The organism is Corynebacterium sp. KPL1818, from assembly GCF_000478135.1.
GTDB lineage: Bacteria > Actinomycetota > Actinomycetes > Mycobacteriales > Mycobacteriaceae > Corynebacterium > Corynebacterium accolens.
This window is the reverse complement of record NZ_KI515758.1, coordinates 622,046-735,143: the sequence shown is the minus strand read 5'-3', so window position 1 is coordinate 735,143 and position 113,098 is coordinate 622,046. Positions and strand designations below refer to the sequence as shown.

The window sequence follows — 113,098 nt, the reverse complement described above, 5'->3', positions numbered from 1 at the left end:
ACCCAGGGACTCCACCGCCATGGCCACGAGCGCATTGGAGATGCGCTCGCCCGCGGTAAGGAGCATATCCATTTCGCGCTGCGGGGGAACGGGATTGACTTGCGCTGCAAGGTCAAGAAGCTCATCGGTGGTATCCCCCATAGCGGAGCACACCACGACGACATCATTGCCCTGCTTTTTAGTGGCCACAATCCGCTCCGCTACCGCGCGGATGCGATCTGCGGATTCGAGGGAGGAGCCGCCGTATTTTTGAACGATCAGGGCCACGGTGTGGTTGCCACCTTTCGTTTTAAAAGGCACTCCTGGGCGCAGGCACGCCACAGAAATACCTGTCGGACACTAGTCAAATTCCTATGCTACCCCGCAAGGCGCTACACCTCATCATAATTCCGAAACAATACTTTTATTTTATTCACACCCACCCCCGTGCATGCGCGAGGCGGCGGGGCGGGGGCGGCATCGATAAGCAAAATGCATCTCCGTCACTTTTTTACTAGCGTTGAGCGGGTGTTAAGCAACTTCCTGGCCGTATTCTTCGCGCTCGCCTCCGCGCTTACGGTTGCTTGGGGCACGGTCGTTCGCCACCGCATCGCCCTTGAAGCAGACGATTCAGTCATGCGCTCCGCCATGACCAACCCACTGTGGTGGGTCGGCACCGGCGCGGCCATACTCGCCTACGGCCTCCAGGTCGTCGCCCTGGGCTTTGGTACCTTGCTGGTGGTCCAGCCCATTTTGGTGCTCTCGCTCATGTTTACCCTGCCGCTTTCGGCCTGGTATGCCAAGCGCCCCATGCCCGTGCACGAGACCTTCTGGTCCATCGCGCTCACGGTGGCGGTCGGCGTGATGGTGGTCTACGGCCGCCCCGTTGCCGGCAATCCCCGGCCCGAGTGGAGCCAGTGGTGGCCCGCGCTGCTATTGGGCCTGGCCACCCTGGTCGCGTTGGGCGTGGCCGGCCATAAATTCCGCGAGCAGCGCCCGCTTGCCCTGGGCACTGCCTGCGGCGTCATCTATGGCTTCGTCGCGCTGCTCTCTAAGGCCGTGGTGGACATCTTCACCCACGAGGGCTTGAGCGTCTTGGTGGGCAGCTGGCAGTTCTACGGCCTCATCGGCCTCGCCCTGACCGGCACCGTCGTGCAGCAATACTCCTTTAACGCCGGCCCGCTGGCGCAGTCGCTGCCGGCCATGACCATCTTCGAGCCCATCGTCGCCTTCGGCTTGGGCTATATGGTCTTGGGCGAGAAATTCCTCATCGATTCCACCGCCGGCTGGCTCGTCATGATGGCCGCGCTCGGCGTCATGATCGCCGCGACCATCATTTTGTCGCGCAACCCGGTCAGCCAGCGCAGCTAGATGGCCCACTCGAATACGGCCAGCATATAGGCCGAAAACCAGGCGCCGAAGAGCACCCAGGCACCCACGCTTGCCGATGCCCCCTTCTTGCCCACCCACGGCACCAAAACCACCGCTGCGGGCAGTAAGAGGCGGGGACGGGAGTGCATGATGCCATCGGAAAGCAGCACATTAGCCATCAGCACCGCGGCAAACAGCCAGGCCGGCAGCGGGAGGCGTCCCCAGGCCAACAGCAGGCAGATGGGGGCGGCGATGATTACCGCGGCGCTGAGCAGGTACCCACCATTCGTGGCATTAGACAGCGTATCCGCCACCCAGGACACCGTCGCCCGGCCGCCGTCGAAACCGGAATTCCAGTGCTTTTCCTGCAGGCCAAAGTAGCCGCCGGCGCCGGATAAATGGCGATTGGCCCACAAGATATAGCCGGCTAGGGGCAACGCCGATACCGCCACGCTCAGCCAAGCCCACCAGGTGCGCCACGCCTTAAAGAGCACCATAAGCGCGAAAACCACGATGAGATCCACCGCTGTCAGGCGGACGAAAGAGGCAAGAAAAATCAGCGCCCCGGCCGCAATCCAGCGCTGATCGTGCAGCATCACCACTGCCCAGATCGCGAGCGCGCCGAAGAGCGCCTCCGTATAAGGCATGGCAAAAACGATGCTCATGGGCGCGCTGGTAACCACCGCCGCGCCGAGCACCTGGCCGCGCGTGCCCAGCCCCATCTGCCTAGCCAGCGCCATAACGCCCGCCGCCAAGGCGATGGTGAAAAAGAGGTTGAGGACCATCGCCGTGCCCGCAATATCCGTGCCCAGCAGGTTGCTGACTGCGCGCACCACCAGCGGGAAGCCGGGAAAAAACGCAAGGGTCGTTTCATCAGCCGGGGCATAACCCGCCCCGGCATAACCCGCGCGGGCGATGTCGACGTAGTAGTGGGCGTCCCATTTATTCAACAGCCCCCACAGGGAATCGCCTTGCGCCGCGGCCATCGCCGCGAGCACGCTGAGGCGAATCGCCGTGCCTACAACCGCCACGAGCGCGGCATAAAACCAGCAGCGCAGCGTGGACATCGCTGTAGGGCGGCGGGTGTTAGGAGCGATAGGCACACCAGCATGGTACGCCACGGGCCCGCGCGTCCCGTTGAATGAAATATGTTGCCACGCAGTGAGATTCTCTGTAGTGTGACCGGTATGACATTGCGGTACGACCTACTCCTTATCTGCCGCGGCGGGATTTCGGCCTAAACCTACGGCCAGCGCCCCGTCGCGGAGTCTGGCAATCCTTAGCCCAGCTGGCCGTCGCACTTCCCGACACCAAACACATTAAGGACACCGCACCCCATGTCTCCCAACGATTCCTTCATCAGCGCACCCCGCGAAATCACCACCCCTGCAGGCCCTCCCCGCGAGGGACAGCCCGCCTGGAATAAGCAGCGCGGCTCCTCCATGCCGTTCGAGCGCTACCAACCCTTCTCCGTCGAGGTCGAGGACATCGACCTGCCGGACCGCACCTGGCCGGGCAAGAAAATCACCCACGCCCCGCAGTGGTGCGCCGTGGACCTGCGCGATGGCAACCAGGCGCTGATCGATCCCATGAGCCCCGAGCGCAAGCACCGCATGTTCGACCTGCTGGTACAGATGGGCTACAAGGAAATCGAGGTGGGCTTCCCGTCCGCCTCCCAGACGGACTTCAACTTCGTCCGCGAAATCATCGAAGGCGATAAGATTCCAGAGGACGTCACCATCCAGGTCCTCGTCCAAGCCCGCGAGCACCTGATCCGCCGCACCTTCGAGGCCTGCGCCGGCGCCAAGAACGTCATCGTGCACTTTTATAACTCCACCTCGAAGCTGCAGCGCCGCGTGGTCTTCCGCAAGGACAAGCCGGCCATCAAGAAGCTGGCTACCGATGCCGCCGAGCTCATCAAATCCATCGCCGCCGACTACCCCGATACCAACTGGCGCTGGGAGTACTCCCCTGAGTCCTTTACCGGCACCGAGCTGGATTTCGCCCGCGAGGTCTGCGATGACGTGGTCGCCATCATGGATCCGAGCCCCGAGAACCCGATGATCATCAATCTGCCGTCCACGGTGGAGATGATTTCGCCGAATGTCTACGCCGATTCCATCGAGTGGATGGACCGCAACCTGGCCCGGCGCGATTCCATCTTGATTTCGCTGCACCCCCACAATGACCGCGGCGAGGGCGTTGCCGCCGCCGAGCTGGGCTATATGGCCGGCGCCGACCGCATCGAGGGTTGCCTGTTTGGCAATGGCGAGCGCACCGGCAACGTGGACCTGGTGACCTTGGGCCTGAACATGCTCACCCAGGGCGTTGACCCCCAGATCGACTTCACCGATCTGCCCAAGATCCGCGAGACCGTGGAGTATTGCAACCAGCTGCGCGTTCCCGAGCGCCACCCCTACGGCGGTGAACTGGTCTTTACCGCGTTCTCTGGCTCGCACCAGGATGCCATCAATAAGGGCCTGGACGCGCTGGCCGCAACGGTGCGCCCGGAGGCCAATTCCACCGACGTCAGCTGGGAAGAGCTGCGCGATGCCATCTGGGAGGTTCCCTACCTGCCCATCGACCCGAAGGACGTGGGCCGCGATTACCAGGCCGTTATCCGCGTCAACTCCCAGTCCGGCAAGGGTGGCGTCGCCTACATCATGAAGACCGACCACGGCATCAATATGCCGCGCGCCATGCAGGCGGAGTTTTCCACCGTCGTGCAGGAAATCACCGATACCGAAGGCGGCGAGGTCAATTCCAAGAATATGTGGGACATCTTCGCCACCGAATTCCTGGACCGCACCACCCCGCTGCAGCTGGAATCGTTCGAAATCGACAATATTTCCGCCGAAGATACCGATGCCACCGTCACCGCCACCGTGACCTACAACGGCAAGGAATCCGAGGTCACCGGCACCGGCAACGGTCCCATCGCCGCCTACGCCAATGCGCTGGAGTCCTTGGGCATCGACTTCGATGTCATCGATTACTCCCAGCAATCGCGCTCGGCCGGCGATGATGCCGAGGCCGCCTGCTACATTGCCGCCGACGTCAACCAGAACAAGGTCTGGGGCGCGGGCATCGCCGCTTCCACGACCCGCGCCTCCATCAACGCGATTACCTCCGCAGTAAACCGCGCATTGGCCTAACGCGGGCGCGGCCGGGCATGGTAGAAGATCGACTATGCCTTCTTCTACCTACCTCATCCCCCACCGCGGCCTCGGCGCGGTGCAGGCCTTGCTCATTCACGGTGCATCGGTGAAGGGCACGGAGGAATTTACCGTCACCCTGGCTCCCGGCCAGGAGGGCGGTTTAAGCGTGGAAACCCAAGAACAGATAGGCACCATTAGCGCCGCGGACCGCGCGGAATACCCCGAGATCGACCTGCTTTTTCGCGCCGGTCTCACCCCGGCCGCCACGGCCCAGCCGCATGCCGATGGCCACGTCACCCTCCTGCTTCCCCGCCCCGGGCTCTGCCTGCCAGCGAATAATCCGCCCGGCGGGCCCTATACGATGCTGGGCTACGCCCCGCCCATCGATATCACCGATCTCCCCGCGGATCTCGATATCCCCGCCCAGGCCCGGATGCACGTGCTGGTCAACCTCGTGCCCTCCGCCAACGCCGTCGACGTCTTCTTCGGCCCTAAATTCCTCACCACTCTATCCCCGGGCCCCTCGCTGCCCCCGCTTGCCGATGCCCCCATCCTCGCCCACGCCTACCACGCCCCGCGCGGCAACGATCGTGTGCTGAGCATCTACGCCGGCGACCCGCTTCCCGCCTCCAACGAGGACTCCGTGGCAGTTGCCACCCCCACCACGCAGGCGGCGACCGAGACTTTCGAAACCAGCAGTTTCCGCGCCGTCACCGCCACCCCGGAGCCCACGCGCCACACCGGGTGGTGGGTCACGGCCATAGCCCTAGTCGCCGTCGTGGCGCTGGTGACCGTATTCATCGTCGCGGTTTAGTGTCCACTAAACCGGATTAGGCAATGAAAAGGCCCGGCGCGCCCTGTCCCGCCACAGGAATTCCGGGATACTAGACTTAGGTTGATGAATAACACACCTGGCCCCTCCCCACGGTCGCCGCAGGCTCCTTCGCCGGCGACCATGGCGTCCCAGCATGCGGCTAGGACCCACGCCCAGGCGTCCCCTCACTCCGCAGCCGACTCCACCAACCCTGCCCAGCCGGAGACCAAAGCTGCGGCACAGCAGCGCAAGCCGGGCCCCAACTCCCAAAGCGAATCCAGCACCAGCGTCCCCAACAGCACAGGTATGGCCAAACCAGGCCCGCGCCGGCCTCGGCCGCGTCGCGCCGTCCGTCCCTCCGGCGGTCCTGCAACGCCGAAAACTCCAGCCGGCCCAACCGCTTCGTCTGCCCCGACCGAATCAACCGGATCAACCTCCGCATCCAGCGCGGACAACGCCGCGCAAAAGCAGCCGGAAAAAGCCGAGACCGTCACCAAGCACCCCTACGTGGCCCTCACGCTGCAGACCACGGGCATCCACCCCTCGACCGGGCGCATAGTCACCATCGATGCGGTGGCCTTCGATAATGCCGGCGATATTGGCCAGCGCTTCCACGCCGTGCTCAAGCCGGATATCGACGCCGGCCCGCACCACCTCCACGGGCTGACCGTCGCGGATATCGAGCAGGCCCCTGCTTTTAGCAGGATCCTCAAATCGCTGGATAAGCTTATCGATGGCCGCACCCTCGTCGTCCACGATATCCCCTATACCTGGGGCTTTATCGTCGCCGAGGCCCGCCGCGCCATGATGACCGCCGCCCGCCAAAATCGCGCGCGCAACCGCGGTCGCAACAAGGGCAAGCGACGCCGCCAAAAGGTGGGCCACATGCCCGCCCCCGTGCGCATCATCGATACCTTGGCCACCTCGTATGCGCAAGGCGTGCGGTCGAATGATGTGCGGCTGAGGGGCGTCGCTAAGCAGAATGGCCTGGATGCCGATCCGAAGGCAACGGTGGAACGCGCCCGGCGCCCGGAGCAGGAAACCTCGCGGGAGGAGACGGAGCTGCTCATCCAGCTCTACCAGCACCAGCAGCGCGGCCCGGTGCGCAGCTATGCCCCGGACGATGTCCGCGCCGACCGCTTTGGCCTGCAGCGCTCGCACGTGCGCGTCGATGCCGCCGAAGCCCCCGTGCAGCACCACAACCCCGGCAAGTACGAGCCCGGCAAGGAGCTGCGCCGCGGCATGGAAATCGTCGTGGCCCCCGAAATCCTGGAGGACCCGGACACGATTATCTCCGCCCTCATGCGCGAAGAGCTGAACTATTCGGAAAAGCTCACCCGCGAGGCATCGCTTGTCGTGTGCAATGTCACCACGGATCTCGTGGGCAAAGCCATGCACGCCCAACGCAAGGGCATCCCGCTGATGTCTGATGCCGCGTTTCTCGATGCCCTCACCCGCATCGAAGAACCCACCACTGCACGGCGCCAGCCCCCGCAAAAAAGCGGTGGAAATAACCAGAGCAAGAGCCAGAAGCGGCGGCGCAGGCGCGGCGGGCGCGGCCGGGGGCGGCGAAATTCTGGCGGCTCGGCGCCCAAGAACAACGCCTAGGCCGCTTCCCCGACTACCCTAGGGGGCATGAGTTTTTCAGTCCCGGGTGCCTTGAAGAAGTTGCGCACCACCGCCGCGACATCCGCCGCGAAGCTGGCCACCACCGCTTCCCGCGCCACCGGCCGGGGCGCCGGCGGAATGATCGGCGGCCTTATCGCCAATGCCATTGACCCCTCCATCATGAGCGACTTGGGCGGCGGGCGCCCGGCCGTGCTGGTCACCGGCACCAACGGCAAGTCCACCACCACCCGCATGCTCGCCGCCGCGGTCCGCGCCGAACACCACGTCGCTACCAACGACGGCGGCGATAACATGGACGCCGGCATCATCTCCGCGCTCATGGCCGGCAAGGACGCCTCGCACCTCGTCCTCGAGGTCGACGAGCTGCACGTGCCGCACGTCGCCGATAACCTCAACCCGCAGGCGCTCGTCCTGCTCAACCTCACCCGCGATCAGCTCGACCGCGTCGGCGAGATCAACAAGATCGAGCGCGCCCTCCGCGGCGCCGTGGAGGCCCACCCGGACATGCTGGTCATCGCCAATTGCGATGACGTGCTCATGACCTCAGTGGCCTATGACGCCAAGAACGTCATTTGGGTTTCTGCCGGTGCCGGCTGGCTCGGCGATTCCGTCACCTGCCCGCGCACCGGCGGCCACGTCGTGCGCACCGAGGATGACTGGTACACAGTAAAGCCGCTTGCCGATGGCCGCGAGTTCCGCCGCCCGCAGCCGACGTGGGGCATCGATAAGCATGGCGTCATCACCCCCACCGCAAAGCGCCCGCTCAACCTGGCGCTGCCGGGCCGCGCCAATCGAGGTAACGCGGCGCAGGCCATCGCCGCGGCCGTCGAGGGCTTCGGCGTGGACTTGGACCGCGCAATTGCCGCGGCAGAAAGCATCGATGACGTCGCCGGCCGGTATTCCACCATCCACTGGAAGGGCCGCGAGATTCGCCTGCTGCTGGCCAAGAACCCCGCCGGCTGGCAAGAGGCCCTGTCCATGGTGGACCGCAGCGCCGATGGGCTGGTCATCGCCACGAACGGGCAGGTTGCCGATGGCATCGACATGTCCTGGCTCTGGGACGTAAAATTCGAGGGCTTTAACGGTCTCAGCGTCAAGGCCGCCGGCGAGCGCGGCACCGACCTTGCCGTCCGCCTCGTCTACGCGGATATCACCCACGAGCTCATCCCGGACCCCATGGATGCGCTCGCCGCCTGCCCCGAGGGCCGCATCGAGGTCCTTGCCAATTACACCGCCTTCCGCGATCTGAAAAAGGCCCTGTCCAAGGAGGCTAATAATGCTTAATATCGGCCTAGTGCTTCCCGATGTCCTCGGCACCTACGGCGATGACGGCAACGCCCTCGTGCTGCGCCAACGCGCCCGCATGCGCGGCCTCGACGCCGAGATTCACCCCATCCGGCTTGGCGAACCCGTGCCCGAGACGCTGGATATTTATACCATCGGCGGCGGCGAAGACACCGCACAGATTCTTGCCGCAGAACACCTCATTGCCGATGGCGGCCTGACCCGCGCCGCCACGTCCGGCCGCCCCATCTTGGCCATTTGCGCCGGCTTGCAGGTCCTGGGCGAGTCCTTCCGCGCCTCTGGCCGGGTTATCGATGGCGTCGGGCTTATCGATGCCACCACCGCCGGCATGCAAGACCGCGCCATCGGCGAGGTATCTTCCACCCCTACCGGCGGCGGCGTGACCGCCGATCTCACCGAGCCGCTTACCGGCTTCGAAAACCACCTAGGCGCGACCATCCTCGGCCCGTCTGCCCAACCGCTGGGAACCCTCACCCGCGGCAATGGCAACGCCGACCAAGCCGCCACCGCGGATCTCGCCGATGGTTCCACCCAACGCACCTATGAAGGCGCCGTGCAGGGCAGCGTCATCGCCACCTATATGCACGGCCCCGCCCTGGCCCGCAACCCGCAGCTCGCGGATCTGCTCCTCGCCCAAGCCATGGGCGTCTCGCTCGCGGATCTCGATCCGCTGGACATCCCCGCGGTCGATCGCCTGCGCACCGAACGCTTCAACGCCACCGAACCGCCGCGCTCCCAGCGCTAAACCTGTGGATAACTTCCCCAATTCACGGCCTTCACAACCAAAAAGAGCCAAGTTATCCACAGGCCGGGCGCGGCCGCCTTGTAGCTCCCAGTCCCCAACCCTAGGCTGCGGGGCATGACGTTATTGGAGCAGCTGGGGGACATCGCCAAGCGCGGCGTAGACCTGATTGAAGAGGCCTACGCCGCCGCTGACCTGCCCCTGCCTGCGGACCAAGCGCGCGAGCTGCGTCGCACCGCCGAGGCTTTCCTCGCGCCCACCAGCCACTCGCGCTACCAACGCCGCGCGCTGGCCGCCGCGCGCCGCAACCAGCACAGCCTGGGCACGCTCGCGCTCATCGCGCGCCGCTCCCGGCGGGTGAAGAATCCCACCGAGCGCTGGCGCTTCCGCGAAACGCTGTGCGCCACCGCCGGGACCACCGCCGAAGTGTCCCGCGCCGCCACCCGCCTGCTACGCGACATCGCCCCGCCGCCCGAGCGCGAAGACGGCGGGCGCCGCATCCTGCACGGCGAGAAAACCACGCTGAGCTTTACCGGTCCCGCCGCCGAAATGGCCGATATCTGGGCCACCGCGAAGGGCGATCCCCTCGCCTGGCTCACCGGTTCCCGCGCCGTCGCGCCGGCCAGCGTGACCACCAATGTCATCATCGAGCTGCCGGATTACTGAAGATCCTGCGCGGCGAGGGCTCCGAAGTCCGCCTCGCCATGACCAACGGCGCCACCATCACCGGCGCCGACCTTATCCGCCGCACGCTCGCCGGCGCCGGGCTTTTCACCCTCATCCAACCCGAGGAAGGCCCCGTCAATCTCTACCGCGCCCGCCACGCCTCCGCCAAGCAGCGCCGCATGCTCGAGGCCGAAGGCGCGCGCTGCGCCTGGCCTGCTTGCAGGCGCCCCGCCGCCGAATGCCAAGCCCACCACATCTTCGAATACGCCCGCGGCGGCCACACCCACCCGGCGAATATGTGCCTTTTGTGCCCGTACCACAATTCGATCAACGGCCTTCCGGGGCGCGGGCGGATGGCGCGCGTCAACGGGCGCATCGCCTGGCTGCCGCCGCATCCGCGCCACGCGGACCGCCCAGCCCACCCGCCGGGTTCCGCTGCACCGTCACATTCGGCTTCGCCGCCTGAGCCGAATGCGCCTCCCCCAGTCTTTACTGGCCGCGCCCCACGAGGGCCGACCGCCGCCGTGCCCTAAACCGCAAAACCGCTCAGCTCGAGTAAATCCCGAGCGGCACCGCGGTCGGTGCTGCGGACGCCTAGATGGTCAAGCGCCCCGAGAGCGCACGGGACAAGGTGAGCTCGTCCACGAACTCCAAATCACCTCCGAGCGGCATGCCGGAGGCCAATCTGGTGATCTTTAAATCGGGGAAGTCCCGCAATAGCCGCACCAGGTAAGCCGCGGTGGCCTCGCCCTCCGTGTTTGGATCGGTGGCGAGGATGACTTCGCGGATGGTGGGAGTGTCGTCGTAAAGCGGAGCCTCTGGCGTGGAATCCGCCAGCTCCCTATCCGGCAACACCCCGCCCAGCCGCTGGAGGAGCGTGGAAATATTCAAATCCTTCGGCCCAACATTGGCCAGCGGGTCCAGCGCACCGCCAAGCACGTGGTAGCGGCCCTCGTACTCGCCCGTGCGCTCGATGACCTGGATGTCCTTCGGCTCCTCCACGACGCAAATGGTGGAGGCGTCGCGCTGCGAATTGATGCAAATCCGGCACACATCCTCGCGCGAAATATTGCAACAAATGCGGCAGAAAGTAACGCCATCGCGCACCCCGCCTAAGGCATTTTGCAGGCGCTCGATATCCTCCGGTTCCATGTGCAACACATGAAACGCGATACGCTGCGCCGACTTCGGGCCGATGCCCGGCAGGCGCGAAAACTCATCAATGAGGTCTTGCAGAGGTCCTTCAAACACCACAACTCCCAAAATTACGTCAAGGCCGCGGCCCCGCTATCGGGGCAACGGCCTTTTAAGAATATCGCGCGGTTAGAAGCCGCCGAACATGTCATCCATCGACGGTCCACCCTGGCCGCCCATGCCCTGCGAGAGGGGGCCAATCTTTTCCTGTGCCAGCTTGCCCGCAGCGGCGTGGGCATCCTTAAACGCGCCCATCACCAGGTCCTGCAGCGTATCGATGTCCTCCGGGTCAACCACGGACTTATCAATCTGCAGGTCTACCAGCTCGGCGCCACCGGTCATGGTCACCTTAACCAGACCATTGCCCGCGCTGCCCTCAACGTTGGTGGCCAGGATTTCTTCCTGCGCCTTCTGCAGCTCGGCCTGCACCTGCGCGGCCTGCGCGATGAGGTCATTCATGTCATTAGGTTGTGGGGTGGAATCTTGTTCAGCCATAGCTTTCGTCCTTTCTCAATAGTTTTGCTACCGCCCGAGTCTACCGTGCCACAGTCCTAAACACGGCGTGCGCCTAGTTCCTTTTCCACGATCTCCATCGCCACCTCGGTGGCGCTGCGGTGGTCCATTTCGCCTGCGGACTGCGCGGCTTCGACCATGTCGCGTTCTTCGTCATCGCGGGTATAGGCCGGCGGTTCTTCCGGCGGCGGCTCGTCCGCGGGGCCCTCCGGCTCGGGCGGCAGCGGCACCCCGTTGCTAAATTGCGGCGTGCGCGCGAATTCCTCATCGCGCTGCTTCGCCACCTCGCTTGCCTTGGCGATGCGCGAGCGCCAACCAGGCTTACTCTCCGCCTCCTTATCGTCGCTGGGCTCGCGTTCGGGCGCGTTGGGGTTCCATTCAGGTTTGGTTTGCGGCGCCCGTGGCGCATCGAATCCAGCGGTCTTCGGGTCCGTGCCCACCACGCAATTGACCTCAATATCACGCTGGAATTCCTCCCGCAGCACGTCCACGATGACGGAATTATTCGCCGGCGCATTGATGCGTTCTGCCAGCGCACCGGTGGTATGCCCCAGCGTCAGCGTATTATCGCGGAATCCGAGCACGCGGGCTTCGGCAAGCATGATTTCAGCAACCTTATTCCGCTTGCCGACGCTCCCCCTCAGCTCCACCCATTTCCGCTTCACTGCCTCCACGAAGTCACCGTCATCGCCGCTTGCCGATGCCCCCTGGCCCTGCCCCTCCGACTGCACTGTCGCCTGCGCTGCCTGGGTCTGGCTCTGCCCCTCCGACTGTGCTGTCGCCGCTGGCACCGGTTTCTCCAATGGTTCCCCTTGGCCGTTGCCGCGGGCTGGGGCATTCTGCGGAACCTGGCGCTCCTGGCCCCATGGATCCGCGCCATCGTCAGTTTTTACGTCGTCGCCTGCTCCAGCAGGCGAAGCGTCCTTTTCAGGCACATCGCTAGACTGCGAATCCGTGGACTGCTGCTCAGGCCGCCCAGCCCAATCAGCCTGCGCCGATTGCGCATGCTCCGCGCTCGGTTGTTCTTGAGACAACTCAGATCGTCCCTGATTCTCAGCCCCTGTCGACTCCGTTTGCGCTGGCTGTTCATGTTGCGCCGCCGGTGCTGGCTGCGCAGACTGCTCAGCCGGGGTGGCCTGCGCCGACTGCGCAGGACCCTCATGCTCGCCACGCGATTGCTGCGCCGTTGCCTCCGGTTGAGACGATGGTGACGGTGATGTTGCTTGCCCCGACTGTGCCTCGGTGCCAGCGGCCGCTTGATTTGATTGTTGTGCAGGCACCTCTGAGCCAGTAGGGCCCGTGGCGGCCTGGTTTTGTCGTTGCTGTGGCTCCGCCGGTGCGGTGGAGCCCGGAGCAGGCTGGTTTTGCTGGGCCTGGGACTTTGCGCGGCGCCGCGCGATGATGGCGGCCGCTGCCGACTGCGGGTCTTGGGCCCCCGAAAAGGCGGGGCCGTTTCCCGCAGAGGGTGCCGCCTGGCCCGATTGTCCTGGCTGCCCTGACTGCGCTGCCTGCGCCGATTGTGCCCCTTGGCCGGCCTGGTTGGGCTGGCTTGCCTGTGCGGATTGCGGGGCGCCGCTGGGTTGGGCGGCCTGAGGCAATTGGCCTGGCTGGCTCGCGGCGCCCAGAGCTGCACCCGGCGCCGCGCCGGACGAGGTACCGATGAGCAGGTGTGCGCACATGATTTCGAGCAGCAGACGCGGCGAGGTAGCCCCGGTCAGATCGCTGATGCGGTCATTGACGGTGGAGGCAAGATAAGTCAACTGCGGGCCGGAAAAACGCTGCGCTTGGGCGGTGAGCACCTCGGCGCGGTCGGTAGGCGCGGAAACCAGGCCGGCATCGATGGCGCCCGGCACTGCCTGCAGGATCATCAGGTCGCGCAAGCGGTCGAGCAGATCCACCGCAAAGCGGCGTGGGTCGTGGCCGGCCTCGATGACGTTGTCGATCTGCGCGAAGAGGCCGGCCTTGTCGTTTTCGGCAAGGGTGGCGATGGTGTCATCGAGAAGCGTGACGTCCGTAACGCCCAGCAGCGGGCGCGCGAGGTCATAGGTCAAGCCATCGGGGCCCGCACCGGCCAAAAGCTGGTCCAGTAGCGACAAGGTATCGCGCGGGGAGCCACCGCCGGCCTCAATGACCATGGGATAGACGGCGTCTTCAACCTGCACGCCCTCAGAAGCCACGGTCTTTTGCAGCAGCCCCTTCATCGAAGGCGGGGTAAGCAGGCGGAAGGGATAGTGGTGCGTCCGGGAGCGAATGGTGCCGATGATCTTTTCCGGCTCCGTCGTCGCAAAGATGAAAATCACGTGCTCCGGCGGCTCTTCAACCACCTTGAGCAACGCATTGGCACCGGAGGGGGAAATCATGTGCGCCTCGTCGATGATGAAGATGCGATAGCGCGATTCCGCCGGCGCATAGTAGGCGCGGTCGCGCAGCTCACGCATGTCCTCCACGCCATTGTGCGAGGCGGCATCGAGCTCCGTCACGTCCAAGTTGCCCGGGCCGCCGGGCGCGAGCGACACGCACGAATCGCACTTGCCGCACGGCGTCGAGGTGGGCCCGTGCTCGCAGTTGAGCGAGCGGGCCATAATCCGCGCCGAAGACGTCTTACCGCAGCCGCGCGGGCCGGAAAAGAGGTAGGCGTGGTTGATGCGCCCCGCGTCGAGGGCGGCAGATAGCGGCGTGGTGACCTGCTCTTGCCCCACGACCTCGGCAAACGTTGCTGGACGGTATTTCCGGTATAAAGCCACGGTTAGCCAGTTTACCGGCTAACCCTCGCGCGACCAGTCCAGCAGGTCAATGCCCTGCTCGGCCACGGCTTCCTGCAGCTTGCCGACGCCCTCTTCCACCCCAAACGCATATTCCGCATCCGTCAGCATGACCAGCTGCAGCACGAGCGTCAGGCGGTCATCCTCGCGGTATTGCGGCGTCTGCCCGCCCCAGAGGTACGGGGCGATGAGCAGCCCGTGGTGCACGGACGGCTCGCCGGGGAGATCAAGAAGAGATGGTAGCAAGACGCCGGGTTGCGCGGGCAAGAGGCCGCCCGCCTTCTCCAGCTTCGCGGCGGCAGCCCCCACTGCAGCGGCGACTTCGGGCTGGCCCACGCGCGCTACAGTGACGAGTTCGCAGCGCACATCCAGGCCTTCGGCATCGCTGCGCAGGCCGGTATCGACGTCGTTGAAGGTGGTGGTGAGGGCGAGGGATTGGGCATCGGCAAGCGTGGCTAAACCCAGCCTGCGCCCGTCGACGTACCGGAACTCCAGGGGAGCCGGGATGACCTCGCTGAGCCACACGGCGGATTCGTCGGCGTTGATTTTAGCCCTCCGCCTTTTCGATGGCCGCCAGGAGCACGCAGGTGGCAACGCCGTCGATGGCTTCCTCGATTTCCTCCTGCGGCGGCAGCGACACCGCAAGGCGAATATTGCGGTCATTCTCGTCGCGGCCGTGCGGGTAGGCGGCGCCCGCCTTGGTGAGCACGATGCCGGCATCCTTGGCCAGCTCCCACACGCGGGTGGCGGTGCCGTCGACGACGTCCATGGAGATGAAGTAGCCGCCCTCCGGGTCGGTCCATTCCGCGACGCCGTACTCACCTAGGCGCTCATCCAGAATGCGGCGCGCGGCGGCAAACTTCGGCGCCAACAGCTCGGCGTGGCGGCGCATCAGCTCGCGCACGCCTTCTGCGGAGCCAAAGAACTCGGCGTGGGCGAACTGGTTAATCTTATTCGGCCCGATGCCGCGGATGCCCGCGTGCTCCAGGTACCAGTCGAGGTTGTCTGCCGAGGATCCGAAAAAGCTCACGCCGGAGCCCGCAAAGGTGACCTTGGAGCTCGAGGACATGGCCCAGAAGCGGTTGGGGTGCCCGCCCTGCTTGGCGATGTCCAGCACCGGCAAGACTTCCGGAAACTCCTCTGTCAGCGTGTGTACTGCATAGGCGTTATCCCACACGATGCGGAAATCAGGCGCCGCGGTGTCCATTTCCGCCAGGCGGCGGGTCTTGTCCTCCGAGATAAGTACGCCGGTGGGGTTGGAGAACATGGGGATGAGCCACATGCCCTTGACCTGTGGGTCCTGGGCGAGCTTAGCGATGGCCTCGACATCCGGGCCGTCGTCTTCCATCGGCACCGTCACCAGCTCGAAGCCAAAGAGCTCCGTGATGGCAAAGTGCCGGTCATAGCCGGGGATCGGGCAGATCCACTTGACGGTTTCTTCCTCGCTCCACGGGCGCGGCGAATCATTGGTGCCGAAGGTATAGGACCAAGAAATTAGGTCGAACATGATGTTGAGCGAGGAGCTATCGCCTGCCAGCAAGAGCTCTGGGTCAATATTGATTAACTCGCCCCACAGCTCACGCAGCTTCTTCACGCCCTTCAGGTTGCCGTAGTTGCGCAGGTCAGCGCCTTCAGAATCGGTATAGTTTCCCTCACCCGGCAGCGACAACAGCGCATTGGAGAGATCGAGCTGCGCCTTCGAAGGCTTGCCACGGGTCAAATCCAGCTTGAGGCCCTTTGCCTTCAGTCCCGCATATTCTTCGCGGACTTTCGCGGCAAGTTCTGCCAAGGCGGACGATTCCAGAGTGAGAAGCGACATTAGTATGTCTTACCTTCCATAGTGTGGTGCGACGTTTAGCCACCAATACTAACGCACCCTGCACAAAAAAGGGACCCCGCGCACCCGTCAGAGCCTCCTGACCCTTGCTGCATTCCTGCCCTGGGGGAGTTCAGAGGATGGACGCCACGCGGAATCCTGTCTTTACCTTAACGCCCACGGCCCGCATAAGCCAAATACACCGCCGCCCGACATCGCTTGGGGCGAGGCGGAAGGCTGTGGGGGCATCGGCAAGCGGCAGCAGTTCGGTGAGCGCCGGGTCCTGCCCTACCGAAACCCAATAATTGCCCAAAAATCGGTACTGACCAGGCGATTGGCATTCTAATTGCCACAGCTGCTAATGTTTCTTCTCGGAGGATTCGACTAGCGGCCTATGTCACACGCCTGGAACGCGTGCGGGGTTCACGCCCCTCGTGGGTTCAAATCCCACATCCTCCGCCACTGGAAATCCCGGCTCGAAAGAGTCGGGTTTTTCACATATCTACAGCCTGCTTGTTTAATCCGTGAAAACCCGTCAAAATAGAGATAGTTCCTTTCCCCATAAATTATCTCACTAGGACGCTCTCCCCATGGACTATGTCTTGGCTCTCGGCGAAAACCCCGATTTTCCTTTGTGGCTTCGCGCGACGCACCTCATCAACTTTGTACTCATCGGCATGCTCTTGCGCTCCGGGCTGGAAATGCTTTCTTCCATGCCGCGCCTGTGGTGGCGCAATGACTGCGCCCCTGGCACCGAATGGCTGCGATTTACCAAGCGCAAGCTGCCCAAGGAAGAGGGCGTATATACCTCTTTGATGGACGAGCTTTCGTGGTCACCGGTCGTGGCGCTACCGGGCCGCGAAAACATTGGCCTGGGCCGCCACTGGCACGGCCTTTCGGTCATGCTGTGGGTCCTCAATGGCCTGGTGTACGTCGTGCTGCTCTTTGCCACTGGCCTGTGGCAGCGCCTCATCCCCACGTCCTGGGACATCATCCCGGAGGCGTGGGATACCTTCAAGGTCTATATCAGCCTCAGCGCCCCCGGCATCGAGCACTTCACGCCCTACGATGCCCTCCAGCAGCTTGCCTACGCCTTCGTCATCTTCATCGTCGCGCCCTTCATGATGGTGACCGGTCTGGGCATGTCGCCGGCCATCCGCGTGCGTTTCCCGTGGTTCGTGAAGATGCTGGGCGGCCACCAGGGCGCGCGGTCGCTGCACTTTATCGGCATGGTCTTGATGTCCGCGTTCATCCTGGTCCACGTGGTGCTGGTCTTCTTCGTGCACCGCGAGCACAACATGGTCCACATCGTCTTCGGCGACGTTTCCACCGAGCGCTACATGCAGGCCTTTACCACCGTGGTCATCACCATCGTGGCGGTCATCATCTTCTGGATTGCCCTGTCCTACTGGACCTTGGCGGACCGCGCCCGGGCGCATAATTTCTTGGTCTCGTTCACCGAAATCGGCCGCAAGCTTTCGCTGAACCACTTCCACCCGCGCAAGCCCAAGGAGACCAAGGACTCGCCGATGCCCATTTCCTCCTTCCACTGGACCAACGGCCTGCCGCCGACGGAGAAGGAGTCCCCGGAGTGGACCGAGTACAAGCGCAATGGCTGGGAGAACTACGCCATTACCGTGGCCGATGATGTCAACGGCACCGAAAAGACCGTCACCCTTGAGCAGTTGCGGGAGCTGCCGCAGACGTCCTACATCGCCACGCATACCTGCATGCAGGGGTGGTCGGCGACCTCCAAGTGGGGAGGGCCCAAGCTTGCCGATGTCCTCGAGCTACTCTGCCCCCGCCCCGAAGGCGCCAACTACGTGCTCATCGAGTCCTATGGCTTGGCGCAAAAGATGTACGATAACCGCCCGCGCGAGCCTTTCTACGCGGCCTTCGATATCGAGACCGCCATGGAAGATCAGTCCATTTTGGCGATTTCGCGCAATGACCAGGACATCGATCTGCACTTGGGCGCCCCAGTGCGCGCCCGCGTGGAGTCGAACCACGGGTATAAGGCCGTGAAGTGGGTATCGCGCATTGCCTGGATTGGTGATTACGCCGACTACGGCGATGGCCGCGGCGGCACCCGCGAGGATTCCGCGCTCCAGGCCTTCAACGGCCGCATCTAGCATCGAAGGATTAGAATCTGTTTCTATGACCGATAAATCTTCTGTCACCGAAACCCGCATCGCCATCGAAGGCGTCCGCAACGACAATGACGTACGCAAGTGCCTGCAAAAGCTCTACGGCATCTTTGCCGATACGGGAATGGGCCAAGCCACCTTCGAGATGACCGGGGAGGCCACCGCGGATGTCGTCATCAAGCACTCCGAGTCCGTCACGGTGAACCCAGAAGTCATCGATGCGGCGGTGCGCAAGGCGGGGCCGTACCGCCTCGCCTAGTCGATGCGCGGCGGCTCGTAGCCGTCCTCTTTAAGCCACGCGATATGCGGTGGGGTATTCATGCCCCACTCGCTGCGCGCCCAGGCAAAGGTCTGGCGCACCTCGGCCTCGGAATAACCGCCATCGCGCAGGTACTGCCGGAAGCCATTCGGCCCGGAATCCTTGATCCAGAGCCAGACGTAGTCGTCGAGGGAGTCATCGGCAAGCAAGCTTTCTAAGCCCGCCGGAACGAACTCGCGCTCGGCGCGCACGCGGTCCGCTAAGTCCTCATCGAGGAAATCGTAGAGGTAGTCCATCGCGTCCTCGAGCTCGGCATAGTGTCGTGGGTCCATGAGCTAAATCTCCCGGTGATTGGTGCCGATGACCATGCGGTCGATCTCTTCCAGTATCTCATCCACGATGGCCGGATTGAAGGCCCGATCCTTGCGCAGGGCTAGGAGCTCGCTCTGGGCGGCGTTGAGCGCGGTGCGGCGGGCCTCCAGCGCGACACGGCGGGCCTCCTCGGCGCGCTGCTTGCGCTCGTCGTTATTCTCAGCGGGGTTTTCGCCATCGCCCAGGCGGTCCTCGAACCACTGGATGACGTTGGCGGAAATTTCCGGATCGACCGTTTCGGCCTCGCCGGTGGCATCGTCCTCGGGGCGGAATTGCGATAGCGCATCGATGCTGGCGGCGCGCGCCCGCGAAACCACCGCGGCGCGCATCTTATCGTTGGCGGCCTGCGAGGCCTCGGTGAGATCGAGCTGCCGCATCAACCACGGCAGCAGCAGGCCGGGCAGCACCATGGTGACCAGCAGGACGGTCAGGGCGATAACGGCCAGCTCGTGGTGGAAGGCGAAGACGCCGGTGGGAATGGACAAAACCAGCGCCAAGGTCACCAGGCCGCGCATGCCGGACCAGGTCATCAGCAGCACCTCCTGCATCCGCAGCGGGGCAACGTGCGGGCGCCCGCGCGAGACGTTGAGGCGGTAGTAGAAGAACATCCACACAAAACGCACCACGAAGGCCACCAGCGAAAGGATCACGCCGACCATGACGGAGTGCCACAAATCCGAGCCGACCTCCGCGATGGCGGTATTAACCGTCAGCCCGATAAGGCCAAAGGCGACACCGGTAAACAGCAGCTCCATGGTCTCCCAGAAAGACTGGCCGGAAAGCCGGTCCTCGGCCTGGATATCGGCGCGCGAGTTGAGCTCGACGGCGGCGATGACCACGGCGATAACACCAGAGGCCTCCAGCTCCTCGGCCACGAGGAAGGTGGCAAAAGGAACCACCCAGGTCAAAGCATTGCGCGCGACCACATCGTGGACGTGTGTAATAAACAGCGCCGTCAGCCGCCCGATGAGCCAGCCAATGGCAAGCGCGACGACGGACGAATAAAGGAAGCTCAGCACGCCGCTGCCAAAGGAAATATCCCCGCCCTGGGTCACGGCGGCGAGCGCAAGGTGGAAGGCGACGATGGAGGCGGCATCGTTAAACAGCCCCTCCGTTTGCAGCGTGGTGATGATGCGGCGCGGGATGCCGGCGGGCTCGGCCACCGCATCCACAGCCACGGGGTCCGGCGGGGCGATGGCCGCGCCGATGAGGATGGCGGCGGCGATGCTAATTCCTGGCAGGAATGCGTAGGCGGTCGCGCCCACGGCGAGGGTGGTGGCGACGACAAGCAGCACGGACAGGCTCAGGATGGTCACCCACTGCCCGCGAATCACGCCCCAGGACGTGCGCCGCGCCAGCGCCCACAACAGCGGCGGCAAGAAGATGGGAAGGATGAGCTCGGTGGGGATGTCGAATTGCGGCAGCCCCGGCACGAAAACGGCGCAGGCGGTAATAATCGTCAGCAGCGCGGGCCAGGGCAGCCCGACCCTATCGCCGATCGCAACGACGAAGACGGTCAGCAGCATGAGCCCGATGAGAACCAATAAAACTTCCATGGGCTCGATAATATTACGGACGCCAAATATACGGCTCGCGGCTCAATTCCTCCGGCCGGAATTGCGCGAGGAGCTCGGCGGCGGTCTCCGCCTCATAGCCCAAAGACTGCGCCAGCTGCTTGACGATGCCCCTCTGCTCCCCCATATCCCGCATCGTCACCGCGCCATCGCGCTTGGCCAGGCGCTTGCCCGCAGCATTCAGAACCAGCGGCACGTGCACGTAGGTCGGCGGTGCAATCCCCAATAGCGAGGCCAGGTAGGCCTGGCGCGGGGCGGAGGATAAGAGATCGTCGCCGCGGACCACCTGGTCGATGCCCTGGTAGGCATCATCCACAACCACTGCCAGGTTATAGGCCCAGCCGCCGTCCTGCCCGCCGCGGCGCAGGATGAAGTCATCGACGTCACCGGTGTAGTCGCCGTGCAGCGCGTCGTGGATGGTGAAGGTGGAGACATCGGCACGCAGGCGCAGCGCCGGTTGGCGATTCTCGGCGGCGAGCTGGGCGCGTTTGGTGGCACGTTGGGCATCGGAAAGCGCACGGCAGGTGCCCGGATACTGGCCGGGGATGGCATGCGGGGCGCGGGAGGCCTCGCGGATATCCTTGCGCGAGCAGTAGCACTCGTAGACCGGCAGCTTCTGGAGCGCCGCGGCGTAGGCGGCATCGCGATCCTGCTGGTAGATGACCTCGCCGTCCCACTCCAGCCCCAAGGCCGCAAGGTCCGCGAGCTGGCGCTCGGCCGCCGCGCGGGAGGAGCGCTGCTTGTCGATGTCCTCCACCCGCACCACAAACCTGCGCCCCGTCGAGCGCGCGTAGAGCCACGCCAGAAGCGCCGTGCGCAGGTTGCCAAAGTGCAGATCGCCGGAAGGGCTCGGGGCATAGCGGCCCGCCCCGGTGGTCGCGGAATTCATATTCCCAGCATACGGTTTGGCACAATAGTGGGCATGGAAAAATCCCCCTCCTCTCAAGTGCGCTTCATCCCTGTTCATTCCACTCTCTATCCCTGGCTCGTCACGATTTTCGTCGTGACGTTTTTGATTTCTAATATCAACGCCACCAAGGGCGTCCAGCTCGGCCCGCTCGTGACCGACGGCGCCTTCTTCCTCTTCCCGCTGGCCTATATCGTCGGCGATGTTTTGTCCGAGTGCTACGGCTTCAAGTCCACCCGGCGCGCCATCTACATCGGCTTTGCGATGGCCCTGCTCGCCGTGGTGTGTTTCTACATCGCCATCTGGCTGCCCGCGGCGGATTTCTATGAGGGCCAGGAGGCCTTCGCCGCCACGCTGGGCCTGGTGCCGCGCATCGTTTTGGCCTCCCTGGCCGGCTACCTGGTGGGCCAGCTGCTCAACGCGTGGACGCTGACCGCAATGAAGAAGCGCAGCGGCGAAAAGGGCCTTTTCTCCCGGCTGATCGCCTCCACCGTGGTGGGCGAGTTTGGCGATACCTTGCTGTTTTGCGCCATCGCCGCGCCCGTCATCGGCATCGACACCACCAGCGGGTTCATCAACTACGTGGTGGTGGGCTTTGTGTGGAAGACGCTGATTGAGGTCGTCCTCTTGCCCATTACCTCCACTGTTATCAAGCTGGTGAAAAAGCGCGAGGATTACCGCGCCTTCGACGCCGCGTAGTAGCGGCCCAGGAATTCATCGCGGTAGTCCTCGTAGTAGCCGCCGTTGATGGCGGCACGGATATTATCTACTAGCCGCACCATGAATTCCACGTTGTGGATGGTGCACAGCGTGCCGGCCAAAAATTCCTTCGCCTTGAGCAGGTGGTGCAAGTAGGCGCGCGAGTAGTTCTCCGTCACGTAGCCGCCGAACTCCTCGTCTACACCCTTAAAGTCCCGCTTGAACCGCGCATTGGTGAGGTTGAGGCGGCCATCGAGCGTGTAGACGCCGCCGCGGCGGGCCAAGCGAGTCGGCGCGACGCAGTCGAAGGTATCGGCGCCGGCTTCGACCGCGGTGAAGATGTCATCGGGCTCGGAGATGCCGAGAAGGTGGCGCGGTTTATCGTCCGGCAGTTCATCGCAGACCCAGCCCACGATGGTGCCGAGGTTCTGCTTTTCCAGCGCGCCGCCGATGCCGAAACCGCCGAAACCGCGCTGGCCCTTCTCCCGCGCGGCTCGGTCTAGGTCCAAGAGGCCGCGGGTGGCCTGGCGGCGCAGGTCCTCGTATTGCGCGCCCTGCACCACGCCCCACAGCGATTGCTTCGGGCGGTGGTAGCGCTCGCGGGTAAGCCGGTCGTGTTCCTCCAGGCACCGCTGCGCCCACCGGTGCGTGCGGGCGACGGATTCTTCCTGGTAAGTGCGCGAATCAATGAGCGTAGTCAGCTCGTCGAAGGCGAACATGATGTCCGCGCCCAGCCCATGCTGAATCTGCATGGACTTTTCGGGCGTAAAGCGGTGCTTGGAGCCATCGATAATCGAGCGAAAGTCCACGCCTTCCTCATCCACCTTGGCCATGCGCTCCCTTTTCGCGGCGCGAATATCCTTTTCGGTGAGATCCGCCAAGTCCATGGCGATGACCTTTTTAAAGCCCACGCCCAAAGACATCACCTGGAATCCGCCGGAATCGGTGTAGGTCGGCCCGTGCCAGTTCTCGAATTTCGCCACGCCGCCGGCCTCGTCCACGATGTCGTGGCCCGGCTGCAGGTAGAGGTGATAGGCATTGGACAAAATGGCCTGCGTTCCGGTGGCGCGAATCTGCTCCGGCGTCAACGTCTTCACCGTGGCCTTGGTTGCCACCGGGATGAACGCCGGGGTGGCGATATCGCCGTGCGGGGTGTGGATAACGCCGCTGCGGCCATGCTTGCCGGGGCCTTCGGGCAGGCGCTTATCGATGTCGAAACTTAAGTCCTTCATTCCTTTTCTTCCTCTTCTTCCCTGGCCTTCGCTTCCCATTCTTCCTCAAGCGCGGTGCCTTCGATGTCTACGGTGGGCAGAATCTTATCCAGCCACTTGGGCATCCACCACGTAGCGCGGCCCATGAGGAACATGGAGGCGGGGACGAGGGTCATGCGGACAAAGAAGGCATCGAAAAGCACGCCCGCCGCCAAGGCAAAGCCGAAGATCTGGATGAACGGCAGCGGCTGGTTGATAAAGGCCACGAAGACCGAAATCATGATGATGGCCGCGGCCGTCACCACGCGCGCGCCCTGGGTAAAGCCGGTGATGGTGGCCTCGTCGACGGCATTGTAGGGCCCCGACGTGCCCTTCGGATGCCGCGCGATGTGCTCGCGCATGCGGGTGACTAGGAAGACCTGGTAATCCATGGCCAGGCCGAAGGTCACGCCGATGAGGAAGATCGGCATGAACGATAGCAGCGGGCCAGGGCCCGGGACGAGGCCCCACAGGCCGTCTTGCCATACCAGCACCGTCAGGCCGAACGCGCCGCCAACCGAAAGCAGGAAGCCCAAGCCCGCCACCAGTGGCACCAGGAGGGAGCGGAAGACGACGAGCAGCAGCACGATCGCAAGTCCCACTACGATGCTGAGGTACGGCGCCATCGCATCGCGCAGGCGCTCGGTGATGTCCAGCTGCACGGCGGTCAGGCCCGTCAGGCCAACTTCGGTGCCGGTGGTGCCTTCGATTTGCTTCGTGGCAGAGCGCAGGGCGTGCGCGACATCGATGGTTGCTGCCTCCGTCGGCGAGGTCTCCGGGGTCACCATGATTTGTGCCGCGCGCTGGTCATCGCTGAGCGAAACGATTTGCGCGTGCTTTACCCCGCCGAGCGTCTTCAATTGATCCGCGGTGTAGAGGAAGGACGCGAGCGCCGCCTTATCTTCGGCACTCTTTGGCGCAGCGGCGTTTTCTTTGTCCTCGACATCGGCTACGGGGGCGATATCCGGCTCCGCGGGTTGTTCGCCGGGGTGGTCCGCGGGGTGCTCACCGGGCTGTTCTGCCGGTTGTTCGCCTGGCTGGTCGGGCGCTTCGTTGGGCGCGGGCTCAGGCGCTTGGTCGGCCGGGTGCTCGGCAGGGCCTTCGGCGGGCTCATCGCCGGCGCCTGCTTCGGCGTCGTCGTTTCCGCCCTGGGCCGCCACCAATGGGGCGAGCGCGGCGGAATCGGCGTTGATGGTGTGGGCATCGACAACCGCGAGGAACGGCCCGTTGATACCGGGGCCGAAGCCCTCGGCCAGCAGGTCGGCGGCCTTGCGCTGGGTGGTATCGGGATTCGAGGTGGTATCGGCAGGCAGCGCCAAATCCATGTGGAGCACGGGGGCGGTCATGGCGCCGAGGGAGAGGACGACGAGGGCCATCGCCAAGCCGGGCACCTTTTGTACCAGCCGTACCCAGCGATTGCCCATGGTCGGGCCGCGGCGCGCCTTGCCCTTGCGGGAAGAATTGCCGGCCACGCCGGGGATGCGGCCGGCAAATGCCTTGTCCCCCAAAAGTCCGAGCATCGCGGGGATGAGCGTGAGGGAGACCAGGACGGCGATGGCCACGGTGGCCGCGGCGGAAAGCCCCATGGCGGTGAGGAATTCGATGCGCGCAATGAGCAGGGCAAAAAGCGCGGTAAAGACGGTGGTGCCGGCGAAGACCACGGAAGAGCCCGCCGTTCCTGCCGCCATACCGGCGGCCTCTGGGGCGGACATGCGGGCCCGCTCGGCGCGGTAGCGGGACAGGATAAACAGCGCATAGTCGATGCCCACCGCCAAGCCAATCATGATGGCCAGCACCGGCGTCATGTTATTGAGCTCGATCCAGTGCGTGGTAATCATCATGCCGCATGCGCCCAGGCCAACCCCGATGACGGCCGAAATCAACGGCATTCCGGAGGCGACCAGGGAACCGAAGGTAAAGATGAGCACGAGGAAGGCCACGCCCAGGCCGATGACCTCGGAGGTGGAATTGACCCGAATCTCATCGCCAAACCCGGCACCGCCGGCCTCAACGGTAAGCCCCTGCTGCCTGCCAATATCCATCGCTTCCGTCACGATGTCCTTATCGGCCTGTTCCACGCTATAGGGCGATTCGGCATCGAAGTTGAAGGTGGTATAGGCAATGGTCTCGTCTTCGTTGACCATGGCGAGGTTATCGGCATCGGCACGCGCGGATGATTCCGGCAGCCCCATCTCCGTGAACTGGTGGATGACCTCGTCCTGCAGCCGCGGCGAGACCTCAAGGGGGTTGCCAAAGCGCATGGTATCGCCCATCTCCAGGTTGTCCTCGAGGTGGGAAATGACCGCGTTGATGGTCTTGTCATTGGCGGGATCCGAAAGCTTTTGGCCCTCCGGGGCCTTGAAGACCAGGTTCACCGACGGCGAGTTGGCGGGATTGCCGCCTTCCGGGAAGAGGTCCATCGTCTTGTAGGTGGCGTCGATGGACGGGGTGCCTTTGATAGCGAACTCGCTCGTCATCGGTTTCATCAACAAGGCGGTAGCGCCGCCGGCGGCAGCCAGCAGGACCACCCAGGTGACGATGACCTTCCATTTATTAAGGAATGACCAGCGCCCGAGCCGGTAGAGGAGTTTAGCCACGGGAAATGTACCTTCGCATTCGCGTAGTCGGACGGATTTAACTTCGCCCTAGTGTAGTTGCCGTGCCCCTTATTCCCTATTACTTAGCCGCCATACAGCCCGTATTCACAGACGATGCCAAGGCGGCCGCCCCAAAAAGAACCGTGGCCACCCGGTGCAGTCAAAGACTAGACTGGGCGACCACGGCGGAGCGGCTTAGACGATGCAACCGCGAGAGAGCGCTCGCTGTTTAAACGTACTTTGCCAGGTTCAAGCCGGGAAGAACGAGGTTAGAAAAGAAGGAGCCGAATTTCTTCACTCGTTCGAGAATGGCCGCAATAGCCCCATCCAGCTTGCCGAAGGAAGAGCTTCCTAGGGAAGAACCATCGGTCGCAGGTTTTTCTGCGGAGGGCTTGTTTTCTGAGGGCACCTGGCCAGACGGCTTATCGCTCGCGGAAGCCCCCTCGAAGGCCACGGTGAGATCCGTGTCGGCATCATCTACTGGCTGCCCCACCGGGTACTTGCCCAAGAAGATGTCAGAGCCAGTCTGGGTAAATGAGGTCGGGGCATCGGTTGTGGCGTAGCTCTTGCCGGTCTCTGGCACCAAAGGCTCGGAGAGCTTGAAGGTAGAGATAGCAGCATCATCCCCGGATTGGTCGACAGGCTGGTCCTTAAATGGGCCGGAAGCACCGGTAAGCTTATAGTCCGCGGTAATGGTGGCATCTTGACCTTTTACTTCCACCTTAATATCCGAAAACATCAAGTCCATACCGTAGGAACCGTTAGGCCCCAGCCCTGGATAGCCCTGAAGGTGCACAGACCCCTTGGTACCAATTGTTCCGTTGCCATCGGCGTCTAGGGTGGTCTCGGCTACATCGACGGGGAAGGTGAAATCCTTGCCCACCTTTTCTGCGCCTTCAGCCGGGGTAATGACACCTTTAGCAAACGGGGTACCCAAGTGATGAATGAAAGATTCTTTGATCGGCCAATTCAGTTGGCCGGATTCCACAGCGGCGATCTCGGTGGAACCATCAGCCGGAGCCTCAGCCGCGGTGGCCATAGGGACCGTAAAGGTGCCGAGTGCAACCGCACCGGCCGCAATAACAGATGTTGTTTTCATGAGATTCTCCTCTTGAGAGCATTGGTGAAGCCTTGCCTATAAATATTAGGCAAGGCTTACTTTAGTTAGTTGATTAGAAAAAGTAAATCAGTGACGCTCATCTAGTTCTGCGAAAACTCCCGAATTGAAAGCGAACGCGCGCTGTGCCTCAGACAACAAGACCTCTCGTTCCCCTGCAGTCAGCGAAAGGTTATCTAGACGCTGGCGATACCCCTTGCGATACGGAGGAATCTTGCCAATGGCAGTGAAGTCATAGAAGTTCAGCGCATCCGATTCAATGTCATAGAGTGCACCTAAGCGCGCAGCAATGACCTGCCCCCCGGAGACATCCCCGAGGTAACGGACATAGTGATGGGCCACGACCTCTACCGCGCTTCCGGACACCTCCTCCAAACGCGCAACATAGGCGGCAGTAGCTGGCAAGATTCGGATCATTTCACGCCAATCACCACCAACCAGAGCCGCCAAGTCCGCCTCCAGTGCGTAGCGCCGTTCGAGACGTGGATCGGCCACCGCGCTGCCGATCGGAGTGTGCGCCACGCTGCGGACGGCACGCTCCAACGACTCATAGACAAACCACAACTGGCCGGTCAGGTCGGCTGCAGCCGCCCTGCTCAACTGTCCCGACATGAGGCGCTGCATAAACGCAGAGCCTTCTGCATTTTCGTGAGCGTGCGCAGTTGCCTCGCGCAGCGCTGCAGACAATGGCTTATTGAGAGTAACAGTCACTGACTTCCTCCAAAGTAACGCTTACCTAAGTTCTAGATTCAATTTAAGGTTAGGCAACCCTTAATTACAAGACTGGGAAGAAAAATCAACCGAAAGGACTACCTCCCACCCACCGTCTGCGTCACGAGTGGCGCACTACCACAAAAAGAAGCGCGACACCGGACTTACTGCCGACGCCGCGCGCATCGCTTAGGCTTTTAGACTTTTAGCGATTGGCCGTTACTTTTATCGATGGAGAAGAGCACGGACACTATCTAGGGCTCCAGACTTTATAAAGGCCTGCCCCAAGATGGCGAACATGCTACCGATAGTCACCACACCCAAGATGTAGTTCCAAATCTTGGCGAACTTAGAGCCAAAGGCAGAATGTTCATCTGCACTCCCCTGATCTTTCCCTTTTTCGGGAGCTTCATTCGCCGGTTTATCGGATTCTGGCTTCTTAGGTTCCGGCTTCTTAGTCTCTGAAGACTCTGTATGCTTTGGAGTTTCTGGCTTCTGCGAAGGTGCTTGGCTCTGCGAGGTCGCCGGTGGCTGCGGAGCCGGCTCGTTCTGGGTCGTTTCCTCACTCTTCGATGGTGCCTCGCCCTGCGGAGCTTCTGGGGCCTCCGGGTTATGCTGATCCTCCGACTCTGGACTCTTCTTCTGACCACAATCTGGAGAAACGTTGAGGGTCAGCTGAGCTTCATCAACCTTGGGGCTATATTTAGGCCCATAAATTCCCATGAAGAGTACATCTACGCCTTCGGCCTTTTTGTCTGTCGTGCCTGGTTGCCGCTCGTAGGAAGTATCAGCGGTGGAGAGGGTGAGCGTGTTACCTTCCTTCTTCCATTGTCCCTTACCGTGAGCAAATGCTCCTTCTCCAGTACGCTTATTGGCTTCGGTTTGATCGTCCTTAGTGTACTGCGTCATATGCTTGCCTTCGACGTAATAGGCTTCGTAGCCACTACCAAGACGAACCTCATCCCCAGTTGTTTTTACAAAAGGACTCTTAACATTGGAGTACAGCGCATCATGGTGGCCGGTGAAGGTAATCGAAGAGTCCTTGGTCCTGATTTCAGAAGCGGTCACGTTGCCCTGCTCATCTACCGTGACCGTCGATTTTTCAGGATCGACATCAAATCCAAAGGTGAAGTCTTTACTGTCAGGCTCGCCGTTTTCCTGAACCGAGCCAGTAGTAGTCCAGTCACCTTGGGCAATAGGGCCTTTGATGTAGCTGCGCCACGAGTGTTTGATGCCCCAATTTAAGGAGCCGGAGTCGATGGTGCAGGTTTCTTCCGCAGAAGCATGCGGCACGGTCAGCGCTGTCGCCGCAAGGGCGGTGACCAAGATTCTTTTAAACATGGAAGTCCTCCAAATGATGTGAGAAGAGTGGGTTGATTGCGGGCGTGGCACGTTGTGGATGTACCCGCAGCCCGTCGACGGAAATAGGCCAGTCATATACCTGAGACAAAGTGCGACCGGTAAATACCTCGTCTACGCGCCCTTGGGCTGCTAGTCCCCCGCACGACAGGCACACGACATGATCGCAATATGCAGCTGCAGCGTTGAGGTCATGGAGCACCACGAGAACGGCAACACCGGCCTCGCGGGCAAGGGCTTTCACTGAGCCCAGCAGTTGTTCTTGATGCCGGATATCCAGCGCGGCCGTTGGCTCATCGAGCAAGATAACCGGGGTATTTTGGGCAAGCACCCGTGCGAAGGCAGCACGGGCGCGCTCACCGCCGGACAGAGTGCTGATGTCTCGGCCCGCGAGGTGTGCGACGCCGGCGGTATCGAGGGCGGCGTTAATAAAAGCATCGTCAAGGTCCGCGTAGGCAGTTCCCTCCCAAGGGCGACGCCCCATCGCAACGACATCGCGGACGAGGAATTCGAAGGACACCGAGACGTCCTGGAGCATTACCGCACGCGTGCGCGCGAGCTCCCGTGGTGGTGCCTTGGGGGATAGTCCACCCACGGTGATCTCGCCGGAATAATCGATGTCTCCGGCTACGGCGGCAAGTACCGTGGATTTACCGGCACCGTTCGGACCGATAAGTCCGGTTACTTCGCCCGCCTGGGCAGTAAAGGACACCTGATCCACGAGGATGTGCTCCCCCACGCGAACGGTTAAGTCTTTGACGTTTATCATCAGCGCACTCCTTTGCGCATCATGCGGCGCAGCAAGATGAAGAACGTTGGGCCGCCCACCAGGGCAGTGAAAATACCGATGGGAAGATCCGCAAAGGGAATCATCGTGCGCGCTGCCACGTCGGCGAAACCAATGAGGACGGCACCGCCCAGGGCGGAGGCGGGCAGTAGGATGCGGTTTTCTGGCCCGACGATGCTGCGCAACAGGTGGGGAACGATAAGCCCCACAAAGCCGATGAGGCCGGCAAAGGAAACAGCCGCGGCGGTCAGCACTGCCGATGCCACGATTGCCACGATGCGCAGCCGCGGCACGTTTACGCCGGTGTGCGCGGCGGCGCGCTCGCCGAGCGCGAGGACGTCCAGCTGCTTGCCCAGGCGCAGGGCCACCGCGAGGCCTACCACCACGATGGGAAGTACCGCCCAGACGTGTTTCCACTGCGAACCGTTGAGGGAACCCATCTGCCAGAAGATGATTGCTTCGCGGTTTGCGGTCGGTGCCAGGTACACCATGAAAGAGATGATCGCGTTGCATACCGCATTGATGGCGATGCCGGTGAGAATCAGGTGTACCACGGCCACGCGTCCGTTGTAGCGCGCCAGCTGATAGATAATGAAGGTAACCAGCAGCGCGGTCAGGAAGGCCGCGGCGGGAACGGTGAAGGTACCGAAGTACTCGATATTAAAGACGATGACTACGGCAGCACCGACGCCCGCACCGGAGGTAACGCCGATAATGGAAGGTTCTGCCAGGGGATTGGCGAATACCGCTTGCATCAGCGTGCCGGCAACGCCCAAGGCTGCGCCAACCACGAGCCCTAAGACCAAGCGCGGCAGGCGGATGTCCCACACCACGCTTGCGGTCAAGGAATCCTGCGCGTGCCCGGCTGCCAGAATGGGAAAGAGATCAGACAGCGGTACATAGTATTGCCCCAGCACGACGGAGATGAGTCCCGCGAGAACGGTGAGGATCCCCAGCAGTAGGAATACCCAGGTGCGCTGAGTCCGCCGGCGGGCGAAGGTATCCGTCTCCTTACTCATTGTCTGGGTCATACACAGCCTTTGCTAGCTTCACCAGGGTCTGCCCGGTCATGGGACCGAATGCCAGCGATTGACCGTCCGGAATGGTCACGATGCGCTTCTTCTGGCCTGCGGTGGTCTGAGCAACGCCGGGTCGATCCAGCAAGCCATCAATTCCGCCGGTGGATTCCAAGCCATTGGTCATCATGATGATCACCTCTGGATTGATGCGGGCCAGTGCCTCCGCGTTAGCGGGTTCTGCATAAGAAAGATTATTTTCCGCAGCCAGATCCACGCCGCCAATGCCTTCAATCAGGTCCTTAGCACCAGTGCCTTCACCCATGATGAAGAAGACGCCGCCGTTTCCGCGTGCGTACAGGAACGCCATGCGCATCGGATCATCGGGAACCAATTCCTTGATGGCTTCCCTTGCTTCTTCGATTTCCTTGTTGGATCGATCGGCTAGTTCGCGTGCGTCGTCGGGCAAGCCAAGGGCATCGCCAAGCGTGGTGATGTCTTCGCCCACGGAGTCAATGGTGCGCTCGGGTTCCATGACCACGGTGGTGACACCCGCCGCTCGAATCTGGTCGATAGCATCGCGCGGGCCAATGGAATGATCCACGATAAGAAGGGTGGGATTCAGCTCCAGCACCGCTTCCACGTTGATATTGTGACCGCCTTCGGTCACCACTGGGAGGTCTGCCAAGTTGGGCTCGGTGGAAGACACCGTGCGGCCGACAATATTATCTGCAAGCCCCAAGCCGCTGAGCGTCTTGGTATAGGTGCCATAGATATCCAACGCGAGGATGCGGGAGGCATCGGTGACGGTGACGTCGTAACCATCGGCATCAGTAAGCTCCACCGGAAGCGCCGGCTCCGCCTTATCAGTAACCGGCTCGATATCATCAAAGTCCTTGACGTCGCTGACGCCCTCAAAGGACCTGGGGTCCGAGAGATCGGCGGGATCCGGCAGCTGATCCGTGTAGCTACCCTGCACACCGCAGGCGGTAAGGCTGAAGATGCACAAGAGCGGTACGAGGAAACGAAGAACGAGTTTCACGGCAATCCTTCTAAGAGTTGTTCATGACAAGGCGGCTGGTGGAGCCACCGGCAATGATCAATCCGACGATGAACAGCAGTAGATAGGTGGTCGGGTTATCCATGTTTCCGCTGGGAGACGTGGCGGACTTGATCTTGAACTTGTTCGATCCGTCCTCGTATCCCTGCGAGGAATCACCAGCATGCGCTGCGTCCCCGGCTGCGGCATGAGCGCCACCCTTGGAAGCAGAGCCGCCCTTTCCGTTTCCGCCCGCGCCGGCACCACCGGACCCAGAACCGGAGCTAGCACCGCCGCCACCAGATACGGCGCCGCAATCAGCGCTTCCGCCCAAGGTGGCGTGGAAGCTCAGCGGATCCAACTGAAGACCCGGCTCATAGAAGTCGGCGAAGGCGTGAGAACCGGTTTCAGAAAGCGATACTGAAGCTTCACCAGATACGGCATCGGAGCCAACGTCCAGGGAGCTAAAGTTCAAGCTGCCAATGACGGTGCGTCCGAAGTCCTTCTTCTCGCCTTCCATATTGGAAGAATGCACGTCACCAATGAGTTCACCAGAGTTGCCGTTGAAGGTGATCTCCAAGTTGGCAATGTTCAGATCCAGCTTGCCGTGGTGGCCAGAGAACTGGATGCTTCCGCCATATTGCACGGAGCCCGCATTATCTTTTACAGCGCCGGAGTTACCCGTGAATTGGAAACGACCATTTTCATATCCCACGCCAGATAGATCCCATCGGCCTTGCGCAATAGAGCCGGTGATATAGGACTGGAAGGACTTCTTTACGCCCCACTGTGCTGTAGCTTGGGTGACACCAGTAGCTTCACAGACGGCACCGTCGCCGCCGGATGCACCCGCGCCCGAATTACCTGAGCCCGAGGCGCCGGAGTTAGCGGATCCAGATTGCGCAGGACCCGATCCCGCTGCTTTCCCAGTTCCTGAAGCATCGCCGCCTCCGCCCGAACCGGAGTTACTCGGTGACGATTTTCCCGATGCAGAGTTAGTAGAAGCCGAGTTTCCGCCAGTGGAGGTCGACGTACCCGAAGTAGAGCCACCCGAATTCGAGTTCGATCCGCCCCTGCTGTTGAAAGACTCCAACTCATCCAGGAATGCCTGGGTATTGCCCATGAACGTAGTAATCCCGTTCATCGTGTCATTGGTTTCAGACAGGATGTCCATGGCTTCCTTATTAAAGCCCGTGAAGGAACCCGTGATAGAGGTCAATGGGCGCTTCGAACCGCCACCGGAACCAGAGCCGCCAGAGCAAGAACCATCTAGCGCAATGGTCCCGGAGGACGGATCGAGGACTTCACCCTCTTTGTAGAATCCAGTGAAAAGTTTTACGCCACCAGAGGTCAGGGATGTTGAGCCGGCCAAATCTACCTTTTCAGCTCCGTCTTTTACCGGATTATCCAGATTGATGGTGGCGATCACTTCGTCATCGCCTTTGATTTGTTTACCGCGGCTATAGTCTTGCCGGTTCAATTCGTAGGAAACATAGTCCACGGAGATCTTCGCCTGGTTACCAGACGCCTTGACCTTGAAGTCCGACATCGTCATGTCCAATACTCCTTCATGGCCGTTAAAGCTCAGCGTGCCATTGAATGGAATCGTGACGTTTCCACCAGAGACATCAGGCTTTCCCGCGGTAAAGACAAACGCACCATCGCCCGTTTCGTCCCCCTTAAAACCAATGCCATTGGCACCCCAACCACCGCGGGCAATATTTCCCTTGATGTAGCTGCGGAATGACTCCTTGAGGCCCCAATTCCATGTGCAGGCCTCGTCTGCGTGGGCAACCGGAGTAGAAGATAGAAGCGGCGCGAATCCCGCCATGAGGAACGCCGCGACAATGACGCCGAAGGCCGACCTCCACAGTTTACGAATCATGTTAAGAACCTTGTTTCTCGCTAAAAGAATGTATAGGCTACGCTTACTTAGGTAAGCATATCCTGACCAATTTTCTTTCAGCTGTCAATAACTACCCCCAATAAGAAAACAATGCAGAACTACCCCCACCGAGACATCTTCACCAGCATCTACCCAGATGTCGATCCCACCCAGAGTTTCCCACTCACGATCGGTGAACGCTTATCCTTAGCGCTTTCCGTCGGCGTATTCATGTTTGGCGGCGTAAGCGGAAGCCTGCTCATCGCTGGCATCGGCCTGGCCTTTGTGGTCGCCTGCTCCCTAGCCCTGTCCCAAAAAGCCCCGCGCCGCATCCGCGCGGAGGCGCGCAGTCGATTCCCCCGGGAACCGTGGGCCGAACAACCCAGCCTGCTTGTTCCCGCCGTATGGGTCGTCATCGCAGTAATCGCGGCCCTGGCGTGGTGGTTCACCCCCGTGAAGTACCTCATGTGGAGCGCGGGTACCATGGCCGTCATCGCGGCTATCGCGACGTGGTTCCTCCCCACCGTGCAGCGCCGCCGCTCGCGGGCTGCACACGCAAAGCAGGATGCTTAAGCCACCCAAAGTCCCAAGTTCCCCCGCCGCGAAAAACTAAAATAGGCCCCGACCTGCATTAACAGGTCGGGGCCTTGCGCGGTGGCGGCGGGATTTGAACCCGCGGTTGGGGGTTACCCAACAATCGCTTTCGAGGCGATCACCTTCGGCCGCTCGGACACGCCACCGCGTTCCAGATTACGGGAGGACCCCCGATGCAACAAAATCGCCGCGCCAGCACTAAGCCAGCGCAGCGATTTCGCTATGAAGGGACTATAAAATTAGTCCTTCTTCAGGCCACCGATGATGTCGTTGGCCTTGTCCTTGATGCTGTCAGCAGCATCGGACAGCTTGTCCTTAGCCTCGGAAGCGACCTGGTCGGCCTTGCCCTCGTTGGCTACGTCTTCGTTACCGGTTGCCTCGCCGAAAGCTTCCTTTGCCTTGCCTGCGAGGTCGTCCTTCTTGTTTTCCAAATCGCCCATTTTCTCTCTCCTTAAATGAGTCGCTTACAGTGTGACAGCCACTATACTCACTTTTCGCGGAGTGTGGTGAAGAAATTTTCTAGCAACGCCACGCAGTCCTCTTCAAGCACGCCGCCGCGGACCTGTGGACTAAAGGGTGCGGTGGGGGCACGCAGGACATCGATAAGCGAGCCGCACGCACCCGTCTTCGGCTCAAAAGCGCCAAATACCAGCGAATTTACCCGGGCGGATTGCAGCGCGCCGGCGCACATGGCGCAGGGCTCCAAGGTGACCACGAGTTCGCAGCCGGTCAGGCGCCAACCATCGCCGTGGATGCGCACCGCCTGGCGGATGGCCTCGACCTCGGCGTGGGCGGTGGGATCGCGCAATTGCTCGCGGCGGTTGACGCCGGTGGCGAGCTCGCGGCCGGTGGCATCGTAGAGCACAGCCCCAACCGGCACATCCCCGGCGGGGGTCTGGCGCGCCACCGCGAGGGCGCGCTGCATGCGTTCCTGCGCGCGCTGCAGGGGCTTAGGCGTTATCAATGACGTCTTCTAGCTCATCCCCAAAGCCCAAGTCGCCGGCGATGCGCAGGAGCATATCGGAGGGCCAATCGTCCTCATCATCGATGATGTAGCCCACCTGATCCTCGGATAAGCCCAGGTCAGCGAAGATATCGAAGTCGCCCTCACCGTAGGGCTCGGCCTCTTCCGGGTCCACGTCTGGAATCTCGTAGTCATTGAGTTCCATGAAGTCCGCGGCAAAGTCATCGTCAACGCCGTAGGTGGCGTCCGAAATCAGCATTTTCACCCCACCGGGCACGGGCCGCACGGCAATAAAGTAGGCGTCCTCGACGCAGAGAAGGGCGAAAGCTGCGCCTTCGGAGCGCAGGGCGCGCACCGCGGTGATGGAGGTTTGCGGGTCCTCAAAGTCATCATCGAAGCTGCGCACGACCCATTGTCCCTCGTTGCGGGCGACGGTAACCGCGAAAGAGTAATTTTCGTTGCTCATACCTCGTGAGATTAGTCGTGTTGTGCCACAATTGTCACCGTGAGTTCTCAAGATGTTCAACGCCCCATCTGCATTATCGGCCTCGGCCTCATCGGTGGTTCCTTGCTGCGCGATCTCGCGGGCTATAACCACGACGTATTTGGATACAACCACTCGACGTCCGCCGCCCGCACCGCAGTCAAGCAGGGGTTTGACGTCAATGATGACTTGCCGGCGGTGCTTAATCGCGCCGAGGTTGAAGAGGCGCTCATTGTGATCGCCGTTCCCATGACCGCGGTGGGCAGCGTCTTGGATGCTATTCAGGAACACGCCCCTAGCTGCGGCATTACGGACGTGGTCTCCGTGAAAACCCCTGTGCGCCAGCAGGTCTGTGACCGCGGCATGGAGGATCGTTACGTGGGCGGGCACCCCATGGCGGGTACCTCGAAATCGGGCTGGGATCACTCCCAGACGGGGCTTTTCCGCCGCGCCGCGTGGGGCATTACCTACGATTACGCCGCCGATTATGAGGCGCGCGGGGAAAAGATTCCCAAGAAATGGATTGAGACTTTTACGGACGTCGTGCGCATGACCCAGATGGTGCATGCAGAGGCCGTGCCCATCCGCGTGGCCAACCACGATGCGGCGGTCGCCCGCATTTCCCACCTACCGCATATCTTTGCCGAGACCCTCGCCACGGTGGGCGATAATGGCGGCATTTTGGCGCAGTCCCTGGCCGCCGGTTCCTTCAAGGATGCGACCCGGGTGGCAAGCACCCGCCCGGATCTCGTGCGGCAGATGTGCGAGACCAATGCCCCGGCCTTGGTGGAGGCCTTGGATGAGGCGCTGGAGTTGCTTCACGATGCCCGGGAGAAGCTCGCCGCCCCCGAGCCTTCCATCGCTGAGCTTGCCGATGCCGGCTACCGCGCCCGCACCCGCATCGAGGCCAGGTCGGGCGCGCGCAAGGAATCGGTCTCCCCGGTCAAGATTTCCTCCCGCCCGGTGCTGCGCCTGCACCCCGGCGGCCCAAAGTGGGTGGCGCAGCTGCGCCAGACCGAATCCTTGGGCGGGCGCATCGAGATTTTTTAGCGGCGCGACTTGCGGGCGGCACCGTTGCCAGCACCGGTAGCGAAGGTGCGCGCGGCCGCCGCGGCACCGATAAGGCCAATGGCCGCTACCGTGAAGTAGATCCACGGGCGGTCGCCGCTGGTCTGCGGCGTTGCCTGCGGAGTAGGCGTGGTCTCCGCGGTCAAGACGGCGTCCTTATCCTTGCCGCTAATTACGCCATCTACCCAGTCCTTGGTGCCGGCGAGCGTGGTGATAGCCGCGCTTGGGGAAGGCAGATCCGGGTCCGCATTGGAGGTCCCCGCGGTAGCGAGGCCCGCAAGCTTTCCGTTAACAAAGAACGGTCCGCCGGAATCGCCACCCTGCATGCCGGCATTACCGGTGGAGTGGACATCGAGGATCGGGCTGCTGATCATCGGGGCCATGCCGCCTTGGCCAGGCTGCATTACTTCCCCACCGTTGCCGTCAGGCTTGACAATCTGCGGCTGCTCGGCGCCCGGCTTGGTGGCACCCGGCGAGACCACCTTGGGCTTATCCGATCCCGAACCAGATCCCGGCATCTTGAGGCCGGGCATGGCCTCTTCGGCCGGCACGGATTCGTAACCTTCAGGGACCTTCATGTCGGCATCCGGCTTGGAGCCGCCCGGCATCTTGAGGCCGGGCATGGCTTCCTCGGCGGGCACGGACTCGTAGCCTTCCGGGGCTTCCTTGTCGGCGCCCGGCTTCTGTGCGGCGTCATCGCTTGGCCCGCCGCCCAGGATTTCGGAGACCTTCATCTCTGCCATCGGCAGCTGGCCCTTGCGCGCCATGGAGGAGCTGCTGCTCCAGCCATACAGGGTGCCAAGGTCGCCGGTCTCTGGAATATCGGTGGAGATCTTGGCCGGCTTGATATCGGTGACGGGCTCGGTGAGGTGGAGCAATCCGGCATCGGAAAGCGGGGACAGCGCCCACGAATCCGCGTCGTAGACCTTGCCTCCCAGGCGGGCCTGGGTGCCTTCGTTATTGACGGACTGCAGGCAGTGGCGGGCGGTAAGCACCCACTGCTTATCCACCAGCGTGCCGGTGCAGTCGCCGAAGTTGCCTATCCGGCCCATCTTGAGCGCGGCGACGGTCTGGGACTCGGCGTTATCGGGGGCTGGTTCGCCGTGCTCAAGGGCGCTGGCGGGGGCCGCCAATAACCCGATGATGCCAGCGGTGGTCAAAGCGGTAGCAATTTTACGCGACATGTTAGTCCTTCTTTCCAGCAGGAACGGCGAGTTTAACGGCGGTGGAGACGGCCTTTTCAAGCGGGCCTTGGCCCAGGAATTTCCGCCAGATGGTGGCGAGTACGAGGAATAGGCCAATAAATGCCCACGCCCACGCGGTGTTGTGCAGTGAGATGTGGCTTTGCCAGTAATAGGCGGAGAGCACGTGCAAGACATACACGGTCAGAGACATCGTGCCCATTGCGGCGAGGGGGTAGACGAGCTTGGGTACCGCGCTGCCAATGAGCAGGCACAGGTGCAGCACTACGGCAGCCACTGCAACGGAGAGCAGGATTTCACCCGCGACACCGGTGTGGCCGGTAAAGCGCAGCCAGCTGGGAATATCCGGCTCGAAGCGGAAGTAGGTGCCAACCGCGGCAATCACCGCGCTGACCGCGGTAACAATCCACTGCAGCGCCGTGCGGAAGCTACCTGGGCGGATGTAGACCTCAAAGAGCAGCATGCCGGCGATGAAATACGCGATCCATGCCAGCAGCGGATAGACCTGCGGCAGGGTAAACGGCGCGTAGTGCACGGTTGAGGCGATGGCGGCGACGAAAAAGAGGGCCAGCTTCCACCACACGTTCAGCGGTGGTACCCAGGAGACCACCATCATGGTGATACCCATGGCAACGAGCACGACCTGAATCTGCCCGCCAACCGGGAGCAGTGCCAGTCCGATAAGCGTAATGATGGCGCCACGGGCAATCAGGCGCAGCAGCGTCTGTACGGAATAGTTCTTGCCGATGAGCATCATCGTCACGCCGGCGACAATGGCAAATAGCGCGGCCGGAAGGCCCGACAAAATGACCTTGGTACTCCATACCAACGAGGCCATGTGCAAAATAATCATGCCAATAATGGCAAGTGAACGAGCCAAATCCAGCCCGACGATGCGCGATGATGTACTCACCTAGCACTCTCCTTCACGATGTGATGGGACGCAGCGGTCTCCACCACGGCCCATGTTTTTAACGACTCTCTTTTTCTACAACGCGAGTCTGGGAGGTTGCTGTATCAACACTTTACATGTCCTGTACCTTATAAATGCCGTTTTTGGCCTGTTCAACCCCACGACTCCGCTTTCCCGCCAACCGCACACGATTGCACCCAATTTCCCGGCCTCAACACGCTCCGGAGGAGCCCGCCGTAGCGCACATCACCGCCAACTGCGCACATTTCATCCACCGTATAAACCCGCATCTACCTGCTATTTTGCTATAGCTAATCGATTGCCCCCTCCATACCTTTATTCTGATAGTTTCTTTTCTGTCAGGATGCTTCCTGGCACCTATAAAAAGCGCTCAAACTGCCTGGCAAATGGTCACTAAGTTGGGTCCCTCTTCATTCCCCCTCCTAAATCGACCGAAAGAGGACACGTGCTCAAAACCCGCGCTAGAAACTTAGTGTTTGCCGTGGTCGCTTCTGCGCTTGGCGATGGCCTCATCCCCACCGCTTTTGCCATCCAATCATTCAAGTTGGACTCCAGTGGCAGGCCGCTCACCTTTGCCCTCATCGCATTGTGGTCCGCCAAACTAATTTTATCGCTGACCCTCGACAAAATACCGACCTCAGCTTTTCCAGCCAGGATCATGGTTCTATCAGACTTTGGCAGGGGCCTGGCACAGGCCGGGCTCCTTGTCTACCTGACCCTTTTCCCAAACTATTGGGGCCCAGCCCTTATCGTTTCGCCCTTCCTCTATGGCTTTTTCGCCCCGTGGTTTGGCCCCAATAGGTTCTCCCTGCTCGCCGCTATCCTCACCGGCGAAGAGCGCCGCAAGATAAACTCCCTGCTTTCTACCATTGGCGATGCCCTCTTCCTCGCCGGCCCACTCCTCGGATCCGCCTTGACCTTGGGCCTGGGTTTCAAGGCAGTTCTGGCGGTAGATACCTTGACCTTCGCCATATCCATGGCATTTATCGCGTCATATTGGAGTGTTCGCAGCAAATCTGGGAACCAAGAAGAACCCGAGGAGCAAACCGAGTCCTCACCAGAAAAGGCCGCTGCCTCTGATATCAGGCTTCCCAGGTGGTCCGTTCACGGCCTGGTTACCTGGCTCATCGTAGCCACAACGATTGGCTTTATTGGTTCCGCAGCCCCGACCTCCGTTATGGACCGGTTCTCCGAATCTACCTGGGGATGGATCGCATCCGTCGGTGCGGCAGGCTCCCTCGTGGGCTCTGTACTATCGTCTTTTCCGGTGTGGAAAAAGGTGCACTGGAACCTCCTCCAGATAGCCCTATGCGCCGCTTATGCTGTACACCTCTTAGCACTATTTTTGGCGGACAGCATTTACGTTATTGCCATTGCCACCGCGCTAAGCGGCGCCTTGACCGCAGTCTCAGGAATTACCTGGGATGTTCTGGGGCAGGAACTACCTTCAGATGACTTGGTAAACCGCTTTGCCGTGCGCGACCAAATCGTAAACACCGTCGGCGTCCCCGCCGGCATGCTGCTATTCGCCTTCCTCGCAAACGCTAACGGTATTTCGCTATCCATTCTTTTTGTACTCTTGTCCTTCGCCGCGCTGGTATGCCTTGCCGCCAGATCTGTGCCACAGCAAAGCAATGCCTAATTCATGCGGTCCACCAACTCATACCGGCTTCAAGGCGAGCCGGTACTTGGCCCCTGTTTGGTGGGGACCTGATATCCAGCTCAGTAGGGTTGACAAGATTGGCGATCTACTGCCGAAGCTAATCCTAAATATGCACCACACAAGCCTGGCTACACGGTCATCATTCAGAGTGTTCAGGACTTCGGTATGCAGCGTGACAACACTATTTTTGCTGGTTCCAAAATTAGATCCCTGACATCTATTCAGAGGAGCCCCACCTAACCATACGGACGTTCGCACCGCCAGCACCGGATGGAATCAAATTTAGAAACCGGAATTACAGGCAAAACTATTGACAGCAGGCATAGCCGCCCCCTATTGTGTGAGATACGTCGCAGAAAGTGACACACGTCATGTTCCACAGCTTTCGAAAAGAGCTACCTGCCTGCCGTTATGGACATTAAATTTATTGAACGCATGAAGGAGAACATGTCACTCGTTTCCCAGTTCTACGACGACCCAGCCACCACACTAGGAGAAGCCGGTGGCTCTGGGGAAGTTTATCGGCACTGATTCAAGATTAATGGCATAGTACCTGGAGCACATCATGTTCACCTTACTGCATCAATAAATCTCATTTGACACACCGCAAGTTGCGGCGGGTCAAGAAGTTGACCCGTGAGAATTACCCACTTCGGAAATCCGACGCTGGGTTCATGCTGCGCGCATGAGCTTTCAGTCGCGGTTGTCAAACATTGAGAGACACGATGCAGGATTATACTGATCAAAAATTTTGGACCATCGTACGCAAGAACCATCCTGACTATCTACGGTGGTTCTTCGCTGATACAGCAAGCGCCTTAGGGGCATCCCTCGTAGCTATCCCTATTTCACTTGCGAGCTACTACCTCACTGGAAGCCTAAGTCAAGCGGGAGTGATTGGAGCCGCAAGCTCGGCAGGCTCGATGATCATGACGATCCCAGCCGGGATGATCATCGATCGTTTTAACAAGAAGAAGTTACTTCTCTTCTACGGGCTGAGCCAAATTGGTATCTGGTCAACCTTCTCGCTACTGCTTTACTTGGGCAAATTCAATTTCCCACTTTTGTTCTTCTTTAGCCTGTTTGCAGGAATGATTACAGGCACGTTCGGAGGCCTGACCAACGCCATTTTGAGATTCATCATTCCTGAGAATTTGCTTGTTCAAGCGCAAGGCCGTAACCAAACTCGAGACAACATTATCTGGATGCTCGGACTACCTTTAGGAGGCTTTTTCTACGGCCTAGCCCCGGTTATTCCCTTCATTGCACAAACGTTGTGTGGGTTGGGTCCGCTTTATGCTTCAAGAACCATCAGTACGGACCTGGGGAAGAAAAACAGTGAGCAAAAGTATTCGTTTAGACAGTTCTGGTCCGATAGCAAATATTCTTTGGCTTGGATTTGGAAATATCCGATGCTTCGGACAATCTTCAGCATCGATATCTTCTCCAACTTCGCCAACTTTTTCCTCATCGCGTCCATTGACCTATGGCTGGCATACCTCAAAGTTGATGGTTGGATAATCGGCTTCACCTCAGCCATGTTCGCCCTTGGAATGATTGTTGGAGGGCTTCTTCAAGACCGCCTCATCAAGCATTTGCCAGGAAGAAACATCATCCGAGCAACTATGCTTTGGGAACTACTGTGGTACCTGTTACTTCTTGTATTTTCTCAGTATTGGCCACTTATCGCAGTTGCAGCATTTTTCATCGTAGTTCCATCCATTGCGTGCAACTCATACTCCGGAGGACTGCTTGCGTTATCAGCACCTCCCGAAAAAATAGGAAAATGCTCGGCAGGAGCGCGTCTGATGATGGGATTGCTACCAATCATCGCTTCCGCCAGCGCGGGTGCATTCCTCGCTGCAATTGGTTTTCAGGCAAGCATGGCACTATGCGCTCTGTGCTCGGTTATCTCCTGTTTGATAGCGGCAAGTTCAGTCCTGCGCACACTACCTAAAGCATCCGAGTTCAATTTACTCCCCGTATGCGAGTAGGTCCCAAGGTCATCGACTGAAGTGTCCCAAGTTTTGTTCCGCTTGAGTAGATGAGGAAATTTGGAAGGGCCCGACCCCGGAAAGCGGACACGTCGGGGGTTAGGCCCGTTTCCCACAACTAAACCCCCTAACTGTTTGTGCAGATAGGGGGCTTTTTGTTTGTGCGCCCGGAGGGATTCGAACCCCCAACCTTCTGATCCGTAGTCAGATGCTCTATCCGTTGAGCTACGGGCGCAGTCCGTTGTGAAGCAGTGCGTACGCTCTGCTGTGCAACGAGAATTTACTATACCCACGGACCTGAAAACTAACAAATCGCCTGTACAGAGCCGTTTTCGGCGGGATAGCCAGAGGCGTATTGTTCACCCGCCGTTCACGCTTTAGCTCAGTGTGGAAGCGGGGAAGGCTATACGAGGGCGGAGGCTTCAGCATCGGAAAGCAGGGCGCCCTGGAAAGCCTGCAGGGTGGATTCGTGGTCGAAATCGATACCAATGAGCACGAGTTCCGTGCCAGGAGTTACGCCGTTGGCGGCCCACAGTGACGCTGGCATGATTTGCAGGTTTGGCCCGGCCTGCTGCCACGCGTGGGCCACGCGCAGATCGGTATCGATCCAGCAATACCCCTTGGACCGCACGAGGCCCGTGCTTGCCCGGAGGGCGGCGATGAGGCGCTCGCGATTAAAGGGGCGATCGGCACGAAAGACGACTGAGGAGATGCCGTATTCCTCGGTTTCTGGAGTGTGTGGATTCGCAAGCTCTTCGGCATAGCCATGATAGGTGGCAGCGGTGGCGGTATTAAATAAATGCGCATCGAGAACTAGCCCCGGTTCGATTACCCCGTGGGTCACCGGCACCACGCGAGCCCGCGGATTCATGGCGCGCACAGCGGCAATGACGCGCTCGGTTTGGGCGGCATCGACAAGATCGGTCTTGGTAATGAGGATAAGGTCGGCGAACTCGACTTGATCCACTAAGAGATCGGAAATAGTGCGGTCATCTTGGGGCGTAGCCTCGATGCTTTCGGAGACGAGGCTGCGGCCGCGGCGCAATTGGTTTAAGACGGTAGAGGCATCGACGAGGGAGACCATGGTGTCGATGGGGGCGGCATCGGCAAGCGTGGTGCCATCGGCAAATTCCCACTCAAAGGTGGCGGCCACGGGCATGGGCTCGGAAATGCCGGTGGATTCGATGACAATCTGATCAAAGCGGCCGGAGCGCGCTAGCTTGCCCACGGACTCGATAAGGTCTTCACGCAGGGTGCAGCAGATGCAGCCATTCGACAGCTCCACGAAGCGATCCTCGCCGCGCTCGAGATGGCCTTCGCCGGCAACGAGGACGGCATCGATATTGACCTCAGAAAAATCGTTGACGATGACCGCCAGCTTGCGCCCCTCCCGGTTCGCGAGCAGGTGGTTAAGTAGCGTGGTCTTTCCGCTGCCTAAAAATCCGGACAGCACGGTAACAGGTGTAGCCATCCTTTAATGGTAACGTTTTTCATTAAAGGATGGCTATTGGGGCTTAGTTCCTAGACCGTCAGCCCGAAGATCGGTACCGCCAGCAGGAAGACGGTAAGGGTAATGAGGAAGATACCGATGACGTTGAGGCCAACGCCGCCCTTGATCATCTCGCCAATCTTGACGTAGCCGGAACCATAAGCAATGGCGTTCGGCGGGGTTGCCACCGGCAGCATGAAGGCACAGGTTGCAGCCAAGGCGACCGGGATGGTGAGCAGCAGGACGTTGATATCGCCTTCGGTGGTCAGGCCCACGCCCACAGCGACGCCGCCCATGATGGGGATGAAGGTGGCCGCGGTGGCGGTATTGGAGGTGATCTCCGTTAGGAAGAGGACCAGAGCAGCCACGGCTGCGACGATGAGCACGATGGGCAGGGAGCTGAGTCCCTTGGCCATCTCACCAATCCACAGGGACAAACCGGAGGAGTTGAAGGCCGAGGACAAGGAGAGACCACCGCCAAAGAGGAGGAGGACGTCCCATGGCATTTCATTGGCCGTCTTCCAGTCCAGCAGGCGGATGCGGCGCTCCGAATCGGCCGGCAGGATGAACAAGAGGATACCTGCGGCAATACCGACGATGGCATCATCGTAGTTATCAAAATCGCCAAGGACGATGGGCAGGGATACCCAGGCCAGGGCGGCCAGGATGAAGATGATGCCGGTCATAATCTGCGGGCGGGTCCATGGGCCCAGGGCCTTGATTTCGTCGTTGATGAGCTCGCGGCCGCCGGGGATTTCGGTCATTTCCGGCTTGAAGATGGTAATCAACAGCACCCATGCGATGAGCAGGAAGGTTAGCGCCAGCGGCACACCGACGGCCATCCAGCGGCCAAAGCCGAGGGTAACGTCCCAGGTATCGGCCATGTACGCGTTCAAAAACGCATTCGGCGGGGTACCAATCAGGGTACCCAGCGAACCGATGGAAGCGGAGTACGCGATGCCCAGCATGAGGGCGGTGGCAAATTTCTTCTGCTTATCCCAACCGCCAACGGTCTCTGCGGTAAGCGCCAGCACGGACGTACCAATCGGCAGCATGACGACGGCCGTTGCGGTATTCGATACCCACATGGACAAAAAGCCGGTGGCCAGCATGAAGCCCAAAATGAGGCGGCGCGGCGAGGTACCGATGAGTTTTACTACATAAAGCGCAAGGCGGCGGTGCAGGTTCCAGCGCTGCAGCGAGAGCGCGATTAGGAAGCCACCCATGAACAAGAAAATGGTGGCAGAGGCATACGGTGCGCCGACTTCCTTAATGGTTCCCACGCTAGCGAGCGGGAAGATGACCAGCGGAATCAGCGCGGTGGCAGCCAGCGGGATGGCCTCAGTCATCCACCACACACCCATGAGGATGGTCACCGCCGCAACGGTGCGGATGGCGCTTAGCGTGTAATCGGCTTCCTCATCCACGCCGGTGGACTGCTGGACAGTATCGATGGCATTCGAGGGGAAGATGAAAAATACGAGGATGGCCAGGGCGAGGCCAATGAAAAGGCCAATGAATTGGCGGCGCCATTCATTGCGTGGGGCACCGGGATCCTCAGCGCCCTCTGATTGGGCGGTAGATTCGTGAGTATGCGGGGTGGTCATGCCGCGAACTCCTTCACTAGAGAGACTTTTAGCAGGGCGGGGTGTGATAGCTCTGTCAATTACCAGCAATCGAGCCAGATCCTTGGTGCATCCCGAACATCATTCAGTCCGTGCAGAGCATGCTAAGACCCTACAAAACATTTGCACCAGAAACCACAAACTTTACGGAATTCACCCCCACTGCTTTTAAAATTCACACACCGCAGCTACTCATAATGTGAAATCTCCCCCACCGGTTGGCTACCCCCGCCCGGCGCGCCAGGCCCCGTATGCCAGGGGCCTTTATAGCCCGAGCACCGACTTGGCGATGAGGAAATAAATGATCAGACCCGTGGCATCGCAGAACGTGGAGATAAACGGATTGGAAAATACGGCGGGGTCCGCGCCAATGGTCTTTGCAACGATGGGCATCAGCCCGCCCACCGTGGCGGATATGGAACAGATTAAAAACAACGTCGAGCCAATGACTAAGCCAATATCCACGCCGTAGACCACCGTTGCCAGGCCGAGTCCCGCCAAGCCCAATACGGCACCAAGCAGCATGCCCACGCGGAGCTCGCGCCAGAGGACGGCGAGGAGGTCGCGCCCGCGGACATCGCCAAGCGCCAGCGCACGGGTCACCGTCGTTGCTGCCTGGTTTCCCGTATTGCCGCCGGTACCGGTCAGCAGCGGGATAAACAGCGATAGCACCACGGCCTGCGCCAAGGTGTCCTCGAAGGCGTCTAGGACCCGCACGGTCAACAGCGCAGATACCGCAAGAACCAGCAGCCACACGATGCGGGACTTCACCAATTTCAATAGCGGCGTGGACAGGTACGGCTGCTGCAGGGCCTCGGTACCACCGGCGCGCGCGGAGTCCTCGCTATCCTCTGCCTCGACGATGTCAATGGCATCATCCCAGGTCAAAAGCCCTACCAAGCGGTCCGAATCATCCACGATGGGCAATGCCAAAATATCGAGCGGCAGGAACCACCTGGCGGTTTCTTCCGCATCATCATTGGCATTGGCGTAGATGGGGCTTTGCATGATGTCCCCAATCGTGGTGCCCTCCTCCGCGGTAAAAATCTCCCGCAGCGTCACCACGCCCACTAGGCGGCGATCCGCGCGGGTAATGGGCACCGCATAAATGGTTTCTAGCTCATCGGCCTTCGCGCGCAGGGTCCGCAGCGCTTCCTCCACGCTCATTTCCGGATGGATTCCGGGGACTTCGGGCGACATGCGGCGGCCCACCGAGCCCTTGGTGTAGCCCAAGACAACCCCGGTGACATCCCGCTTCGATTTGGTAAGCGAGCGCAGCAGCCGATCCGCAATCTCCGCCGGCAGCTCATCCAACAGGGCCACGCGGTCTTCCGGCTCGAGTTCATCGAAGAACTCATAGACATCAGCATTGCCCAGCTCATCGATGATATCGGCCTGGTGCTTGGCGTCCAAGGCATCAAATACCACGATGGATTTACGCCGCGGCAACAAACGCAGGGCCAGCGCGGCGCGGATGGCATTTTGCCGCTCGACGATGGCGATGAGCTCCTGCAGCGGAACCTCATCAAGCAGCGCCTGCAAGCGGGGTGCCTTTTGCGGGTCAATGGCAGAATCCTGCTTCAACCATGCCTCGACCGTATCGCTGGCCTGCTCAGTAGTATCCGCCATCGCCGTCACCTTGCCCTTCTCGCCCCTCATACCGCGGCGCCGGTGGCCACAGTAATTGATATAGCCTCACATAGATTACGCGTATCCCCCATCAGCACACAGCACTGCGGCGGAAAACTTTGCCTTTAGGCAAAAACACCCCACAGGGCAAAGGCCGCGAGCAGGGAGACCAGCCCCGCGCTACTGGCCAAGACGGCGGCGCCGGGGAGGTGGCGGTGGGTTCGCAGGGAGGCATCGACAAGCGATGCCCGCTTCCGCACCGCCACTATCAGCACCAGCACACCAGCCGCGAGCGCCAGCAACGGGAGAAACACGCTGACGCTGACCACCCGCATGACCCCTAGGAGTATCACCGCCAGTGCGAGGATAGTGCGCTGCCACGATAGGCGGGTGCGCTCGGGCTGCAAGCCGGGGTCAAAGAGCTCCCCATGCGGCTGCGGGCTAGGCAAGTAACTCGCCTACCAGCAGCACGGCCGCGATAACGACGATGGTGCCCACAAGCACCGGGATGGCGATGCTAAAGGGCAACGGGCGCTGTTGCCGCAAGGCGCGCTCAGCCCGCTTCCATTGCACCCACGCGACTACCGGCAGCACAATCGCCACCACCAGCATGAATGTGGAGACCACCGCGCGCAGCGTCGCCGGCAGCGGCACATCGAAAGCCTCTAAGGCCACTCCCCCGGCAATCAGCGCGAGCGAGGTGCGGATCCATGCGAGGAAGGTGCGCTCATTCGCCAGCGTAAAACGCGGATCAGGGTCGCTTCCTACCCCAAATACCGAGCGGGGAAACCTCGAATCGCTCATGCCTTCCTACCTTATATTCAATGTCCACCCTTGGCGCGATAAGGCTGCGAGCCTACCCGCCGGCCACCTCGTTATGATCGGGGCCATGATTGAAGTCGCAGCAATCGTTTTCCGCAATTCCTTTGGCCACGTGCTTGGCGTACGCAAGGCCTCATCCACGAAGTTCCAGCTGCCGGGCGGCAAGCTAGAAGAAGGCGAAAGCCCTGTCCAGGCCGCTGCGCGCGAGGCAGAAGAAGAAATCGGCGTCCGGGTTCGCCTACCTGAACTTACTGAGCTCGGCACCTTCACTGCCCCCGCTGCCAATGAACCGGGCCAGACCGTCCGCGGGTATATCTTTACCTACCCGCGCCCCGTCATCGCCCACGCCGCAGCCGAAATCGCCGAAACCGCCTGGATCGATCCCGCCGACCCGCAGTGCGAGCTTGCTGATCTCCTGCGCAGCGAGGTTTTTCCGGCGCTGTAAAGTGGTCAAGCCCGCGCATCAACAGAGAGCCACGCCTACACCCCGTCACCTGCGCCAGGGCAGAATCATGAGCCAGCGAGTCACCCTGGGATCAACGGGGTGCGGTGTACTACTTATTTCGACTGACGCCCTGCATTCTCCGCCCACACGCGCACTCCCACAGAAGCAGCAGTCAGAACAACAATGAAGATGGTCACTAAGCCGATGCCTATTACATCGGTCAGCCACAAAACAATTAACACCAAAGAGGCAACTGCTAAAGCGAGCAAAATTCCGTTCTTTATCTTCTGCGCTTTATCCATAGCGCCATTATTCACGATAAAAATTCACCACGTGACGAGTTCATCCTTTTGAAAAATCTCCTTGCGCTCCAAAAGCGCCCTCGGAGAACTGCATTTCCACTTCATGCCCGTAGCGAGGGAATAGTCGTGTCCCTGCTTGCAGAATAGGGGCCTGGCTCCTGCTTGGTGGCCACCATTCTTTGTCGTTTACCCCGTTTAACCCGCCGTTTAGGACTGCCGTTTAAGCTGGCAAAATGACGAAATCCCGAGCGCAATTGCCCGGGATTTGTGTGGCGGAGATGAGAGGATTCGAACCTCCGGACCCCAGAAGGGTCAACTCCTTAGCAGGGAGCCCCATTCGGCCGCTCTGGCACATCTCCAAGTTCAGAAAGAACCGTAAAAGACAATACCTGCCGCATGCGCCACGGCCAAACTAACCCCCTGGTTTTGTCCCCGGTTTTCTTCCACGCGCGCAGGAGGGACGACCTAGAGTGGTAGCCATGATTCGCTCCGACTTACGCGCCATCCCTGGCTACGTGCCCGGCGCGCGCCACGATGATGCCCTCAAGCTCTCTTCTAATGAAGCCACGCAGCCACCGCTGCCTGAGGCCGCGGAGGCTATGGCCCGCGCCGCTGCCGAGGCCAATCGCTATCCGGATATCGCGGCCACCGAGTTGCGTGAGGATCTGGCCGAGCACTTAGGCGTGAATTTTGACCAGGTTGCGGTGGGCACGGGTTCTTCCGCGCTGTGCCAGCAATTGGTACAAATCACCACCACGCCCGGTGAGGAAGTGATTTTCCCGTGGCGTTCCTTTGAGGCTTATCCCATCTTTGCCCAGGTGGTGGGTGCGCACCCCATCCCGGTTCCGCTCGATGCGGACCAGCGCGTGGATTTGCCCGCAATGGCGGAGAAAATTACCTCAGATACGCGCCTGATTTTCGTCTGCAATCCGAATAATCCTTCCGGCACTACCGTGACTAAGGCGGAGTTTTCCGAATTTATGGACGCGGTGCCAAGCGATGTCCTCGTGGCCCTCGATGAGGCCTATATCGAATATAATCGGAATGCCGATACCCCGCTGGGCACCGAGCTTTTTGGCACCTATCCCAATGTGGTTTTCCTGCGGACCTTCTCCAAGGCCTATGGTTTGGCTGGGGTGCGCGTGGGCTATGCCTATGGCCCAGAAGACGTCATCGCGGCGCTGAATAAGGTAGCGATTCCGTTTTCCATCAATGCCGTGGCCCAGGCCGGTGCCCGTGCCGCGCTAGCAGCGCAGGATTCGCTGCGCGAGCGCACCGAAGAGACCTGTGGGCAGCGCCAGCGCGTAGAAAAGGAACTGGCAGAGTGGGGTGTTCCCCACTCGGAGGCCAACCACGTATGGCTGCCGGCGGCGAATATTGAAAAGCTAGGAACGCCGCAGGAATTAGCCGCACGCCTAGCCACACGCGGCGTGCTCGTTCGCGCCTTTAGCGAAGGCATACGCATTACCATTACAACTAAGGAAGAAACTAACGCCCTGCTCCGGGCGTGGAACGATACCGTAGGAGGCTAAATGCGTTCGTTAACCAATTTTGCCCTCAACGTAGTCGCCATCGCGATTGCGCTCTGGGTCGTAGTGGGCATTATTCCCGGGATTTATATCACCCCGGATAAGCTGGGCAATTTCATTGCCGTGGCCATCGTTTTCATCATCATTAACGCGGTGGTCATGCCCGTCCTGCGTTTTATCGGCGCCCCGCTGACCTGCCTTACCCTGGGTCTATTCGCGCTCGTCATCAATGGCGCCGCCCTGCTGATCGTGGAGTGGACGCTTAATACCTTTGACTTAGGAATTGGCCACCTCGTGGTCAATTCCTGGGGCTCTGCAATCTTCGGCGCCATCATCTTGTCCCTGGTCAGCAGCCTGGTCAATTTCTTTACCAGCCCACTGCGCAAGCCGGTTTAAAGGAACGGGTTATCCCCCGGCGAAGGGTGGCAGCACGTCAACGCGGGAAACGCCCATGAGCGGTGAATCCGCTTGGGTGTTCCCGGCGCCATCGATAAGAAAATTACAGCGCCCCAGCACCTCTTTCATGCTCATACCGGCCTCTGTGGTGCCGGTGTGGTCCTTGCCCAGCTGCTCTATGAGCTGGCCTAAGGTGGTGGGCGCTTTTACCTGCTCCGAAGCAACGCCGGCCGCGGCACGAGCGGCGGCGAAATAGTGAACGGTCAACATGCTTTCTACTATGCCCGCAGGCTTCGAACGTGTCGAACTCGCGGGTAAACTTGGCTCTATGCGCACTCCCGAAACCCACGCACACGAGGTCGCGGCAGCCCTCGGCCCGCGCCAAGTCATCTCCCGGCCCTTAAGGCAGGCACAGGAGATGGTCCTTGCCGCCGATGTCTATGCCGCCTTCCCCTCGCCGCGCTTTAGCAATTCCCAGATGGATGGCTACGCGCTGCCCGCCACCGCAGCCGGATCGTACGAGGTCGGCCCCACCATCGCCGCCGGCGCGAATCCCACCGAGCTGCTGGATGGTCCCTTGCACACCGCCTGCCCCATCATGACCGGAGCCAAGGTTCCAGAGGGCACGGCATCCATCGTGCCGATTGAAAAATGCCAGCCGCAGGAATTCCTCCAGCCGGGCGAGACCATTACGGTTCCGGCCACTGAGGAGGGCCAATTCATCCGCGGGATAGGCACGGACCTCGAGCAGGGCGTTCTCCTGGCCGCCAAGGGCCAAAAGCTCACCCCGGTGCGCCTGGCCGCGCTGGCCTCCCAGGGCATCGAGGAGGTCAGCGTTTATCGCCCAGCCCGCATCCTTGTGTGCACCGGCGGCGCGGAAATTGGTACGGGTGTTACTGCTATTCCCGATGCCAATGCGCCGCTCATCTCCGCTATGGCCCACCGCGCCGGCATCGAGGTCGCCGGATACGTCACCACCGATGATGATCCAGAGGTGCTCACCCGCGCGCTGGAGGAGGCCACGCAGGACTACCTCCCCGATGCTATCGTCACCTCCGGCGGGATTTCCGCAGGTAAATACGAGGTCATCCGGCAGGTGCTCACCGGCTGGTTTGGCCACGTGGATCAGCAGCCCGGCGGGCCGCAGGGCATCGCCAGTTTCCATGGCACCCCGGTCATCTGCTTGCCCGGCAATCCGATTTCCACCATGGTGAGCTTCCGCCTCTTTGTGGCCCCCACCCTGGGCTGGGCGCCCGCAGCATATCGCGTACCAATCGCGCACGCCATCGAGGGCCTACCCCACAAGGATCAATTCCGCCGCGGGTACGCCGAGGCGCAAGCCCGGGTTACCGGCGGCGCTAGCTCCCACCTGCTGGCCCAAGCCGTCGATGCCACCCACCTCATCCGCATTCCTGCTGGTAAGAGCCTCAGCGCAGGAGAAGAAGTAAAGGTCTATCCCCTATGAGTTCTGCTCGCACCGCCATTGTTTTGGTCGCCTCCACCCGCGCCGCCGCCGGGGTCTACGAAGATCGCTCGGGCCCCATCGCGGTAGATTTCTTGCGCCGCAAGGGCTTCGACTGCCCCGCTGCCCGCGTGGTGCCCGATGCCGATATCGCCGCAGCGGTGGACCAGGCCTTCGCCGAAAAGCCCGCGGTCATCCTCACCTCCGGCGGAACCGGCCTGACCCCGGACGATCTCACCGTCGATGCCGTCCAACCCCACCTCACGCGCGAGCTTCCCGGCATCGCCATGGCCTTTTGGAATAAGGGCCTAGAGACTATCCCCACTGCGGTGGCCTCGCGCACGGTCGCAGGTGTCAATGACACCACCTTTGCCATGACCCTGCCCGGTTCTACCGGCGGGGTCAAAGATGGGTGCGCCGTGCTAGATGAATTAATCGTCCACATCGTCGATATGTTAGAAGGAAAACATGAGCACTGATCCCTCTTATGTCGCCGCGCAGACCGGGCTCACTGTCGGCACGATGCTGACCGAGCAGCCCCTCGAGCCCCTCCTTGCCGCGGTCAAAGCTGAGGTCATCACCCCAGCCATGGGCGCGGTGGTCACGTTCGAGGGCATCGTGCGCGACCACGATGGCGGCCGGCCCGATGTCACCCAGCTAACCTATACCGCACACCCCAGCGCCCCGGAAAAGTTGCGCGAGATTGTCGATGAAGTAGCAGGCCAGCACCCCGTGCGCTTGTGGTCGGCCCACCGCACCGGCGATCTACAGGTGGGCGATCTGGCCTTTACCGTCGTCGCCGCCTCTGCCCACCGCGGCGATGCCTTCCGCGCCGCGGAGGCCTGCGCCGATCGCGTCAAGGCCGAGGTTCCCATCTGGAAGGAACAAAGCCACGGCGATGGCTCCGTCAACTGGGTGGGCCTCGAATGAGCATCCGCTATGCCCGCCAGGAAGCCCTGTGGGGTGATAAGGGCCAACAGAAATTGGCCGACTCCCACGTCGCGGTCATCGGCGCGGGCGGGCTTGGCTCACCAGCGCTGCTCTACCTAGCAGGGGCCGGGGTGGGCCGCATCTCGCTTTTCGATGACGACCTCGTCTCCCCCTCCAACCTCCACCGGCAGGTCATTCACACCACCGCCTCCATTGGCACCGCAAAGACCGAATCGGCCGCGGCGGCGGTGCGCGCCCTCAACCCTGAGGTGGAGCTCATCTGCCACGGCCGCCTAGAATCCGCCACCGCCCTCGAGCAGCTGCGCGGCTGCGACGTGATCCTCGATGGGACGGATAATTTCGACGCCCGCTACCTGTGCTCGTGGGCCGCCCACAGCCTGGGCATTCCGCATATTTGGGCCTCTATCCTGGGCTTTGATGCGCAGATGAGCGTCTTTTGGTCCGGCAAGGGCCCTGTGTACGAGGATGTCTTCCCCACCGCCCCGGCTCCGGGCGAGGTTCCGTCGTGCTCCCAAGCCGGCGTCTTGGGCCCCATCGTCGGCACGGTGGGATCCGCGATGGCCTTGGAGGCTTTGAAGATCATTACCGGCGTCGGCACCCCACTTATTGGCACGCTCGGTTACTTTGAGGCGCTATCTGGGACCTGGGAGTATATCCCCATCCGCCCCACCGGCGCGCAGCCTACCCAGCCAGCCGATGCCCCCGAGGTCCGCGAGATCCCCGCGCACGCCCCGCTTATCGATGTCCGCACCGACGCCGAGCGCGCCCGCGCCGCCATTCCTCATTCAACGCATCTGTCCCTCGACCGCATCCTCGCTGGCGAAGACCCAGACATCGGCCAGAGCGATGCCGCCGTTATCTACTGCGCCAGCGGCATCCGCTCCGCGCAAGCCGTCCACGCTTTGCGCGAGCGCGGATACTCACAGGTGGTTTCCCTGCGTGGCGGCATCAACGCGTGGTTGGAACAGCACGGCATGTCCTAGCCCAGCCGGGCGATGGCCCTTCTAGCGCCTTTGTTTGTCTTCCCTGCCGCGAACAAAGAGGAACCAGATAAGCGGCCCCAAGAAGGGAAGGGCAAAGGTAGCGGCGATAAAGAGCACCTTGGCCGCAATCGTGTACCCAGAAGCGATAATAGAAATGACCGCCGCAATCCAGAACGCGACGAGCAAAAGGATGGGCAGGAACCCGAGGAACCACCACGTGTCATTAGGGTTAGTGGATTCCGCTGCTGCTACATAAAGTTCCGAGGCACTCATGATGTCCTTTCGTCGAGTAATGTTTATCTCTAGGACAAAGCCAGCAAACAACCACACCTGACTTGCCCTGTACATTTCCAAGATTAAGTCTGCGCCGGACTAGGCGCGTCATCCCCCGGTATGAAATGCCGCAGCAGAATCCCACCGATCTAAGAGGTCTTCCGGTGCCCCGTCATCTCTAGGTTCGCTTTATCACCATCTAAGGTGAGGTTTCCCGTAAGTTCATGCGTGGCCACAGCACCCGATTCGCCTTCCCCATGGGCACGCCACGTTACGGTCACAGTATCGTCAGTCCACTCCAGCTGATTAATATGCCTGCGTGCTGGCTCCATTCCATTACGGGTCCAGTCTTCTACCTGGGTAATGTAATTCAGGTCATTGTCATAAATGAGCAAATTATCCGGCCAGGCCACGCCGCCTTGATCGCAGACATAGGTAATGACAGCTTCATCTTTGCCATCGCCGTTGATGTCGGCGTAAGCACCCTTAGGGGTTCCATCCTTGTTGAGCTTTAGCCCGGCGGCAGCATTGGGGTATCCAGTCTTTAAATGCTCGGGCAAAGTCCCATCCACCAACGTGCCGGAGCCATGATCACACAACGCTGGTACCCACAGCGAATACAGATCCTCGACCGGGATGATCTTATTCTCCCCAGAACCTGCTTTTCCCTCGGCCTTTTCCGTCACGGTTTCCGTGGCTGGTTCTTCCTTAGAGCCCTCGCCATCAGCATCGGCGCCATCAGCCCCGGATGCGATGGCCTCCTCATTGGCAGCCGAGTTCACGCTGGAACCGGTGAAATTCGGCTTATCGTCAGCATTATTAGCTTCATCGGAATTTGAACAGCCGGTAACAAAAGCGACAGCGGCTACCGCGAGGATCGCGCAAGAAGAAGAGAGAATTTTAGGCATAAATGCAGCATACCGCGTCGCGGTGACGAAAACGTAGACCTCCGGATCAAAAGCTACTGGAACATAGGCTGTCTCTCCTACCCATCTTCACACTCCTTCCACCTGAAGTGTTTGAAGTGGAAATATTCAATTATGGTAGCCTTACCTAAACTAGGTATAATCCTCATGCTTTGAAGGGAGTCTCTGCCGCTGCAAATATCGGCCCTAGGCGGGATTCGGTCTCAACCAACGGTGGTACCGCTGGGGCATCGGCCAGCACCAGCTGAATCCGCAGGGGCGAACCACTAATTTCCATGGTGCAGACGGCAGCGTCCGATTGCACCTTTGGTGCAGATGTATCGCAGCGCCATTCGCTTCAACGGCCTGGAGGCCGCAAATGAATCGGATGTGCTGCGTATCTCCGGCTAGAAACCGCAGCGTCTTGGAGATCAGCCGCCAAAATGGGCGAGGTTTAGAAGATGAGAAGCGAGGGCCGAGACGAATGTTAGTCCGAAGGTGAAGGTGGCTGCGAGGTTGAAATCCATCCGGAAATATCGCGAAGTTCTGGGAATTTCTCTTCCCATCGCTGGAGTGCAACTTGCCGGAGTTGCATTGACCACCACGGACGTATTGATGCTGCAATCCGTGGGCGTACTGGCAATAGCCGGCGGCGGCCTAGCGATGCAGCTGTACAACCAGATCCGCACGATGTGCGTGGGCATGGTGACGGCCGGCTCAAATCTTGTGGCTGAAGCAGCAGCAAAAATGGAAAAAGAGAAAACCTCTTGTCAAAATTGCGAGACGGGAGCAGAGCAGATCCGGCGGGCTGTGCGCTCCTCCTTCGCGGTGGCCACAGGCACTGCAATTCTCGGCGCGTTACTGGTCATCGCCCTAGGCGGATTGGTCCTTGTTCTGCCCATCGACAAGCACGTGGCCCAACTCACCTTCGCCATGACCCTAGCGCTCGCGCCCGGTCTAGTCCCGATGATGTGGCTCAATGTCCTGCGTCAATACGCCGTGGGCATGCGAAAACCCGGATCCCTGCTAACCATCACGCTGATATCGATATTTATAAATATCGCATTGAACTGGTTATTTATGACATGGGCAGCATCGGACTACTGGAAGGTAGCGGGCATCGGGCTTTCTACAACTGTCATCCAACTGCTTACCTTCCTGGCCTTCCGGATTGTGATACTGCGCATTCCCGAGCTACAGCCCTACTTCCACATCCTTCCGCGTAAAGGAGATGGGGAGACTATCTGCCGCCTCGTCCGCCTCGGGATACCAGTCAGTCTGACCTATGGCTCGGAGGCTGCAATAACAACCATCGCCGGTTTAGTGATGGGGACGTTCAGCCCACAGATGCTAGCGGCGCACAATATTGTGAACCAACTGGCGTACATCGTTTACCAAGTGTGCATCGGCTTTTCTCACGGCGGCTCGGTGCTGATCACAAGGGCTCGGGCCGAGAGTGCCGACTCAGTACGCGAGATTACCCGGCGCATATTGTTCGTCGTGTTCACGTATCTGGGAATAATGGGCGCGCTGTGGCTTCTGCTGGGCAGGTGGGTACTGCATCCTTTCTTAAAAGAGGCAGATCCCACCACCTTTCACATTGCCGTCTTGCTCCTATGTCTCGCGGTACTGCAACAGTTCGCCAAAGGAATCCAAAACGTGGCAGTGGGCCTACTGAGAGGCCTGAAAGACACCACCTCAGGGCTACGCTGCACCCTCATCGGGTACTGGCTGGTTGGCGTCCCCGGAATTCTGACATTTGGAAAGCTCCTCGGATGGGAAGGATATGGCGTCTGGTTAGGACTCATCATGGGTTTCGCAACCACGGCAGTACTGCTACTACGCACATATTCCTGCCGCCTGAATAAACTGACTTAACGGGAATGTTGCGGGGGCAAAAGCTTCATCACCCATTGAAAAAAACAAAGGTATGGCTAACCTAATAGATCCACTTGGAAGAAAGGATTGCCTTGTCCCTCACGACAACTAGGGCTCGCGGTTTTAAAACCCCACGCGCCCCTCACCACCGAATGGCCCGCGTAGTCGCCTCAGCCGTCACCGCCACTGCCCTCCTTATGACCGCTGCTTGCAGCACTAACGATGAACAACAAACCGCAGATAACGGAGAAAAGCAACAGATCACCGACATTCTCGGGCGCGAAGTCGAGGTCCCGAAGAACATCGATCGGGTCCTCATGGGCGGACAACGGATGCTTTACACGACATCCATCCTCAACAAAGAAAACCCACTTCAGGGCATCGTTGCCTGGCCAGATGACCTGGAGCAGAACGACCCTGGCACGTACAAGAAGTACGAACAGAAATTCTCAGAGATCGAAGATATTGAGCAAACTGGCGAAGTTTACGACGGCTCGATGTCCGTTGAGCAAGCTTTGAATTCCCGTCCAGATGTCTTCATTGTCTCCGCAAGCAGCTTCGAAGCTGCTCAGGATGCTGGCATCGTAGACGGTCTAGAAAAGGCCGGAATCCCCACCGTTACCGTCGACTACTTCACCGACCCGGTGAAGAACACCGCACCGAGCGTGCGCTTGCTCGGCAAGGTACTCGGCCACGAGAAGGAAGCGGAAGAGTATGCCGAGTTCTATGAGTCCAAGGTGAACATGGTTCAGGAGCGCCTAGAAAAAGCCAAGGCCACCCCCACACCGACCTTCCTCTGGCGAGCTCCCGGCTACTTCGACTGCTGCTCTACCTTCGCTAAGTCCAACCTAGCCCAAATTGTTAACGCAGCGGGTGGCGAAAACGTGGGCGACGATATGATCGACGCCAAGCAGGGGCAAGTCTCTCCCGAGGCGCTAGCTGAAAAAGACCCTGACGTCATCATCGCCACCGGCGCAGACTGGACCGGTGCCAAGCAGCAGCCAAAGAAGAATGGCTTTGTTCCGCTAGGTTACGATGAATCGACCGAACAGGCAGCCCAAGACTTCCAGCGCGTCGTTGACGGGCAACCTGTCCTCAAGGAAATGCGGGCTGTCAAGGACAAGCGGGCCTACGCTGCGTGGCATCACTTCTACGACTCCCCGTACAACTACCTAGCCATCGAGTGGTTTGCCAAAGCCATGCACCCCGATCTGTTTTCCGATGTCGACCCGCAGGCCGATTTGGAAGAACTACATGAAAAACTCCTCCCCGTGGAAGCTAGCGGTACCTTCTGGACTGGTCTGCCATGAGCAGCGGAGCACGAGCGCAATCAATTACCACTGGAAGCGAGGTGGACGACCAAAACTCTACCCCGCAACGGCAACGCCCCCGGTCAAACTGGTACCGAACAGCTAGCAGGCGAAAGGTAGCGATCATCGCAGGGCTTACGGCCCTGCTATGCGTCACCATTGCCATAGATTTCCTCATCGGCAGCAGTTTGAACGCAAATGAGGCGCTCTACGTGCTCTTTCATCCCAGCGATTCCCGCCCAATTGACCGGCAGATCATCTTTGATATACGTCTGCCTATGACCGTCACAGCGGTGCTCATCGGTGGCACCCTCGCTGCTGCCGGCGCAGAGATGCAAACCATCTTGGATAACCCCTTGGCAGAGCCCTATACGCTGGGCATTTCCGCCGCTGCGAGCTTTGGCGCAGCCTTTGCCACCGTCTCAGGATTCACCGCGGCGGGAATCGGGGCAGCGCTGGGAATGGCGGGCAGTGCTTGGGTCTTCGCCCTCGCGGCTTGTGCGGTGATCGTCCTATTCTCTCGGTCAAAGAGCTCTGGTACCGAGGGAATGATTCTGCTGGGCATAGCCATCGTATTCCTCTTTGATGCTCTGCTAGCGCTAATGCAGTACCTCGCCTCGCAGACTCAATTAGAGCAGGTGGTTTTCTGGACCTTGGGCAGCCTTACGCGCGCTACGTGGCCTCAGATCGGCCTTCTCGTGGTCATCTCATTAATCGGAATTGCCTACTTCTACCGCAATGCCTGGACACTGACCGCGTTTCGAATGGGCGACGACCGCGCTAGGTCCATGGGTATCAACATTCCAAAGCTGCGCACGTACACACTGGTGGGAGTCTCCCTCATGGCGGCAACTGCCGTTTCGATGGCCGGAACAATCGGTTTCATCGGACTCGTCGGCCCACATATCGCCAGGATGCTCGTTGGTGAGGACCAACGCTTCTTCCTTACCACGTCCATCATCTCAGGTGCACTTTTGCTGACCTCAGCCTCAGTAGTATCCAAGCTGATCCAGCCTGGGGCGATTCTGCCTGTCGGCATCATCACCGCGATTGTGGGCGTTCCCGTGTTCGTCGTCCTCATTGTTTTGCGACGCCGCCCCCGGACCGTCTCCCCCACCTAATGATCGCCTCTTCCAGTACTTCCTGCCCCAGAAAGGACCCCCTCGTGGAACAACTGCCCACGGTTCCGCCAGAACCCACACTTCGGGTAGATAACCTGTGCTTTTCCCATGGAGACGCACCGATACTGAATGACGTATGTCTCCCAAAGATCGAAGCTGGAACCGTCACCGCCCTCGTCGGCCCTAATGGCGCTGGTAAGTCGACTTTGCTGCGCTGCATGGCTAACCTATGCCGATTCAGCGGCGACGTCACTGGGCCCGAGGCAGTATATTTGCCACAGGATCCCCCGCCGGAAAGCACCCTTACTGTATTCGAATCGGTGCTTCTGGCACTCCAGCATTCCCGGACGGGATTCAGCGGACTACGGGTAGCCACATCCACACAGGACCGAGTCAGCTCGGTCCTCACGCGGCTGGGGTTAGAGGACCTAGAATCCCGAACAATGTCCCAGCTCTCCGGCGGCCAGCGTCAATTAGTAAGCTTCGCCCAGGCCATCGTATGCCGGCCGCAGGCATTACTACTGGACGAGCCAACCAGCGCTCTCGATCTAAGAAATCAGCTCATCCTCATGGAGCATATTCGCGCCTATGCAGCTGAAGCACCCGCGGCGGTCGTGGTTTCAATGCACGATCTTTCACAAGCAGCGCGCTTCGCTCACCGCATTGCGGTACTCCACGCGGGCACTGTATACGCACACGGAGCAGCTGAGGATGTGTTAACCGCGAAAATGTTGCGTGAAGTCTACCGCGTAGAAGGAAAAGTCACCCTTACTGACGACGGCTCTGCAGCAATCACCACATCCAGAGCCATATAAGGGGTTGCTCGAGTTTATCTAGCCGCATCCGGTCAGATTCTAGGGCCTGACCCCGGAAAGTGGACACGTCGGGGGTCAGGACCCTTCAGTGCTTTTAGGTGTGGACTATGTTGACAAGCTGATGCGGCGTCAGCGCCGGATGGTGGGTAAGAAACCCAATCTCTGGTAGAGCTACGTCGGCGGGGTGGTTATCGGGACTGCTCTAGTGCTTTGTCTACAACATCTTGGTTGAGATAGAAGCCGTCGCCTTTTTGCACCAAAGCTCCTTCATCCACGCGTGTGTTCCACCAGATTTCGTAGGGTGCGATACTGCAGAGGAAGCCTGACTTTCTTTCCTCGATAAGGAATGAGTGGGTCAGCAGTTCGTCTAGAGAATCTGGCTTATTGCCGGTTACGTCTTCAATTCCTTGGAATGGGGCATCGTGTTGAAGAGCCCAGTACACCAAATCGAGGAAAGCGAACAGTTCTGGAGAAATCTTTGTAACGTTCAACGTCGTCTTTTCAGCAGCCCTGCGAATATGACTCTCCAGACCAGGTGTTGGCGTTAGCTGGATTGCTCGTTGTAGTTTGTCGACAAGTGGTCCCTGAGTGCTTCTTTTGTGGACATAGTTTTTATCTTCCTGCGTTTCGTCTTCGTCGTCATCCACATAGTCAGGATGAGGGCCAAGAAGGTTGAGAAAATCAGCAAAGGAATCAGCGATTTTAACTATTCCTTCAGGGCCGTCAGCTTCATCATCGCAGTACAGAACACTCAAATGAGGGTATTCTTCAAGCCCGTAGTTGATTGCGAGGTATTCGTGCATTCCAGATTCGGAAATCCCAAACAGCAAAACCTCATTTGGAATTTCATACTCATCGGCTAGAAAGTGGCCATAGTCAACGAGATCATTCGGATCTCCCTCACGGGTTTGCCCATTGCCTAGGATCTGCTCGACAGATAGCTCATAGGAATCGTCACCGTCGTATGGGAATGTTAAAAAGGAGTTTTTGAGGGAAAGAATTCCTGCTCCTGACTTTTTAATTAGTTCTCGGTATTCTTCTGGGAGCTTTTTGCCTAAGGCTTTTTCCAAAGAGCGAATACGCAGTGATGTGCAGTTTTTGCCTGGAAATTCGAAGTCAATCGGGTTACTCGTCATTTTGGTCTCCTATGCGTTGATGTTCTTTCCCCACTTGGCGTATCCACCGGAATGGCGGACTGCGTTATGGAGATCTCTTGGGATTAGTTGCATTCTTCCCGTATCTTGATGGTGATGCCAGACTAATTGATTTTCTCTACGGTATTTGGCATCGATACCCAAAGCTTTATCAGCGGCTCGAATATCTTTGTACCGACGGCCAGTGGGAGTAATAATGAGATCCGGTTTTACCCCTTGTTTCATTACACCAGCATCGTATCGTTGAACATGATTCGTGAAGTCAGGGAACCCTTCCTTTGTGAATGGAATATCCCCGTATGGCCAATTTTCAGGCATGAGCGACCGGTCGCCGTTTCTCCACACGCCTCCAGCGTATCGCCCGTTAATAGGATATCGACCGTTAGGCAACGGCTTAACAGTTGAGGGATATTTGCACTTGGAAGCAATGGTTGCGTAAGAGTGTGCTCCTGGCGCTGGAGTGTGGTACACACCTGAGCGAATGGTCAAATGCTGGGTTCGATAAGTAGCAACTCCCAGCCCAGCACAAGCGGCTGGTATTAGTGCGTCGTCGAGTGCAGCTTTGACCGGAGAATATTGAATAGCGCGTTTAATGGCGCCAGTTTTTCCAATCAGCTTACGGATTGCAGGTATAGCCTTGATGAGCTTTCCTGCTTTTCCTATAGGAAGTAGGCCAACTGCTGTCCATAAACATCCCGACACGTCACCGTGAAAGCATTTTAAGACATCGGTAACGCCAATAAGATCAAGGATGAGGTCTAGGCTTTCTTTTCCAATAGCGTCTTTAATTTTCTGTAAAACGCTTTTTGGTTCCGTTTTTATAAGACCTTCGGCTTGTGCTGAGCGCGCTTGCTCTAGTTCTGCCATTTCTTTTTCCCAGGCGGCAAAATAAGCGTCATTAGCAGCCTGGGATGCCAAAGAAGCATCTTGCCCTGCAGCGTTTGCTGATTGACGTGCAGAAGCTGCGGACGTAGCCGCGGCCTGTGCCGCTGATTGTGCAGTCGCTGCGTAGGATGCAGCTTGATCTGCATTGGATTCAGCCTGATTTGCATCTGCCTCTGCTGAATTTGCTGCCTGATGAGCTCGCTGCTGCTGTTGGAGAGCGAAAGAAAGTGCTTTACCGGCAGACGCAACATGATTTTGAGCCTGTTGCGCTGACTGCTGTGCGCTTCCTGCCCAACGTTGAGCTTGACGTGCATATTCTGCAGCGCGCTGCGCGTCACCAGTTGCCTGTTTGTGCGCCTGCTGAGCATTAGCTGCTTGTTGTGACGCTATTTCTGCGGCATACTGTCCAGTACTGAGTAAAGCGTCTATTTCTGCATTATGAGCATTGCGTTGCTCGTCCAGCATCGCACGGCGGTACTGCTCAACTGAGATGAATTCATTGAGCTGTTGGCGATCTCCAGTAACTGCCGCCTCGGGCCTGACCCCCGGAAAGTGGACACGTCGGGGGTTAGCTATGCTGCTCTAGTCAGTGTAGCTGAATTCTCGGCTTCAAAGACGTCAGGAGCTGAAAGATTGCACCAGGAGTGCCGTCGGCGTGTGTTGTAGCGCATGCACCACCGGAAGACTTCTTGGCGGCAGGAGATCGGATTGTCAAAGACTTTCCTGTCACGCAAGATTTCCCGCTTGAGCGTGGCGTTAAACGATTCTGCTAGGGCGTTATCAGCACTCGTTCCTACCGCTCCCATAGACTGGCGCACACCCAACGACGAGCAATAGTTCCTAAAGGCTTGTGAGGTGTACACGCTGCCGTGATCAGAATGGAAAATTGCCCCTTTAAGGCTTCCGCGGACTTTCCTGGCATGGGACAAAGCTTCGATAACCAGTGATACCCGCATGTGATCGGCGAGTGCATGTCCGACAAGTTTGCGCGAGTAGACGTCGATGACCGTGGCCAGGTACATGTTCTTGCCGCCCTTACACGGCAGGTACGTAATGTCGCCTACATAGACGTGGTTTGGCCTGTCAGCTGTGAATCTGCGGCCTACTAGATCTGGCATGACGCGGTGACCAGGCTTACGCCTGGTAGTGACGCATCGGCGGCGTTTGGTAAAGCCTTTAAGTCCCATGGATTTCATGATTCGTGCGACTTTCTTGTGATTTATCGGGCCAAAGCTCGTATCGGCTTTAAGGCTTGCAGCGATGCGTTTAGCACCATAAAGCCCGTATTCATCATCGAAGATGGTCTTGATTCTTGCACCAATAAGAGCATCCGAACACGTCTTTAACCTGCGTTCTTCGCGGGTTTGCACCCATTTGTAGAACGAGGAGCGATTGAGCTTTAACACCTGGCACATCCGCTTAACCGAGAATTCGGTTCGGTGGTCATAGACAAACTGGAAGCGGATCACCAGTGAGTCTCTTCGGCAAAATATTTCGCGGCCTTGCGCAGGATGTCACGTTCTTCGCGCAGCTTTGCGTTCTCTTTTTCTAACTGGCGGATCCGTTCGGAATCATTCGCTGCTTGGACCTTGTCGCGCATGCTTTTTGTGCGGGCACGTTTGCCGGTGCCGTACTTCTTGATCCAAGAATGCAGCGAGGCACGGTTGATACCGAGCTCTGCTGATGCTGAGTTCAGTGAGAGGTCCTCATTGTTTTCGTAGAGGGCCACGGCATCGCGTTTGAACTGTTCGGAGTACCTGGACATGGTGGTAGATTACCTTTCTTCCAGCCCGACTGGGCTGGATATCAGGTGTCCACCAAACAGGGGTCAGGTCCCTCAGCTGCAATCTTTACTTCATCACCGCCAGTATCAGTTAATGCATAAGCCTGCTGAAGTTGATCTAAGTAGCGGGCTTTTTCGTAGCCTCCCTTGTTGATGAATCCGTCCAACGCGGTAAACGTTCCCTCTTTGAGGGCCGCGTCAGCTGCAGTTTGAACCTGCGGTCCTGCTTCATCTCTTAAAGCCCAGGCTTGTTCAATAAGCCCAGGAATACGCATTTCTGGAACTGTCACGTTGACGAACTCATCGATAGTTACGTCATCTTCATAGCCGGCTTCATCAGCAGCATTACGTATTTCTTCGTTGGGATCGTTCAGTGCCCAATGGCTGACTAGATTTAGGTTGTCTTCATATACCGCATCTGGGTATGCATTAAAAGCATATTCAATAAGGTCTTCTTCATTGTTTCCCGAAAGTGCCACTTTGGCTGCCCCTGCTACAGACGGGGTACCAACCTGCGCCGCACTTAGCGCAAGTTGGCGAAGATCAGATATTGCGTTTTCGGAAGGAGTAAATTCGCTTTCGTCGGCTGGAAGAGAAGAACGTATCTCTTCCATTTTCTGAGTTAGATCGTTCCTGCGTTGTTCTTCTTGATTCCTATTTGCGTCTGTGGTGTCTTGAACTTCGCGTGCAAGTCGAGCTTGGTCTTTAAGGAAATCCCGTTCTGTACGAAGTCGTTCTTCGGCAACGGTTAATGCTTGCTCGTGGATAGATTTAGCAAGCTGGATGTTGTTTCGTGCTCGTTCTGCAGATTCACTAGAAAGCTGAGCGTGTTGCCCTGCAAATTGTGCTGCATAGTGAGCATTTCCTGCTTCACGAGCAGCATCATCTGCTGCTTGTGCTGATTTTTCGGCATGCTCTGCAGCTTCTCTAGCGGCTTTGCGGGTTTGCTCTACCAGGCTACGGATAGTCGCCACTATCCGGTCAACTTCGTTAGCTGCTGCCCTGGCACGTCCTGCTGCTGCTCTAGCGCGTGCGGCGCCTGCGCGAGCTTCATTCGCCGCCTGCTGGCTAACGCCTGCTGCATTAGCTGCATCTGAGGCTGCAGCTGCGGCTGCGTCCGCGTTACGGGCAGCTGATCCTGCTGCCTGACCTGCAGATTGAGCATGTCCTGCGGCCCCCTCCGCGTAGCGATAGGCTTGTTGAGATTGTCGTGCAGCCTGGGCTGCATTGCGGGCATTCTCGGCAGCTACCCGCGCCCCTCGTGCTGCAGCAGCATCGTAAGCCGCAGCATTTGCGGCAGAAGCCGCTTGTGCTGCAGCGGACTGAGCGCGAGCAGAAGCTGCCGCAGCTCTTGATAAAGCAGCAGCAGTCTCTTGAAGAGCAGCTCGCGCCTCATGAGATGCAGCTACAGCTTGATCAGCCATATTGGCTGATTGAGTAGCTAATTTTCCAGCTGCTGTTGCAGCATTACCTGCTCTTTGTTGCGCAGAATCTGCTGCTAAAGCTTCATCGCGTGAACGTTCTGTCGCAACTCGTGCAGCTTCCGCGGCTCGCGCTGCACGATCCGCTTGCATCCATGCTTTGTTATTTTCCTCTGTAGCTGTCTTAGATTCTTTAATCGTAAGATCTACCAGCTGGGACACCGTCATATGCTCAGCATCTTGATCAGCAGCCACATACTGCCCATAACGAAGAAATTCGTCAATTGCTGTATCTGTGCCAATTCGGAGTGCTTCAGATGCGTTAGCGGAAACAGTTGGCAATTCTGAATCTACGAGCTCGTAGACTTCCCTGCGCTTATCATTTGCCCGAGCCTCATCCTCACCCTGGGCAGCAAATTCACTGAGCGCTTCTACTGTGTCCTCGCGCAGAGCTTTATCAGCAGCGGATTTTAGACTTGTTCCTTCTTCAGCTTGAGCCGCCTGCCACGCTTGAGCTCTATCGTCTTTACGTTGAGCTTCTTGCCATCCAGTATCAATAAAATTACTTATCTCATCAGTCGAACCCGATTGAAGAAGACGATTTGCTTGCTCTTGTAACTGCTGTCCACCAACTGTTGACAAGGTAGTAAGTATTTGGCGCAGATCTTGTAGCTGTGCTTCTTCGCGACCGCCATTAACATACGCAGACCACTCGTGTTCCGATCCGCTTAGTGCAGCAATTGCTGCTTGACGCGAAGACTCGAAAGAAGTATCGAGCATGCTCACCGCGAAGTCACGTGCGTCTTGCTCTTGTAGAGCTTGCTCGGAAACTCTCAAACTGTCAGTTTGAGCTATAGCATTTGCTGAAGAAAACGTTGTGCCCAAAATAGCCGCAAGTAAGACACAAACAATGCGAACCATTTCTAATTGCAGAGAGATTGTTTTGCGCGGCATGCTCTTAACCTCTTACTTTCCTGGAAGCGCTAACGCTTGGTCAACAAACCACACAGATTCAGCACTCTTGAATGAAGTTGTCGTTACGCCCTGGGAACCTCGTGTTGTCAGAACGCGAGACTGATTTAGAGCCGAAGACAATCGCGTTCCCGTAGGAGTTTCACTGACTGTGGAAGGACACCACGTAGCTCCTTGGGGAGAAGGGGAAGACAATGCTGATACCGTTCCGTTTGTTCGCATCGTCAGATACACGCCAGGATATGCAGCGGCCTCAAGCGATATGCATTGGGAGCCGTCTAAAGCTGGGACTACTTTAAAAGAACCATCAAGTCGATCGTTAAACTGTGAGTTTCTATCAAGCGTGGATAGCTCAACCCCAGACCAAGAAAGACGAAGAATTCTTCCTGCTGCATTGCGCCCTGCAGAACGCAAGCTAACGACATTCGGGGACTCAGCGTCGATATCTAGATTGCCGGTTGCGGCTCCGGTAGAAGTCGCAACCGGCGTAACTTGAATTTCCACAACGGTAGAACCACGGCGATCAACATCGATGTTTTGTACGCCTCCGGGTTTAACGACACGCTGCCAGTAGACATCACCGCCAGGGAGTTTAAAAGCAACAGCTACCGGGACTTTAAGCTCATTAACGATTCCGTAGGAACCGGTAATGCTAAGCGCAACCCAACCAGTCGGCTTTGTTAAGAAAAAACAAGCTCGAGAGCCAGATAGGGAAGCCGAATCGACACGAATGTATTCAGAAGACGTACCACATTCCTTTTGGATGATCCCGCCATCGCCGGCAGTGATCTCCACATCGTCTGCACCCAATGCAGGAGATACGCCTAGATTCATAAACGCTAAACCAGAAAGTACACCTACAAAAAGACGTTTAAAAGAAAAGTTCATTATTTTTCCTTAAATTTAAGTAGTCCCTGCCTACTTAGACAGGGGGATATAGGTGGTTTTCGAAGTGTCAATGGTCGATCGCAAAGTTCCGGCGAACGTTCCCCAGATCTGCGAACCAATATGATCGGAGCTGAAAGGGCCCTGAACTTTAGAGGTTTGAGTTGGACCAAAAGATTCAATAATGAGCCGTACCCACGTTTTATCCGAGTCGGTATAGGACGCCTTTGTCTCCTCATTGTCAAAAATGAGATCGCCTTCATCCACAGGAGGCTCCGTAACCTCGTCGAAGCGAACATTAAGAACTCGGCCATCGCCTTCTGGATGATCATCGGTAGTGACCAAGGAGAAACCGTCATCAGAAATCCGATCCACGGTTACTTTGTTTTTAACTCCGCCCATACCTGTAAAAGTGCATACGGAGCCCTCGGTAATTTCGTCAGGACACCCCGAGAGAGGAAAGTACTTATCCATGTTTTGGATAACCTCTCGATAGACACCCGTTGCATGCCACCGATTAAGTTCCGACTTGGAAAAGAGAGGGTAAACCTGACGGTAGCTAGAGATTTTCTTTTTATCGAAGGAAGCCAAAGCCTTGCCAGTAGGTTCAAAATACTGAATAGATCCGCCCTGGAAATCCTGCTTTATGCCTCCGCCCGCAGCATATTTTTCCGATGTGGGAAACTTCAAAGAGCTACGCTCCCATCCCTGACTTCCCCAAAAATCCCGAATGGGCCCAGAAATACTGTGACCTCCGCTAGCTGGTGACCAGTAGATAGATCCGCCCTGAAAATGGTTGTAGCGCCCAGTCTTTTCCGGGGTGAGCAACTCATCGGTGGTTGGGTACCCTAGCTCACCGGTCTCCCATCCTTGCTGAGCCCATTTATCACGAATTCCTCCCCACACTTGATGAGCATCAGTCTCTGGCGACCAGTAGATAGACCCGCCCTGAAAATGGTTAAACCGCCCCTTACCATCAGGGGTCTTCAACTCATCAGTAATGGGATACCCCAAGGCCGCGCCTTCCCAGCCAAGATCTCCCCACTTGTTGCGAATACGCCCACCTACCTGGTGAGCAATTCCATTATCTACACCAGCATGCCAATAAATGGAGGCATCCTTAGCGAACACTTGGAACCGACCATTATTTTTAGCTACACGCTCATCAGTTGTAGCGTCACCAAAAGTCTGCCACCCACCAAGCCGGTGATACGCCTCTTCAATACGACCCCCAATCCAATGGCCGTGAAAACCTTCGCACTTGAAATACCAGCACCAGCAAAAGTAACACTTGCGCATACCGCAATAGTTGCAGTCAACTTCTTGGCGAATTTCATCCGTAGCCCTTTCATTCCACCACACTTACAACAGCTAAACTCCAGATAATTGGCAGCTAAGGTTAGGGTAGCCTTACGTATACGGGTAGTCCATAGTTAAATATTTAGGGACTTTCTTAAAGCCTAAATAATTCACCAAAACGCCAGGTAGCACATGTACATTCTCGATTTTCGCACCCTCGAACGACACTCGAACCAACCTATATGGGGGTATACTAAACCCTGATCTAAACATTCATCCTGCACATACAGCCTGGACAGTGTAAGAAACTGAGAGCTTCCGCCCCATTTGGGCAAGGTGGGGTCCCGGTGTTATGCCTTGTAGTTGTCTCTGTAATCTGGTAATAAGCAGCGGAGGTCATGTATGGGGGTATTAATTTCGTGGGGTGGGCCTAGGCAAAAGCCAGCCTCAACAATCCCACACAAGAATGGCGCACTAGAAGAGACATCGTCTGGGACAACTGAGGTTACCCTCGTTTAGTGGACACCCGATTAGTGCGGATCTTGTGTCCGTAGGAGAGGATGTTCATTGTGAGTTCGTCAAGGAAGAAGTACACCCCGGAGTACCGGCAGGAGGCCGCCAGACTGGTCATTGAGTCTGGGCGCCCAATCGCTCATGTGGCTAAGGAAATTAGCGTATCAGCCACAATTTTAGGCAGGTGGGTCAAACTTGAGCGGGAACGCCAAGGCTCGGTAGATGGCCGCAGTGATGCCGATATACGAGCCGAAAACGCTCGCCTGCGTCGTGAGTTAGCTGAGGCCAAGATGGATAATGAGTTCTTGTCAAAAGCCACCGCCTTCTTCGCTGCGAAGCAACGCGATCGGAAAAATTTGAGCTAATGCAGCCAGAGCAAGGCGAACTACAGCATCAAACGAATGAGCAGGTTATTAGAGGTTTCTCGTTCTGGCTACTATAAATGGCAAAAGGCTCAAGCAGTACGGCTTCGCGGTGAAAATCAGCGTCAGAGATTCCTCGACCAGTTAGACAGAAAAATTCATGACATCTGGCAAGATTCTGACGAAGTCTACGGTGCCCCACGGATTACTGCAGAACTCGCCGAGGATGGGGTCTATGTCAATCGCAAAACCGTGGCCAAACGCATGCGGATGATGGGTATTGAAGGCATCTCACCCAGGGCGTTTGTTCCCGTAACGACGATTCAATCCAAGCGGAAGTCCACGCTTCCAGACCTAGTGAAACGCCTATTTGATCAAGGGCAGCTTAATCGAGTGTGGATGTCGGATATTACCTATCTACGCACGAATGAGGGCTGGCTGTACCTATGCGTTATCCGCGATGGACACTCCCGCCGAGTCCTCGGCTGGTCCATGGATAGTGTGCAGGATTCTTACCTAGTTGAACGTGCACTGCGCATGGCTTACACCCTGCGTGGTGAAGTACCCGACGGCGTGGTCTTCCACGCCGATCGTGGTACCCAGTTCACCAGCGAACAGCTGTGGCAGGTCTGTCAAGAACTAGGGATTGCACAATCGGTCGGCCGTACTGGTGTCTGCTTTGACAATGCGATGGCCGAGTCGTTCTGGTCGACATTGAAGACCGAATTTTACGATCGGAAGAAATGGCGAACCCGCAACGAAGCCCGGAAGGCGGTGGCTCGCTGGATTGAGATTGTCTACAACCGGCGCCGTCGCCACTCGTCCATCGGGATGGTAAGCCCCGTCGATTTCGAAGCCCAGCTCGCTGATCAAAATGGTAATAAGAAGGCCGCTGCTTAACCCCTAAGCAGCTTAACTACGTGTCCACGATTTGCGGGCAACCCCACAACGGCAAAGTCACCGTCCGCTACGCCGGCAAACTCTTCCACCTAGGCATCGGTCGCGCATTCAAGAAACAAAAAATCCTCATGGTCATCGCCGACAACCACATCACTAGCTGCGACCGAAGAAATCATCACCGAGCACTACATCGACACAGCCCGCGACTACCAAAAGCCGGGCCTGACCCCCGGAAAGTGGACACGTCGGGGGTTAGCTATGCTGCTTTGGTCAGTGTAGCTGAAGTCTCGGCTTCAAAGACATCCGGCGCTACAAGATTGCACCACGAGTGCCGCCGGCGCGTGTTGTAGCGCATGCACCACCGGAAGACTTCCCGGCGGCAGGAGATCGGACTGTCAAAAACTTTCCTATCGCGCAAGACTTCCCGCTTGAGCGTGGCGTTAAACGATTCTGCTAGGGCTTCTATCAGCACTCGTTCCTACCACTCCCATAGACTGGCGCACACCCAACAACGAGCAATAGCTCCTAAAGGCCTGTGAGGTGTACACACTGCCGTGATCGGAATGGAATATAGCCCCATAAAGACCAAGCTCATCATCAAAGATGGTTGTGATTCTCGCACCGATAACGGCATCAGAATACATCTTTAACCTGCGCTTTTTACGGGTTTGGACCCATTTATAAAACGAGGAACGATTCAGCTTTAACACATGGCACATCCGCATAAGCCGAGTATTCGGTTCGGTGGTCATAGACAAACTGGAAGCAGAACTCCAGTGAGTTGCTTTAAGCAAAATATTTAGCGGCCTTGCGCAGGATGTCACGTTCTTCGCGTAGCTTAGAGACCTCTTTTTCGAGCTGGCGGATCCGTCTCACGATTCATTCGCCGTTTGGGCTTTATCCTGCATGGCTTTTATGCGGGCACGTTTGCCGGTGCCGTACTTGGTGACCCAAGCATGCAGCGAGGCACGGTTGATACCGAGCTGGGCTGATGCTGCGTTCAGCGAGAGGTCCTCATTGTTCTCATAGAGGGCCACGGCATCGCGCTTGAACTGTTCTCAGTACCTGGACATGGTGGTAGATTACCTTTCTCCCCAACCCGACTGGGCTGGATATCAGGTGTCCACCAAAAGGGGGTCAGGTCCGCCCTACTGGAAAAAAGGAGACCCACCCCTGGACCCAAAACAGGAAAAACCGGCACCCCAGAACAAAAACAACTGAGATGACGGTTTGTCAACGATGTCGCGACTGACCTGTCAAGCATGTCGCGACTCATGACACCTGCGGAGACGGCGGGATTTGAACCCGCGGAGGAATAAACCTCGCCGGTTTTCAAGACCGGTGCATTCGGCCGCTCTGCCACGTCTCCATCGTGCCGAAAAGGCAACTTGGTTAGCTTACTAAACCGGTCCGCGCGAATCACATTGCCCCACGAGGAAATGGACGTGGCGCACACCACACCTTCTCCATTAGATTGGCGGTATGAGTGCTACACAGATGAAGGCAATCGTCCAGACCGATCCTGATACCCCACGGTCGCTAGAGCTGCAGGACGTAGACGTTCCCGAGCTGCGTTCCGGCGAGGTACTGGTGAAGGTGAAGGCCGCGGGCGTCAACCGCGGCGATATTCTGCAGACGATGGGCGCGTACCCGCCGCCGCCAGGGGCATCGGACATCATCGGCTTGGAGGCCGCCGGCGTGATTGAGGATGCCGGCGATACGGACTGGAAAGCCGGCACCGAGGTGGGCTGCTTGCTTGCAGGCGGCGGCTATGCCGAATACGTCGCGGTACCGCAGGGCCAGCTACTTCCGCTGCCCAAGGGATTTAGCCTGGAAGAAACCGCGGCCGTGGTTGAGGTCGGCTGCACCGTGTGGTCCAACCTGGGCATCGAGGCGGGCCTGCACGAGGGCCAGCGCGTGCTCATCCACGGCGGTGGCGGTGGCATCGGCACCTTTGCCATCCAGGTAGCAAAGGCGCTGGGCGCTGAGGTGGCTGTTACCGCCGGATCGCAGGAAAAGCTGGAGCGCTGCCGAGAGCTTGGCGCGGATATTCTCATCAACTACAAGGAACAGGATTTCGTCGACGAGCTCAAGGGCAGCTGCGATGTCATCCTGGATATCATCGGCGCAAAGTACCTGGAAAAGAACATGAAGTGCCTGGCCAAGGACGGCAAGCTCATCATCATTGGGATGCAGGGCGGCACCAAGGCGGATATCAACTTGGCCCCCATGCTGCCGAAGCGTCTGACCATTCAGGGCACGACGCTGCGCGCGCGTGACTTGGATGATAAGGCGGAGATCGTCGCCGGCACCATCGAAAACGTCTGGCCTATGCTGGAAGATGGCCGCGTCAAGCACGCGCTGCATGGCACGTACCCGCTTGCCGATGCCGCCCAAGCCCACACCGCCCTCGACAGCGGCGAGGTCACCGGCACGCTGGTGCTTACGGTGTAGCTTCCCGGCACGCCTTACTCAAGCGAACCTAGGCGAGCGAGGCAACGACGCGAACGAGATGCTCGATATCGTAGTGGGTATTAAACGGGCCTAATGCCACGGTGACGGCACCGCCGATCTCTTCCACGCCCATTTCCGTAAGCAGCGGCGTTTGCGGGGCCAGGGTGGTGACGAGCCCATTATCAAAGAGGCGCTTGTACACCGTCTCCGCGGGCACGCCCTGGACCGCAAAGGTAAGGCGCGGCAAGCGATTATCGGACGCACCCGCCGCCGCCTCGCCGGTAATACCCAGGATGTGCACGGCGGGAAGCGTGCTCAAAAATGAGTACAGATCCGCGCGCAAGTCCTCGAGGTAGGCGCTCAGGGCGGTCATGGACTTATTAAGCCGCACCCGGCGCGATCCCTTATCCCCGCCGGCCAGGGCCGCGAGGTGGTCCACCAGCGGCCCCACGCCGCCGGCCAAGCCGGAGGAGACGGGAGTTTCTAGCTTGCGGCCGTCTTCCTTGGAATAGATGGGATTTAGGGCATCCAGGCGGCGGAGCATGCGCGTATCGCGGAAGACTAAGGCGGCCATTTGGGGCCCGCCAAGCAGGCCGATGTCGATGCCCACGATATCCGCGCCCAGCTCATCGAAGCGGATGGGGCGGTAGGGCGCGATTGCGGAGACATCGAGAAGCGTCCAGGCACGCGAGCGCCCCCGCACCGTGTCAATGATCTCCTCGGCCGGGGATACCGTGCCCAGAAGCTCATGCGCGGCGGAAAAGGAGACGAGCCTGGTGGAGCCATCGACAAGCTCCGCGAACTGGAACCCCGGCAATTCGCCGGTGCCCAGATCCGGCTGCGCCCAGCGGATATCGGCGCGCACCTCAGAAAAAGCCGAATACAGCGTGGGCGGATCCAGCTTGGACAGCACCACCGAGGAATTGCTGCCCAATAGCGGGCGTGCCGCGCGCGCTAAGGATTGATACAGCACGGGCAAGGATGGGCCAAGGACTACGCGGTCCGCCTTGGAACCGGTGAGATCCGCAATGGCCATGCGCGCTGCCGCGTAGTTGCCATCGCCTGCCAACCGACCCGGCTCTGGCGCGGCCGAGTGGGCGCCGCCTGGGCCCTCTTGCGTCGCTACCGCCGTCGCCATCCGGAAGGACCGGGCAACACCGGAGGTCACGCGCTCCGAAATTTGGGGCACCGCGTGCGCGTTGAGGTACGTCCAGCCATCAGATAGCCCGGTGTACAAACCTCGCGCACTAAAGACGTCATAGTGTGCCGAAGCTGCTGGCATTAGGTCCCCTTCTTCATCGCACTGAACAACTGCCACCACGTGGCGGTCGATTCCCTACTGTATACGCATTTGGCTTCAGTTTCCCAAATCTGAATTTTCCCTGGGCATCGCTGTTTTCGCAGGCTAGCGGCGTGTAGTTCCCCGTTTGCCCAGCACGCGCGCTAGGGTGTTGGGCGTGCAAGATAACAATCAACTGCGCGCTGATATCGCCCGCATGACCTCCCAGCCAGAAGGCGAGGCCGTTCCAGCGTCCCAGTCCATGACCCTCAAGGCTGCTTTCGCGGACCTTACGCGGGGTGCACAGCAGCGTGAGCTGTGGTTCAAGCTGGGCCTGCAAGATATCAAGCAGCGCTACCGCCGCTCTGTCCTTGGCCCGTTCTGGATCACCATCGCCACCGGTGTGATGGCGCTTGCCTTGGGCCTGCTGTATTCCATGCTTTTCCAGATTCCCGTCGCGGAATTCCTGCCCCACGTCACCGTGGGCCTTATTATGTGGACCTTTATCTCGGGCTGCATCAAGGAAGGCGCCACAGTCTTTATTGAAAATGAGGGATTGATTAAGCAGCTTCCCGCCCCGCTTTCGGTGCACGTGTACCGCCTGGTATGGCGCCAAACCCTGTTTTTGGGCCATAACCTCATCATCTGGCTCTTGCTTATTATGATCTTCCCGCGCAACCTGGGCTGGGAATTCTTCCTCTTTATCCCCGGGCTGCTGCTCCTGCTCATTAACGGCGTGTGGGTCACCATGTTTTTCGGCATCATCGCCACGCGCTTCCGCGACGTTGCCCCGCTGCTAGAGGCCCTGACGCAGCTATTGTTCTACGTCACCCCGATTGTCTGGATGACCAATACGCTCAAGGACCAAGGCGGTGCGGTGGCAGACCGCGCCCGCATCGCGGAAATCAACCCGCTGTATCACTACCTGGAAATCGTGCGCGCCCCAATGATTGGGGAACCCGTTGCTGCCTACCACTGGTGGATCGTCATCGGCTGCACAGCCATCGGCCTGTTCATCGCCGGGCTAGTCATGCGCAAGTGGCGCTTCCGCGTGAGCTACTGGGTATAGCCTCCCTTCCTTTACTCCCATCCCCACCATGAGGCTCGTTGAAAGGATAAAAACTAATGGTCTCAATCGATACGTATAACGCGTGCGTGGACTTTCCCATCTTTGATGCCAAGTCCCGCTCCCTAAAAAAGGCCATGCTTTCTACCGCGGGCGGTGCCATTGGGAAAAATGCCCACAACACCGTGGTGGTTGAGGCGCTGCGGGATATTAACCTGCACCTGCGCGAAGGCGATCGCGTCGGGCTCGTTGGCCACAATGGCGCCGGCAAGTCCACGCTGCTGCGCCTGCTCTCCGGCATCTACGAGCCCACGCGCGGTACTGCCGATGTCCGCGGGCGCGTCGCCCCCGTCTTTGACTTGGGCGTGGGCATGGACCCAGAGGTATCCGGCTACGACAACATCATCATCCGCGGGCTGTTTTTGGGCCAGTCCATCAAGCAGATGAAGAAAAAGATGGATGAGATCGCGGAGTTCTCCGAGCTGGGCGATTACTTGTCGATGCCCCTGCGCACCTACTCCACCGGTATGCGCGTGCGCCTGGCACTTGGCGTGGTGACCTCCATCGAGCCGGAAATCCTGCTGCTGGATGAGGGCATCGGTGCCGTCGACGCCGCCTTTATGGCCAAGGCCCGCGTGCGCCTGCAAGAGCTGGTTAAGCGCTCCGGCATCTTGGTCTTTGCCTCTCACTCCAATGACTTTTTGGCGCAGCTGTGCAATACCGCGCTGTGGATCGATCACGGCGAAATCCGCTCCGTGGGCGAGGTATCTGAAGTTGTGGGCCAGTACGAGGGCCCAGAAGTAGGCGAATATGTCCGCGATCTGCGCCAGCGCTTTGAGGGCGAAGAGGCAGCCGGGTAGAAGCTAGCGCAGCATCCCTAGCAGCTGCTGGCTCAGCCCGGAGACCTCCACGTGCAGGTCATCCGGGCGTTTATAATTGGGGGCCGCCACGCGCGCCGTCACGTGCCGCTGCGAACTATTCTGCGGCCCCGCCTTCTCTTCTCCTTCAGAAACCACCTGGTAGCCCAGCTTCTGGCTCACCCGCGCCGAGGCCTCATTGTGCGCCACCCAGCTCGTGCTCATCGCCTGCGCGCCTAGGTAATCAAGGCCAAAGGCCACCACCGCGTGCCGGGTGAGCGTGCCCACGCCTTGGCCTTGGAACCGGTGAAAGACCCAGGAACCGGTCGCGATTTCTCGCGTCGTAGCGAAGTCCTCCGCCCGCGCATCGATGGTGCCCCGGATTTCTCCTGAGTGCGCATCACGCACGATGAAGTCCAAGGACCATTTCTCTGGGCGCAGCTGCGCCCGATTGGTCCACCGGAACTGGGCCGCCGCTGCAGGGGCATTCATCCCGGGATTAAAGAGCCACGGAAAGGCGTAATTCGGAATGTTTGCGCCGTAGATATCCTCTGCCGCCACACCGGCAATTGCCGCAATATCCTCATCGCGCATCACGCGCAGTTCCACGCCAGGGTGGGTTGTATCGCCCGCGCGAATCGTCAGCCCGAACGGTGGCCACATGCTTTCCATAGAAAGTCAGCTTAGCCCACGCGGAGTGTTTATCCGCGGCAGATCCATTCCCCGGTGGCAAGATGGAACGCATGACTGCCACCCTTGATTCCACCGGTACCACCGCTGCCGTCATTGTCACTCACCAGCGCGCGGACTTGCTGCGCGCCTCGCTCGAAAAGGTAGTCAACCAAACCCACCCCGTCGAGTGGGTCATCGTGGTGGATAATGGCGCCGAAGATGCGGTCCGTGACGCGGTGGAATCCCTGGCAGGTGATCGAGCGGTCTATGTGCCGTCCAAGACCAACCTGGGCGGTGCGGGCGGTTTCGCCCTCGGTTTTCTTACCGCGCTATCGCTCGGTGCCGACGCCGTGTGGTGCGCCGATGATGATGGCCGCCCCGCCGATTACGGCGTATTAGAAGAGCTCTACCGCGTGGCAGGAAATAATAACCTGCACGAAGTCTCACCTGCCGTGTGCAATATCGACGATCCCGGCCGCCTGGCCTTCCCGTTGCGCCAAGGGTTGGTGTGGCGCCGCCGCATGGAGGAACTCGAGGGAGACTTCCTGCCCGGCATCGCCTCTCTGTTTAACGGCGCCCTGATTTCCGCCGCGGCGATGCAAACCATCGGCGTGCCGGATTATCGCCTCTTCATCCGCGGCGATGAGGTGGAATACCACCGCCGCTTGGTCAACTCCGGGCTGTCCTTCGGCACCGCCTTGACCACCAGCTACCTGCACCCAGATGGCTCGGATGAATTCAAGCCCATCCTGGGCGGCAAGATGCATACCCAGTACCCAGAAGGCGAGTTAAAGCGCTATTTCACCTACCGCAACCGCGGCTACCTGCTGTGGCAGCGCGGCATGCGCAAGCTTTTGCCTCAGGAATTTGCCCGCTTTGGATGGTTCTTCTTGGTCCAACGCCACGATCCGGCAGGCTTCCTGGAGTGGCTTAAGCTGCACAACCGCGGGCGCCGCGAGGATTTCCGCCGCCCCCGGTAACCGCTCCTAAGGCGCGCCGCGGGCCTATTTTTCCTTAAAGATAAAGACCCGCTGGATGGCAAAGTTGGTCACCGTCGCCACGCCCTGGGCAATGACAAAGGCTATGGTGTCTTTCACCGCGCCCTCAAAGCCTAAGGAAATCAGCGGCTCATTGAGCACCCAGTACAAGAAGTTCTGCACGGCAAAGGTGGATACGTATAACACGCCCACCGTCGCGGCCGTGCGGCCGGACACCTTCGTTCCAAAGGTCCAGCGCGCATTGGCCAGGTAGGCAGCGATGGTGCCAAAGACCCAACCAATCGCCTTCGCCCCAGAGCGGTGCAGACCTAGATGGGTCAATAACAGCGTCAACCCATAGTCAATGACGGCGGCAAAGACGCCTACCGCAATAAATCGCACCAGCTGCTGCTTCAAAGAGCTGGAGGGGCGCTTTACTTCTGCAGCATCTTCAAGTGGATTAGTCACAGGCAGTTAGCTTACCCGCGCAGCAGCGCGCGGTACATGTCTAGGCGGTACACCGGCGCTGCGGCGTCCTTGCCGTAGGCACCAATCTGGGATAGCTGGTGCAAGGAGGCATCGCACAGCGCGCGAATCTCCGCGCCCTTTAAAGTGTTGCCATCATCGTTGACCCAGCCCAAGGCATCCATGGTGGTTTCCACCACGGAATCGGTGAGCTCATCACCGCCCATGCAGGATAGCGCCAAGGCCATGGACCAAAAGGCATCCTTTCCCTCGTTGGTAACCTCGCGCGGCAGGCTAGCCAGTGCCTCAGCAGTGGCCGCGGGCAGGTCGCTTCCGCGGTTTAAGTCCATGGCCTGTAAGAGCGGAACAAAGTCATAAAGCTTGGTGCGCTCGATGAGCGCCCTTACCTGGGGTTTAACCTGTGCCAGGACTTCATCGGTTACCTTTTCACCGGTTAATTCCCGGTTCACCGCGGTAAGTTCAAAGGGCGCGAAGAGGCTGCCCGAGCCGCCCACGCACAGCGCGCTGGGGGTGCCGTTATCACGGGGATAGATTTCCGCGACCACCAGCTCAAAGTCCCAGAGCCCCCACACAAAATCGATCTGGTCTCCCTCACGCCAGAGGAATTCGGAAGCTTGACGCTCTGGATCAAGGCGCGGACCGCGGGCATCGGTGTGTTCATAAAAATGCCACGGGGACTTTTCATCCGGCAGCCCAAAGCAGATATGCAGTACTTTCTGCAGCTCGTGCAGGGTAAGTGCATCGCTAAAGCCGATTTGGCGGTGCACCTCCTCATCCGCGCGGATATTGGAGGCTTGGCAAATAACGGTGAGCGGTTCCCGCTTTAATGACAGCAGCGGGTCAGCACGGCGAGCCCGTGCCTGTCCAATATCGGTGACCCCTGCATTCATGGGCCCCACCATACGCAAATTTTAAGAAGCCAGTTTTTCTATATCGCGCGCTTCTAGCTCGCTGATAATAAACGTCGCGGCCGCTCCGATTGCTCCCAACAGCGTCCACGGGCGCTTAACGCCGCGCTTGCGCAGGAAAGACACCACCTTGCGGGACACGGCTACATCGGCCCACAAAGCAAGGCCCACCAAGATGAGCACCGCGGCCAAAATGGCCCAGAGCTTTAGGCCCTTATCCGCAAATTCCTGCGGGGAGCGCGGTTCATCGCCGTCCTCTTCGGCCTGGGCGTTGGTATAGGCCACCAATGCGCCAAAACCAATCGTGGACAAAACGTAAGCGGTGATAAGGCCTTTTTTGGATTTGATCCAATCTGGGTAGGAGGTGACGATGCCCTGTGCGGCCGCTTGGGTGATTCGGCCTGCCAAGGTGTCATCGAGGGCATAATTATCGCGGGATTTTTCTGCTACTTCGTGGTTGTTTGTCATAGCGACCACTCTAAGCGGCGGTAAGCTATTGCGCATGTACTCGGAAAAGACAGAGCATATGACGCCGGCCCAGCAAGCCGCTCAAGATGAGCGTGCCGAGGACGATAAGCGCAACGGGCATTTTGAAGCAACAGAGCACACCAATCTGCCGCTTAGCCCCTTTATGACGCGCCTGATGGCAGAGGAAATGCCGATTTTGGATTCCACTTCGCGGCGCCGCGTGTACGAGATTTTGGGCGCCTACGAAGGGCCCACCATTGAGTCCCAAGCAGGCCTGCCGGAAGAAATCCGCGAGATCATGGATCTCTGAAACACACCATTCGGGGCCGCCTGTGTGCCCCACGATGTTTTAAATATCACGAACGTCACTCCAGCCACCGCACTATGAGCTAGGTAGGCTGGTACATCGATACAATCCGTCGAGCAAAGAGTAAGAGATGGAACTACATACCACCGAAAAGTCCCTGCACGGCTGGGGCCGCACCGCCCCCACGACCGCCCATGTGCTGTCCACGGAAGACGTGGACGTCATCAAGAACGCAGTGGCACAGGTTGCGGAAGATAACTCGGACAAGCCCGCCCACCTGCGCCGCGGCGTCATCGCCCGCGGCATGGGACGCTCCTATGGTGACCCCGCCCAAAATGGCGGCGGCCTGGTCATCGACATGCAAAAGCTGAACAAGATCCACTCCATTGACCCGGAGACCGCGCTTGTCGATGTCGATGGTGGCGTCACCCTCGACCAGCTCATGAAGGCCGCGCTGCCCTATGGCCTGTGGGTTCCGGTCCTGCCGGGCACCCGCCAGGTCACCATCGGCGGCGCCATCGGCCCCGATATCCACGGCAAGAACCACCACTCCGCCGGTTCCTTTGGCAACCACGTAGTTTCCATCGAGCTGCTGGTTGCTGATGGCCGCGTACTCCACCTCACCCCAGAGGGCAGCGACGATGACCCCAGCGGTGAGCTCTTCTGGGCCACCATCGGCGGCATGGGCCTTACCGGCATCATCCTGCGCGCTACCATCCGCATGACCAAGACGGAGACCGCCTACTTCATCGCGGATACGGATCGCACCGATAACCTGGAAGAAACCATTGCCTTCCACTCGGATGGTTCGGAGCACAACTACACCTATTCCTCCGCCTGGTTCGATGTCATCTCCCCAGAGCCGAAGCTAGGCCGCTCCACCATTTCCCGCGGCTCGCTGGCCACCTTGGCGCAGCTCGAGGAATTGGCCCCCAAGCTGGCGAAGGATCCGCTGAAGTTCAACGCGCCGCAGCTGATGACCGTGCCGGATATCTTCCCGTCTTGGACGCTGAATAAGCTCAGCCTGTCCGCTGTGGGCTTGGCCTACTACACCATGGGCGCGCCGGCGAAGAACCAGGTCAAGAACTTGACGCAGTTCTACCAGCCGCTCGATCTCATTGGTGAGTGGAACCGCGGCTACGGTTCCAAGGGCTTTTTGCAGTACCAGTTCGTCGTTCCCACGGAGGCCGTGGAGCCGTTCAAGGAGATCATCCGCGATATCCAGCGCTCCGGCCACTACTCCGCGCTGAACGTATTCAAGCTCTTCGGCGAAGGAAACCGCGCGCCGCTGTCGTACCCGATGCCGGGCTGGAACGTCTGCGTGGACTTCCCCATCCGCCCGGGCTTGGGCGAGCTTCTCGATGACCTGGATCGCCGCGTCATGGAATTTGGCGGCCGCCTGTACTTGGCAAAGGAATCGCGCACCTCCGCCGAGAACTTCCACCAGATGTACCCGGGCCTAGAAGGCTGGCTCAAGACCCGCAATGACATTGACCCCACCGGGGTCTTTGCCTCCGATATGTCCCGCCGCCTCGAGCTGCACTAATCACTGGACTCATCACCACCCCTCATGAAGGAGATTTTTTAAACCATGCTTAATGCAGTAGGCCAAGCCCAGCACATCCTGCTTTTGGGCGGTACCTCTGAAATCGGCCTCGGCGTCGTTGCCGAATTCCTTGAGCGCGGCCCCGCCAAGGTCACCCTGGCTGCCCGCGCCCAGTCCCCGCGCATCGAAAAGGCGCAGGCTGACCTGGAGGCCCGCGGCGCGGATGTAGAGATCGTAGACTTTGATGCCACCGACTTTGAATCGCACCCGGCGGTCATCGATAAGGCCTGGGAGCGCGGCGATGTCGATATCGCCATCGTGGCCTTTGGCACCCTGGGGGATCAGGAAGAGCTGTGGCAAAACCACGACAAGGCCGTAGCTTCCGCCCAGACCAACTACACCGCGCCCGTCTCCGTCGGCGTGCTGTTGGCCGAAAAGTTCAAGCACCAGGGCCACGGCACCATCGTGGCGATGTCCTCGGTGGCCGGCATGCGCGTGCGCCGCTCCAACTTTGTCTACGGTGCCTCCAAGGCCGGCGTGGATGGCTTCTACATCAACTTGGATGAAGCGCTGCGCGGTACCGGCGCCAACGTGCTCGTCGTCCGCCCGGGTCAGGTTCGCACCAAGATGTCGGCCGAGGCCGGCGATGCCCCGCTGACCGTCAACGTCTCTGACGTGGCCAAGGCCACCGTGCAGGCAGTACTGGATGGCAAGCAATCCATCTACGTCCACCCGCTGTTCAAGTACGTCTCGTTGGCATTCAAGTTCATCCCGCAGCCTATCTTCCGCAAGCTGCCGTTCTAACCGCGGTTCCGGCGTGCCTCGCAGCGCGCAGGGTACGCAGGGCCCCTAAAAGGCCCGCGGCCCTGCGCACTTTGCTAGTTAATAAGCCAGCTCACACCGCGCCTTATCCCAGAAGTGGGATTAAGGTATGCGAAACTAAAGGGCATGACAAGCCCAGCTACGCCTTCCCAAAAAGCTCCAGCGAGCGAGAAGAATCGCACCACCGCGTATCACGCAGATGCACTCCCCCACCGCTCTACCCTGCTGGGTATCCTTTTCGCCGCCCTCGGTGGCGGCATCGTCACCCTCCTTGGTTGGTATGCCTTCAAGGCGGTATCCCTGCCGTCCTTTAATACCTCCATGGTCACCCGCGCGCTATCTACCGTCGGCGTCGTCATCACCTTGGTTCTAGCCGGTGGATTTAGCGCGTGGTGGATTTATGACCACTACAAGGAGACTTTCTCCAGGCCGCGGTGGCGCACGTGGGTGACGTACGCGGTGACCTACCTATCGCCGGCCCTTCTCACCCTCGCGTCTATCGGCCTGCCGCTTTCTGCTTCGCGCTTGTGGCTCGATGGCGTGCAGGTGGACCAAGCATTCCGCACCCAGTTTCTTACCCGCTCGGTGGATCAAATGGGCTATGCGGACATGAACTACCTGGACATGCCCACCTTCTACCCGCTGGGCTGGTTCTGGCTGGGAGGGCGCCTCGGCTCGTTGCTCGGCGTCCCAGGCTGGGAGGTCTACCAGCCCTGGTCGCTGATTTCCATTGCGGTAGCAGGCTGCATCCTCGTTCCCATCTGGCAGCACCTCACTAAGTCCCTGCCCGTGGGAACCGCCATCGCGCTGACCACCACCGCCGTCACGCTCACCATCGCGGCGGAAGAGCCGTACTCTGCCGTTATCGCCATGGGTATTCCTGCCATTGCGGTCTTGAGCACTAGGGCTTTCCAGGGATCACGCTTGTCCATCCTTGCGGTGGCGCTGTACCTGGGTATTTCCGCCACGTTCTACACGCTATTTACTGGCGCGGCCGCGCTTACCGTCGTGAGCCTCATTGCGGTATTTACCGCATTCTATGAGCGCACGTGGCGCCCCATTATCCGGCTTATCATCATCGCGGTTATCTCTATCGCCATCGCGCTGATTGCATGGGCCCCCTATCTCTGGAGCGTGCTGCACTCCTCTGCCCCGCTGCAAACCACCGCGCAGCACTACCTGCCGGAAGAAGGCACACAGCTTCCGGTGCCCTTCTTGTCCTTGAGCATCGTCGGATTCCTCTGCTTGGTCGGCCTGGTCTACATCGTCATGCGCCTGCAGAACGCGGAGATGCGCGCGCTCGGCCTTGCCCTCATCGGCATCTACGGGTGGATCATCTTATCCATGGTGGTGACCCTGGCCGGCACCACGCTGCTGAGCTTCCGCCTCGAGGTCATCGTGGTGCTGCTCTTTGCCACCGCCGGCATCCTCGCCCTAGGGGAGGTGCGCACCGTTGGCATCCACCGCCTGTACCCCGCCAGCTTCTCCAGCGCGGGTAATAAGCGCCTGACCGCCGTCTTCGGCGTCATTTTAACGCTGGCGGGTGTGTTCTACGCCCAGCAGATCCCAGAGGAAAATGAGGATGCCATCGACTACGCCTACCGCGATACCGATGGCTACGGTGAGCGTGGGGACCGCTTTACCAGCGATTCCTCCCACCACTACCTCGATATCCACAACTTCATCCAGGACCAGGGCTATACCGCCAATGAAACCGTGGTCCTCACGGATGAAAAGACGTTCATGGCCTACTACCCGTACTGGGGCTTTAACGCTTTTACCAGCCACTATGCCAATCCGCTGGGCGAGTTTACGACCCGCAATGACCAGATTGAAACCTGGGCTAATGATTCCTGGGAGCAAAGCCCCGAGGAATTCAAGGAGTCGCTGGATTCCACCCCATGGCGCGGGCCAGATGTCATGATTTTCCGCGGCGATCTAGACAATAAAGACGACGGTTACAAGCTGCACTTGGCCGAGGATATTTATCCCAACCAGCCCAATATTCGCTTCCGCGCGGTCTTTTTCAACGCCGAGGTTTTTGACAAGGGCTGGGAGCTCAAACAAACCGGTCCTTTCGTAACAGCGGTACGAACCCAGTAAGTTCACCCACACTTCGCCCGTGTTATCGGGCGTGGACCCAAGAAGTACGGCTTATCTGACGTACACTAATCGCCGTGTCAGATAGCCTAACTGTGAATTCGAATAAAGCGAGATCTTCCGGCTTGAGCTTTTCCACCGCCCCAAAGGGGCTGCGGTGGACGGCGATCATTGCCGGATTGATTGGCTTCTTGTGTTTTGTAGCCACCCCGCTGCTGCCGGTGGATCAGACCCAGTCGTCTTATGATTGGCCGCAGCATGATTCGGTGCAATCCATCAACGCACCGCTTATCTCCGTGGCTCCCGAGTCGCTAGAGGCCACCATCCCCATGTCCGCGGTCAATGAGCTGCGCGATGGCCAGAACATGGTCTATGGCACCGTGCCGCCGGAGTCAAAGAAGGCCTCGAACCGCGGGCTCTTCGTCCGCGCCAACGATGACGGCTTATCCGTCGTCTCGCTCGATGAGGTGCTGCTTACCCTCAACGCCAAGGAGGTAGCGCAGCTTGACGATGCCGCCAAGCTCAAGATCTCCGCCACCGGCGACGGCACCACCGTCAGCGTGGGCAAGCATAAAAAGACCACCGACGACGATCTGCGCCCACAGGTAACCGGCGTCTATACCGAATTGGACGATAAGGCCGACGTGCAGCGTTTGGTTGATGATGGCCTCAATGTCCACGTCGATATCAACTCGCGGTTTACCTCTTCGCCGTCGCCGGTTAAGACCATCGCCATGTGGCTGGGCGGCGCCATGGTCATTGTGTCCCTCTACTGCCTCTGGCGCATCGACCGGCTTGATGGCCGCCGCTTGAAGTTCATGCCGGAATCGTGGAAGAAGGTGCGCCCGCTTGATGGCGTGGTCGCCGCCATCTTGGGATTCTGGTACATCTTTGGCGCCAATACTTCAGACGATGGCTTCATCTTCTCCATGAGCCGCGTCTTCGATAACGCCACCTACATGGCCAACTATTACCGCTGGTACGGCGTGCCCGAGGCGCCTTTCGGTGCGCCGTATTACGACCTCGTCGCGCTGCTGTCCCAAATCTCCACCGCGTCCGTGTTCGTGCGCCTGCCGGGCTTGATTGCAGGTCTTATCACCTGGTTTATCCTCTCGCGCGAAATGCTGCCGCGGTTTGGGGAGGTCATCGACAAGCGCCGCGTTAGCCACTGGACGGCCGCGCTGATGTTCCTAGCCTTCTGGCTGCCGTATAACAATGGCATTCGCCCGGAGCCGATCGTGGCCTTCGGCGTCATGCTGACCTGGGCGTCGTTTGAGCGATCCATCGCCACGCGCCGCCTCTTGCCCGCCGCGGTGGGTACCATCGCCGCTACCCTGACGCTGGCCGCTGGACCAACCGGCCTATTTGCAGTCGGCGTCTTCCTCGTGAGCGTGCCCCACCTTTTCCGCGCAATGAGCGAGCGCGTTCCCGCCATGGGCGGCGGCTCCACCGGATGGCTTGCCCTCATCGCACCATTCTTGGCGTCTGGCACCGCCATCATGGTCGCAGCATTCGGGGATCAAACCTTGGCCAATGTCATGGAATCCACCCGCGTCCGCTCTGAGGTCGGCCCGTCGCTGCCGTGGTATTCGGAATACGCCCGCTACTCCACGCTCTTCCAAGAATCCGTGGACGGCTCGCTGACCCGCCGTTTCGCCGTATTTACCATGCTGTTTTGCCTGGCACTTATTGCGGCGGCGGTCATTAAGGATCGCCGGATCAGCGGCATCGCCGTTGGCCCTACCCAGCGCCTGCTCATCATCGTGGCGCTGTCCATGTTCTTCCTCATGTTCACTCCAACCAAGTGGACGCATCACTTTGGCATCTATGCCGGAGTAGCCGGTGTCATTGCCGCGCTCGCCGCCGTGGTCCTCTCCCGGTTTGCGCTGCACTCGCCGCGCGCCCGCACCTTCAGCATCGCGGCGGTCATCTTCTTGCTCGCGCTAACGTTCGCGGGCTGGAACGCATGGTGGTATGTCTCCTCCTTCGGCATCCCGTGGTGGGACCGCACGGTGCAGTTCAAGGGTGTTGAGGCCAATAAGATCCTGCTGGCCATCTCTTTAGTCGTCCTCGCGGTTGGCGTGGTGCAATCCCTGCGCCACGATCACCGCAAGCTGCAGGCGCAAGAAGACGGCACTGTGGAACAGTTCAAGGACGACGCCGCGGCCAAGGTATCGCGCTCGGCCGGCATCATGTCCGCGCCCATCGCGCTAGCCTGCGCCATTGTGGTGGCTTTTTCCATGGCCTCTTTTGCCAAGTCCACCATCGCCCAGGCGGATTCCTACTCCGTGGGCAAGGGCAACCTCGCGTCCCTGCGCGGCGATACCTGCTCGCTGGCCAACGAGACCTTGGTGGAGACCAATACCAATGACTCCTTCCTCACTCCGGTCAGCGGTAGCTTGGGCGATTCGCTCATCAATGAGGACGAGACCCATGCTGGCTTCGGCCCGAATAATATCCCTGAGTCGATCGAGCCAGAAGACCAGAATTCGGCTTCCGTTGGTGCCATCGGCGGCAGCTCGGGAGACTCCGATTCTGCCTCGCAGGACGCGACCTCGGGCTCGGATACCGAATTGGGCGGCGATGACTCCGATTCTTCTGGTTCCTCTGATTCGCAGGAGACCAAGCGCAAAAAGGATGAGCACGCCCGAGAGACCACTAATACCTCTGAGGGTGGCGTGCGCGGCACCGAAGGCGTCAATGGCTCCACCATGCACTTGCCCTTCAACTTGGACTACACCACCGTGCCGGTCTTGGGCTCGTACTCAGAGGACCAAGAGGCCACCTCGCAGGTAACCACCCAGTGGTATAACCTGCCGGAGGCAACCGAGAAGACCCCAGTGCTCGCGGTTTCTGCGGCCGGCAATATCTACCACCATGACGTCAACGGCGTGGAACAAGACGGCATGGAGCTCACCTTGGAGTACGGCACCATCGATGAGGATGGCAACGTCAGCAATAAGGGCGAAGAGGAGATGTCCGCCGTCGGTGCAACCCCCAAGTGGCGCAACCTGCGCATCCCGATGGATAAGCTGCCTGACGATGCCAACGTGGTTCGCCTCGTGGCCAAGGATGACTCCACCGACGAGGATGACTGGATTGCCTTTACCCCACCGCGCGTGCCGGAGTTGGACACCATCAATAACCAATTCCCCAAGGAAACCCCAGCCTTGCTGGACTGGGCGGTGGCCCTGCAGTTCCCCTGCCAGCGCACCTTTGACCACTACGCCGGCGTGACCGAGATTCCGGAGTACCGCATCCTGCCGGATGCCTCGGCGCAGACCTCGCTCACGGAGTTCCAATCCTTCGCCGGTGGTGGCGCCATGTCCACCGCGGAAGCGGTGAACTACTCCTACGAAATCCCGAGCTACCTCAACAACGATTGGGCGCGCGACTGGGGTGCCATTGAAAAGTACGAATTGCGTACCGATTCGCAGGGCAATACCCCGGCCGACGCGGAGATTGATTACGAGGACGTTACCCGTTCTGGACTGTGGAAGGAATCCGAGATGAAGATTCGCCCCGAGGACGAGCAGTAGGCCCACTGTCCCCGTTGCTGCGGCCCGGTCCGGACTGAGAGCCGGACCGGGACCGGGATCGGGACTGGGGCCGCAGCCGACGTACCAGCCAGTCGCCGGCGAAGAAGAGGGGCAGCGATGCTCCAAATAGCGGCGCAATGATCGAGTAGATCACAACCCCTGCCACCACGGCGGGGGTTATTTTTAGCTCGGGGAGGCGGCGGCGCGGCTTATTCCACCACATCCACAGCCCGGCGATGCTGATGACGAGAAGGCCCAACGCCAGCGCGGCCAAGGCCACCTGGCTGTAGATGCCGAAGAGGGTGCCCATGTGCAATTGGATAAGCCAGGAGGTAAGCCGGGCGGCCAGCGGCCAATCCGCCGAATTGATGCGGTCGATGACACGGCCATCTGCGGTTACCGCGACGGCATCGCTACGCAGCTTGTATGCCGCGCGCCCCTCGCGCACCGTCCAGGCATCGCCGACCTGCTCCGGCGGGGTCATCCGCAGCACCCCGGTAAGCCCCTCACTGCGAGCGGTGGACAAGGCCGTCTGCGCGCCCTCGAGCACGTCGTTGTCCGTGACCTCACCACTGCTATGCCCAGCGTGGCCCTCGTGACCTGCGTGGCCCTCGTGGCCAGCATGCGCGCCGGAACCCTCGCCTGCCCCTGTGCCGGCACCGGCTTCTGCCACAGAAGTTGCCACGGACGGTTCCTTCCAGTTGAGCTCCTCGCGCACCTTGCCAATATTGCTGCCGGCAACCATCGACCAGGTCAAGCCGGTGATGGTGAGGAATAGGAAACCGGGCAGCAACCAGCTGCCCAAGCGGGCGTGTATCCGCAGCGCCTTATTGTTTTTCTTCTGGGTTTTCTTCCTGCGCTTGAGCCACAGATAGACACCGGCGATCGTCAGCGCGCCGAGCCAGGACGCAGCGAGCTCCGCATAGATGCGGCCGGGCTCGCCCAGCCACAGGGTGCGGTGGCCGTTGGATAGCCACGTGCGCAGTGGCAGCGCCCGCGAGCCGCCGTATTGTTGTTCTTCGCCGGTAATGCGCAGGTCTACTGGATCAACGAATACCGCATGGGTGTAGCTAGGGCTCTTAGCATCTGGATCCGTGAACAGCACGCGGGTGGTCTCTTCTGGATCTTCAGACGCCTCCACCGCGGCCACCGCAGCGCCGGGGTGTTGGCGCTGCGCCGCGGCGATCTGATCGTCCAAGCTGCGTGGGCTGCCCTGCGCGGTGGCGGTGATTTCATCGTGGTACACCCACTGCTCAAGGGTGGGCGCGAGCGCGTAGAAGAAGCCGCTGAGCGCGGCAACAATGAGGAACGGCGCGACGATCACGCCGGCAAACTTATGCAGGCGCGATAGCGCACCATGAGTTGTAGTCTTCATGGCTCACTAGTCGCAGCCTTATTGGCATAAGTTCCCGATTATCGCTGAAATAATGGAGCCTTAATCTATTGCGCCAGCTCACCGCGCAAAAATTCGGCTGCATCCTGCACCCGTTGGCGCGCCACGGCCGGGGTGGACACGCGGTGGGTGGAGACGTAATCGCGCTCGTGCGCCTGCGGGATGTGGACGCGATCGGCTACCTCGTCCTCGGTCGCGGTCTGCACGAAGGTCTCAGGGAATTGTTTGGGCAGTTCATAGCCCACGCGGTAGTCCTCCGGCAGGTTGGCCAGGGCGCCTAAGTCGGGGAAGGTGAGCAAGAGGGCATCGGCAGGCGCGAGTGCTGCCAACGCGCCGCCGGAAGAATATCCCCACGTGGTGACGTGGGAAGCGCCCTGCTCGCGGGCGTAATCAATGGCGCGGTTGACCGCCGCGACCATGTCTTTGACCGTATGCTCCGGTGCGAGCGGATAATCCACGTCAATGATCGTGGTGCCGGAAAGCTGCGCGGCGGCAGCGACCTCGGGGCGCCACTGCATTTCCAGCGCCTTACCATCGCCGCGCCACCAGCCGCCGGAGTGCAGCGATACCGCCCACCGGCCGGTGGGCTCAGAGGGACGAAAAATGGCGCCGACCTCGGCGGATTCTACGGTAATGCCGTCCGTAAACGCCGTGCCGGGCAGCGCATGATTAACTCCGGTGCCCAGAACCATCATGGCGGCGTGGGTGATGCGGTCTGGCAGCAGTGCGCAATACTGGTCCGCCTCCGGCGAGCCACCGCCGGCCCAAGGCGGGCGGAAATCCGGCGTCTCATAATGGGCGTCGATATAAGAAACCAGCTGCTCTAGCTGTTCTTCCTCGCTCATCTGGCGGTCTTGCCCGCCGATGCGCCATTCTTGGCCGGGCTCTAGCGGCCGGTGCGGATCTTTATCGTGTGCATCAGTCATATCCCCGAGCCTACGCGTGCTCAGGGCGCGCACAAGGCGGGCTCGGGGAGAACTAATTTACCAGATGGTGACTCGGTCCTCAGGGGCCAGGTACATCGGGGAGTCTTTGTCTACGTCGAAGGCCTCGTAGAACTCGGCGATATTCGCGGCGATGAGGTTGCAGCGGAACTCCGCGGGCGAGTGCGGGTCAATGGCCAGGTACTGGGTCGCCATCTCCGGGCGGATGGCCGTGCGCCAGACGCGGGCCCAAGACAAGAAGAAGCGCTGCAGGCCGTTGTAGGTGTGCTCGGCCAATTCCGGCTCGGCGCCATCGACTACAAACTCTTCTGCTTGGCCCAGCAGGTCAATGCCCTTATCGGCGCAGTAATTCTTGTAGGCCACCACGGAAATTCCCAATCCGCCCAGGTCACCAATGTTTTCACCCAAGGTGAACTTGCCGTTGACGCCGGCGGATTCGGTACCGGCATCCTTTAGCACCGTGGGGACCTGGCCATCGAATTGCTCCACCAGCTTTGCCGTAAGCGCCTCAAAGTCCGCGCGGTCTTCATCAGACCACCAGGAGTTCAGGTTGCCCTGGCCATCGAATTGCGAGCCCTGGTCATCAAAGCCGTGGCCAATTTCGTGCCCAATGACAGAGCCAATGGCGCCGAAGTTCTCAGCGGCATCCGCATCCGGGTTATAGAACGGCGGGCGCAGGATGGCGGCCGGGAAGGTGATGTCATTGACCACCGGGTTATAGAAGGCATTGACGGTCTGCGGGGTGGTGACCCACTCATCGCGGTTGGCGGGCTTGCCAATCTTTGTCAGCTCATAGTCGTGGGAAAAGGCGGACCCGGCGCGGGCATTCGCAATCAGATCCGCGCCCTGGTCAGAAATCTCCAGCCCGGAGTAGTCGCGCCAGGTATCGGGGAAACCAATCTTGGCCTTGAACTGCGAAAGCTTTTCTAGGGCGCGCTCGCGGGTCTGCGGGGTCATCCACTCCAGCTGGGAAATGCGCTCGCGGTAGGCGGCGATGAGGTAGTCCACCAGCTCATCCATTTCGCGCTTGGAGGATTCTGGGAAGTGCGCGTCCACGAACTCCTTGCCAATTTCCTCTCCTACCAGGCTCTCGGCCAAGCCCACCGCGCGCTTCCAGCGGTCGCGCTGCTGGGTGGCGCCAGAAAGACGGGTGCCGTAGAACTCGAAGTTCTTGGCGCCCACTTCCTCCGGCAAGAGGGCGGCGCGGGAGCGCAGGATGTGCCAGGTGGCCCACAGCTGCCAATCGGCCATGCGGTCAGCGGTAAAGAGCTTTTCCAAGTGCTCCAGGTAGGACGGCATCATATTGACCACGCGGTGCTCCGGCAGCTTCCCGCCGGCCAGCAAGGCTTGGGTGATGGAGGGCAGCTCAGAAAACTCGCACGGGTTATTGGTCTTTACCGCATCGCGGGTAGAAACCACGTCCCAGTGGCCCGCCGCCAGCTCTTTTTCCAGGCCCACGATGCGCTCGGCTGCAACCTCGGTGCCGAGGCCAAATAGGCGGGTGGGCTCGATAAAGCCCAGCATCTCGGCCACGTGCTTTTCGTAGGCGGCCAGGGTTTCCGCGTGCGCTTCTTCGCGGTAGTAGGCTTCATCCGGCAGGCCCAACCCGGATTGCACGATATAGGCCACGGCTTCTTCCGAGCCGGAGTCCTTTTCTACCCAGAACGTCGCCGGCGCCCCCACGCCCTCGCGCTCGAGCTCGCCCAAGCGGTGCGCCAATTCCGTGGGGTCGGCGGCGCTCAGGCGGTCAAGGTCCGCATCCAGCGGGGCCATGCCAGCATTGTTGACTCCCTCAGTATCCATGAAGGATGCATAGAGCTTGCCGGGGCGACCATCGTTATCTTTGACGATGTCATGAACCAGTTCTTCTGCTTCATCGCGCAGCGCGTGGAAGGTGCCATCCACACCGCGATCATCTGGGACAACGTGATTTTCTACCCAAGGTCCATTGACCAATTGATAAAGATCTTTCATGGTTGCCACTGTAGGCCAAACCTTCCAGTTAAGGTATGGACTATGGAAAAATTCCGGTTTCCACCAGCCCGGCCGCGCAGCCTATTTATCGCCGTCATCGCCTTCGTGACGGTGGTCCTTGCCTTGCCCGCTATCGTCCACGCGGTGCTACCGACGCACCACGCCGATGTGGAGCAGGTAACCCTGTCTGATCCCAGCCACGACTGGGATATTACTGTCTCCGATCTGTACTGCGAGCGCGATTATGCCTCGCTGGCCAGCGTTGGCTGGACCTGCGGTGACGTCACCGTGCAGGCGGTCATCGTGGAAGATACCGACGACGATGAGCACACCCTGCGCCGCATGGTCCGGGCCTATGGCATGGCCCCAGGCCTTCCCGAGGGCGAGGTCTACGAAGGTAAAGATGGCGCCCTCGCGCTTGCCGATGCCCCCTCCTCCACCGCCGCCATCTCCATCAACGGCACCGGCGCGGACGAGAATAAGGACTGGGTGGTCACCGTCACCGGGGATTCCGCAGCAACGCGCACGACCACTCAACGCCTCTGGAGAGCCTTTGGGCAAGAGGAACTACCAGAAGAAGTCACCGCTGATATCGAGGAGTTTTCTGGAAAGGCCTTGGTGTAAAAATGTCTAAGCTCTTTCGCACCGCGCTGTGGATTTTCTCCGGCCTGGGGTTTATCGGATTTATCTCCCAGTCAGTCATTACGCTGTTTATCTCGCCGCTGATGGGCATTATCAGCTTCCTCATCGCGGCGATCCTAGTCGCGGTAGTCATAGCGCTATTGCGCCTGAGCCCGATGTGGGCGCGCCCGGCGCGCGTATGGGCACCGCTTGCCTTTTTATGGGGCTCCGGCATGGCCATTAGCTTGGCATCTATAAGCTCCCCGGCGGTCATGCAGCTCGCCATCAATTCAGGCTGGGTCGATTCCTTCATGTCCTGGAGCGGCGCCTATCCCGAAGAGATTTCCAAGGCCGCAGGCGTTTTATTCGTCCTTATGTCCTTCCGCCAACTCAACCGTCCCTGGCACGGGTGGATGGTCGGCGCCGTCGTGGGCCTTGGCTTTGAGGCCAACGAAAACATCCTCTACGGCTCCATGGGCGCTACCACCCACCCGGATAGCGATTTCGCCGGGCTCATACAGATGTGGGGCCTGCGCCTTATCGCCGGCCCTGGCCTGCACGTCTTGCTCACGGCGCTGGCCGGTTGGGGCATCGGCTGGGCCCTCTACGCGGCGGCCAAGCCGCTCTGGTGGCGCATCGGCGTGGCACTCGGCTGCCTCGCGGTATCCTTCCTCCTGCACTTTGGCTGGAATTACCTGCACGATTCCGATATCGCGGCCGTCATCCAAGCCCTCTCCGTGGCAATCATCTTGTACCCGCTGAGCGTCTGGCTCATCCTGCGCGGCAATAAATACGCACACAACGATGACAGCTACAGCCACAGCACCGCAGAGGAGGCGCTAGCCTTCACCCGCTAACCCCAAGCCGTGCTTGTTTCTCCCAAAATGTCCAAAACAACCGCATTCCGCCAAAATTTCCCTCGATTTTTGGACAAACGCGGTTGCTTTGGACGCCTTAGCCTTCCGAAGCTCTCCCGGGCGCATAAATATGTGGTTTATGGCACATGTTAGTAGTGACATTCGCTACACTCGCTTCAAGGCGCTTTTGCCACCTATCCTCCACTTAAAGGACTGAAGACCTTCATGAATGCCCCAACTTACGAGTCCCGCACGGATAACAGCACGGAAAGTACAGAGGGGGCAGCTCCCGAAAACTCCGCAGAGGAAGCCAACCGGCAAAAGGCAGTGGGCTCCACCCTGTCTTGGGTCATCGCGCTTTTTGGCACCGGTGTTGGTGCCGGCATCCTCTTTTTGCCGCTCAACGCAGGTGCCTTCGGATTTTGGCCGCTCGTCTTCGCCACCGTCTTCATCTTCCCGTTGGTGTATTTTTCCCACCGGACCTACGCCCGCATAGTTAGCGGCGCGCCACCAGAACAGCACGGCAAGGACGTCCTGGAGCTGGTGCGTTACTACCTGGGCCGCAATAGCGGCCTATTCATCGCAGTATTGTACTGTCTGGCCATCGTGCCGACGGTGCTCATTTACGGCATCAGCATCACCAACGTGGTCGATAGCTTCATCGTCAACCAGCTCGGCGGGCCGAGTATCAATCGGTGGATATTGTCCATTGCCTGCGTAGGCGTCATGACGGGCCTTTTTGCCATCGGCCGCCGCCCCATGCTGTGGCTGGCCCAAATGCTGGTCTACCCGCTCATCATCGCCCTGGCGGCAACCTCCATTTACTTGATCCCCAAGTGGGATTTCGAAAGCTTCCTTAACGTTGAATACGAAGGCGGTATCTGGGGAATCCTTAAAGGTATTCTGCTCATCCTGCCGGTTCTGGTCTTTTCCTTTTCCCACATGGCCGCGCTATCGCAGTTCTCCGTAGACGTGCAGCCGGCCTACGGCAAGAAGACGGAGAAATTCGTCTCCCGCGTGGAGCTCTATACCGCCGCAATGCTCGTGGTATTTACCATGTTCTTCGTCTGGTCCTGCGTCCTCGCGCTCGGCGCGGACGGATTGAAGGAGGCAGCCGATCAAAACATCCCGGTGCTGTCTTATTTCGCCAACGTCACGGGCACGCCGTTCATTGGTTATATGGCACCGCTTATTACCATGTGCGCGATCATCTCTTCCTACTTCGGGCACATGCTTGGTTCCGAGGAAGGCACCGAGTACCTCCTGCGCATTGCCGTTCCCCGCATGGCCAATAAGCTCTCGCGCCGCGCGCTGCTCAACACCATTTATGTCATCGTATTCGTGGCAACGACCCTCGTGTCCGTATTCAATCCTTCTATCATGGACATGATTTCCGTGGTCGGCGGCATCTTCGTGGCATTCTTGGTCTATCTGCTGCCGGTCTACATGTTTAAAAAGATCGATGATTATTCCCAATTCAAAAACGACATCTGGAATTACTTCGTCTTTGGCATGGGCCTTGTCATCATGGCCGTAACCGTCTGGAACCTGATCTAAAGGCCAGCCCTCGGCGCTTATTGGCAGACCCGCACCTGGCTTACCTGCGCCAGGGCTTGATTAGCGTTCGCGCACGCTTGGCGCTCAAGGTCGGCGGCGGTGCGGGTGGCATCGCGAAGCGCCTGCTGCGCAGGTTCTGGCAGGTTGAGGTCGTTTTCGATGCGCGCGCCGATGGCCTCACTGGACCCGCCGACCGGCGCATTGCCGATGCCGCGCGTGACATCCGCGGTATGGGTCTGCGCATCGCCATACGTATTAGCGGCTACGGTAAATCCATGCCCAGTAGATACGGAGGCGTGGATGGTGCGGTCATCGGACCAACCGAATTTGGTGCCCCATACTCCGGGAATGTGGTCTGTGCCGAAATCCTGGCGGTACCCATCCGCGGCCACGGGAGCCGCGGTGGCCATTCCCGCGAAAATGGGCGCAGCGATGGGGTCGTGCTGGATCTCCGCGGTAAACCGCGCGATATCTTCGGTCGAGGTCTGCGTGGTTCCCCAGTAGCCGGTATAGTGGGTCTCGCTCAGCCCGAATTCCTGGATGATGCTGGGAATGGCCTGCGGGTAGCGGCGGTCCAGATCGCTGGCCACGTTATCGTCGCTATAGCGGATCATATGTTCTACCTGGGCTTTATCGGCAACAGAACCGTACTTGAGCACCCAATACCCCAGGTAGATCTTGCTCAAGGATAGCGCCGGGCGGGACTCATGACTATTGGCGGTAGAGACGGTGGCGCCGGAATCGTGCCTGACGGTGATCTGCGTGCGAGCGGGCACGGAGTGGGGATCGAGGCTGACCGCCTGGGCAGCGGGGATGGTCACGAAGGAAAGTGCGGTAACGAGAGAACTTATTGCCAGCTTTTTCATAACGCATTTAGCGTAGCCCTGGATGTACATCGCCGCAGGCTATAAATGCAAAAAGTTTCCCTATTGTACTATCTATTGCAGCAATACTTCTAGGTCCCGCGCATCCATGCCGTGCTTATGCATGGCGACGCGCCCGTGGGAGTGCTCGATGCCCCACCCATAGCGCTCTTGTTGTATCCGCCAAGCGTTTAGTTCGTACTGCGCGGCAATAAATACGCAAGCAACGATGACAGCTATAACCACAACACAGCGGAGGAGGCGCTATTTTGTCCGCCATTCTTACGTTCCCCAGACTATCGCTTTAGGCCGTCGTAGCCGCAGCAATATAGTTCTGCAGTGCATCGCCCAATTTCTCTAATTGCGCGCTAGCAAAATGGCCCGGATTCCACACCAAATACAGCGGTACCCCCTGAAGGCTTTCGTCGCCCGCAGTAATTTTTAGCGGTACCAAGTTAGCCTCGGCAATTGCAGTACAAATCGCAAGGGCCTTCTCCGCTTTAGCTAACGCCAATAAGGTGGCGGTGTCATCGCATTCAATCATCTCTCCGAGCGGGGCGCTTGCGGTACCAAGGAAGGCATCAAACAGAGTGCGGGACACGCTGCGGTGGCTAGGAAGCGCCAATCTGTGTTGGGATAGCTGCGCAATATCCACGTTGTCCCGCCCGGCCAACGCACAGTTGGGCGGCACCCAGGCGCGAATGGGGGCTTGCCCCAACGCATGAAAGCAGAGGTCATCTCGTGGGGGCAATGGAGACACCACGGCATCGGCATTGCCTTCCAAAGCATTAAATGCTGCATAGTGTTCTATCGGCTGTGTGGTGACCACTGGAATACCTTCTTGAGCGGTAGCAATCAGAGGCGCCACGATGGTGGAAATCGTAGTTTGTGTTGCAGCAATAATTAGCCGTTCTACGACACCTTGCCGCAGGACTTCTGCGGCACGTTCGGTACTTCGGTTTTCAGCATAAAGGCGACGGCACGAGGGAAGAAGTGACCGAGCCGTATCGTTCAACCGCAATGAGGTAGCAGGAGAACCAGTTGCACCCGCGCCCCGCTCCAACAGCTCGAGACCGACCTCTTTTTCAAAGCGGCGCAATTGCCGGCTCAATGCCGGTTGGGTAATGCCGAGCTTAGAAGCCGCTGCGGTGACTGTGGGCGAATCCGCCAGGGTAAGGAAATATTTGACGCGTTGTATATCCACATACCTATTTTAAGCATTGATTATGCGCAATGGTAATAAAATAGCAGCGGTTTAGGCATTAGACAGGCATAGCATCAGACTTGGATAATGAATGAAGTAATTCAGTGCACAATTTTAAGGAGTGACTGCTATGACTCGTCGCCATGTTGGTACCGCTATCGCCGAATCCCTGGCTGCCCACGGCACCCCTCGGGCATTCCTCGTCCCTGGGGAAAGCTTCCTGCCTGTCCTGGACGGGCTGTATAACTCACCTGTAGAAGCGATCGTGTCCCGCCAAGAAGGCGGCGCTTCCTATATGGCAGAGGCTTACGGCAAGGCTACGGGCGAGCCCGGTGTTGCCATGGTCACCCGCGGCCCCGGCGCGTCCAATGCCTTCGTAGGAGTCCACACCGGCTGGCAGGATGGCACCCCAATGGTTATCTTCGTCGGTCTCATCCCCTTCTCTGACCGCGACCGTGAATCCTTCCAGGAATTCGACCCTAAGGCGTGGTTTGGCACTCAGGCCAAGCAGGTTTTCGTCCTCGATGATCCAACGCGCGCCTCCCGCGTCGTGGCAGAAGCCTTCTTCCAGGCCAAGCAAGGCCGTCCCGGCCCCGTGATCGTGGGACTACCAGAAGATGTGCTCTACCAGGACTTTGAAGGCGAAATTGAAGCGCCCATCCCAGTGACGGAGGGGGCCGTTTCTGCAGCGGATGCCGCTTATGTTTCGGAAAAGCTGGCCGCTGCCAAAAAGCCGTTAATTTTTGCCGGCGGCGGCCGGTGGACCCCAGAATCCGCGCGAGCGATCGAAAAGTTCGCGGAAATCAACCAGATTCCCGTGGTGCACGATTTCCGCGCCAGCGACCGCATCTCCTTTTCTTCGCCAGCCAATGCCGGTTGGTTGGGCTATGGCCGCAATGATCAGGCCGCAGAGCTCCTTTCTGAAGCCGATGTGCTACTGGAGGTAGGAGCTTTGCTTACCGATGTCCCCTCCGACGGATATACCTTGCGCCAAGATCCCCATGCGGAAAATATCGTGGTCAACATCGATACCGGCCTACGTGGACATTCCGGAGCCATCAGCCGCCATATCTTGGCTTCCCCCGTTGCCTTGGCGGAAGCCCTCGACAACATCACCACCGGAGAGGTATCTTCAGCGCAATCCGAGTGGTTTAAAAACGCTCGTCGCGCTCACCAGGAGTTCTCCACCATTCCAAGTGAGTCGGACTGGCGAGCAACCTCTGCAGGTACTGCACATATGGAAGCAGTCATTAAGGCGTTGCAAGACCAGCTCCCGGAAGAGGCCATTTTTACCTTTGGCGCGGGTAACCACTGCATTTGGGCACAACAATTTCTGCCCACCCAGCACTACCCTTCTCAACTAGCAGCGCGCAACGGGTCGATGGGTTATTCCGTACCAGGTGCGGTATCGGCGAAATTGCAATTCCCTGAACGCCCCGTGGTTGCCATTGCCGGCGACGGGGAATACCTGATGAATGGTCAGGAACTTGCCACGGCTGTACAATTCGGGGCACCATTTTTGACGGTCATCATGACCAACGGTGAATTCGGTACCATCCGTGATCACCAAAAGAATCACTTCCCAGACCGTGTTTCCGGTACGCAATTGGCTAATCCAGATTTTGCCGCCGTCGCCAAAGGGTACGGTGCCCATGGAGAATCAGTGGATGCGGACGCGGATGTTGCCGGAGCCATCGAACGCGCTTTGACGGCAGTAAATAACGGCATTCCGGCCGTGGTCAATGTGTATACCGATCAGGATCTGTCATTGCCTGCGGCGCGATAAAACCGCGCTATTTAACAGGGTGCTTTAGCCGATAGAGCACCATTCCTATGTAGAACGCATCGGCAGGCACTAATGGTGATAACCCTGTTACTCCATGAAAGTGCTTGAGCCGGTTAATGACTGTATTGCGATGACAATCCAGCGCGCGGGCGGTGCTTTTGATAGAACCGTCCGCAAAATAGGATGTGACTGTATCAATCAACTTGGTGCGTTCTTTGTCCGGCAATCGCTCCATACGGTTTACGGGCTTATCAGTACCGCCGGGAAGCAGATGATACGCATAACTGCTTAAGGCTATGGGCAAAGCTTCCTCGGCTAATATCGGCCCCGCATCCCGCATCACCTCAGAGGCTTCTACCGCCGCCGCCATATCAATAAGCCCGCCACTACACGCGCGCACTGCGCCGATCCCTCGTTGGGCTGGCAGAACAATGCTAGAAACAGCCTTCGCAGTCATCTCACGGGCACGATCTAAGACACAGGATTCCTCTGGTGCTAACGCGTCTGCAGCCTCTGGACTTGCCGTTGGTGCCGCCTCATTACCTCGTGCTGTTGCAACCGGGTAAAAAGCGCAAAAAGCCTGGCGCACATAAATACCCCACGCCAAACCGGCCGCCAGATACGGCGCCAAAGCCTGCTCCAACTGGGCGGCGTGTGAGGGACCAGCAACGAGAACATCATAAACCTCATGCTGTTCCGCCCCTAAGGCCTGGGCAATGGACTCTAATTGGTTCTGACTTAGCTCTGGGGCATTAAACAGTCTTTCCAAGTGACGATGTGCACTGACCCTTGCGTCATTGCGCATTGCCGCTTGTTGCTGCATAAATGCCACCCTGACTTGGGAAGAAATCTCATCAACGGCAGCTTGTACCCGCTCTGCATTTGCGATTAGAGCACGTTGAGTCTGTGGGGTGGAACGCTTGGCTAGCCCGCGCCAAAGAACGATGAAGTCTAGGCGCATAATCTCTACCACCGCAGTAATGGAAATCCCTTGCAGTGCCCGCAAGCGGCCAAATTCCTGTAAGCGCCTATCAAGCGCTGCTTGCTCGCCAGCAGGAAGGGCCGACTCGCCCTGGGGAGCATCCCATAGTTTAGTAATCAATGCGGTAAATACCGCCCGTGAAGTTTCCCGCAAATCCGACTCATCAACGGCGATATCACCGTAGGGGCTGCGTGCTAAAAACTCCGTGATGAACTCATCGACGAATGTGCCCACATCCCCTTCAATACTGCGGACGAGGTCATTCCACTCTGTATCCAGGCTTTCTGCGGGCATTGCACCTCCCATTACCAGCCTCAGCTCTCTCCAACCTCTTTTTGTGCAAATGCACAATGAAAGCCACTATAACCGATCATTTTCTCAAATTCACTAATAAAACGTAATATTACTCGCTAATGTATTTCTTTGTGATGCACACTACAAAGAGCTGAGGAGAGCCTTTTATGTCTGCTACATCGACACAAGACACACCGGAATTTATCGAAGACTTTCATACCATGTCTTCTTTCGGTGCCACCTCAGGCGGCGGAATCGACCGTCAGGCAGCCACCGACGAGGATGCTGCCGTACGCCGCTGGTTCCACACTTGGCTAGAAAGCCACGATTTCCGCGTCGAATACGATGAGATTGGCAACCAATACGGATTGCTCAATTTCATAGACGGTGCTGACTTCGTACTCACTGGGTCCCACATGGATTCCCAACCTCTAGCAGGGCGCTTCGACGGTTCTTACGGAGTCCTGGCTTCCGCCCACGCAGCGCTTGAAGTCAAGCGCCGAGTGGCGGCTGGCGAGCTCACCCCCACCCATAATCTCGCGGTGGTCAATTGGTTCAACGAAGAAGGCTCGCGCTTTACACCTTCCATGATGGGTAGCTCGGTTTATACCGGAAAGATGGATCTCACCAGCGCCTATGAATCAACTGCGCTGGATGGGACCACTGCCCGCTCTGAACTGGAACGCCACGGGTTCATCGGCAGCTTTACCCCACCCAAGGCCGCATCGTATGCGGAAATCCATGTCGAGCAGGGACGCGGCATGGATAACTCCGGTGCCACCATCGGGCTCGTGGCTGAGACGTGGGGCGCCAAAAAATTCCAAGTCACTGTCAGCGGCGAACAGGGGCACACTGGATCCACCCTTCTGGCGGACCGTCAAGACGCACTCTTTGGTGCTTCCATTGTGATTTCGGAACTACGCCGCTATGCCGAAGCCCGCGAAGGACACCCGCTGCAGGCCTCCGTTTCGACCATGAAAGTCCTACCCAATTCCCCAGTCACCATCGCCCGCGAAGTGCAGATGAACCTGGACCTGCGTTCCCCAGACTGGGACACGCTCAATGAGGGCTACGCGGCAGTACGCGACATCGTTAGCAAAGCCGAATTAGAAGCCAAGGTAAAAATTGAACTCACCCCCACGCATGAGTGGAAGCTATCGCCTTACCAACCAGAAGGCGTCCACCTGGCCGATGCGGTTGCCACTGAGCTTGGCCTCAAGCACGAACAAGTCCAAACCGTAGCGGGGCACGACTCGACCAATATGAAAGATACTTGCCCCACCGTCATGCTCTTTATCCCCAGCGTAGACGGCATCTCTCATAATGAGGCAGAGTTTACGAAAGATGAAGATATGGAAGACGGCGTGCGCATGATGACAGCCACCCTGACTGAGCTATGCCAGGGCGCACTTAACGCTTAAATCGCGGACCGTGGCAGTCAAAAGACTGGCTTTTCATTCCATCCGCCCCAATTAATAACTGAGGACCATTATGAGTACCCCAATTCACGATCCGGCGAACACAGAAAACACTGATAATCCTTCCTCGCCGGGTGATAATTCGCAGCAAAAGCAAAAGGACGAAACGACTGGTTCCACTCTTTCCTGGGTAATCACCTTGTTTGGCACCGCCGTTGGTGCCGGCATTCTTTTCTTGCCGCTTAACGCCGGTTCGTTTGGCTTTTGGCCGCTGGTATTTGCCACAGTTTTCATCTTCCCTCTGGTTTACTTTTCTCACCGGACTTATGCTCGGATCGTCAGCGGTGCCCCAAAAGAACAGCACGGCAAAGATGTCCTGGAACTTGTACGCCATTACTTAGGTCGCAATGGTGGACTTTTCATCGCCATTTTGTATTGGTTGGCCATCGTCCCAACGGTGCTCATTTATGGCATCAGCATCACCAACGTGGTCGACAGTTTCATTGTCAACCAGCTCGATGGCCCCAGCATTAACCGGTGGGTACTATCTATCGTCTGCGTTGGCATCATGACTGGCCTTTTTGCCATTGGCCGCAAACCCATGCTGTGGCTAGCGCAAATACTGGTCTACCCGCTCATCATCACCCTGGCTGCCACCTCGTTCTATTTGATTCCAAAATGGGATATCCAAAGTTTTATCCACTTTGAGTATGAAGACGGTGGCTTAAGCATCCTGAAAGGGATTCTGTTAATTCTGCCAGTCCTGGTCTTTTCCTTTTCCCACATGGCAGCGCTTTCACAATTCTCCGTAGATATGCAGCCCACTTACGGCGATAAGACGGAAAAACATGTCTCCCGCACGGAGGTCTATACTGCCGCTCTGCTCGTCGTATTCACCATGTCCTTCGTCTGGTCATGTGTACTAGCCCTGGGCGCAGACGGTATGAAGGAAGCGACCGAGCAAAACATCCCCGTGTTGTCCTATTTTGCGAACATAACGGGCTCCCAGTTCATGGCCTACATGGCACCGATTATCACCATGTGCGCAATCATCTCTTCTTACTTTGGGCACATGTTGGGCTCTGAGGAAGGCACTGAATATTTGCTGCGCATCGCTGTACCTCGATTGGCAAATAAGGTGTCCCGCCGTACCTTGCTCAACATCATTTACATCATTGTGTTTACGGCTACCACCTTAGTGTCCGTCTATAACCCTTCCATCGTGGACATGATTTCCGTGGTCGGTGGCATCTTCGTTGCCTTCTTGGTATACCTACTGCCCGTCTACATGTTTAAGAAGTTTGATGACTATTCCCAGTTCAAGGATGATATCTGGAATTACTTCGTCTTTGGAATGGGCCTTGTCATTATGGCCGTAACGGTCTGGAACCTGATTTAAAGGCCTCCTTCCCTCTCCGTCCTTGTCAATTCAAAAGATTGTCATTATATTTCAACGTCGATCTCTCCACTGCTGACATTCGATTTTAAGGAGAAGCACTACGATGCTACGCGATGATTTGCACAAATTCCCCGACTACAAGCCCGGTAAAACTGAGCCAAATAAGCTCAAGCTTTCTGCAAATGAAATTCCAAATCCACCCCTTCCATCCGTTCTGGGGGCTATGACGCAGGCGGCTTCTGTGGCGAATCGGTACCAAATCAATGGCTCACCAGAACTGCGAGCGGAACTATCGACTTATCTGGGCCTACCAGAAGAAAACATCGCGGTAGCCCCAGGAGCATCTGCCATTGTGCAGCAGGCGGTGATGGCTACCTGCCATACCGGCGACGAAGTCATCTTTCCATGGCGCTCTTTTGAAGCCTATCCGCTGTATGTGCGCATGGCTGGCGCCGAACCCATAATGACTCCGCTTACACATGATGACCGACTAGGCCTCGATGCAGTAATCGATGCAATCACCGATAGAACGCGCCTTATCATCCTGTGCAACCCTAATAATCCCACCGGCACCACCATTAGCCAGGAAGAATTCGAAGACTTCATGGCTCGGGTACCGAAGGACATTGTGGTTCTCCTAGATGAAGCCTACTGGGAATATAACGATGATCCGGATAGCCCAAATGCGGCCAAGGAGATTCAGAACTACCCAAATCTTATTGGTGCTCGGACTTTCTCCAAAGCCTTTGGTCTTGCAGGCGCGCGCGTGGGCTATGGCATGGCATCACCCGAGCTTGTCGATGCCCTCAATCTCCTCGCCTTGCCACTCACTGTCAGCTACATGGGCGAGCTGGGCGCTATCGCCGCACTTCATGCTCAAGATGAGCTGGATGCACGCGTGGATGAAACCAAACGTCAGCGCACCCGCGTGGCACAGGCCCTCGGTGTTCCCGAATCACGCGCCAATTTCGTCTGGCTACCACGAGGTGATGCTAAAGAAGTAGAGCGAAAGATTTCGGAGGAAGGCATTATTATCCGCCGTTACCTCGATGAGGGCGTGCGCGTTTCCATCACCACCGAGGAAGAGACAACAGCCTTCCTCAACGCTTGGGAGCGCGCCGGTATCCAGCCTTGGGAAGGGGAAACCGGCGACTAGGCCGGGTGGTACAAAGGCCAAACCGGCTTTACTTAAATTCGTGAAATTTGTCCACGACCGCCTGCAAGCCCTCGCGCCACAAGTGCTCTGGAATAGCCAGCGAAGGCAGGAAGCGAATGACGTTGTGGTCAAGACCACAGGTCAATATAAGAATTCCTTCCTCCTTCGCAGCGGCGGCAATCTTATGCACCAACTCCGGGTCCGGCTCACCATCCGCTGTGACAAACTCCAGTGCCAGCATCGCGCCGCGACCGCGGAAGTCGGCAACACGCTCATCCTTGATAAGCTCTGCCAGTTCCTCTCGCGCAATGTCTTCCAAGCGGGTGGCACGGGCACCGAAGTCTTTTTCTTCGAATTCTTTAAATGTGGCCAAAGCAGCTGCACAGGCCACCGGGTTACCGGTATAGGTGCCGCCAAGGCCGCCTGGTTGCGGAGCATCCATAATTTCGGCACGCCCAGTTACAGCAGAAAGCGGCATACCAGAGGCAATGCCCTTCGCAGTAGTGATCATATCGGGGACAATGCCCTCATGTTCACTAGCAAACCAGGTACCAGTGCGCATCATGCCAGCCTGGATTTCGTCTGCGATAAAGATGACGTCATTATCCTTACACCACTGAACAATGGCGGGAAGATAACCTTCCGCAGGAACAACGAAGCCGCCTTCACCCTGGATCGGCTCGATGACCACACAAGCCAAATTAGAGGCACCGATCTCTTGTTCCAAAGTAGTAATAGTGCGCTTTGCGGCTTCTTCTCCGCTAAGGCCATCGCGAACCGGATAAGACATCGGTGCGCGGAAGACATCCGGCGCAAATGGCCCAAACCCTGACTTATAAGGGCTTTGCTTGGCGGTCATCGCCATAGTGAGGTTGGTGCGGCCGTGGAACGCGCGGTCCATCACGGCCACACTGGTTTTACCACTGTAATTGCGGGCAATCTTGACCGCGTTTTCTACAGCCTCCGCTCCAGAATTAAATAGGATGGTGCGCTTTTCGTGATCACCGGGCGTCACCGAGTTGAGCTTTTCCGCAACTTCGATATAAGAAGAATACGGTGAGATGGGAAAAGACGTATGAGTGAAATGCCCGACCGCCTCCTGTACTGCCTGTACAACCGCCGGATTAGAGGCGCCCGCAGAGGTCACTGCAATGCCGGAAGCCAAGTCGATGAATCGGTTTCCATCTGCGTCTACAAGGATTCCGCCATCGGCATCCACCACGTAGCCAGGCAAACCTGGATTGAGCCCAGCCGGCAGTGCAGCCTTACGCCGGGCATCCCATTCAGCACTCTTTGGGCCAGGGAGCTGTCCCTCTACCTTGCGCGTTTGCTCCAAACGGTATTCAAGCTCTCGCATATCGTGTCCTTTCCACACAGTGATTTTCAACCTGTCTAAATACATTGTGACCGCCTACATAGATTCTCCTCTACGTACACTATGGTGGAAATTTCCCACTGTGATATACAGACCGTATAGCTACTCCGACAGCAAGCGAGACTTTTATGAGCACCAGTACTTTTACCTGGCTTTTTCACCAAAGCAAACTACAACTGCGCCCGCTTCATTCTCCACACCAGTCTTTCACCACGGTCCAAGCCAGTGAACTTAAAAATCCCACCGAATTCACCAAGGAAGGAGCAGTCGTCCTTACCTTGGGTCTGGCCTTTGAACACTCCCCGGCGGACTTCTCTCTCTACGCACGCACGCTGGCCTCGGCCGGTGTACACGGCATCGGATTCGGAACCGGCTTGGTTTTTTCTAAGGTGCCTCCCGAGCTAGAACGCGCATGCATAGACCATGGCCTTACGCTATTTGAGGTCCCCCGTGCCATTCCGTTCATATCCATCATCAACGCTGTAAATGCGGAGTTCACCCGCCAAGACCAAGAACAACGACGCGTATTTGAGCGCCAACAAGAGCGATTAAATCGTGCTGCGACCCAAGGCATTAATTCGCTCATAACTCATGCCGGAAAAGAGCTACACGCCGCAGTCACCCTCACCGATGCCCAGGGCATTGAGATTGCAAGTGCTACGTATCAAGGACTCGATGCGTTGAAAACAACGAATGATTCCAGTTTCTCTGTCTCGGACTCACCGTCAACGGCACATTCTGTGAACTCTAAAAATTCAGGGAACCTATCCACGGTAACTACCTACTTCCAGAGCAATTCCCAGCATCGTTACGGGCTCACAGTCTGCGCCACCGAAAAAAAGGCTCTTTTGACCGCGCGCTAATCCGACATGTAGTCGGGCTAGCTGGCTTGCTTCTGCAGCCCCCGTGGTCCACTGCACAGGACCTTTTGGGACAGCTAGCCCTAGCTGTGCAATTGGAATCCTCAGTGCCAATGCTCCTAGAGGCTGCATTTTCAACACTCTCCACATCCGATAACGTCACCGCTTACTTAGTGTGCGCTGACACCCCAGCACAGTTACGGCGAGTCCTAGCTTCACTAAAACATACGACCGCACAAGGCGGAACCAATTACTTCCACCTGCCCGTAGATAACTCGGCTGCTCTAATCGTCACCGCCCCCGCAGACGATGTATCGCAGGAAAAAGTACTTTCCGCACCCAATCTTCCAACAGTGCGTGTTTCAATCCTTCCGCGAATACCCTGGCGCGAAGTCAATCCCGAGCTAATAGCGCAGATGAATAAACATGCACATAGCCTTGACCGCGGGACGAGCGGCGTCTACTCATCACCCGCACCAGATTGGCTACATAACCCGTACGTCCGCGAGGCACTAGAAAAACGCCGCCGCACCACCATAGATGTCTTAGCTGATTACGATACCAAGCACGGCACACAACTACTTCCCACTCTTCAAGCATTCTTGCTCGCTGGCTCTCAAATCGCTTCCGCCTCGGAACGCCTCGCGGTCCACCGACATACCGTGCGCGCCCGAATCGGAAAAATTCAAGCACTCTGCGGAGTCGACCTCGCAGATCCGATTGTTAGCGCTGAGCTCCTACTCCTAGTGGTCAGCGACTAACTCTCCCGAACCTGCACATCATCGCTTCGTTGGTGACGGCCTCCCATGAACCCACCGAGGGCAGTCGCAAGAGCAATAATGATGAGGATGATAATGGCTGGAACTATGGATTGTTCTTCATAAAAGGAGTTCAACCAAGTAGCAATGAGTGGCAAAAGCCCCGAGATTGCCCCTGATACGTTGTAGCTAATAGCCATTCCGGAATAACGAAGATTGGCTGGGAACATTTGTCCCAATAACACACCAATAACAGAATAAGGAATGGTGGCAAAGCAAATCCCCAAAACGATGGCCACCGTTACCAATGCCATATTCCCAGTGTCGATCATTAGCCACAATGGCCATGCCGCAATAGCGGTTAAAATGCCGCCGAAGACAACCACTCGACTGCTGCCAATCCTCTCTGCAAGGCGGCCTAAAAAGAACAAGATGAGTATCTGGAATACAGCGGCCAAGACAGTCGCATTGACCAATGACTGCCTTTCTAGCCCAAGCGCCGAAGAACCATAACTCAGCACGTATGTGTTCATCACGAAGAATCCACCGATACCCAAAAGCGCAGCGAGAGTCGACCACAAAAGCTGAGGCGCGCATTGAGTAAACAGCTCCTTGAGCGAACCTTTTGGTGCGCTTTCTGCTTCATTTTCCAAGGCCCGAAATACAGGAGATTCTTCAACCTGCATACGAATCCATAGCGCTACCCCGAGCAAAGGGAAAGCTGCAAGGAATGGAATTCGCCAACCCCAAGAATCTACTTGGGCATCGTCCAGCATAAAGACCAAGGCAAAAGCACCGGAGGATAGCAATGTACCTGCAGGCGAACCGACTTGTACGAGCGCGCTTCTCTTCCGGTGCGTGTTCGATAGCGAGCGTGGTCGCGCCACCCCATTCACCACCAACTGCAATACCTTGCAGAAGCCGTAACAATGTCAGCAGGATAGGCGCGGCGATGCCTATGGCAAAGTAATCTGGGAGGACACCTACCAGCCCAGTTGCAGTACCAATAACCACAATGGAAAGAATCAATGCGGGGCGGCGTCCCCATCTGTCGCCCATTTGACCAAACAGCACGCCGCCTAGCGGACGAGCTAAAAATCCCACACCAAAAGTGGCAAAGGATGCCAACGCCGCGGTTGCCGGGTCCCCTGATGCAAAAAATAGGTGATTAAAAATCAGAGCCGAAGCTGTACCGAATAAGAAGAAGTCATACCATTCCAAGGCAGTACCGACGAATGCCGATAAGGCAATCCGTCCCATATCTTGGCTTACGACTTCCTCACTTATATTTTCCTCGTTCTGGTGCGTCCCAGAAAGGGCCGTTTTGTGTGGTTCGGACAACTTTTTCTCCGTTCATTAGCTTGGCCAACACTTTATACAGACTGTGACCCAGCGCAAATAAACTTATAACAAACCTAATTTTTTACAATATAATCATCTTCATATTGGATAAATGCACAATTCAACGAGCTTTACCGGCAATCCCTCCCCCTGAAGATTTCCCACCTGTTAGGGTGTGACCCAAGCAACCATAGGGAGTTACGATGCAGTTCAGCACTATTATCCGCAATGTTCATCTGCCCTTAACGGAGACGAACAGGCTATACGATATCGCCGTTTTCGGGGAACAAATCGCCAATATTGCCCCAGCGGGAGAGGCCCCTTTCGCTTCCTCAGCTCACACAGAATTCGATGCCGAAGGAAGCTATGCCCTACCTGGCTTCAACGATGTCCATGCGCACTCGGTATGGTTCGGCGAAACCCTCTTAGAGATTAGCCTTGCTGATGCGCGTAAATGTTCCACCGTGTATGACGCCCTAAAGCGATCACTCGATGAGGTTGAGGGTGAGTGGATCATCGCCTCGGGCTTTAACCCACATCTGTTGAATGACGGCCCCCTCGATATCAATACCCTCGATTCCATTACCAAGGGGCGGCCCCTCCTTATAAAACACAATTCGGGGCACGCAATAACAGTGAACTCTGAGGCCTTAGAACGCGCCGGCATTGGCACCCACCCTGAACAAAAGATCGAAGGGGGAACCATCAATGTGGATGAAAGCGGAAAGGCTACTGGAGTACTAGATGAAAATGCTATGCGCCCGATTAATGAGCTCCTCGAGCCGAAGTCCCTTCCTCACTTGGAAAAGGCATTAGCGGCGGCATCCAAGGTCTATGCCGCAGAAGGCCTTACCTCTGTCACCGATGCAGGAATTGCCGGTGGATGGATTGGGCATTCCCCGCTTGAACTGCAGGCTTATCAAAATGCTCGAGACAATAATCTTTTACGACACCGTGTACAGACGATGATCACACTAGACGCCTTGCACGACCTTCCCCATCACGCCGATGATCCAAAAGCTCTGACCCTCGATACCGGAATGCGCACGGGATTGGGAGACAACCGCCTACAAATTGGACCTACGAAAATTTTCACAGATGGGTCCATCCTCGGGACGACGGCGGCTATGACTCATGACTATTGTCAGTGTGCGGGAAATTCCGGTTATTTCCAGCACGACCCAGAAGCCATGCAAGCCAGCGCACTGCGTGCTGCCGCCTCTGGTTGGTCTTTAGCCATGCACGCACTCGGCGATGCTGCCGTAGACCTCGCTATCGACACCATCGACAAGGCAACCGCCGCTTATGGCCGCCCTACCATTCCTCACCGCATCGAGCATGGTGGGGTCACCACTGATGCACAGGTACAACGCATCGCAGAACTCGATATCGCATTAGCCCCTCAGCCACATTTCATTAAGGCTTTCGGCGATAGCATGGCAGAGCTCTTGGGGCCGGACCGAGTTAAAGATTCTTACCCAGCTAAGAGGTTACTAGATGCCGGCGCTGTGCTGCCTGGAAGTTCTGACCGACCTGTAGCTGAAGGGGCCCCATTAAAGGTAATTCAATCTTTTGTAGAAAGATTGACCTCTTCTAATAATGCATATTCCCCTGCTGAGCGCATAAGCGTACGGCAAGCTATCGATGCCTATACGATTGGTTCCGCTCGTGCTACCGGTTGGAGTGGACACAAGGGCAAAATTGAAGAAGGATTCCTTGCAGATATCACCTTCTTGCAACACAACCCGCTTGAAACCCCGACTGAGGAACTATCTACTATTCCGATTAATGCAACTATGCGTGGTGGAGAAATCATTCATCGCGCATAGCGTCATCGCCCAATAATTCGCTTAGGTCCCGCGCATCCATGCCGTGCTTATGCATGGCGACGCGCCCGTGGGAGTGCTCGATGCCCTCGCGGTCCCAGTATTCTTCCGCGCGAACGGGATCGTGGCAGGCACCATTGGCGCGGACCACGCGCCACCAGGCGGCGTTACCACCGTGCTTATTCATCACGGTGCCGACATTGCGGGCCCCGCACCCGGCGAGTTTTGCCACCTCCCCGTAGGAGGACACATTGCCGGGCGGGATAATGGCCACTATGGCTAGCACGCGCTGTGCCAAATCAGAGGAGTCTGACATAAACGCCTCTTTCCCCGCGCTTAGTCCCTGGTGGGGTTGAGCACGTCATCGGATTCGGTGGGTTCATCCTCGGGGGCGTCTTCGACCTCGGTCAGGGTGATGGTCGCCCCAGTGGAATCCGCGAGCAAGCACATGCGCCCGAAGGGGGAATCCCATGGTTCACGGATGATTTCACCGCCGAGCTCTACCGCTTTCTTGGCGGCGGCATCGATATCGCGCACCCCTAGGTAGGTCTGCCAGAAGCTTGGCACCTGGGGTGGGAACTGGCCTTCGGCATTCCACAAGCCTGCAAACGGGGCGCCGTCTTCTTCCGCGGTGGCGTAAATGAAATTCTCGTCCTCGGACTCCATGGCGCGAATCTCCCAGTTGAATAGCTCGCCATAAAAGTCCATGGCCTGCTGGAATCGCGTTGTGGCGGTCAGCTCGTGCCATACCGGGGTGCCGGGTTCGCCACCGGCAACGAAGTGCTCCGGGCCGGAGGGCTGGATGAGACCGAACATGCCACCGGCGGCATCGGCAAGCAAGGCCATGTGGCCCAATTCCACGGGCTGGGGCGCAGCCAAGATGCGCCCGCCGAGGTTCTCCGTGCGCTGGCAATCGCCGTCGATGTCCTTGGAGAGGAAATAGGTCATCCACGTATCCGGCATCGGCGCCTCGTCCGGCTGTGGGATGAGGCCAGCGATGGGAAGGCCCTGCAGGCGCGCCATCTGGTAGGGGTTTTCCTCCTGGGACTCGGCAGAGATTTCCCAGCCCAAGACCTGCTCATAAAAGTGGGCGGACTTGCGCGGATCCGAGGTGGTCAGATCGATCCAGTAGGGCATGCCTACTTCGGCTTCAAATGCGGGCATTTATAGATTCCTCCACTTTTCCGGATCAAAGTCATCGTCTGCGGTGGCTTCATCAAAATAGTCATCATCGTCGGGCTCGCCCACGCACGCGCAGGTGCCTTCGATGCACACCTCATCGCCAATCTGCAGCGTGGCGCCGCGGCGGGTTTCGGTTTCACCGTTGACCGTCACCGCACCTTCTGCGATAAGTTCCTTGGCTTCACCACCGGTGCCGACCAAGCTAGCCAGTTTAATAAACTGGCCCAATTTGATGGACTCGCCAGAAATTGCAACCTCAAGCATGCCGCCCAGCTTACCCAGAGCCCGTTCCCGCGCGGCTATGGGTGGGGGTGGACAAACTTAGTCACGCGCGCGCAGCGAGACCGCCGTGCCCGTGGCGGTGACCAAGAGCATGTCATTATTGGTGCCCATTGGTGAATAGTCGAAGGCGATGCCCACCACGCCATCGGCGCCCAATTCCTGGCCGCGGCGCCACAATTCATCCAACGCCGCCTCGCGGGCCTTGATGGCTTCGCTTTCATAGCCAGAGGCGCGACCGCCGGTGATATTGCGTATCGATGCCCCGAAGTCTTTGAGCATATTGATACCGGTAACGGTCTCACCAGCGATGATGCGCAGGTATTTGGTGATTTCATAACCGTCGACGGTATTTGTGGTAGTAAAAATCATAACTTCAGGCTACATCGCAATAAGCCCGCGGATGCCTTCAAAGAGGATAACCACGCCGAGGAACAGGAAGACGATGCCACTGACGATGTCCACCCACGCCGAGTTCTTGGCCATCCACTTCGATACCGCGCGCGTGCTCAAGCCGACGCCGACGAAGAGCACCAAGCTTTCCAGTACCAGTACCGCGGCGACGACGACGTTTCCGCCCACGCCCATTCCTGGGTCGATGAAATTGGCAAAGATGGCGCCGAAGAAGATGACCACCTTGGGGTTGGAAAGATCGCAGACCAACCCCATGCGGTAGGCCGTCTTTGCCTTGATGATGCCGTCCGGGGTGAATCCGCGCGGTTGGGGTGCCTGCTTTTCCGTGCCCACGACGGTGGCGGGTGCGCGCCGTTCCCGCAGGCCGGAGGAAATCGCGCTATAGGCCATCCACAGCAGATAGCTGCCGCCTAGGACCTGCAGGAGCACCAGGATGCCCTCATGCGTAGAGATC

At 58.7% G+C, this 113,098-nt stretch carries 104 protein-coding genes, 5 tRNA genes, 1 other RNA gene and 3 pseudogenes (2 of these 113 cut by a window edge); 48 read left to right on the top strand and 65 right to left on the bottom strand.

What is annotated here, in order from left to right; translation table 11 throughout:
• Nucleotides 1-267: the 5' portion of an aspartate kinase gene (locus tag HMPREF1261_RS03390; RefSeq protein ID WP_023029986.1), read on the bottom strand. It extends 999 nt beyond the left edge of the window; only the first 267 of its 1,266 coding nucleotides appear in the window; the start codon lies at nt 265-267; the stop codon falls past the left edge of the window.
• A 240-nt stretch (nt 268-507) separates the two neighbouring features.
• On the opposite strand from HMPREF1261_RS03390, the gene HMPREF1261_RS03385 reads away from it, so the two are divergent.
• The gene (locus tag HMPREF1261_RS03385; protein ID WP_034653341.1) at nt 508-1,350 is read left to right on the top strand and encodes a DMT family transporter; all 843 of its coding nucleotides are present in this window, start codon (nt 508-510) and stop codon (nt 1,348-1,350) included.
• Here HMPREF1261_RS03385 and HMPREF1261_RS03380 read toward each other — a convergent pair.
• Nucleotides 1,347-2,453: a hypothetical protein gene (locus HMPREF1261_RS03380; protein WP_232207980.1), complete on the bottom strand. Its 1,107-nt coding sequence runs from the start codon at nt 2,451-2,453 to the stop codon at nt 1,347-1,349. The genes HMPREF1261_RS03385 and HMPREF1261_RS03380 overlap by 4 nt on opposite strands.
• A 234-nt stretch (nt 2,454-2,687) precedes the next feature.
• Here HMPREF1261_RS03380 and leuA point away from each other — a divergent pair, with 234 nt between their 5' ends.
• From leuA to HMPREF1261_RS12965, 7 genes are all read left to right on the top strand, one after another.
• Nucleotides 2,688-4,505: a 2-isopropylmalate synthase gene (leuA, locus tag HMPREF1261_RS03375; protein ID WP_023029984.1), complete on the top strand. Its 1,818-nt coding sequence runs from the start codon at nt 2,688-2,690 to the stop codon at nt 4,503-4,505.
• 34 nt (nt 4,506-4,539) lie between these two features.
• On the top strand, nt 4,540-5,322 hold the full coding sequence (locus tag HMPREF1261_RS03370) for a hypothetical protein (protein WP_023029983.1): 783 nt from the start codon (nt 4,540-4,542) through the stop codon (nt 5,320-5,322).
• Nucleotides 5,323-5,628: 306 nt separating this feature from the next.
• Entirely contained in the window at nt 5,629-6,930 is a 1,302-nt protein-coding gene (locus HMPREF1261_RS03365) for an exonuclease domain-containing protein (RefSeq protein ID WP_369707757.1), read from the top strand.
• A gap of 27 nt (nt 6,931-6,957) precedes the next feature.
• Nucleotides 6,958-8,235, top strand: coding sequence for a MurT ligase domain-containing protein (locus tag HMPREF1261_RS03360; protein ID WP_023029981.1), 1,278 nt, complete (start codon nt 6,958-6,960; stop codon nt 8,233-8,235).
• The gene (locus HMPREF1261_RS03355; RefSeq protein WP_023029980.1) at nt 8,228-9,001 is read left to right on the top strand and encodes a type 1 glutamine amidotransferase; all 774 of its coding nucleotides are present in this window, start codon (nt 8,228-8,230) and stop codon (nt 8,999-9,001) included. Before HMPREF1261_RS03360 ends, HMPREF1261_RS03355 begins: the two co-directional genes overlap by 8 nt.
• A 114-nt stretch (nt 9,002-9,115) precedes the next feature.
• Entirely contained in the window at nt 9,116-9,664 is a 549-nt protein-coding gene (locus HMPREF1261_RS12970) for a hypothetical protein (RefSeq protein ID WP_023029979.1), read from the top strand.
• Nucleotides 9,665-9,702: 38 nt separating this feature from the next.
• Nucleotides 9,703-10,197, top strand: a complete 495-nt coding sequence (locus HMPREF1261_RS12965; RefSeq protein WP_023029978.1) for an HNH endonuclease signature motif containing protein — start codon at nt 9,703-9,705, stop codon at nt 10,195-10,197.
• 61 nt (nt 10,198-10,258) lie between these two features.
• On the opposite strand, the gene HMPREF1261_RS03345 is transcribed toward HMPREF1261_RS12965, so the two are convergent.
• The 6 genes from HMPREF1261_RS03345 to ffs form a co-directional block, all read right to left on the bottom strand.
• Entirely contained in the window at nt 10,259-10,915 is a 657-nt protein-coding gene (locus tag HMPREF1261_RS03345) for a recombination mediator RecR (RefSeq protein WP_023029977.1), read from the bottom strand.
• 72 nt (nt 10,916-10,987) lie between these two features.
• Nucleotides 10,988-11,353 (bottom strand): YbaB/EbfC family nucleoid-associated protein, encoded by a 366-nt coding sequence (locus tag HMPREF1261_RS03340; RefSeq protein ID WP_023024999.1) that lies wholly within the window; start codon nt 11,351-11,353, stop codon nt 10,988-10,990.
• A 56-nt stretch (nt 11,354-11,409) separates the two neighbouring features.
• Nucleotides 11,410-14,115 (bottom strand): DNA polymerase III subunit gamma and tau, encoded by a 2,706-nt coding sequence (locus HMPREF1261_RS03335; protein ID WP_034657877.1) that lies wholly within the window; start codon nt 14,113-14,115, stop codon nt 11,410-11,412.
• An 18-nt stretch (nt 14,116-14,133) separates the two neighbouring features.
• On the bottom strand, nt 14,134-14,658 hold the full coding sequence (locus tag HMPREF1261_RS03330) for a suppressor of fused domain protein (protein WP_023016566.1): 525 nt from the start codon (nt 14,656-14,658) through the stop codon (nt 14,134-14,136).
• 22 nt (nt 14,659-14,680) lie between these two features.
• Entirely contained in the window at nt 14,681-15,952 is a 1,272-nt protein-coding gene (locus tag HMPREF1261_RS03325; protein ID WP_023029975.1) for an aminotransferase class I/II-fold pyridoxal phosphate-dependent enzyme, read from the bottom strand.
• A 64-nt stretch (nt 15,953-16,016) separates the two neighbouring features.
• Nucleotides 16,017-16,113, bottom strand: an RNA gene (gene ffs, locus HMPREF1261_RS12365) — signal recognition particle sRNA small type.
• Between the two features lie 209 nt (nt 16,114-16,322).
• On the opposite strand from ffs, the gene HMPREF1261_RS03320 reads away from it, so the two are divergent.
• The 3 genes from HMPREF1261_RS03320 (at nt 16,323) to HMPREF1261_RS03310 (ending at nt 18,355) form a co-directional block, all read left to right on the top strand.
• Nucleotides 16,323-16,411 (top strand) — tRNA-Ser (locus HMPREF1261_RS03320).
• Nucleotides 16,412-16,539: 128 nt separating this feature from the next.
• Complete coding sequence (locus HMPREF1261_RS03315) at nt 16,540-18,081, top strand: molybdopterin-dependent oxidoreductase (protein WP_023029974.1); 1,542 nt, start codon at nt 16,540-16,542, stop codon at nt 18,079-18,081.
• 25 nt (nt 18,082-18,106) lie between these two features.
• Complete coding sequence (locus HMPREF1261_RS03310) at nt 18,107-18,355, top strand: hypothetical protein (protein ID WP_023016563.1); 249 nt, start codon at nt 18,107-18,109, stop codon at nt 18,353-18,355.
• On the opposite strand, the gene HMPREF1261_RS03305 is transcribed toward HMPREF1261_RS03310, so the two are convergent.
• Genes HMPREF1261_RS03305 through gluQRS form a run of 3 tightly spaced genes read right to left on the bottom strand, consistent with a single transcriptional unit; the run spans nt 18,352 to nt 21,190 of the window.
• Complete coding sequence (locus tag HMPREF1261_RS03305; protein WP_023029973.1) at nt 18,352-18,687, bottom strand: hypothetical protein; 336 nt, start codon at nt 18,685-18,687, stop codon at nt 18,352-18,354. The genes HMPREF1261_RS03310 and HMPREF1261_RS03305 overlap by 4 nt on opposite strands.
• A gap of 3 nt (nt 18,688-18,690) precedes the next feature.
• Nucleotides 18,691-20,283 carry a sodium:proton antiporter gene (locus HMPREF1261_RS03300; protein ID WP_005276438.1) on the bottom strand — a complete coding sequence of 531 codons (1,593 nt, stop codon included), beginning with the start codon at nt 20,281-20,283 and terminating at the stop codon, nt 18,691-18,693.
• A 13-nt stretch (nt 20,284-20,296) separates the two neighbouring features.
• Complete coding sequence (gene gluQRS, locus HMPREF1261_RS03295; RefSeq protein WP_023029972.1) at nt 20,297-21,190, bottom strand: tRNA glutamyl-Q(34) synthetase GluQRS; 894 nt, start codon at nt 21,188-21,190, stop codon at nt 20,297-20,299.
• A 33-nt stretch (nt 21,191-21,223) separates the two neighbouring features.
• On the opposite strand from gluQRS, the gene HMPREF1261_RS03290 reads away from it, so the two are divergent.
• Nucleotides 21,224-21,907, top strand: coding sequence for a queuosine precursor transporter (locus HMPREF1261_RS03290; protein WP_023029971.1), 684 nt, complete (start codon nt 21,224-21,226; stop codon nt 21,905-21,907).
• On the opposite strand, the gene tgt is transcribed toward HMPREF1261_RS03290, so the two are convergent.
• The 9 genes from tgt to HMPREF1261_RS03245 all read right to left on the bottom strand — a co-directional run bounded on the left by tgt (nt 21,883) and on the right by HMPREF1261_RS03245 (nt 33,668).
• Entirely contained in the window at nt 21,883-23,139 is a 1,257-nt protein-coding gene (gene tgt, locus HMPREF1261_RS03285; RefSeq protein ID WP_023029970.1) for a tRNA guanosine(34) transglycosylase Tgt, read from the bottom strand. The two genes, HMPREF1261_RS03290 and tgt, sit on opposite strands and share 25 nt — an antisense overlap.
• Nucleotides 23,136-25,754: an MMPL family transporter gene (locus HMPREF1261_RS03280; RefSeq protein WP_023029969.1), complete on the bottom strand. Its 2,619-nt coding sequence runs from the start codon at nt 25,752-25,754 to the stop codon at nt 23,136-23,138. Before HMPREF1261_RS03280 ends, tgt begins: the two co-directional genes overlap by 4 nt.
• Nucleotides 25,755-25,983: 229 nt before the next feature.
• Nucleotides 25,984-26,853, bottom strand: coding sequence for an HtaA domain-containing protein (locus tag HMPREF1261_RS03275; RefSeq protein ID WP_023029968.1), 870 nt, complete (start codon nt 26,851-26,853; stop codon nt 25,984-25,986).
• Between the two features lie 87 nt (nt 26,854-26,940).
• Nucleotides 26,941-27,582 carry a heme oxygenase (biliverdin-producing) gene (locus HMPREF1261_RS03270; RefSeq protein WP_023029967.1) on the bottom strand — a complete coding sequence of 214 codons (642 nt, stop codon included), beginning with the start codon at nt 27,580-27,582 and terminating at the stop codon, nt 26,941-26,943.
• A 225-nt stretch (nt 27,583-27,807) separates the two neighbouring features.
• On the bottom strand, nt 27,808-28,923 hold the full coding sequence (locus HMPREF1261_RS03265) for an HtaA domain-containing protein (RefSeq protein WP_023029966.1): 1,116 nt from the start codon (nt 28,921-28,923) through the stop codon (nt 27,808-27,810).
• Nucleotides 28,916-29,710, bottom strand: a complete 795-nt coding sequence (locus tag HMPREF1261_RS03260; protein WP_023029965.1) for a heme ABC transporter ATP-binding protein — start codon at nt 29,708-29,710, stop codon at nt 28,916-28,918. The genes HMPREF1261_RS03265 and HMPREF1261_RS03260 overlap by 8 nt, the downstream gene beginning before the upstream one ends.
• Complete coding sequence (locus HMPREF1261_RS03255) at nt 29,710-30,759, bottom strand: iron ABC transporter permease (protein WP_023029964.1); 1,050 nt, start codon at nt 30,757-30,759, stop codon at nt 29,710-29,712. Before HMPREF1261_RS03255 ends, HMPREF1261_RS03260 begins: the two co-directional genes overlap by 1 nt.
• On the bottom strand, nt 30,740-31,786 hold the full coding sequence (locus HMPREF1261_RS03250) for a hemin ABC transporter substrate-binding protein (protein ID WP_023029963.1): 1,047 nt from the start codon (nt 31,784-31,786) through the stop codon (nt 30,740-30,742). Before HMPREF1261_RS03250 ends, HMPREF1261_RS03255 begins: the two co-directional genes overlap by 20 nt.
• A gap of 10 nt (nt 31,787-31,796) precedes the next feature.
• The gene (locus tag HMPREF1261_RS03245; protein ID WP_023029962.1) at nt 31,797-33,668 is read right to left on the bottom strand and encodes an HtaA domain-containing protein; all 1,872 of its coding nucleotides are present in this window, start codon (nt 33,666-33,668) and stop codon (nt 31,797-31,799) included.
• 111 nt (nt 33,669-33,779) lie between these two features.
• Here HMPREF1261_RS03245 and HMPREF1261_RS03240 point away from each other — a divergent pair, with 111 nt between their 5' ends.
• Entirely contained in the window at nt 33,780-34,241 is a 462-nt protein-coding gene (locus HMPREF1261_RS03240) for a hypothetical protein (RefSeq protein WP_023029961.1), read from the top strand.
• A 79-nt stretch (nt 34,242-34,320) separates the two neighbouring features.
• On the opposite strand, the gene HMPREF1261_RS03235 is transcribed toward HMPREF1261_RS03240, so the two are convergent.
• The 4 genes from HMPREF1261_RS03235 to HMPREF1261_RS03220 all read right to left on the bottom strand — a co-directional run bounded on the left by HMPREF1261_RS03235 (nt 34,321) and on the right by HMPREF1261_RS03220 (nt 35,692).
• A tRNA-Ser gene (locus HMPREF1261_RS03235) sits at nt 34,321-34,408 on the bottom strand.
• Nucleotides 34,409-34,501: 93 nt separating this feature from the next.
• Nucleotides 34,502-34,702, bottom strand: coding sequence for a CsbD family protein (locus HMPREF1261_RS03230; RefSeq protein WP_005276418.1), 201 nt, complete (start codon nt 34,700-34,702; stop codon nt 34,502-34,504).
• Nucleotides 34,703-34,749: 47 nt separating this feature from the next.
• On the bottom strand, nt 34,750-35,226 hold the full coding sequence (locus tag HMPREF1261_RS03225) for a nucleoside deaminase (RefSeq protein WP_255342617.1): 477 nt from the start codon (nt 35,224-35,226) through the stop codon (nt 34,750-34,752).
• Nucleotides 35,213-35,692, bottom strand: coding sequence for a tRNA adenosine deaminase-associated protein (locus HMPREF1261_RS03220; RefSeq protein ID WP_023029959.1), 480 nt, complete (start codon nt 35,690-35,692; stop codon nt 35,213-35,215). Before HMPREF1261_RS03220 ends, HMPREF1261_RS03225 begins: the two co-directional genes overlap by 14 nt.
• A gap of 39 nt (nt 35,693-35,731) precedes the next feature.
• Between HMPREF1261_RS03220 and HMPREF1261_RS03215 the strand changes: the two genes are divergently transcribed.
• The gene (locus HMPREF1261_RS03215; protein WP_023029958.1) at nt 35,732-36,760 is read left to right on the top strand and encodes a prephenate dehydrogenase; all 1,029 of its coding nucleotides are present in this window, start codon (nt 35,732-35,734) and stop codon (nt 36,758-36,760) included.
• Here the strand turns inward: HMPREF1261_RS03215 and HMPREF1261_RS03210 are convergent.
• Together HMPREF1261_RS03210 and HMPREF1261_RS03205 are read right to left on the bottom strand one after the other, a co-directional pair.
• Nucleotides 36,757-37,962: a trypsin-like serine protease gene (locus tag HMPREF1261_RS03210; RefSeq protein WP_023029957.1), complete on the bottom strand. Its 1,206-nt coding sequence runs from the start codon at nt 37,960-37,962 to the stop codon at nt 36,757-36,759. The two genes, HMPREF1261_RS03215 and HMPREF1261_RS03210, sit on opposite strands and share 4 nt — an antisense overlap.
• Nucleotide 37,963: 1 nt before the next feature.
• Entirely contained in the window at nt 37,964-38,893 is a 930-nt protein-coding gene (locus HMPREF1261_RS03205) for a DUF418 domain-containing protein (RefSeq protein WP_023029956.1), read from the bottom strand.
• A gap of 493 nt (nt 38,894-39,386) precedes the next feature.
• On the opposite strand from HMPREF1261_RS03205, the gene HMPREF1261_RS03200 reads away from it, so the two are divergent.
• Together HMPREF1261_RS03200 and HMPREF1261_RS03195 are read left to right on the top strand one after the other, a co-directional pair.
• On the top strand, nt 39,387-40,556 hold the full coding sequence (locus tag HMPREF1261_RS03200) for an MFS transporter (protein ID WP_051142512.1): 1,170 nt from the start codon (nt 39,387-39,389) through the stop codon (nt 40,554-40,556).
• A 746-nt stretch (nt 40,557-41,302) separates the two neighbouring features.
• On the top strand, nt 41,303-42,571 hold the full coding sequence (locus tag HMPREF1261_RS03195) for an MFS transporter (RefSeq protein ID WP_023029954.1): 1,269 nt from the start codon (nt 41,303-41,305) through the stop codon (nt 42,569-42,571).
• 162 nt (nt 42,572-42,733) lie between these two features.
• On the opposite strand, the gene HMPREF1261_RS03190 is transcribed toward HMPREF1261_RS03195, so the two are convergent.
• From HMPREF1261_RS03190 to HMPREF1261_RS03165, 6 genes are all read right to left on the bottom strand, one after another.
• A tRNA-Arg gene (locus tag HMPREF1261_RS03190) sits at nt 42,734-42,806 on the bottom strand.
• Between the two features lie 168 nt (nt 42,807-42,974).
• Nucleotides 42,975-44,042, bottom strand: a complete 1,068-nt coding sequence (locus tag HMPREF1261_RS03185; RefSeq protein WP_023029953.1) for a GTP-binding protein — start codon at nt 44,040-44,042, stop codon at nt 42,975-42,977.
• A 50-nt stretch (nt 44,043-44,092) separates the two neighbouring features.
• Entirely contained in the window at nt 44,093-45,667 is a 1,575-nt protein-coding gene (locus tag HMPREF1261_RS03180; RefSeq protein WP_023029952.1) for a DASS family sodium-coupled anion symporter, read from the bottom strand.
• Nucleotides 45,668-45,949: 282 nt separating this feature from the next.
• Nucleotides 45,950-47,314 carry a magnesium transporter gene (mgtE, locus tag HMPREF1261_RS03175; RefSeq protein WP_034657872.1) on the bottom strand — a complete coding sequence of 455 codons (1,365 nt, stop codon included), beginning with the start codon at nt 47,312-47,314 and terminating at the stop codon, nt 45,950-45,952.
• Nucleotides 47,315-47,439: 125 nt separating this feature from the next.
• Nucleotides 47,440-47,763, bottom strand: a complete 324-nt coding sequence (locus HMPREF1261_RS03170; RefSeq protein WP_023029950.1) for a DUF202 domain-containing protein — start codon at nt 47,761-47,763, stop codon at nt 47,440-47,442.
• Entirely contained in the window at nt 47,756-48,118 is a 363-nt protein-coding gene (locus HMPREF1261_RS03165) for a YidH family protein (RefSeq protein ID WP_023029949.1), read from the bottom strand. Before HMPREF1261_RS03165 ends, HMPREF1261_RS03170 begins: the two co-directional genes overlap by 8 nt.
• Nucleotides 48,119-48,203: 85 nt before the next feature.
• Between HMPREF1261_RS03165 and HMPREF1261_RS03160 the strand changes: the two genes are divergently transcribed.
• Nucleotides 48,204-48,581: an NUDIX domain-containing protein gene (locus HMPREF1261_RS03160; protein WP_034658026.1), complete on the top strand. Its 378-nt coding sequence runs from the start codon at nt 48,204-48,206 to the stop codon at nt 48,579-48,581.
• Between the two features lie 113 nt (nt 48,582-48,694).
• Here the strand turns inward: HMPREF1261_RS03160 and HMPREF1261_RS03155 are convergent, their stop codons facing one another.
• Both HMPREF1261_RS03155 and HMPREF1261_RS03150 read right to left on the bottom strand, forming a co-directional pair.
• Nucleotides 48,695-48,883, bottom strand: coding sequence for a hypothetical protein (locus HMPREF1261_RS03155; protein ID WP_023029947.1), 189 nt, complete (start codon nt 48,881-48,883; stop codon nt 48,695-48,697).
• A 270-nt stretch (nt 48,884-49,153) separates the two neighbouring features.
• Nucleotides 49,154-49,242, bottom strand: a tRNA-Ser gene (locus HMPREF1261_RS03150).
• Nucleotides 49,243-49,362: 120 nt separating this feature from the next.
• Here HMPREF1261_RS03150 and hisC point away from each other — a divergent pair.
• Both hisC and HMPREF1261_RS03140 read left to right on the top strand, forming a co-directional pair.
• Nucleotides 49,363-50,415, top strand: a complete 1,053-nt coding sequence (gene hisC, locus HMPREF1261_RS03145) for a histidinol-phosphate transaminase (RefSeq protein WP_034658023.1) — start codon at nt 49,363-49,365, stop codon at nt 50,413-50,415.
• The gene (locus HMPREF1261_RS03140; protein ID WP_023029945.1) at nt 50,416-50,808 is read left to right on the top strand and encodes a phage holin family protein; all 393 of its coding nucleotides are present in this window, start codon (nt 50,416-50,418) and stop codon (nt 50,806-50,808) included. It abuts the gene before it with no gap.
• A gap of 9 nt (nt 50,809-50,817) precedes the next feature.
• Here the strand turns inward: HMPREF1261_RS03140 and HMPREF1261_RS03135 are convergent, their stop codons facing one another.
• The gene (locus HMPREF1261_RS03135; RefSeq protein ID WP_005276363.1) at nt 50,818-51,078 is read right to left on the bottom strand and encodes a MoaD/ThiS family protein; all 261 of its coding nucleotides are present in this window, start codon (nt 51,076-51,078) and stop codon (nt 50,818-50,820) included.
• Between the two features lie 58 nt (nt 51,079-51,136).
• Between HMPREF1261_RS03135 and HMPREF1261_RS03130 the strand changes: the two genes are divergently transcribed.
• Genes HMPREF1261_RS03130 through HMPREF1261_RS03115 form a run of 4 tightly spaced genes read left to right on the top strand, consistent with a single transcriptional unit; the run spans nt 51,137 to nt 54,204 of the window.
• Nucleotides 51,137-52,273, top strand: coding sequence for a molybdopterin molybdotransferase MoeA (locus tag HMPREF1261_RS03130; RefSeq protein ID WP_023029944.1), 1,137 nt, complete (start codon nt 51,137-51,139; stop codon nt 52,271-52,273).
• Complete coding sequence (locus tag HMPREF1261_RS03125; protein ID WP_023029943.1) at nt 52,270-52,749, top strand: MogA/MoaB family molybdenum cofactor biosynthesis protein; 480 nt, start codon at nt 52,270-52,272, stop codon at nt 52,747-52,749. The genes HMPREF1261_RS03130 and HMPREF1261_RS03125 overlap by 4 nt, the downstream gene beginning before the upstream one ends.
• Complete coding sequence (locus tag HMPREF1261_RS03120; protein WP_023029942.1) at nt 52,739-53,200, top strand: molybdenum cofactor biosynthesis protein MoaE; 462 nt, start codon at nt 52,739-52,741, stop codon at nt 53,198-53,200. The genes HMPREF1261_RS03125 and HMPREF1261_RS03120 overlap by 11 nt, the downstream gene beginning before the upstream one ends.
• Nucleotides 53,197-54,204 carry a ThiF family adenylyltransferase gene (locus tag HMPREF1261_RS03115; RefSeq protein ID WP_023029941.1) on the top strand — a complete coding sequence of 336 codons (1,008 nt, stop codon included), beginning with the start codon at nt 53,197-53,199 and terminating at the stop codon, nt 54,202-54,204. The genes HMPREF1261_RS03120 and HMPREF1261_RS03115 overlap by 4 nt, the downstream gene beginning before the upstream one ends.
• Before the next feature lie 21 nt (nt 54,205-54,225).
• On the opposite strand, the gene HMPREF1261_RS03110 is transcribed toward HMPREF1261_RS03115, so the two are convergent.
• Both HMPREF1261_RS03110 and HMPREF1261_RS03105 read right to left on the bottom strand, forming a co-directional pair.
• Complete coding sequence (locus HMPREF1261_RS03110; protein WP_023029940.1) at nt 54,226-54,477, bottom strand: hypothetical protein; 252 nt, start codon at nt 54,475-54,477, stop codon at nt 54,226-54,228.
• Nucleotides 54,478-54,626: 149 nt separating this feature from the next.
• A complete protein-coding gene (locus tag HMPREF1261_RS03105; RefSeq protein WP_023029939.1) occupies nt 54,627-55,385 on the bottom strand; it encodes a hypothetical protein in 759 nt (252 codons plus the stop codon).
• Between the two features lie 513 nt (nt 55,386-55,898).
• Between HMPREF1261_RS03105 and HMPREF1261_RS03100 the strand changes: the two genes are divergently transcribed.
• The 4 genes from HMPREF1261_RS03100 to HMPREF1261_RS03085 all read left to right on the top strand — a co-directional run bounded on the left by HMPREF1261_RS03100 (nt 55,899) and on the right by HMPREF1261_RS03085 (nt 60,506).
• A complete protein-coding gene (locus HMPREF1261_RS03100) occupies nt 55,899-57,260 on the top strand; it encodes an MATE family efflux transporter (RefSeq protein ID WP_232207979.1) in 1,362 nt (453 codons plus the stop codon).
• Between the two features lie 152 nt (nt 57,261-57,412).
• Nucleotides 57,413-58,570: an ABC transporter substrate-binding protein gene (locus HMPREF1261_RS03095; RefSeq protein WP_023029937.1), complete on the top strand. Its 1,158-nt coding sequence runs from the start codon at nt 57,413-57,415 to the stop codon at nt 58,568-58,570.
• Nucleotides 58,567-59,691, top strand: a complete 1,125-nt coding sequence (locus HMPREF1261_RS03090) for an iron ABC transporter permease (protein WP_023029936.1) — start codon at nt 58,567-58,569, stop codon at nt 59,689-59,691. The genes HMPREF1261_RS03095 and HMPREF1261_RS03090 overlap by 4 nt, the downstream gene beginning before the upstream one ends.
• Nucleotides 59,691-60,506: an ABC transporter ATP-binding protein gene (locus tag HMPREF1261_RS03085; protein ID WP_051142510.1), complete on the top strand. Its 816-nt coding sequence runs from the start codon at nt 59,691-59,693 to the stop codon at nt 60,504-60,506. Before HMPREF1261_RS03090 ends, HMPREF1261_RS03085 begins: the two co-directional genes overlap by 1 nt.
• 188 nt (nt 60,507-60,694) lie before the next feature.
• Here HMPREF1261_RS03085 and HMPREF1261_RS03080 read toward each other — a convergent pair whose 3' ends face one another.
• The 6 genes from HMPREF1261_RS03080 to HMPREF1261_RS03055 all read right to left on the bottom strand — a co-directional run bounded on the left by HMPREF1261_RS03080 (nt 60,695) and on the right by HMPREF1261_RS03055 (nt 68,968).
• The gene (locus HMPREF1261_RS03080) at nt 60,695-61,642 is read right to left on the bottom strand and encodes an SMI1/KNR4 family protein (protein ID WP_023029934.1); all 948 of its coding nucleotides are present in this window, start codon (nt 61,640-61,642) and stop codon (nt 60,695-60,697) included.
• 9 nt (nt 61,643-61,651) lie between these two features.
• Nucleotides 61,652-63,010: an HNH endonuclease gene (locus HMPREF1261_RS12360; RefSeq protein ID WP_023029933.1), complete on the bottom strand. Its 1,359-nt coding sequence runs from the start codon at nt 63,008-63,010 to the stop codon at nt 61,652-61,654.
• 107 nt (nt 63,011-63,117) lie between these two features.
• A protein-coding gene (locus HMPREF1261_RS03070) for an IS3 family transposase (RefSeq protein WP_100067808.1) occupies nt 63,118-64,310 on the bottom strand; the annotation gives its coding sequence in 2 pieces (ribosomal slippage) (nt 63,118-64,031 and nt 64,031-64,310; 1,194 coding nt in all).
• Between the two features lie 41 nt (nt 64,311-64,351).
• Nucleotides 64,352-66,703, bottom strand: coding sequence for an ALF repeat-containing protein (locus tag HMPREF1261_RS03060; protein WP_023029932.1), 2,352 nt, complete (start codon nt 66,701-66,703; stop codon nt 64,352-64,354).
• 12 nt (nt 66,704-66,715) lie between these two features.
• Nucleotides 66,716-67,609 (bottom strand): AbfB domain-containing protein, encoded by an 894-nt coding sequence (locus HMPREF1261_RS12355; protein WP_023029931.1) that lies wholly within the window; start codon nt 67,607-67,609, stop codon nt 66,716-66,718.
• A 30-nt stretch (nt 67,610-67,639) separates the two neighbouring features.
• Nucleotides 67,640-68,968 carry an LGFP repeat-containing protein gene (locus tag HMPREF1261_RS03055; RefSeq protein ID WP_232207978.1) on the bottom strand — a complete coding sequence of 443 codons (1,329 nt, stop codon included), beginning with the start codon at nt 68,966-68,968 and terminating at the stop codon, nt 67,640-67,642.
• 497 nt (nt 68,969-69,465) lie between these two features.
• On the opposite strand from HMPREF1261_RS03055, the pseudogene HMPREF1261_RS03045 reads away from it, so the two are divergent.
• Both HMPREF1261_RS03045 and HMPREF1261_RS12960 read left to right on the top strand, forming a co-directional pair.
• Nucleotides 69,466-70,680, top strand: a pseudogene (locus HMPREF1261_RS03045) (IS3 family transposase).
• Between the two features lie 47 nt (nt 70,681-70,727).
• A pseudogene (locus tag HMPREF1261_RS12960) lies at nt 70,728-70,959 on the top strand (hypothetical protein); the annotation flags it as partial.
• Here HMPREF1261_RS12960 and HMPREF1261_RS12710 read toward each other — a convergent pair.
• Nucleotides 70,937-71,717: pseudogene (locus HMPREF1261_RS12710) on the bottom strand (integrase core domain-containing protein). The pseudogenes HMPREF1261_RS12960 and HMPREF1261_RS12710 overlap by 23 nt on opposite strands.
• Before the next feature lie 247 nt (nt 71,718-71,964).
• Nucleotides 71,965-72,049, bottom strand: a tRNA-Ser gene (locus HMPREF1261_RS03035).
• 128 nt (nt 72,050-72,177) lie between these two features.
• Here HMPREF1261_RS03035 and HMPREF1261_RS03030 point away from each other — a divergent pair.
• Nucleotides 72,178-73,134 (top strand): NAD(P)H-quinone oxidoreductase, encoded by a 957-nt coding sequence (locus HMPREF1261_RS03030; protein WP_023029925.1) that lies wholly within the window; start codon nt 72,178-72,180, stop codon nt 73,132-73,134.
• 28 nt (nt 73,135-73,162) lie between these two features.
• On the opposite strand, the gene HMPREF1261_RS03025 is transcribed toward HMPREF1261_RS03030, so the two are convergent.
• Nucleotides 73,163-74,416, bottom strand: a complete 1,254-nt coding sequence (locus HMPREF1261_RS03025; RefSeq protein WP_005276322.1) for an aminotransferase class V-fold PLP-dependent enzyme — start codon at nt 74,414-74,416, stop codon at nt 73,163-73,165.
• A 214-nt stretch (nt 74,417-74,630) separates the two neighbouring features.
• On the opposite strand from HMPREF1261_RS03025, the gene HMPREF1261_RS03020 reads away from it, so the two are divergent.
• Together HMPREF1261_RS03020 and HMPREF1261_RS03015 are read left to right on the top strand one after the other, a co-directional pair.
• A complete protein-coding gene (locus HMPREF1261_RS03020) occupies nt 74,631-75,482 on the top strand; it encodes an ABC transporter permease (protein ID WP_042404151.1) in 852 nt (283 codons plus the stop codon).
• Between the two features lie 56 nt (nt 75,483-75,538).
• Nucleotides 75,539-76,339, top strand: a complete 801-nt coding sequence (locus HMPREF1261_RS03015; RefSeq protein ID WP_005276318.1) for an ABC transporter ATP-binding protein — start codon at nt 75,539-75,541, stop codon at nt 76,337-76,339.
• 3 nt (nt 76,340-76,342) lie between these two features.
• Here the strand turns inward: HMPREF1261_RS03015 and HMPREF1261_RS03010 are convergent, their stop codons facing one another.
• A complete protein-coding gene (locus HMPREF1261_RS03010; RefSeq protein ID WP_034657863.1) occupies nt 76,343-77,008 on the bottom strand; it encodes a GNAT family N-acetyltransferase in 666 nt (221 codons plus the stop codon).
• A gap of 62 nt (nt 77,009-77,070) precedes the next feature.
• Here HMPREF1261_RS03010 and HMPREF1261_RS03005 point away from each other — a divergent pair, with 62 nt between their 5' ends.
• The gene (locus tag HMPREF1261_RS03005) at nt 77,071-77,988 is read left to right on the top strand and encodes a glycosyltransferase (protein ID WP_198012706.1); all 918 of its coding nucleotides are present in this window, start codon (nt 77,071-77,073) and stop codon (nt 77,986-77,988) included.
• Nucleotides 77,989-78,012: 24 nt separating this feature from the next.
• Here the strand turns inward: HMPREF1261_RS03005 and HMPREF1261_RS03000 are convergent, their stop codons facing one another.
• The 3 genes from HMPREF1261_RS03000 to HMPREF1261_RS02990 are packed head-to-tail and all read right to left on the bottom strand — an operon-like array spanning nt 78,013 to nt 79,847.
• Complete coding sequence (locus tag HMPREF1261_RS03000) at nt 78,013-78,453, bottom strand: GtrA family protein (protein ID WP_005280656.1); 441 nt, start codon at nt 78,451-78,453, stop codon at nt 78,013-78,015.
• 11 nt (nt 78,454-78,464) lie between these two features.
• A complete protein-coding gene (locus HMPREF1261_RS02995) occupies nt 78,465-79,373 on the bottom strand; it encodes a hypothetical protein (RefSeq protein ID WP_084538501.1) in 909 nt (302 codons plus the stop codon).
• A 9-nt stretch (nt 79,374-79,382) separates the two neighbouring features.
• Nucleotides 79,383-79,847, bottom strand: a complete 465-nt coding sequence (locus HMPREF1261_RS02990; protein ID WP_023028110.1) for a hypothetical protein — start codon at nt 79,845-79,847, stop codon at nt 79,383-79,385.
• A 34-nt stretch (nt 79,848-79,881) separates the two neighbouring features.
• Here HMPREF1261_RS02990 and HMPREF1261_RS02985 point away from each other — a divergent pair, with 34 nt between their 5' ends.
• The 5 genes from HMPREF1261_RS02985 to HMPREF1261_RS02965 all read left to right on the top strand — a co-directional run bounded on the left by HMPREF1261_RS02985 (nt 79,882) and on the right by HMPREF1261_RS02965 (nt 88,161).
• Nucleotides 79,882-80,157: a hypothetical protein gene (locus HMPREF1261_RS02985; protein ID WP_005280647.1), complete on the top strand. Its 276-nt coding sequence runs from the start codon at nt 79,882-79,884 to the stop codon at nt 80,155-80,157.
• A gap of 127 nt (nt 80,158-80,284) precedes the next feature.
• Nucleotides 80,285-81,700, top strand: coding sequence for an FAD-binding oxidoreductase (locus tag HMPREF1261_RS02980; protein WP_023029921.1), 1,416 nt, complete (start codon nt 80,285-80,287; stop codon nt 81,698-81,700).
• Between the two features lie 45 nt (nt 81,701-81,745).
• A complete protein-coding gene (locus HMPREF1261_RS02975; RefSeq protein ID WP_023028107.1) occupies nt 81,746-82,504 on the top strand; it encodes a decaprenylphospho-beta-D-erythro-pentofuranosid-2-ulose 2-reductase in 759 nt (252 codons plus the stop codon).
• 144 nt (nt 82,505-82,648) lie between these two features.
• A complete protein-coding gene (locus tag HMPREF1261_RS02970) occupies nt 82,649-84,625 on the top strand; it encodes a galactan 5-O-arabinofuranosyltransferase (protein WP_023016512.1) in 1,977 nt (658 codons plus the stop codon).
• A 74-nt stretch (nt 84,626-84,699) separates the two neighbouring features.
• Nucleotides 84,700-88,161 (top strand): arabinosyltransferase domain-containing protein, encoded by a 3,462-nt coding sequence (locus HMPREF1261_RS02965; protein WP_232207977.1) that lies wholly within the window; start codon nt 84,700-84,702, stop codon nt 88,159-88,161.
• Here HMPREF1261_RS02965 and HMPREF1261_RS02960 read toward each other — a convergent pair.
• From HMPREF1261_RS02960 to HMPREF1261_RS02950, 3 genes are all read right to left on the bottom strand, one after another.
• Nucleotides 88,100-89,536, bottom strand: a complete 1,437-nt coding sequence (locus HMPREF1261_RS02960) for a PepSY domain-containing protein (protein ID WP_023029919.1) — start codon at nt 89,534-89,536, stop codon at nt 88,100-88,102. The two genes, HMPREF1261_RS02965 and HMPREF1261_RS02960, sit on opposite strands and share 62 nt — an antisense overlap.
• Before the next feature lie 65 nt (nt 89,537-89,601).
• Nucleotides 89,602-90,480 carry an alpha/beta hydrolase gene (locus tag HMPREF1261_RS02955; RefSeq protein WP_034657860.1) on the bottom strand — a complete coding sequence of 293 codons (879 nt, stop codon included), beginning with the start codon at nt 90,478-90,480 and terminating at the stop codon, nt 89,602-89,604.
• A 57-nt stretch (nt 90,481-90,537) separates the two neighbouring features.
• A complete protein-coding gene (locus HMPREF1261_RS02950) occupies nt 90,538-92,472 on the bottom strand; it encodes a M13 family metallopeptidase (RefSeq protein WP_023029917.1) in 1,935 nt (644 codons plus the stop codon).
• 42 nt (nt 92,473-92,514) lie between these two features.
• Between HMPREF1261_RS02950 and HMPREF1261_RS02945 the strand changes: the two genes are divergently transcribed.
• The 3 genes from HMPREF1261_RS02945 to HMPREF1261_RS02935 all read left to right on the top strand — a co-directional run bounded on the left by HMPREF1261_RS02945 (nt 92,515) and on the right by HMPREF1261_RS02935 (nt 95,507).
• A complete protein-coding gene (locus tag HMPREF1261_RS02945; protein WP_023029916.1) occupies nt 92,515-93,096 on the top strand; it encodes a hypothetical protein in 582 nt (193 codons plus the stop codon).
• A 2-nt stretch (nt 93,097-93,098) separates the two neighbouring features.
• On the top strand, nt 93,099-93,950 hold the full coding sequence (locus HMPREF1261_RS02940; protein ID WP_023029915.1) for a PrsW family intramembrane metalloprotease: 852 nt from the start codon (nt 93,099-93,101) through the stop codon (nt 93,948-93,950).
• A gap of 225 nt (nt 93,951-94,175) precedes the next feature.
• On the top strand, nt 94,176-95,507 hold the full coding sequence (locus HMPREF1261_RS02935) for a hypothetical protein (protein ID WP_023016505.1): 1,332 nt from the start codon (nt 94,176-94,178) through the stop codon (nt 95,505-95,507).
• Nucleotides 95,508-95,524: 17 nt separating this feature from the next.
• Here HMPREF1261_RS02935 and HMPREF1261_RS12145 read toward each other — a convergent pair whose 3' ends face one another.
• From HMPREF1261_RS12145 to HMPREF1261_RS12340, 3 genes are all read right to left on the bottom strand, one after another.
• Nucleotides 95,525-96,373: a hypothetical protein gene (locus HMPREF1261_RS12145; RefSeq protein ID WP_232207976.1), complete on the bottom strand. Its 849-nt coding sequence runs from the start codon at nt 96,371-96,373 to the stop codon at nt 95,525-95,527.
• 72 nt (nt 96,374-96,445) lie between these two features.
• Nucleotides 96,446-96,616, bottom strand: coding sequence for a hypothetical protein (locus HMPREF1261_RS12955; RefSeq protein ID WP_005276281.1), 171 nt, complete (start codon nt 96,614-96,616; stop codon nt 96,446-96,448).
• Nucleotides 96,617-96,674: 58 nt separating this feature from the next.
• Complete coding sequence (locus HMPREF1261_RS12340; RefSeq protein ID WP_023029913.1) at nt 96,675-97,574, bottom strand: LysR family transcriptional regulator; 900 nt, start codon at nt 97,572-97,574, stop codon at nt 96,675-96,677.
• Between the two features lie 130 nt (nt 97,575-97,704).
• Here HMPREF1261_RS12340 and HMPREF1261_RS02920 point away from each other — a divergent pair, with 130 nt between their 5' ends.
• Complete coding sequence (locus HMPREF1261_RS02920; protein ID WP_023029912.1) at nt 97,705-99,360, top strand: thiamine pyrophosphate-dependent enzyme; 1,656 nt, start codon at nt 97,705-97,707, stop codon at nt 99,358-99,360.
• Between the two features lie 7 nt (nt 99,361-99,367).
• Here the strand turns inward: HMPREF1261_RS02920 and HMPREF1261_RS02915 are convergent, their stop codons facing one another.
• Nucleotides 99,368-100,636 carry a helix-turn-helix domain-containing protein gene (locus HMPREF1261_RS02915; RefSeq protein WP_023029911.1) on the bottom strand — a complete coding sequence of 423 codons (1,269 nt, stop codon included), beginning with the start codon at nt 100,634-100,636 and terminating at the stop codon, nt 99,368-99,370.
• Between the two features lie 167 nt (nt 100,637-100,803).
• On the opposite strand from HMPREF1261_RS02915, the gene HMPREF1261_RS02910 reads away from it, so the two are divergent.
• From HMPREF1261_RS02910 to HMPREF1261_RS02900, 3 genes are all read left to right on the top strand, one after another.
• Nucleotides 100,804-102,057, top strand: a complete 1,254-nt coding sequence (locus HMPREF1261_RS02910; RefSeq protein WP_023029910.1) for a M20 family metallo-hydrolase — start codon at nt 100,804-100,806, stop codon at nt 102,055-102,057.
• 70 nt (nt 102,058-102,127) lie between these two features.
• Nucleotides 102,128-103,453, top strand: coding sequence for an amino acid permease (locus HMPREF1261_RS02905; RefSeq protein WP_023029909.1), 1,326 nt, complete (start codon nt 102,128-102,130; stop codon nt 103,451-103,453).
• Nucleotides 103,454-103,556: 103 nt separating this feature from the next.
• Entirely contained in the window at nt 103,557-104,609 is a 1,053-nt protein-coding gene (locus tag HMPREF1261_RS02900; protein WP_023029908.1) for a histidinol-phosphate transaminase, read from the top strand.
• 28 nt (nt 104,610-104,637) lie between these two features.
• On the opposite strand, the gene gabT is transcribed toward HMPREF1261_RS02900, so the two are convergent.
• Nucleotides 104,638-105,966, bottom strand: coding sequence for a 4-aminobutyrate--2-oxoglutarate transaminase (gene gabT / locus HMPREF1261_RS02895; RefSeq protein ID WP_034657856.1), 1,329 nt, complete (start codon nt 105,964-105,966; stop codon nt 104,638-104,640).
• A gap of 146 nt (nt 105,967-106,112) precedes the next feature.
• Here gabT and HMPREF1261_RS12135 point away from each other — a divergent pair, with 146 nt between their 5' ends.
• Together HMPREF1261_RS12135 and HMPREF1261_RS12840 are read left to right on the top strand one after the other, a co-directional pair.
• A complete protein-coding gene (locus HMPREF1261_RS12135; protein WP_023029906.1) occupies nt 106,113-106,847 on the top strand; it encodes a PucR family transcriptional regulator ligand-binding domain-containing protein in 735 nt (244 codons plus the stop codon).
• A gap of 413 nt (nt 106,848-107,260) precedes the next feature.
• The gene (locus tag HMPREF1261_RS12840; protein ID WP_198012705.1) at nt 107,261-107,605 is read left to right on the top strand and encodes a helix-turn-helix domain-containing protein; all 345 of its coding nucleotides are present in this window, start codon (nt 107,261-107,263) and stop codon (nt 107,603-107,605) included.
• Here HMPREF1261_RS12840 and HMPREF1261_RS12950 read toward each other — a convergent pair.
• Together HMPREF1261_RS12950 and HMPREF1261_RS12945 are read right to left on the bottom strand one after the other, a co-directional pair.
• On the bottom strand, nt 107,602-108,387 hold the full coding sequence (locus HMPREF1261_RS12950; protein WP_369707748.1) for an MFS transporter: 786 nt from the start codon (nt 108,385-108,387) through the stop codon (nt 107,602-107,604). The genes HMPREF1261_RS12840 and HMPREF1261_RS12950 overlap by 4 nt on opposite strands.
• Nucleotides 108,278-108,943, bottom strand: a complete 666-nt coding sequence (locus tag HMPREF1261_RS12945; RefSeq protein WP_232207974.1) for an MFS transporter — start codon at nt 108,941-108,943, stop codon at nt 108,278-108,280. Before HMPREF1261_RS12945 ends, HMPREF1261_RS12950 begins: the two co-directional genes overlap by 110 nt.
• Nucleotides 108,944-109,146: 203 nt before the next feature.
• Here HMPREF1261_RS12945 and HMPREF1261_RS02880 point away from each other — a divergent pair, with 203 nt between their 5' ends.
• A complete protein-coding gene (locus tag HMPREF1261_RS02880; protein WP_023029902.1) occupies nt 109,147-110,772 on the top strand; it encodes an amidohydrolase in 1,626 nt (541 codons plus the stop codon).
• On the opposite strand, the gene HMPREF1261_RS02875 is transcribed toward HMPREF1261_RS02880, so the two are convergent.
• The 5 genes in view from HMPREF1261_RS02875 to HMPREF1261_RS02855 are tightly spaced (at most 57 nt apart) and all read right to left on the bottom strand, a layout consistent with a single transcriptional unit that may run on beyond the window.
• Entirely contained in the window at nt 110,756-111,085 is a 330-nt protein-coding gene (locus HMPREF1261_RS02875; RefSeq protein WP_023029901.1) for an MGMT family protein, read from the bottom strand. The genes HMPREF1261_RS02880 and HMPREF1261_RS02875 overlap by 17 nt on opposite strands.
• 20 nt (nt 111,086-111,105) lie before the next feature.
• Nucleotides 111,106-111,933, bottom strand: a complete 828-nt coding sequence (locus HMPREF1261_RS02870; RefSeq protein WP_023029900.1) for a VOC family protein — start codon at nt 111,931-111,933, stop codon at nt 111,106-111,108.
• Nucleotides 111,934-112,215: an RNA-binding S4 domain-containing protein gene (locus HMPREF1261_RS02865; protein ID WP_023029899.1), complete on the bottom strand. Its 282-nt coding sequence runs from the start codon at nt 112,213-112,215 to the stop codon at nt 111,934-111,936.
• Between the two features lie 57 nt (nt 112,216-112,272).
• Nucleotides 112,273-112,602: a YbjQ family protein gene (locus HMPREF1261_RS02860; protein WP_005276253.1), complete on the bottom strand. Its 330-nt coding sequence runs from the start codon at nt 112,600-112,602 to the stop codon at nt 112,273-112,275.
• Nucleotides 112,603-112,611: 9 nt separating this feature from the next.
• A protein-coding gene (locus HMPREF1261_RS02855; protein WP_232207992.1) for a LysE family translocator crosses the window boundary here: on the bottom strand, nt 112,612-113,098 show its 3' portion. It continues 161 nt past the right edge of the window; only the last 487 of its 648 coding nucleotides appear in the window; the start codon falls outside the window, past its right edge; its stop codon occupies nt 112,612-112,614.

What these genes read in the sequence shown, in the direction of transcription:
- HMPREF1261_RS03290 (WP_023029971.1), top strand. Translation starts at nt 21,224, where the DNA reads ATGGAAAAATCCCCCTCCTCTCAAGTGCGCTTCATCCCTGTTCATTCC.
- HMPREF1261_RS03030 (WP_023029925.1), top strand. Translation starts at nt 72,178, where the DNA reads ATGAAGGCAATCGTCCAGACCGATCCTGATACCCCACGGTCGCTAGAG.
- HMPREF1261_RS12970 (WP_023029979.1), top strand. Translation starts at nt 9,116, where the DNA reads ATGACGTTATTGGAGCAGCTGGGGGACATCGCCAAGCGCGGCGTAGAC.
- HMPREF1261_RS03300 (WP_005276438.1), bottom strand. Translation starts at nt 20,283, where the DNA reads ATGGAAGTTTTATTGGTTCTCATCGGGCTCATGCTGCTGACCGTCTTC.
- HMPREF1261_RS03220 (WP_023029959.1), bottom strand. Translation starts at nt 35,692, where the DNA reads ATGAGCAACGAAAATTACTCTTTCGCGGTTACCGTCGCCCGCAACGAG.
- HMPREF1261_RS02960 (WP_023029919.1), bottom strand. Translation starts at nt 89,536, where the DNA reads ATGAAGACTACAACTCATGGTGCGCTATCGCGCCTGCATAAGTTTGCC.
- HMPREF1261_RS03125 (WP_023029943.1), top strand. Translation starts at nt 52,270, where the DNA reads ATGAGTTCTGCTCGCACCGCCATTGTTTTGGTCGCCTCCACCCGCGCC.
- HMPREF1261_RS03310 (WP_023016563.1), top strand. Translation starts at nt 18,107, where the DNA reads ATGACCGATAAATCTTCTGTCACCGAAACCCGCATCGCCATCGAAGGC.
- HMPREF1261_RS03315 (WP_023029974.1), top strand. Translation starts at nt 16,540, where the DNA reads ATGGACTATGTCTTGGCTCTCGGCGAAAACCCCGATTTTCCTTTGTGG.
- HMPREF1261_RS03025 (WP_005276322.1), bottom strand. Translation starts at nt 74,416, where the DNA reads ATGCCAGCAGCTTCGGCACACTATGACGTCTTTAGTGCGCGAGGTTTG.
- HMPREF1261_RS03245 (WP_023029962.1), bottom strand. Translation starts at nt 33,668, where the DNA reads ATGATTCGTAAACTGTGGAGGTCGGCCTTCGGCGTCATTGTCGCGGCG.
- HMPREF1261_RS02990 (WP_023028110.1), bottom strand. Translation starts at nt 79,847, where the DNA reads ATGACAAACAACCACGAAGTAGCAGAAAAATCCCGCGATAATTATGCC.
- HMPREF1261_RS03110 (WP_023029940.1), bottom strand. Translation starts at nt 54,477, where the DNA reads ATGAGTGCCTCGGAACTTTATGTAGCAGCAGCGGAATCCACTAACCCT.
- HMPREF1261_RS03265 (WP_023029966.1), bottom strand. Translation starts at nt 28,923, where the DNA reads ATGTTTAAAAGAATCTTGGTCACCGCCCTTGCGGCGACAGCGCTGACC.
- HMPREF1261_RS03240 (WP_023029961.1), top strand. Translation starts at nt 33,780, where the DNA reads ATGCAGAACTACCCCCACCGAGACATCTTCACCAGCATCTACCCAGAT.
- hisC (WP_034658023.1), top strand. Translation starts at nt 49,363, where the DNA reads ATGATTCGCTCCGACTTACGCGCCATCCCTGGCTACGTGCCCGGCGCG.
- HMPREF1261_RS12355 (WP_023029931.1), bottom strand. Translation starts at nt 67,609, where the DNA reads ATGAACTTTTCTTTTAAACGTCTTTTTGTAGGTGTACTTTCTGGTTTA.
- HMPREF1261_RS03090 (WP_023029936.1), top strand. Translation starts at nt 58,567, where the DNA reads ATGAGCAGCGGAGCACGAGCGCAATCAATTACCACTGGAAGCGAGGTG.
- HMPREF1261_RS03155 (WP_023029947.1), bottom strand. Translation starts at nt 48,883, where the DNA reads ATGGATAAAGCGCAGAAGATAAAGAACGGAATTTTGCTCGCTTTAGCA.
- HMPREF1261_RS03180 (WP_023029952.1), bottom strand. Translation starts at nt 45,667, where the DNA reads ATGACCACCCCGCATACTCACGAATCTACCGCCCAATCAGAGGGCGCT.
- HMPREF1261_RS03230 (WP_005276418.1), bottom strand. Translation starts at nt 34,702, where the DNA reads ATGGGCGATTTGGAAAACAAGAAGGACGACCTCGCAGGCAAGGCAAAG.
- HMPREF1261_RS03005 (WP_198012706.1), top strand. Translation starts at nt 77,071, where the DNA reads ATGGAACGCATGACTGCCACCCTTGATTCCACCGGTACCACCGCTGCC.
- HMPREF1261_RS03275 (WP_023029968.1), bottom strand. Translation starts at nt 26,853, where the DNA reads ATGAAAACAACATCTGTTATTGCGGCCGGTGCGGTTGCACTCGGCACC.
- HMPREF1261_RS03015 (WP_005276318.1), top strand. Translation starts at nt 75,539, where the DNA reads ATGGTCTCAATCGATACGTATAACGCGTGCGTGGACTTTCCCATCTTT.
- HMPREF1261_RS03080 (WP_023029934.1), bottom strand. Translation starts at nt 61,642, where the DNA reads ATGACGAGTAACCCGATTGACTTCGAATTTCCAGGCAAAAACTGCACA.
- HMPREF1261_RS03095 (WP_023029937.1), top strand. Translation starts at nt 57,413, where the DNA reads ATGGCCCGCGTAGTCGCCTCAGCCGTCACCGCCACTGCCCTCCTTATG.
- HMPREF1261_RS03260 (WP_023029965.1), bottom strand. Translation starts at nt 29,710, where the DNA reads ATGATAAACGTCAAAGACTTAACCGTTCGCGTGGGGGAGCACATCCTC.
- HMPREF1261_RS02955 (WP_034657860.1), bottom strand. Translation starts at nt 90,480, where the DNA reads ATGACTGATGCACACGATAAAGATCCGCACCGGCCGCTAGAGCCCGGC.
- HMPREF1261_RS02920 (WP_023029912.1), top strand. Translation starts at nt 97,705, where the DNA reads ATGACTCGTCGCCATGTTGGTACCGCTATCGCCGAATCCCTGGCTGCC.
- gluQRS (WP_023029972.1), bottom strand. Translation starts at nt 21,190, where the DNA reads ATGAATTCCGCGACCACCGGGGCGGGCCGCTATGCCCCGAGCCCTTCC.
- HMPREF1261_RS03140 (WP_023029945.1), top strand. Translation starts at nt 50,416, where the DNA reads ATGCGTTCGTTAACCAATTTTGCCCTCAACGTAGTCGCCATCGCGATT.
- HMPREF1261_RS02880 (WP_023029902.1), top strand. Translation starts at nt 109,147, where the DNA reads ATGCAGTTCAGCACTATTATCCGCAATGTTCATCTGCCCTTAACGGAG.
- HMPREF1261_RS02860 (WP_005276253.1), bottom strand. Translation starts at nt 112,602, where the DNA reads ATGATTTTTACTACCACAAATACCGTCGACGGTTATGAAATCACCAAA.
- HMPREF1261_RS03060 (WP_023029932.1), bottom strand. Translation starts at nt 66,703, where the DNA reads ATGCCGCGCAAAACAATCTCTCTGCAATTAGAAATGGTTCGCATTGTT.
- mgtE (WP_034657872.1), bottom strand. Translation starts at nt 47,314, where the DNA reads ATGGCGGATACTACTGAGCAGGCCAGCGATACGGTCGAGGCATGGTTG.
- HMPREF1261_RS03365 (WP_369707757.1), top strand. Translation starts at nt 5,629, where the DNA reads ATGGCCAAACCAGGCCCGCGCCGGCCTCGGCCGCGTCGCGCCGTCCGT.
- HMPREF1261_RS02875 (WP_023029901.1), bottom strand. Translation starts at nt 111,085, where the DNA reads ATGTCAGACTCCTCTGATTTGGCACAGCGCGTGCTAGCCATAGTGGCC.
- HMPREF1261_RS03340 (WP_023024999.1), bottom strand. Translation starts at nt 11,353, where the DNA reads ATGGCTGAACAAGATTCCACCCCACAACCTAATGACATGAATGACCTC.
- HMPREF1261_RS03210 (WP_023029957.1), bottom strand. Translation starts at nt 37,962, where the DNA reads ATGTCGCGTAAAATTGCTACCGCTTTGACCACCGCTGGCATCATCGGG.
- HMPREF1261_RS03135 (WP_005276363.1), bottom strand. Translation starts at nt 51,078, where the DNA reads ATGTTGACCGTTCACTATTTCGCCGCCGCTCGTGCCGCGGCCGGCGTT.
- HMPREF1261_RS03010 (WP_034657863.1), bottom strand. Translation starts at nt 77,008, where the DNA reads ATGGAAAGCATGTGGCCACCGTTCGGGCTGACGATTCGCGCGGGCGAT.
- HMPREF1261_RS12135 (WP_023029906.1), top strand. Translation starts at nt 106,113, where the DNA reads ATGAGCACCAGTACTTTTACCTGGCTTTTTCACCAAAGCAAACTACAA.
- HMPREF1261_RS02915 (WP_023029911.1), bottom strand. Translation starts at nt 100,636, where the DNA reads ATGCCCGCAGAAAGCCTGGATACAGAGTGGAATGACCTCGTCCGCAGT.
- HMPREF1261_RS02970 (WP_023016512.1), top strand. Translation starts at nt 82,649, where the DNA reads ATGACAAGCCCAGCTACGCCTTCCCAAAAAGCTCCAGCGAGCGAGAAG.
- HMPREF1261_RS03355 (WP_023029980.1), top strand. Translation starts at nt 8,228, where the DNA reads ATGCTTAATATCGGCCTAGTGCTTCCCGATGTCCTCGGCACCTACGGC.
- HMPREF1261_RS12360 (WP_023029933.1), bottom strand. Translation starts at nt 63,010, where the DNA reads ATGCTGGACGAGCAACGCAATGCTCATAATGCAGAAATAGACGCTTTA.
- leuA (WP_023029984.1), top strand. Translation starts at nt 2,688, where the DNA reads ATGTCTCCCAACGATTCCTTCATCAGCGCACCCCGCGAAATCACCACC.
- gabT (WP_034657856.1), bottom strand. Translation starts at nt 105,966, where the DNA reads ATGCGAGAGCTTGAATACCGTTTGGAGCAAACGCGCAAGGTAGAGGGA.
- HMPREF1261_RS03185 (WP_023029953.1), bottom strand. Translation starts at nt 44,042, where the DNA reads ATGGCTACACCTGTTACCGTGCTGTCCGGATTTTTAGGCAGCGGAAAG.
- HMPREF1261_RS03360 (WP_023029981.1), top strand. Translation starts at nt 6,958, where the DNA reads ATGAGTTTTTCAGTCCCGGGTGCCTTGAAGAAGTTGCGCACCACCGCC.
- HMPREF1261_RS12145 (WP_232207976.1), bottom strand. Translation starts at nt 96,373, where the DNA reads ATGAAAAAGCTGGCAATAAGTTCTCTCGTTACCGCACTTTCCTTCGTG.
- HMPREF1261_RS02945 (WP_023029916.1), top strand. Translation starts at nt 92,515, where the DNA reads ATGGAAAAATTCCGGTTTCCACCAGCCCGGCCGCGCAGCCTATTTATC.
- HMPREF1261_RS03305 (WP_023029973.1), bottom strand. Translation starts at nt 18,687, where the DNA reads ATGGACCCACGACACTATGCCGAGCTCGAGGACGCGATGGACTACCTC.
- HMPREF1261_RS12840 (WP_198012705.1), top strand. Translation starts at nt 107,261, where the DNA reads ATGAATAAACATGCACATAGCCTTGACCGCGGGACGAGCGGCGTCTAC.
- tgt (WP_023029970.1), bottom strand. Translation starts at nt 23,139, where the DNA reads ATGAAGGACTTAAGTTTCGACATCGATAAGCGCCTGCCCGAAGGCCCC.
- HMPREF1261_RS02910 (WP_023029910.1), top strand. Translation starts at nt 100,804, where the DNA reads ATGTCTGCTACATCGACACAAGACACACCGGAATTTATCGAAGACTTT.
- HMPREF1261_RS03195 (WP_023029954.1), top strand. Translation starts at nt 41,303, where the DNA reads ATGCAGGATTATACTGATCAAAAATTTTGGACCATCGTACGCAAGAAC.
- HMPREF1261_RS03255 (WP_023029964.1), bottom strand. Translation starts at nt 30,759, where the DNA reads ATGACCCAGACAATGAGTAAGGAGACGGATACCTTCGCCCGCCGGCGG.
- HMPREF1261_RS02980 (WP_023029921.1), top strand. Translation starts at nt 80,285, where the DNA reads ATGGAACTACATACCACCGAAAAGTCCCTGCACGGCTGGGGCCGCACC.
- HMPREF1261_RS03370 (WP_023029983.1), top strand. Translation starts at nt 4,540, where the DNA reads ATGCCTTCTTCTACCTACCTCATCCCCCACCGCGGCCTCGGCGCGGTG.
- HMPREF1261_RS02950 (WP_023029917.1), bottom strand. Translation starts at nt 92,472, where the DNA reads ATGAAAGATCTTTATCAATTGGTCAATGGACCTTGGGTAGAAAATCAC.
- HMPREF1261_RS03105 (WP_023029939.1), bottom strand. Translation starts at nt 55,385, where the DNA reads ATGCCTAAAATTCTCTCTTCTTCTTGCGCGATCCTCGCGGTAGCCGCT.
- HMPREF1261_RS02900 (WP_023029908.1), top strand. Translation starts at nt 103,557, where the DNA reads ATGCTACGCGATGATTTGCACAAATTCCCCGACTACAAGCCCGGTAAA.
- HMPREF1261_RS03165 (WP_023029949.1), bottom strand. Translation starts at nt 48,118, where the DNA reads ATGAGCGATTCGAGGTTTCCCCGCTCGGTATTTGGGGTAGGAAGCGAC.
- HMPREF1261_RS03160 (WP_034658026.1), top strand. Translation starts at nt 48,204, where the DNA reads ATGATTGAAGTCGCAGCAATCGTTTTCCGCAATTCCTTTGGCCACGTG.
- HMPREF1261_RS02935 (WP_023016505.1), top strand. Translation starts at nt 94,176, where the DNA reads ATGAATGCCCCAACTTACGAGTCCCGCACGGATAACAGCACGGAAAGT.
- HMPREF1261_RS03115 (WP_023029941.1), top strand. Translation starts at nt 53,197, where the DNA reads ATGAGCATCCGCTATGCCCGCCAGGAAGCCCTGTGGGGTGATAAGGGC.
- HMPREF1261_RS02985 (WP_005280647.1), top strand. Translation starts at nt 79,882, where the DNA reads ATGTACTCGGAAAAGACAGAGCATATGACGCCGGCCCAGCAAGCCGCT.
- HMPREF1261_RS12965 (WP_023029978.1), top strand. Translation starts at nt 9,703, where the DNA reads ATGACCAACGGCGCCACCATCACCGGCGCCGACCTTATCCGCCGCACG.
- HMPREF1261_RS02865 (WP_023029899.1), bottom strand. Translation starts at nt 112,215, where the DNA reads ATGCTTGAGGTTGCAATTTCTGGCGAGTCCATCAAATTGGGCCAGTTT.
- HMPREF1261_RS02940 (WP_023029915.1), top strand. Translation starts at nt 93,099, where the DNA reads ATGTCTAAGCTCTTTCGCACCGCGCTGTGGATTTTCTCCGGCCTGGGG.
- HMPREF1261_RS02870 (WP_023029900.1), bottom strand. Translation starts at nt 111,933, where the DNA reads ATGCCCGCATTTGAAGCCGAAGTAGGCATGCCCTACTGGATCGATCTG.
- HMPREF1261_RS03020 (WP_042404151.1), top strand. Translation starts at nt 74,631, where the DNA reads ATGACCTCCCAGCCAGAAGGCGAGGCCGTTCCAGCGTCCCAGTCCATG.
- HMPREF1261_RS03120 (WP_023029942.1), top strand. Translation starts at nt 52,739, where the DNA reads ATGAGCACTGATCCCTCTTATGTCGCCGCGCAGACCGGGCTCACTGTC.
- HMPREF1261_RS02975 (WP_023028107.1), top strand. Translation starts at nt 81,746, where the DNA reads ATGCTTAATGCAGTAGGCCAAGCCCAGCACATCCTGCTTTTGGGCGGT.
- HMPREF1261_RS03325 (WP_023029975.1), bottom strand. Translation starts at nt 15,952, where the DNA reads ATGTCGCTTCTCACTCTGGAATCGTCCGCCTTGGCAGAACTTGCCGCG.
- HMPREF1261_RS02905 (WP_023029909.1), top strand. Translation starts at nt 102,128, where the DNA reads ATGAGTACCCCAATTCACGATCCGGCGAACACAGAAAACACTGATAAT.
- HMPREF1261_RS02995 (WP_084538501.1), bottom strand. Translation starts at nt 79,373, where the DNA reads ATGGTGGGGCCCATGAATGCAGGGGTCACCGATATTGGACAGGCACGG.
- HMPREF1261_RS03085 (WP_051142510.1), top strand. Translation starts at nt 59,691, where the DNA reads ATGATCGCCTCTTCCAGTACTTCCTGCCCCAGAAAGGACCCCCTCGTG.
- HMPREF1261_RS03130 (WP_023029944.1), top strand. Translation starts at nt 51,137, where the DNA reads ATGCGCACTCCCGAAACCCACGCACACGAGGTCGCGGCAGCCCTCGGC.